Raw genomic sequence first — 97,896 nt, forward strand, 5'->3', positions numbered from 1 at the left:
ACGGATGACCTCTATCTGCTTAATACAATTCTAAAACACAAAGTGATTTGAATATACATAGAATCAAAAAATGATTCTAATAATACTATACGAGGGAGGTGACTTGTTTTGTCACTTCCCTTTTTAGCAAACTAAACGGTGTCACAGAAGTAGCTTATTTCTTAAAGCTGAAGACTTCTGTCACAACCTCCTTTTAATGTTAATCCATTTTTAAAATAACTTTACCATTATTTTTCTTGGTTTCAATTAATTGATGGGCTTCTTTTATACCATCAAGACTAAAAGGTAAAACATGACCAATTTTTAATTCAAAACCATCTTGATTATAAAATATAGTTAAATCAGCCATAGCTTTTTTATCAGTCATATGTTCAGCTTTTTCCATGAAAAAAGCTTTAACATCAGGACGAGTAGCTAAATTAGGTAAGCTATTAAGACCAAGATAAGTTCCGTTTTGTTTAAGAAGAGCAAGGGCTAATACTTCACCGGAATTAAAAAGAGATGCGTTAATAACATAATCAGCACTTTGGCTATGATGAGTTACTTGTTCTTCATTTCGATAATCAAGAACAATATCTGCACCTAAATGTTTTAAGTAGTCCTCATTTTTTTTGCTTCCAACAGCAATAATTGTGATGTCTTTTCTGTTTGCTAGTTGCAAAATCAAACTACCAACATTTCCAGAAGCACCTACAATAGCTAACGTATCTTTTGGTTTGAAATCATAAAAGTATGGATCTAAAGTCCAGTAAGCAGTAGTTGCCACCATAGGAAAAGCCGCTGCTAAATCTAAAGGCATTGTTTCTGGAACTTTAAAAATCCGTTCCACAGAAGTTGCTACATATTCAGCATCAGCTCTACTGGGAACAATAGCCATTACTTTATCTCCAAGCTTAAAAGAAGTATCCAGATTTTTTAACTCCACAATCTCACCTTGAAACTCGTTCCCAAGAATACGAAAGTTTTTAGGGGCATTACTTTTAGTCATAGCTCCTTTTCTGATTGAAATATCAACTGGGTTAACACTAACTCTTTCAACTTTGATTAAAACATCTGTTTTTTCTGACAGATTGACATCAATTACTTGTTCTTCAAAGACATCAATTGTTCCATACTGATTAAAACCTAAAGCTAGACTTTTGACCATTGTTTATCCCTCCTGAATAGTAATCTTAATTTAAGAGTAACATGAAGTATGGAAATTATAAATACCTAGGTTATTTGTATTAGAGTTGTTTTTTATCTTCTATTTTTCTTAACAAAGTCACTTATATCAGTAACGCAATCCTCAGCTTGAGGATAATTACCAATGTGGTCAATATAAGCATGTCCCATTCCTTCGTATAAGGTAAACGTAGTATCAACACCCAAATCAATTAATTTTTTTGCATATGCTAAACTTTCTATAGTTAGGAAATCATGTTCACCTGATGTAATCATGGTGACTGGATTTTTTTCACTAACTGACACATAAGGGGATAAGTATTTAGTTAAGGTATCCTTAGTCCCTAATATATCAGAAAGTCCACTAGATAAACCGTTAAAAGCTTCAATTCCAGGTCGAATCACATTTTTTTGTTTTGGGTAAATAGCAATATCTTTATCAATATCAAACGTTGTATATTTATCTTTTAATCCACCCATATTTAAAGTTGGATAAAGTAAAATCTGCCCTGCAATATCGTCTCGTTCTTCTTCAATATTTCTATTACAACAATAAGTGGTTAGATTACCACCAGCACTGTCTCCTGCAACAAAAATGTTAGTTGGATCAGCCTTCCATTCGCTGACGTTATCAACCAACCAACGTAGGCCAGTATAACAATCAGTATGTCCAATTGGGAAAGGATTTTCAGGAGCTAAACGGTAATCAATACTAACAGCAATCATATTTGTTTGGCTGACAAATAATCTTAAAGCTTCTCTAATAACATCAGTACTACCAGCAAAAAAGCCTCCTCCGTGAATAAAATAAAGAACTGGAGAATTATCAAGTTGTTTTTGTAAAGAAAAACGTGTCATGGGGATATTAAAACCATCATCTGCCTTAATAGTAAATTGAAACTCCTCAATAGTCTCTTCAACAATCGGGGTATAATCAACACCATTAAACATTTTTCTCAAGCGTGAGATAGATTTAGGGCTCATATCCATTTTTAGTAAACTTTTAGGTAGAAATCTCATAATCAAACTGATTTTTTTAGAATTGTGATATAGTCTAGGATCCATAGCTCCTTTAATATCACAATCCGGAATAGGTTTAATAATAACGGGAACATCACGTCTGATTTCTGTGTATTGTTTTTCTCTAATAGTATGAACTAAATTAATATCATATTTTCTAGCCATGATGATTCCTCCATTATTTTTTATTTATTATCTAATTCTTCAAATAAATGATACAAAGCTCCTAATAATCCAGCTTCATTTCTAAAGTGGCAAGGAACGATTTCAACAGGAGTTAACATACTACCTAAAAGAGGCGAAGAATCTAATATTTTTTTATATTGCTTGTTTAATTCTTCAATTAAAATAGGTTGTTCGCTAATCCCACCACCAATAGCTACTCTTTCTAAATCAACAACAGATTGCATATTCATCATAATTATAACAACACTGTAGCAAAATTCTTCAAATAAAGGATAAATAATTTCGTTCTTTTTATTTAACTCTTCAAAAACAGTTTTTCCATCAAGTGGATTTTCTAATTTTAAAAGACGAGCTGCCTGATGAATAAAACTAACTGCAGAACCTTTCGAACCAGCTACAGTATTCATACCGATTGGAAATTCTGTAGAAAGTAACATAAAACTTAACTCAGCAGCTTGAAAATGACTACCTAAATGAAGAGAACCATTTAAAATAATTCCACCACCAACGCCAGTTCCTAAAGTCATAACCCCGGCATTAGTAATTCCTTTGAGTTCTCCTAACCATAATTCTGCAAGAGCTGCTGACTTGCCATCGTTCATGATACTGCAGGGTAAATTTGTATGGTTTTCAATAAATTCTTTTAATCTAAATTCATGTAAAAAAGTAAGAGCTCCACCATAATAAACAACACCTTCATATGAATCAATTTTACCAGGACAACTAACAGCAACTGCCCGAACTTGCTCAGTATACTCATTAAGAATAGAGCGTAATATGTCTTTAAAGGAGTTGATATCTTGAGGTGTTTTTTCTTTCTTTACAAAGATAATTTGCCCACTACGGCTAATTAATGCGTGTTTTATAAATGTTCCTCCAATATCAATACTTAAATAATGTTTTTTATTTTCTGTCATAATTAATCCTCCGTTAATTTGATGTATTATTTTAGTAACGCTTACATCTATATTGTAATCGCTTATTTTTAGCTTTAATAGTATTATTAGCTTATTACTAGTAATTTTATCTTAAAGGAGAAAAGAATTGGAAATATTTATTAATTTTATAAATCATTTATCAGAACTTAGTTTATTTTCATATCTTTTAGTCGATAAAGAGTCAGAGATTATTTATGGTGAAAAAAATTTAACAGATATTAAGCTAAAGGAAGAAGATATCAAACGTATCAAACAACAAAAAAGTTTAATTTATAATTATTATATCTCAGAACAAAAGTTATTATTATTAGTTTATAATATATCTACATTAAATGCTTTATTAATTCTATTTATTGATAATGAATTAACTAATTTTGTTTCATACAATGATCGACTGTTTAAAATTTCTGAGACGATACATTTGTATCAAACAAAAACTAAATTTCCTAAACAAGCGCTTCAAAGGATTAATCAAAATATTCTTTATTTGAAAGAAACGATTATTGAAAAAGAGCTGAGTCAGCAAATCGAACAACAAGTTTATCATCATGATTTTGAAAGTGAAGAGGCCATGTTTAAAGAGCTTGAAATGGGAAATGAGGAAGGTTTAAGAAAACATTTTTATACCTTTCAAAAGCATACTCAAACAGGAACGTTGTCTACAGAATCTGAGCTTAGAAGTCGCAAAAATATTTTAATTGTAACAGTTTCTATTTCAACAAGGTATGCTATAAAAGGCGGCGTACCTTACGAGCGAGCCTACACTCTAAGTGATAAATTGATTCAAGATATTGAAAGAAAAATAAAATTTAGTGAGATTGAACCACCAGAATTAGAAGTTATGATGTTATTTTGCAAAGAAGTAAATAAATATAAGTATATTAATTATTCTAAGAGCATTAAGAAAACTTGTGAGTTTATCCATCAAAATATTTATTCGCCATTAACTATTCCTATGGTTGCCAGTAGTACAAACTACTCTAAATCTCACTTGTCAAAGTTGTTTAAACAAGAAACAGGTATGACAATCAATGGGTATATTATGAAACAAAAAATTGAAGAAAGTAAAAGATTACTTGCCTTCAATCAATACGATTTAACAACTATTAGTTCATTACTACATTTTACAGATGTCAGTTACTTTATAAAAGTCTTTAAAAAATATGAGAGCCAAACACCAAAAGAGTTTTGCTTACAAAATAATTAAGGAGTAAAAATATGACACTTGAACATGAGTTTATTGAATATACCCATAAATTATTACCTATAAATTGGATTATTCATCGAGATGATCATTCTACAGCCACTATTTTACCTCATTGGCATACTTCCTTTGAGATATCCTATACTTACTCAGGAAGGATAGAGAACTATACAATTAATAACACAACCTATCAAACTGAAGCAGGAACAGTTTTATTAATAAACTCAGCAGAAGTTCATGGTGCTGTTTCTAGTTATTGTGTGGATTTAGAAGCTTTAACCATTCAAATTCCTTATGAAATCATGAATAAACTAATTCCTAATTTCGAATACATGCGTTTTACTAATTATCCTGATGGAAAAATAAAAGAGCTCAATGAGTTAAGAGAAGTATTAAGTCGTTTTTATCATTTAGTAAGAAGAGAAATACTTCCATTATCAGAAATTCAACTAATGAGTATAACCTATGAATTAATTTACCTAATTGCAAAAGATTGGATGCATGAAGAGACAACACCTATTAATTCAAATGTTTACCAAAGAAATTTAGGACAAATTAAACCAATTATTAATTATATCCAAACTAATTCAGCAGATGAATTATCTGTTACCAAAATAGCAAATTATTTTCATCTTTCAACCAATAGTTTAAGTAAATTATTTAAAAAAAGTTTAGGGATTAGTGTGATGAAGTATGTTCAACTTGTGAGAATTGACAAGGGTCAGAAACTGTTGTTAAACAGTGATAAGCCCATTCATGTTATATCTGATATAGTAGGTTTTCCCAATGAAAAATCATTTAGAAGAGTTTTTGAAGAAGTGTATCATCAAACGCCTAAAAAATATCAGTTAGATTATAAGGAACAAGAAAGCGGCAGAAAATAACCTTTTTTTAGATAGGTTCTGCCGTTTTTTTAATCTGAAAACGTGCTAATATTTTTTGTAATCGGTTTCGAATATATCGAGTGATAACACAAGATCTATAACAATTACAGGAAAAGAGGAAAAATAATATGGCTTTAGTACAAGTAAATTTTATTTCAAAAATGTTATCAAGAACAGTAACTTTCAATGCAATTATTCCCCTAGATAAAATCTCTTTTGGGGAAGAGGAAGTTGCTGAAGCAAAACCTTTAAAAACTCTTTATCTTCTACATGGGGCATTTGGTAATTATACTGATTATTTATCAGGAACAAGAATCCAACGATGGGCAGAAGAACACAATTTAGCCGTTATAATGCCGTCTGGAGAAAATCAGTTTTATGTTGATAAACCAAGTCGTGGTGAAAATTATGGGGCTTATGTAGCAGATGAATTAGTTGAATTTACTAGAAAAATGTTCCCACTATCTCATAAAAAAGAAGATACGTTTATCGCAGGATTATCAATGGGAGGCTACGGGGCACTAATTAATGGCTTAAAATATCATGAAACATTTAGTCATATTGGAGCATTTTCACCTGGACTAATGATTGATGATATTGCCTCTCGCTCCGAATTATTATCTGTAACAGGATGGAGTTTAGATTTTTATGAAAATGCATTTGGTGGAATAGATACGATTAAAAATAGTGATAAAGATTATTATTATTTAATAGACCAATTGATTGAAAACAAAAAAGAAATTCCGAAGATTTACTTACCAATCGGAACTGATGATTTTCTATTAGAAAGTGTACGTGGATTCAAATCTTTCGTTGATAAAAGAGAAGTTCCTCTAACCTATATTGAAGATGATGGTGGACATGAATGGGATTTCTGGGATAAATATGTAAAAAACTTTTTAGAGTGGTTACCTTTAGAAGAAAAAGGAAATTATTTAAATAGTGGTAACGTAGCAGAATAGATAGCAAAAGACTAGAAAACAGAAAAATTTTCTAGTCTTTTAATTTGTTACAAGTTGTAAGTTTTTTCACTTGTGTTATGCTTAGGAAAAAATAAACCTTGTTATAACTTTTGTTGTATAGGGACATAGGAGACTAATCAAATGAAAATAGCAATTGCAAATGATCATGGTGGTATTGAATTAAAGAAAACTTTAGTGACGTATTTTGAGGAGCAAGGTATTCCTTATACTGATTTTGGTGTCTCAACAAGTGATAGTGTCGATTATCCAGGATACGCTAAAACTGTTTGTAAAGAAGTGTTAGCAGATGATGATACATTAGGGATTCTTTGTTGTGGAACAGGAATCGGCATGTCAATTGCGGCTAATAAAGTTAAAGGGATTCGTGCAGCAGTCGTTGGAGATGTATTTTCCGCTCAAGCAACAAGAGAGCATAACCATAGCAATGTGTTATGCTTAGGAGAAAGAGTAACAGGGCCAGGATTAGCAGTTTTGATTACTGAAACATGGCTAAAAGCAACCCCGTTAGATGGCAGACATCAAAACAGAGTAGATCAGTTAGAGGATTAATGTGATAAATTATTTAGAAAAAACTACCTAATGTGACTTTAGGTAGTTTTTTTGTGTTTAAAAAACCATAAAACCACAATAAACAAAACGTTCAAACAGTTAAGAATAAAAGTAATTGTAAATTTTTGTGGTTTTTTGTTATTGTTTGTGGTATATTATGACTGTAAGCGTTTATACAATATTAAAAGGAAGGTTTGCAAATGTCAGCAGAAGTGAATATCAGATCTTTTAACACAGAAGATGTAAAGGAACTAAATAAGATACGAAGATCGGAAGGCGTTTTTGAAACTATACTTTCTTTAAAAGATGAAACAGTTGATCAAACTTATCATTATTTTACAGGTGAAAGAATTCATACTTTTATCGCTGAGAATAAAAGTAAGCATCAAATAATTGGTTATATTAAGTTAGTCATTGATGAAGAAAAAAGACGACGTCACAAAGCTAATATCAGTATTGCAATTCATAATGATTATCAAGGAAATGGCGTGGGGACTAAACTTTTTAATGAAGCAGTTGATTTAGCTGAAAATTGGTTGATGTTAAGAAAATTAGAATTAACTGTTTTAGAAACAAACAAGCATGGTATTGAGCTTTATAAAAAAATGGGATTTAAAGTGGAGGGGATTTCAAAGGAAGATACAGTTGTTAATGGCAGATATGAAGATGTAGTGTTTATGGGAATGATTTTTAATAGATAAGGCATTATTTATGTTCATTAGTAGTAACAGATAAAAAGTAAATTAAAAGGAGTAATTATAATGACGCAGAAAAAATGGTGGGAAAAGTTACCTCATACTTATGTAATTCTATTTTCAATGATTGTTTTAGCAGCAATATTAACTTGGATATTACCTGCAGGTCAATTTCAACGTGAGGTTGTAGAAGGATTGAATAATCCAGTAGTAATTCCTGGTTCTTATGAAAGGGTACCTCAACAAGGTGTGGGATTATTTGGTATTTTCTTAGCAATCCCGAAAGGAATGGTTGGCTCGGCTAGTATTATTTTCTTAATTCTACTTTCAACTGCTTCTTTTGGCATTATTAATAGTACAGGTGCTCTTGAGAATGGGATTGGGATGTTACTAAACAAAATTAATAACTCTAAAACACCAAAAGTAGCAGTTATTTGGCTAATCACTTTCCTATTTTCTTTATTAGGAATCATTGTAGGACCTGAGATTCAAATTCCGTTTACTTTAATAGGAGTTTCGATAGCGTTAGGTCTTGGATACGATTTAATTGTTGGTCTTGGAATGATTATGGGTGGTGGCTATGCCGGATTTAACTTCGGTCCAATTAACGCATCAATTTTAGGGACATCACAATCTATTGCTGGCTTACCGATCTTTTCAGGAATGGGATTCCGTTTGGTTGTTTGGTTTGTAATGACTTGTTTAGTTGCTTTAATTACAACTCTTTATGCAAACAAAATTAAGAAAAACCCAGAGAAAAGTTTAGTAAAAGATGTTGATACAGAAGGTTTAGGTTTCTCTAAATCTTTAGATGAATACAAAATGAATGGACGTCATAAAGTTGTTTTACTTGTTTTAATTGGAATGTTTGTTGCTATTATTTACGGTGCGAGCCAACTAGGTTGGTATTTAGATGAAATTTCAACAGTTTTTGTTATTGGTGGTTTGACAGCTGGTTACGTATATGGTTATAAAACTCAAGAAATTATTGATTTACTCATAAAAGGTGTCAGCTCAGCAGCTAGCATTGCTCTTATTTTAGGGATTGCTCGTGGAATCCAAATTGTTTTAGAGCAAGGGATGATTATGGATACAATTATTAACTCACTTTCTGCTCCTTTAACAAACTTAGGGCCAACAGTCGGAGCAATTGCTATTTCTATTATTACAGCGATTGTGCATTTCTTTATCCCATCAGGTAGTGGGCTTGCCGTATCAATTATGCCTGTACTTTCCCCCCTTGGAACAATTATGGGATTAACACAGCAAACAACAGTGCTAGCTTTCCAATTTGGAGCAACGATTCCAAACTATATTTTCCCAACTATTGGAGCAAGTATGGCAATGCTAGGTTTAGCTCGTGTTCCAATTGATCGCTGGTTAAGATTTGCAATTAAATTAACACTTATTATGTTTGCATTGAGCTGGGTATTCTTAGCTATAGCGGTGGCAATAGGCTACTAAAAAAATGTTGGAGGTTTCTTAAATGTCTAAATATATAGAAATGAAAAAGGAAGTACAGAGAATCGCAGTTAAATCTTACAATCAAGGGCTTGTAGCTGGCACAAGCGGTAATGTAAGCCTATATAATAGTGAAGAACAAGTAATGGCTATTACAGCAACTAATCTTGACTACGGTGTTATGACACCAGAAGATGTAGTGATTATGTCACTTGATGGAAATCAATTTGAAGGTGAGTTAAAACCTTCATCAGAATGGTTAATGCATGCAGAAGTCTATAAACAAAAGCCAGAGGTTAAGGCGGTTATCCATACTCACTCTCCTAGAGCAACTAGCTTTGCAGTTGTTCATGAAAGAATACCTTTAGTGCTAGTTGAAATGCTACCCTTTATTGGTGGTGATATTCCGTTAGCTAAATTTGCTCTACCAGCAACTGTTGAATTAGGTCTTTCTGCTGTAGAGGCACTTAAAGATAGAAATGCTTGTTTATTAGAAAATCACGGAGTTCTAGCAGTTGGAACAACTTTGGAACAAGCATATTTAAGAGCTGTATATGTAGAAGATGCAGCAACTATTTATCACTTTGCCAGACAAGTGGGACATCCTAAGTTAGTTCCTCATGATGCCGAGGAAACATTAAAAGTAAGATATAACTTAAAGTAAAGCAAGGGAGTTTTTTAGATGTATGAATTAATAATGCCACCTATTAATCGATTTGGAGAAAATTGTGTTTCAACAATCGGTTTATTAGCCGCTGAAATTAAACTGAAAAAGGCTTTAGTTGTAACAGATCATAACTTAGTCAAACTAGGTATAATAAATTCTGTTTTAAAATCTTTAGAGACAGAATCAATCACCTATTCTATTTTTGACGAAGTAAAACCAAATCCAACTAAAGAAAATGTTTTAAAAGGAATCGAAGTTTATCAAAATGATAAATGTGATTTTATTATTGGTATCGGTGGTGGTTCATCTAATGATTGCGCTAAAGCAATAGGGATGATGGTATCTAATGGTGGCATTTTAGAGGACTACATTGGGTTTAATAAAAGTAAAAATGAGTCACCTAAATTATTTATGGTGAATACCACAGCAGGGACTGCTAGTGAAATTTCTCGTTCTTTTTTAATCTCCGATGAAGCGAAACAAGAAAAGCTAATTTTTAAAGATATTCACACGTTACCTTATGCATCATTTAATGATCCAAATCTAATGGTTAATTTACCTCAGGCGATAACTGCAAGTACTGGTATGGATGCTTTAACCCATGCTATTGAAAGCTATATTTCTACAGGTAAATATCCTTTAACACAAAAAATGAGTTTAGCTTCAACTGAGTTTATTTTTACTTCGTTAGAAGAAGTTATAAAAGATCCGCAAAATATTATGCTCAGGGAACAAATGATTTATGCGCAAACTTTAGCCGGAATGTCATTTTGTAATAGTGGTTTGGGATTAGTTCATTGTATGGCTCATCAACTAGGTGGTGTCTATAATTTACCACATGGTTTGTGTAATGCAATCTTACTTCCTTTTGTGATGGAGTTTAATCAACAAGTAGCTAAGAGTGGTTTTTCTGAAATCGCTCACAAATTGTGGCCATTTGAAACAGAAGAAATGAGTATTGATGAAGCGAGTAGCTATCTTATTCAAAAGGTTAATGAATTGTCAGAAAAAATTGGTACAAAAGTATCTTTAAAGGGTTTAGGTGTTAAGGAGGAAGACATTCCTTTACTAGCAGATAAAACACTATTAGATGGTAATTTACCAAGAAATCCAATTCAACCTACAAAGCAAGAAGTCGAAGAATTATTTAGAGAAGCTTATTAAAAAAGACAGTACTCAAAAGTAAAGAAGCTTTTGAGTACTGTTTAAAGTAATGTGTAAAACAATTTCAAGGAGGAATTTCAAATGAGTAGCAAACTATCAAGAGAAATTATTGAAAAATTATCTAGGGAGCATACAAATTTATTTGATCAAAGTGAGGGACTTGAAGTAACCGAAGTAGGAGATGGAAATGTGAATTACATCTACCTAGTCAAAGGAAAAGAAAATTCAGTTATTGTAAAATTTGCAGATAGCTTTATTCGTAATTCAGATACAAGACAATTATCAACTAAAAGAAATGAAATTGAATACGATATTTTAAAAGAACAGTATGAATTATCAAATGGACAAGCACCAAAAGTTTATTATTATTCACCCGAATATAACTGTATTATTATGGAAAATTTAAGTGATTATGCTGTTCTTCGTGAGGGGATGGTTCAAAAAAATATTTATCCTCATTTAGGAACAGATATTGGGAAATTCCTTTACGACACACTTGTTAAAACAACGGATTTAGTTATGGATGTAGAAAAGAAAAAAGAAATGCAGAGTAAACTTGTTAATGTAGATATGTGTGAAATTAGTGAGCGTTTAGTTTTTACAGAGCCATACTTAAATAATCAAGGTTTAAATAATTTCCAAGAAGAAAATAAAGAGTTTGTTGCACGGGAACTCTATCAAGATAAGTTGTTACACTTAGAAATTGCTAAGTTAAAAAATCAATTTATGAATAAGAGTGAATCCATGATTCATGGAGATTTACATGGTGGCTCTATTTTTATTAATGAGCAAGATATTAAAGTTTTTGACCCAGAATTTGCTTTTTATGGTCCAATGGGATACGACATTGGAAATGTAGTCGGTAATTTAATCATTAGTTATGTGACTGCTGTCTTTACTCAAGATAAGGAAAACTATACAAATTGGTTAAATAATTCGATTGAAGAAACAATGATGAGTTTTATCAATACTTACAATACAAACTTTTTAAAAGATGTTAAAACACCAATGTTTAATACAGAAGAATTTAAAGAATACTATTTAACATCTATTTACAGTGATACTTTAGGATATGCTGCAACTGAGATGATTAGAAGAACAGTTGGAGTTGCAAAAGTTTGGGATTTGGAACGCAATAAAACACATGATCAAATGGCAAAAATTGAAAGAGTTATTATAAGAATAGGAAAAGTATTTATTAATAAGAGAGCTGAATTAGCTAAGGATAGAAGTTTTATGTTTATTGTTGAACAAGAAATTATTCGTGAAAAAGGGGATTTGTAACTAATGAGAATTGATCAAAATTTAGCTTTCATGTTGCAGTTTGAAAATGTGGCTTGGTTTGAAGATGGACAAGTCAAAATATTAGATCGTCGCATTTATCCTAGAGAAATTTCTTATGTGGTTTGTCAGAGTTATGAAGAAGTGATTAAAGCTATTCAAGATATGGTAACTCAGAGTGGAGGCCCATATTCTGCTGCAGGTATGGGGATGGTTTTAGCTTGTTTTGAAGCCCAAGATTTGTCTAAAGAAGAGATGATAAGTTGGATGGAAACTGCTGCTAAAAAAATAGCCAATGCTCGCCCAACAACATCAACTAGAATGAAAAAAATTGTAGATGATGCTGTAGCAATAATGAAAGAGTCAGTATGGTCAACAAATAAAGAATTGCTTGAAATCATGCAACAATACGCAATAGATGAAGCAACAGCTCGTTATAGTAGTGTTAAAGAAGTCGGATCAAGATTAGCTGATTTAATTCCAAAAGATGGTGTTGTTATGACGCAATGTTTTGCTGATGCTGTTATTGGTTTTATTATTGAAAGATTGAAAGAAACTGGCAATACAGGAGTTTCTTTTATTACACCAGAAACTAGACCTTTTTTACAAGGTGCTCGCTTAACAGCAAGTGTGATTCAAGATATGGGATTTGAAGTTCATGTAATTACCGATAATATGCCAGCATATATTATGAAAGAAAAGAAAGTTGATGTTGTAACGTCAGCTGCAGATATGATTACGATGGATGGCTATGTGGTTAATAAAGTCGGTACTATGAGCTTAGCTTTACTAGCAAATTATTATGGTATTCCTTATTACTGTACAGGGACACCGAATTTAAAACATGAAACAATTGAAACTGTAAAGATTGAAGAACGTGATCCAAGTGAAGTAATGGAATTATTAGGAACAAAAGTAACTATGGAAGGTGTTAAAGCATACTATCCAGCATTTGACATTACGCCACCAAGTTTAGTTAGTGGAGTTGTTACAAATAAAGGTGTCTATTCAGCTTTTGATTTAAAGAGTTACTTTAACTAAATGGATTAATTAAAGAGGTGTTTTTTTGGAAAAAATATTAGTAATAAATTTGGGCGGAACTTCCTCTAAAGTAGCCATTTATTTTGATGAAAACTTATATGAAAAAAAAACAATTAGCCATGAAAAAGAAGAATTAGCTGATTTGTTTACAAATAAGGAACAAATAGATTACCGGACAAAAATGATAAATAATTGGTTAAGAGAAATAGATTTTGATGCTAAAGAATTGACAGCAATTGGTGTCCGAGGTGGTAATTTACCTAGTGAACTGTCTAAAAGTGGTGGAACATATTTTATTGATTCGTATTTACAATCCTTAATTTTAGCGAATTATGATGACGACGGTCAGTTTTACCATGGTGTCGTAATCGGTGTGCCAATTGCTTTGAATTTAAGAAATGGTAATGAAAAAATAGGGATTTATGTGACGGATCCACCGACTGTTAATGAATTAGAGCCTGTTGCGAAAATAGCAGGTCATCCTGATTTTGAGAGAATACCTGTATTCCATGCTCTTAATCAAAGAGCTGTAGCTAGACGAGTGGCTAAAGAGATGAACAAAACTTATGAAGAAACGCGTTTAATTGTTGTACATCTAGGAGCTGGTATCTCAGTAGGTGTTCACTGCGGAGGAAGAGTTATTGATGTTAACAATGTTACTCGTGGAGACGGACCAATGGCACCAAATAGAGCTGGTCAGCTACCAATGAGCCAGTTAATCGAGGCTGTTTATAAAGGAAATTGTACTTTAGAAGAGGCACAATTAAAATTGCGTTTAGGTGGTGGCGTGAGAGCTTACCTGGGAACAGATGATATGCGAAAAGTTGAAGAGATGATTTTATCAGGGGACGAGTACGCTAAGTTAATATGGGAGGCCCTAGTTTATCAAGTAGCAAAAGAAATCGGTTCTTGTTTCACTGTTCTTGATGGTGAGGTGGATGCTATTTGTTACACTGGTGGAATGGCTTTTTCAGATAAATTGATAACAGCGCTTAACAAAAAGGTAGATAAATTAGCTCCAATTAAGCATTATCCAGGAGAATTTGAAAATGAAGGATTGGCTTTAGGTGCTCTACGTGTCATTCGTGGAGACGAACAGGCTGTTCAAATTGAAAAGGAGTAAGTAAAATATGGTTGAGATGACTAATCAAGAAGTAATAAAAGATTTGGTAGCAACATCAAAAAAAGCTCAGCTTCAAATAGAAGATTATTCTCAAGCAGAGATTGATCAATGTGTAAAAGTGATTGGAAAAGCAATCTATGATCATGCAGAAGTGCTAGCAACAGAAGCACATAATGAAACAGGATTTGGAAATATTCCAAGTAAAATTAATAAACATACTGGTATTACCACGGTTATGTGGGATTACCTGAAGAATCAAAAATCTGTAGGTGTTATTGAGGAAGATCCAATTAATCAGGTGGTAACTTTAGCTAAGCCTATGGGAGTTGTAGCTAGTGTCACACCGAGTACTAACCCTACTTCAACAGCTATTCATAATGCAATGATTGCTCTAAAAAGTAGAAATTCAATTATTATTGCGCCACATCCAAAAGCTAAAAATTGTACTTTGCACGCAGTAGAAATTATGCAAGATGCTTTAGAGAAAGTAGGTGCTCCAAGAGAGTTGATTTTAACCATTCAAAATCCAAGTTTAGAAATGACAAATGCTTTAATGGAAGAAGCTGATGTTGTTGTTGCTACAGGTGGTTTTGGTATGGTTAAATCAGCTTATTCAAGTGGCCGTCCATCATTTGGTGTAGGGCAAGGTAATGTGCAATCGTTTATTGATACAACAGCAGATGTTGATTTTGCAACAGAAACAATTATTACAAACCGTTCAGCAGATCTAGGTTTACCCTGTACAGGCGAACAAACAGTTTATATTCCAAGGCATCTAGAAAAAGAAGTCTTAACTTCATTTGAAAAAAATGGGGCTTATGTATTGACTGACGAGGAAGTTATTAAAAAATTAAGACAAAAAGTATTCGTTAATAATCATCAAAATTTAGAATTAACAGGCAAAAAACCATCAGATGCTGTTAAAATTATGGAATTAGGAATCGATGTACCAGAAGAAACAAGACTATTAGTTGTAAAAGTTAATCAACATGGTGAAGAAGAAGTACTAGCTAAAGAAATACTATGGCCTATTTTGAGATTTAGATTATATGATAATTTTGATGAAGCGCTAGAATGGGGTAGAATTAATTTATTAATGGAGGGTGCTGGGCATACATCTACTATTTATTCCGCAACAGATGAAAATATTGTTAAGGCTGGAGACAGATTACCTGTTGGCCGTGTAGTGGTTAATCAAGGTGGAGGCGCAGGTTCTGGAGCAAGATTTAATAATGGATTAGATCCAACCATTTCTTTAGGGTGTGGTTCGTGGGGAAATAACTCTATTTCAGAAAACTTGACTCATCGCCATTTAATGAATGTTACAAAAGTATCTAAGGTAATAACAGATGCTAAAATTCCAACACCAGAGGAGATTTGGGCATAGAAACTATTGAAAAAGAGGTGTGTTCATGTATCGAAATTTAGATGAAGTGTTTCAACTTGCTAAAACAAAAGGAAGAAAAAGAATAGCCATAGCAGCAGCTCATGATGCTGAAACTATTAAGGCTGCCATTATGGGATATGATGAGCAATTGTTTACACCGATTTTGATAGGCGAAAAAGAAAGAATAGAAACTATTATACAAGGGCTAGATAGAAATATCTCTGAATTTGAAATCATTGATAGTCAGGATAATAACGAATCAGCTCAAACAGCAGTTTCTTTCGTGAAGGATAAAAAGGCTGATTTACTAATGAAAGGTCATCTTGAGACAGCAGAAATGATTCGTGCAGTTGTAAAAAAAGAAACAGGGATTGCTATTAAAGAAACAATATCCCATATTAATTTAATGGAAATTGAAAAATACGATAAATTGGTCATTATGACAGATGTCGCAATTTCTATAAATCCGACTTTAGAACAAAAAAAGGATATTTTAGAAAATGCAGTTAGTGTTTTTCATGCGCTTGGTTATGAAAAACCAAAAGTTGCAGCAGTTTGTGCCATTGAAAAAATAAATCTTAAAATGCCTGAAACTGTTGAGGCTAAGGAATTAAAAGATTTAAATGAAGCAGGAATCATCAAAAATTGTATTGTTGAAGGGCCAATTTCATTTGATATTGCAATTGACAAGGGACGTGCAACAAGAAAACACTTTGAAGGTAAGATTCAAGGAGACGCAGATATCTTGTTAATGCCTAATCTACTCGCTGGCAATCTTTTATCAAAAGGTATAAGTATTTTTGGAGAAGCTAAAGCAGTAGGTTTTGTTATGGGGGCGGAGGTTCCTATTGTCTTAACCTCAAGAGGTGCTTTAGCAAAAGCAAAATATCAATCGATGTTAGCTTGTCTTGCAATAGTGTAATGAATGAAAAGGTTAACTTATTAAAAGTTAGCCTTTTTAGTCTTTGGAAGTTTATTTTGCCCAAAGGTGAATAAAATAGTGGTACAATAAATATGAATTTGGAAGAAGTGACGTTAAAAATAAGATAAAAAGAAAGTGGAATGTGTATGATACCAAAAGAGAGGCAAGAATTTATAAAATCAACTATCTTACAAACTAAGTCAGTTCAAGTTGCTAAACTTGCAATAGAACTAGATGTAAGTGAAGAAACAATTCGTCGTGATTTATCCGATTTAGAACAAGAAGGCATTATAAAAAAAGTTCACGGTGGGGCAATTCTTGCTAATCGTGTACAGGCAAAAGTAGATAATACTGTCTTAAAAAATATTTTTGTAGAGAATAAAAAACAAATTGCCCTTCAAGCAGCTAAATTAATTAACCAAGGGGATAGTATTTTTTTAGATTCTTCAACCACATCTTTAGCTCTATGTGAAGAAATCAAAGAGATGGATATAACTGTATTGACTAATTCAATTGATATTGCTTATAGTTTATCTTCAAAAGATTCGAAAGTAACTTTACTTTGCGCAGGAGGTAGATTATTAAAGTCTCGTGGTTGTTTTGTAGGTAGTCAAACACAAAAATTCTTAGAGCATTATTCTTTTGATAAAGTATTTTTTTCGTGTAAATCTCTAGACTTAACAACAGGTGTAACAGATTCAGATGATGCTGAGGCGGAAATAAAAAAAGTGGCATTAAATAATAGTCGTAAACGAATACTTTTAGCCGATCATTCTAAATTTGGCCGTGTCTCATTTGCTAAAATTTGCCCACTAAGTGATTTAACAACTTTAATTACCGATCAAGGAATGGATCCAATTTGGTTAGATGTACTAAGTAATTCAGATGTTGAATTTATGTTTCCTCAATAAAAATATTCACAGTTGAAGAATAACTAAGTTGTAGTATATAATAAATAAACTATAGGTTAAAAAAACACCGTAAGTCATTGCGGTGTTTTTTTTCTTTCTATATAAGGAGATTTTTTAGTCGATTATTACGCTGATAGAAATTTAATAAAAGGAACAATAAGACCAATTGTGTGAAATATTGAAACATAGAATTGGTATGAAAGCGTGTTCATCTGTGAAAAAATCAGTGCTATGATTAATACATAAGGGGGATAAGTAAATGAGAATCAGCGAACGTTCAAAGATTATCGTGAATGAAATCATAAAAAATAAGAGTATAACAATGGAAGAACTTTCTAAAAAAATCAATTTAACAAGAAGACAAATTGAATACTCTTTGGATTTAGCTAATGACTATTTAAAGGAAATTGATCACCCTGAAATAGAACGAAAGAAAGGAGTATATGTTGTTGATGATTCAGTAAAAAAACTTTTTAATACAAATTATTCCCAAAATTTAAAGGAAGTTTATGTTTCTGAATCAATTGATAGAGCTTATTTTTTATTTTTGATGTTAGTAACTAGAGATGATGATTTTTCAATTAATTATTTTATTGATGAATTTAAAGTAAGTAAAAACACAGTTGTTAACGATTTAAAGAAAACAAGAGAAATCTTAGAAAAAAATAATTTAGATTTAGAATATTCAAGAAAAACAGGCTATCAAATAGTAGGTGATGAATGGGATATTCGAAATATGATTATTATAGCAATTAATCATGTCATGAATCACTTCCCAAACCAAGAATACTTAAAACATTTTATGGATATATCTGAGGAAGAATGGCTTTCTATTAATCATGGAATTGCAGAAATAGAAGAATCTTTATCAACAAAATTTGTTGATCCAATTATTAATCATTTACCATACATATTCTTTGGAATTATAGCAAGAATTGAATTAGGTAATGAAATTAGTGGTGTTTTCTTTATTGACTACGAGGAACTATCTGACACTTTGGAATTTAAATTAGTTCAACATTTACTTGGCGAAAAAGAAGTAGGGGAAGAGGAACAAACATATTTAACTATACATCTTCTCTCTACAAGAGTTAGTTTAGTAGATAAATCTAGACCAAAAGATTTACCAGAACTAAAAGTTGCTTTAGAGGAGTTTGTTGATGAATTTGAAAAAAATGGTTTTACCAAGATTATTAATAAAGATGAGTTAATCAACAAATTATTTACTCATTTAAAACCAGCTTATTACCGTATTAAATATGATTTAACAACAGATTATCAGATGATTCCAAAGATAGACAGTGATTTTAAATACATAAAAATATTAGTTAAAAAATCACTAGAGCCATTATTAAAATTTTTAAATACGGATATTTCTGAAATAGAAATATCACTTATATCCATCATAATTGGTGGACACTTTATTGAACATCAACAATTAAATGCTCAATTTAGGGCGATAATTGTTTGTCAAAATGGTTTAGCATTTTCAAATTTATTAAAAAAATCTCTTATTGACGGGTTTTCAGATTTTTTCTTTTATGAACCTATGTCTATTCAAGAGTATAACCAGTTCGAAGAAGAGTATGATGTTGTTTTTACAGCTTGTTTTTTAGAAACGAGCAGCTTGAGTTTTTACTTACCTGAAATTCCAACTAAAAAAGAATTGATTAGGTTAAGGACAAATGTCTTAGCTGTATTATACAAAATAGATAATACTGATGTATCAATCGATGATGTAATTGATATAGCAGTAAGTAATGCCAGTCAAGTTGATGTATTTGAAATGAAGAAAGAGTTGGTAGCGTTATTGACACCAACAGTTGTTGCACCAAAAGAAGAAGCTAAAGTAAAAGGTAAAAAGAGCTTGGAAGATTTACTTGCCGTTAAGTTTATTAAAAAAATCTCAAAAGAGATGGACTGGATAACAATTATTAATGAAGTTAGTAAACCTTTATTAAGAGAAAGATTAATTGATCAAGGATACATTAATAATGTTTTAAATGATCACAGAGAACTAACTTCTTCGATCGTTTTAAGACAACGAATTGCTATACCGCATTCTTCACCAACAGAAGGCTCTAAATTGGGAATGAGCATGCTTATTTTAGATAAACCATTTTTTTATAATGAAACAGAATCAGTAAGAATTATTGTTATGATTTCTTCACCAGACAAACAATCTCATTTTAAAAGTCTATTACAACTTTTGGAATTATCTGAAAGTAATGAATTATACGAATTTGTATTAAATAATTCTGAGCAAGAGATTCAAGAAAAACTATTAACATATGAATTTAAAAATTAGGGAAGGGTGACTTTAATGAATAGATTGTTTGAAGAGCAATTAGTTTTTATTAATGAAACATTTGAAAGTACAGATTCTTTTTTTGAAACAATAGGACAAAAAAGTATAGATTTAGATTTTTCAAAAGAAACTTTTATTAAAAAATTAAAAGAAAGAGAAATTGAATTTCCAACAGGACTACAACTAGATAAGTATGGTGTTGCGATTCCTCATACAGATCCAGATTGTATAAATGAAGAATTTATCTCAGTGGTAACACTAGAAAAACCTGTAATTTTCAGATCTATGGCTAATAAAGATGATGAGGTTGAGGTAAGTGTTGTTTTTATATTAGGTTTAAAAACAGCTAAAAATCAACTTCATGTCTTACAAACATTAATGTCTGTTATTCAAAATGAAGAATTAATGAATGAATTAATGGAAGCTACTGATAAAAAAGAATTGATTAGTATCTTAGAAAAAATTGAAAAATAAAATAGAAAAGAGGAAATAATGATGAAAAAGAGAGTTTTAGTAGCATGTGGAGCAGGAATTGCAACATCGACAATTGTTAATCAAAGAATTGAGGATTTATTAGCAAATAATGGAATTGATGCTGATTTAAAACAAATTAAAATTGTAGAAGCTAAAGGGTTAGAAGGAGAAGCTGATTTAATTGTTTCTACAACAATTGCACCAACAACTTATTCAATCCCAATTGTTATCGCAACATCATATATTACAGGAATCGGTATGGAAGCTGTTGATCAACAAATTTTAGACGCATTAAAATAATTAAAAGAAAAGAGGAGTTTACATGGACGCATTATTGAACGGAATTCAGTATGTATTAGGCTTAGGACCAACTGTTATTTTGCCAATTGCAATTTTCTTCATTGGATTATTTTTTAGAATTAAGCCAAGTAAGGCATTGAAATCAGCAGTTACAGTGGGGATTGGTTTTGTAGGTATTAACTTAGTAATCGGTTTGCTTTCTGATAACTTAGGTGTGGCGGCTCAAGAAATGGTTGAACGTTTCGGTCTACAACTAAGTGTAGTTGATGCTGGTTGGCCCTCAGCAGCAGCAGCGGCATGGGCTTCACCAGTAGCAGCAATTTTAATCCCAATTATTATTGCAGTTAACTTATTTATGATTTATATCAAAGCAACTAAAACGTTAAATATCGACATTTGGAATTTCCACCACTTTATGGCAGTTGGTGCTGTTGGATATATTGTAACAGGAAATATTTTCTGGGCAATTTTTGTTGCAATCTGTATGGAAGTTATTGTTTTAATTGTTGCAGACTACTTTGCACCAACAGTTCAAGAATTTTATGGATTACCAGGTATTTCATTTACAACAGGATCGACTGTAGCTTACGGTATTTTAGGTGTTCCTATTGCATGGGTAATTAGCAAAATTCCAGTTATCAAAGATATTGAGGTTTCACCAGAAACTATTCAAAAAAGATTTGGTGTGTTTGGAGAACCGATGATGATGGGTATTGTAATGGGGATTGCCATGGGATTTTTAGCAGGTTATGACCCAGGTAAAGCAGTTCAATTAGGTATCTCATTAGGAGCAGTAATGTTATTAATGCCTAGAATGGTGAAAATTTTAATGGAAGGTCTTATCCCAATTTCTGAAGGAGCACGTACATATTTACAAGAAAAATACAAAGATCGTGACCTTTATTTAGGGTTAGATGCAGCACTGGCTATTGGACATCCTGCTAATATTTCAGCAGGGCTAATCTTAGTACCTATTACATTACTTTTAGCTGTTATTATTCCAGGAAATAAAGTACTACCTTTTGGTGACTTAGCAACTATTCCTTTCTATACAGCCTACATTGTAGCATCAAGAAAAGGTAATATTTTGCACTCAGTTATTGCAGGTACAATTGTAATCGCTTTAGCCTTATTAATGGCAACTAACTTTGCTCCGGTTCATACAGAAATGATGCAGGGGTTAGATCAATTCTCAACTTTAGGAAGTCAGTTAAGTTCATTAGATACAGGTGGTGCTTCACTGAAATGGTTATTCTTAAAACTTTCTCAACTAGTAGCACCATTATTTAACTAATAATTGGAGGCATTATTAATGAAAGGCTTGGTAAAAGAAAAAGAAGGCTATGGCAATATGAATTATCGCCTTGTTGATAACCCAGAAGTATCTGGAGATTTAGTAAAAATAAAAGTAGCATATACAGGCATTTGTGGCTCAGACATTCATACTTATAAGTGGGAATATAAAAATTCTAAAACACCAGTAACTTTAGGTCATGAATTTTCAGGAATTGTTTCAGAAGTTGGACCAAAAGTTACTAAAGTAAAGGTCGGAGATCGTGTGACTAGTGAAACAACTTTTACAACTTGTGGCACATGCCAATACTGTTTATCAAAAGACTATAATTTATGTTCAAATCGTTTAGGTATTGGAACACAGGCAAATGGTAGCATGACAGATTATGTACTAACAAGAGAAGAATCTTGTCATGTATTACCTGAGAATGTTAGCTATAAAGAGGCTGCATTAACTGAACCATTAGCATGTTGTGTTCATGCGGCTCTTGAGAAGACAACTATTAGTGAAAATGATGTTGTACTAGTTATTGGGCCTGGTCCAATTGGTTTGTTACTTGCTCAAGTTGCTAAAGCTCAAGGTGCAACAGTTGCTTTAGTGGGAATTACAAAAGATAAACATCGTTTAGATTTAGGTATTCAATTAGGTATTGATTACATAGTCGATACACAAGAGAGTGATTTAGCTGAATTTACAAGTAAATTTAATGACGGAGAAGGTATGAATCTTGTTTTTGACTGTTCAGGTGTGATACATGCGGTTAATCAAGCTTTACCGTTAATCGTGAAAAAAGGTCAAATGATTCAAGTGGGACTATTTGCCAAAAAAATGAATGAGATGGATCAAGAGTCAATTATTCAAAGAGAAGTTGAGTACATTGGTAGTCGATCTCAAAAGCCTAGTTCATGGGGAAAATCATTAAAATTATTATCAGATAAAAAAATTGATGCTGAAAAAATGATTACTAAAGTATACCCCTTAAATGAATGGGAAACAGCTTTTAATGCTGTCATGTCAGGCAATGAAATAAAAGTATTGTTAGAATCAAACCTTGATTGGAATAAGGAATAAATTTAAAACAATCAAGTGATTTCACTTGATTGTTTTATTCTATCTATAACAGCAGAAAGGAAGTTAAATATGATAATAGCAATAGCATCTGATCATGCAGGTTATGAGTTAAAAGAATTAATTAAAGATAGTATTGATAAAGAGTTACATCAAGTGATTGATTGCGGAGTAGATGAAGGATATATGAAAGTTTCTCATTATCCTTATGCGAAAAAACTTTGTTTATCAATTGTTAAAGAAGAAACAGACTTAGGTATTTTGATTTGTGGAACAGGGGTTGGAATGTCTATGGCAGCTAATAGATATGAAGGTATTAGAGCAGCTTTAGTTAGTGATACATACACTGCAATAAAATCTAAACAACATAATCACTGTAACGTACTTTGTTTAGGATCAAGAGTACTGGGTGTGGAATTAGCAAAAACAATTGCTGATGTCTGGATTAATGCAAAACCATTAAAAGAATATGAAGCAAATGCGTTAGCTATTGATGATGGAATAGGAGTTGTCTAAGTGGAAAAAATAGTTGCATCAATTATGTGTGCGGATCAATTAAATCTAGCAAAAGAACTAGAGAATCTGTCGATAGCAGGAATAGAGTGGCTTCATTGTGATGTTATGGATGGTCAATTTGTTAATAATCTAGCTATGGCTCCTTATGTACTAAAACCAATTATTGATACAAAAAAATTTAAAACTGATATTCATTTAGCTTGTAAAAATCCAGAAATTTATATTGAGATGTTTACAAATCTTCAACCAGACTATATAACCTTTCATATTGAAGTTGCGGATGATGTTGATAAATTAATCAATCAAATTAAGCGAGCTAATATCGGTGTTGGTATAGCAATAAGTCCATCAACAAAAATTGAAGAATTAGTTCCTTACTTAGAAAAAATTGATTTGGTTTTAGTGATGACAGTAGAACCTGGTTTTGCTGGACAATCTTTCAATTGGTCTGTTTTAGAAAAATTAAAACAATTGAATTCTTTAATAGAAAAAAATGGAGTGAATCCATTGATTGAAGTTGATGGAAATATTAATAAAGAAACTATTAGTCATATTAGCCCAATCGGAGCTAATTTATATGTTGTTGGGACATCAGCTTTATTTAATGATAAAGAAGGAACCTATGAAGAGAAAGTTAGAGAGGCAAAGAGTTCTTTTAGAGAGGATGGGAAAGAATAAGATGTATATTGATTCAGCAAATGAAAAAGAGATAGTAGAAGCTTTTGAGTACGGAATAATCAAAGGCGTAACGACCAATCCAACGATTCTTTTAAAAGAGAAAAAAGAGCGATTAAAACAGATTGAATCTATCTTGAGAATAAATAATACGACTTTATTTGTTCAAATTTTAGGTGATACTTCTAAAGAAATGATGAATGATGTATTGTTCATTTTAAATAACTTTTCTAAAGATAATCTTATTTTAAAAATTCCCATTACTTTAGAAGGATTAAAAGTAATAAAATAACTAAGAAATGAAAAAAAAGAAGTAAAAATTTTAGGAACAGCAATTTACTCTGCTAATCAAGGAATTGCAGCTGGAATAGCTGGAGTAGATTTTGTAGCACCATATGTTAATCGAATGTTAGTAAATAGTATAGATGCTTATTTAGAAATAAGTAAGATGAAAGAATATTTTTCTAACCATGAAATTAATTGTCAAATAATGGGTGCTAGTTTTAAAAATGCTAATCAAGTAAGTGAAGCTCTTATTAGTGGTGCCGACACTGTAACAGTTCCCTTAGATATCTTGAAGCAATTTGCTTCCAATGACTTAGCGATTCATGCTGTGGAAGTCTTTAATCAACATGGAAAAGAGTTAAATAATATAAACGGGATGGGGAATGAGTAGATGGAATCATTAAAATTATATGGAAAAAGCGACCTCAGATTTGAAGAAGCTGAGAAACCTATTATTCGTAAAGCAAATGAAGTTATTGTAGAAGTTAAAGCTGTTGGGATTTGTGGCTCTGATTTATCACGTTATAAAAAATTAGGACCTTATATTCCAGGGATGATCTGGGGACATGAATTTTCAGGAATTATATCCGAAATTGGAGAAGATGTTAAAGAGGTTAAAGTAGGAGATCGAGTAGCGACTTGTCCAGCCTTAGTTTGCGAGGATTTAGAGGTAGAGGAATGTTACTATTGTAAAAAATCAGAATATGCCCGTTGTTTAAATTTAACAGTTGTTGGAGCGAAACATCCTGGTGGTTTTGCAGAATATGTAGCTTTGCCAGAGAAAAATGTTTTAAAACTTCCGGATTCTGTGGATTTTGAATCAGCAGCTATGATTGAACCTTCGGCTGTAGTAGCTCATGGTCTTTTTAAGTCAAATGCTAAAGCAGGTGATGATTTAGTTGTAGTAGGATGTGGCAATATTGGATTACTGACAATCAAATGGGCTCAAGTTATGGGATTTGATAAAATAATAGCCCTAGATATTAATGATGCAGCTTTAAAAAGTGCTAAAGAAACTGGTGCAACTCATACAATTAATACGCTAAAAGTTGATCCTTTAGAGGAATTAGCAGCGATTACAAATCATTTAGGAGCTCAATGTGTAGTTGAATCAGCAGGTTCTCCTATTACTTCAGCACAAGTATTTGCCTATGCTAAAAAAGGCGGGGATGTCATTTTTATGGGAATACCATATGCAGATGTTAATATAGAAAGATTTTATTTTGAACAAATTGTAAGAAAAGAACTAAACGTTATTGGTTCTTGGAATGCTATCTCTGCTCCGTTTCCTGGAGATGAATGGAGTGCGACGATTAAGGCTCTGTCTTCTGGAAAAATTGAATTTAAATCTATGATTAGTCATAGACTATCTTTATCTGATGGACCTTCTATTTTTGAAGAAATTACAAACAATCGAGATAAAAACTTTGGAAAAGTAATGTTTTACCCAAATGCTTAAATAGGAGGAACAATCTATGACTAATAAAAAAGTAGTGGTCGTAACAGGAGGAGCTAAAGGAATTGGAAAAGCAATTGTAGAAAAATTCCTTACAGAAAATTATCGTGTCGCTATTTTAGACTACGATAGTCAAAGTGGTCAACAATTTTTAGAAGATCATCCTAACAACAAAGAAGATATATTATTTATAAAAACAGATATTTCAAATAATAACTCTGTAGAAAATGCTAAAAAAGAAGTTATTTCTCGTTTTAAAACAGTAGATGTTTTAGTCTTAAATGCAGCAATTAGTTTCAGAAAGAGTGTTTCTGAGATGACCATTGAAGAGTGGAAGAAAGTTATCGATATTAATTTAACCGGCTCATTTTTAACTGTGAAAAGCTTCTATGATGAATTAGAAAAACAAGATTCTCATAAAAGAAAACTTATTTTTATTACATCTGGATCTGGAATAACTGGGACTGGTGGAGGTGTTCATTACGCAGCTTCAAAATCCGGACAGCACGGATTAATGAGAGGGCTATCTAAAGAATTAGGGCCGATAGGAGTCAATGTTAATGCCGTAGCTCCTAGAGTTATTCAAACAGAGATGTTAGATGTGCTTTATCCAACGAAGGAGAAGAAAGAAGAGCTTATTAATAAAATACCAATAGGAAGAGTTGGTGAAAAGGAAGATATTGCTAATTTAACTTATTTCTTAGCTCAAGATGAAGCGTCTTATATCCACGGACAGATTATTTTAGCAGATGGAGGAAGAACTTATTAAAAATAAAAGAGCTTCTAAAATAGAAGCCCAATTGTTTTTATTATTTATATAAACCTAAGCTAAATACCCAAGCAATAAGTACTGAAAGAGGACCCGTAATCATTCTAGAAAAGAGAACAGCTGGTACTCCAATTTCAACTGTTTCAGGTTCGGCCTCGGCTAGAGTTAATCCGACAGGAACAAAGTCTGCCCCAGCTTGAGCATTGATTGCAAATAATGCAGGTAGTGCCATTGCTGGTGGGATAGAGCCTTTACCAATTTCAACACCAAGTAGTACCCCTACTACTTGAGCAATAACAGCACCTGGTCCTAATACAGGAGAAAGGATTGGGATTGAACAAATTAAGGCTAAAATTATCATTCCAAATACATTACCTGATAATGGTTTAACAGCAGTTGCGATGATATTACCGATTCCAGTGTAGTTAATTAGACCAACTAACATACTTACAAATGCCATGAAAGGTAAGATTGTTTTTAATGTAATATCAATTGTATCACGTCCAGCTTGATAGAATAAACCGACGACACCACCGATTGAACGTCCGAATTTAGTGATGAAAGCAGAGAATCCATTTGTTGATTTTTCGGAATTATTTTCTTTCATTTCTTTAACAGCACTTTTGGCTTCAGAAATCAATTCTTTATTTTGTTCTTTTTTGTTAAGTGTCTCAGTTGGAGTTGTATCTTCTCCAACAAGCTGAATATCATTTAATCCAACACCAGAAACAAAATTAGTTTCTTTAATAAATTTAGCTAATGGACCAGCAGGTGGAGTTGCATGTAAGTTAATAGTTAAGACTTCCATTTTTGGATAAACGCCACAACGTGCAGTTCCACCACAATCAATAACAACAGCAATCATTTCGCTAGGTTCTACTTTTTCTTTAAAACCATCCTTTGCTTCAGCACCTAAAAGGTCAGCTAATTTTTGTGCAACAGGATGAATACCACCACCAGTGACTGAGGCAACGTATTTTTTTGTTTCAGTTTTAGTAAGGGTAAGAGGGCCTCCCCAACCTTTACTACCTTTATTAACAATAACTTGATTTGTCATTTTTAGGCTCTCCTTTTCTATGCTTTAGTAGTATTGTTTTTCCACATGATTTTAGTGATTGTTTCAGTGATAATCCCGCGTAATAAGATAACAATCATACCTACAATAAAATATCTTACTGCAAGAGGCATAACTGATAAGCCAAGAGTTGTTAAACCAGAAGAAATACCAGTCCATACGAATAATTCCCCTGCATTGGCATGTGGGAAAAGACCTGTAATTGGGTGAACTAAAGATACAGCAGAGTCATAAAATGCGGGTTTTTGTTTTTCATCTAAGAAACGTCCAAATGAGTAACACATAGGGTTTGTTAAGAAGAATACAGCTAGAAGTGGAAAAATTGTGTATCTAAGAAAAATATTTTTCGTACACATTCTTGCAAATTTTGTAACACGATCTTCACCAATCATTGCGATAAGAGCGTTTACAAAAGTTAGTAAGACAATTAAAGTGGGTAGAATACCTGTTATTAAACCAACTAAGTTTTCCCCACCAGCGTTAAAAATACCAATAAAACCTTCAGCTAATTTTACTAAAAAATCCATAATATTCCCTCCATTATACTGTTAAATGAGATAGAGCTTGTTTACTACGTTCTTTGTTAATGAGTTCTAGAGCTTGTTTGAATGCGTTTTGTTCTTTTTTATTTTTAATAGGTAGTTCTGATGGTAAGTGGTTAATGAATTTTTCTTTATTTCTAAAGCGAGAAAAAGTGCTGATACCATTCATAATATAGTAATTTGATATTTTTCCATCTTCAGAAGTAGTGATAATTAAAATGATACCAGGACCTAAATTAAATTTAGATTTTGAAATTCCTACTCCAAGATGTCCATCAGTGTTTTTCTTGAGTTCATTCATTTTTTTAAAGTAGTGTCTTTGTTGCATAATTGATAAAAGAATTTGTAAAAGCCAGCAGGATACTAATAAAAAGATGATTCCCCAATACTCCAAAAGAATAACCTCCTTTCTAAAAAACCAATATTGTTTGAAGCGCTTTCTTAACTCGTATAATAAATAGTAAAAATTCAAATGTCAATCCAAAAATTAACAATTGATACTCTTTTTCACATATGTTCCTTTTGTGAAAAAAATATCTTTAAGCTTTGTGAAAGTTGTTAAATCAACGATTATTATTCACTAAAATCGTTGACAGCGCTTTCCTTTGTGTGTAAGGTTTAGGTGTATCATATGATTCGGGTAGTAACATTTGTAAATTAGGAGGAAATAGAAATGACAATTTTTAACGATTTAAAGATGAGAGAAAAAGAAGGCAATCCAATTAAAGTAGGAGTTATTGGTGCAGGACAAATGGGATTTGGAATGATTTCTCAAATTAGTAGCATTCCTGGAATGATTGTTGCAGGAATAAGTGATATTCATTTAGATAACGCTCAAAAAGCAAAAGATGCTTATCTTTATTCAAGTCAAATAAAAAATGATGTATTAATTTCTACTGATTTTAAAGAAATAATTAATTCTGATAAAGTTGAAATTATTGTTGATGCAACAGGAGTACCTGAAGTAGGAGCGCAAATTTCATTAGAAACATTATTGGCAAAAAAACATTTAGTGTTACTGAATGTTGAAGTAGATATTACTGTTGGACCTCTAATGAATCGTTTATTTAAATCAGCTAACTTAGTTTACACAGGTTCTGATGGTGATGAGCCGGCAGCAACAACTGAATTATATGAATTTGCTAAAACAATGGGAATGGAAGTTTTAGTTGCAGGTAAAGGAAAAAATAATAAATTAAGACCAGAGGCGAACCCAGATACTTGCCAAGCAGAAGCAGATTCAAAACATATGTCTTCACATATGCTAGCAGCTTTCCAAGATGGAACAAAAACAATGGCAGAGATGAATCTTTTATCTAATGCTATTGGATTTATACCAGATAAAGTGGGAATGCATGGGATTTCTGCTGGTTTAGATGATGTTGTAGAAAAATTAGCTACAAAAGAAGATGGTGGTATTTTAGATAAATATGGAGTTGTAGAGTATGTTGATGGATTAGCACCAGGTGTTTTCGTGATTGTTAAAGGTCAAAATGAAGGTGTTGTTCATGAGATGAATTACTTAATGAAATCCGGTAATCAAGACCACCATATTCTGTATAGACCTTATCATCTAGCAAGTCTAGAAACACCAATTACAATTGCTAAGGCTATTTTACATCAAGATTCTGCTATTGTTCCTATGGGAGCTCCGATTTCAGATACAGTCGCAGTTGCTAAAAAAGATATTAAAGCTGGAGAGAGAATTGATGGTATTGGTGGTTATTGTGTTCGAGGAGTTTTAGAAACACACGAAGATATGAGTTATAACGGGCACATTCCAATTGGTTTGATTTCTGGAGAAGTTGTTGCTAAAAGAGATATTACTAATGGAACGTTCTTAACTGAGGATGACGTCCAATTAGATGAATCAACAACAGTATGGCACTTAAGAAAACTACAAGATAAAACATTTAAATAATTTTTAGGGGGATGCGAAATGATTAAATCAACTATTTCTGAGATTGGTGAATTTTCATATTTTGAGGAGGAACCAATTGTTATCTTATTTAACGACTCTGCACCTGAGGGTTTGCGAGAAGTTTGTGTTATTCACGATTTTGAAAAAGAACCTGAAGGTGATCTTTTAAAAGTAGGAAGTAAAGTTATTTTTGGAGAAAAAGAATATGAGGTAGTTGAGATTGGTCATACTGCTAATACAAGTTTACAAGAATTAGGTCATGCATCGTTTTATTTTGATCTAGGTGAAGATCAAGAATTACTTCCAGGTTCAGTTGCGCTAGAACCGCATGTTTTACCAGAATTAAATGTTGGAGATCAAATTCAATTTGTTTATTAAATAAAAGGAGAGATAGTAATGGCTTATTCTGACGATATGAGATTACTTGTTGAAATTGCTCAAATGTATTATGAAGAAGGAGCAAAACAAGTTGATGTTGCAAAAAAATTCAATATAAGTCGCTCTTTAGTTTCAAAGTATTTAACTAAAGCAAGAGACTTGGGACTTGTTGAAATCATTATTCATGACGAACAACTTCATCCATACAATCAATTAGAAAATAGACTTAAAAATACCCTTAATTTGTCAGAAGTCATTATTATCTCATCTGTTGGGGAAACATTATTAAAGAAAAAATTAGGACATGCTACTGAAAAGTACTTAACTCGAATTTTAACAGAAAATTCAATTGTGGGAATTTCAGCAGGAACAACGGTAAAGGAAGTAGCAACATCTGTTACTGGAAAAATAAATATGCCTAATGTAACATTTGCTCCCATGGTAGGTGGTTTAGGAACAGATCATACAGATTTTCAAGCAAATGTAATCTGTGATATTTTTTCTAAACAATTTGGAGCTAAAAAAGTAGAACTTCATGTACCTGTTGTAGTAGATAGTATTGATGCCAAGAAAGTTTTTATGGAGCAAAGGTACATAAAAGAAAATTTTGAATTAGTAAAAAAGGCTGATATTGCATTAGTTGGTATTGGTGGAAAACCAGTATATTCAACAATGACTAAGTACTATTTTGACGAGGTAGACGAAGAAATTATTAATGATAATAGTGATGTTATTGGGGATATTTGTTATAACTTTATCGATAGTGAAGGAGAACTAAGTCATACGGAGTGGAATAAAAGAGCTTTAACAATCGACTTAGAAGATTTAAAAAAAATACCTAATGTAATCGCAATAACTGGCGGAAGTGACAAAGTAGAAGCAGTGATAGCTGCAAGTAAATCGGGTTTAATTAATACTTTGGTTACTGATGCTAATACAGCTAAACAAATATTAAAAGTTAATGATTAAGTATTTTGAGGAGGAAAAAAATTGAGTATTTCAATACCGAATAAAGCTAATTTAACAGATTCAGAATTAATAGATATTTATCATAGAATGTGGACAATTCGTTTCTTTGATGAAAAAGTAGATCAATTATTTGCTCAAGGAAAAATTCACGGTACAACCCATTTAGCGGTTGGACAAGAAGCAACAGCAGCTGGGAGTGGAGCTGTTTTACGTACAACAGACTGGATTACTGCGACACATAGGGGGCACGGGCAAACAATTGCTAAAGGAACAGATGTTAATGCTATGATGGCCGAACTATTTGGTAGAACAACAGGAACGAATAAAGGAAAAGGCGGTTCGATGCACATTGCCGATTTAGATACTGGAAATCTAGGTGCTAACGGAATTGTTGGTGGAGGATTCCCAATTGCTGTAGGAGCGGCTTTAACTTCTAAAATGAAAAATAACGATACTGTTGCGTTTGCTTATGCAGGAGATGGTTCAACAAATGAAGGAAGCTTCCATGAGTCATTAAATATGGCTTCGATTTGGGACTTACCAGTTATTTTCTTCATTGAAAATAACCAATACGGAATGAGTGGTTCTGTTGAAAAAATGACACGAGTTGATAAATTATCTGACCGTGCTGTTGCTTATGGGATTAAAGGAATTACAATTGACGGAAATGATTTAATTGACGTTATTAATACCACTCAAGATGCAGTTGAAAGAGCAAGAGCTGGAGAAGGTCCAACGCTAATTGAAGCTATCACTTATCGTTGGAAAGGTCATTCTAAATCAGATGCTAAAAAATACCGTACTAAAGAAGAAGAAGAAGAATGGCGTAAAGAAAGAGATCCTATCTTAAATACGAAAAAACGTTTTATCGAAGCTAGTATCTTCACAGAAGAAGATGCTGAGAGTATTCGATTACAAGCGAAACAGGAAATTGAAGATTCTGTTAAATTTGCAGAAGAAAGTCCTGTTGCTGGATTAGAAACATTATTTGAAAACGTGTATTCGGAATAGGAGGAGAAATTAAATGAGAGAAATTACTTACACTGAAGCAGTTAGAGAAGCAATGAGTGAAGCTATGAGAGAAAATCCAGATGTTTTCTTAATGGGAGAAGACATTGGTGTTTATGGTGGAGCATTTGGTGTTAGCCGTGGAATGGTAGAAGAATTTGGTGAAGAGAGAGTACGTTCTACACCTATTTCAGAATCAGCGATTGCAGGTGCCTCTGTTGGTGCGGCAATGACAGGTATGCGTCCTATTTTTGAAATTCAATTTTCAGACTTTGTAACTATTGCACTGGATCAAATTGTTAACCAAGCAGCTAAAATTCACTATATGTACGGTGGAAAAGCTCAAATTCCATTAGTTATGAGAACACCAGGTGGTTCAGGAACAGGTGCAGCAGCGCAACATTCTCAAAGTTTAGAAAACTGGACAGCACACATTCCAGGATTAAAAGTTGTTCAACCAGCAACAGCTTATGACGCTAAAGGGTTATTACATGCAGCAATTGAAGATAATAATCCAGTTATGTTTTATGAGCATAAATTATGTTATAGAACATCATCAGATGTGCCAGAAGGAAAATATGTGATTCCTTTAGGAGTAGCAGATATTAAACATGCTGGCGATGATATCACCATAGTAGCAACTGGCATCATGGTTCATAAAGCACTAGAAGCAGCTAAACAACTTGCAGAGTTAAATATTTCAGTTGAAGTTGTGGATCCAAGAACGCTAGTACCATTAGATAAACAAACTATTATTGACTCCGTTATTAAAACTGGAAAAGCAGTAGTTGTGACTGAATCAGTTAAACGTAGTGGCTTTAGCGCAGAGTTAGCAAGCGTTATCGTAGAAAATGAATCATTTGATTTTCTTGATGCACCGGTGATTCGCTTAGCTGGAAAAGAAGTCCCAATTCCTTACCAACCAGAGCTTGAAAAATTAGCCGTGCCACAAGTTGAAGATATTGTGGAAGCTTGTGTTGAGTTAATGAAAGGTAGGGAATAACATATGGCTCATGAAATTTTAATGCCTAAATTAAGCTCTACTATGGATGTTGGAACTATTACCGTATGGTTAAAAGAAGAGGGAGACCGTGTTGAAGTAGGCGAAGCAATATTTGAAGTTATGACTGATAAAATTGCTATAGAAGTTGAAGCCTATGAAGAGGGAATTCTACTGAAAAAATACATTGGTAATGACGGAAGTGCCCCTGTTAATTCAGTAATTGGTTATATTGGAGAAGCAGGTGAAGAAGTTCCGGCTACTATGCCAGGATTAGAGACATCTGAAGAGGTAATAGAAGAAGTAGTAGTAGAAGTTAAAGAGATTGCTACAAAAGTAGAAGAAAGTTCTGTTAAAACAGATAAAGTCCGTGCCACTCCTGCAGCTAGAAGATTAGCTCGTTTAAATAACGTAGATTTATGTAACGTTAAAGGTAGTGGACCAAGAAATAGAGTACAAGCTCAAGATATCTTAAGTTATCAACCAGCAGTTACTGGTTCAGCTGTTACAACAGTAGCAGATGATGAGTTTGAGTTAATTCCTTGGACTCCTATGAGAAAAATTATTTCAGAAAATATGGTTCAAAGTAAACGTGAGGTACCTCATGTTGTGATGACAGCAGAAGTTGATATGACTAAAGTTGTCTCACTTAGAAAAGACTTAATCTCACTTGTTGAAGAAGAAACAAATGAAAGATTATCGTATTTAGAAATTATTACTAAGGCGACAACTCGTGTACTGAAAAAATATCCTATCTTTAACTCACGTTCTTCAGAAGAGGGAATTTATCAATACAAACATGTAAACATGGGAATTGCAGTTGCTCTTGAAGATGGATTAATTGTTCCAGTTGTAAAGAATGCAGATAAAAAAGGCTTAGCTGAATTGACAACAGATATTAAAGAATTAACAAGAAAAGCTAGAAATAGTCAATTAACAAAAGATGAGATGACTGGTGCAACATTTACAATTAGTTCATTAGGTAAATCTAAAGTGAAACATTTTACACCAATTATTAATTACCCAGAAGCAGCTATATTAGGTATTGGTGGAATGTATGAAAAACAAGAAATTATAACAGAAAACGGTGAAGTTAAAGTAATTAATAAACCAGTAGTGGAATTAAGTTTATCATTTGATCACCGAGTTGTTGACGGGGCTCCGGCGTCTAATTTCTTATCAGATTTAGTTACAATTTTAGAAGAACCAATGAGTTTATTGCTGTAAGGGAGAATTAGTTATGACAGAAAAAACTGATGTAGTTGTTATAGGAGCTGGTCCTGGAGGTTATGTTGCTGCGATTAGAGCGGCGCAATTAGGAAAAAAAGTAACCATTATTGAGGCTGAAAATATTGGGGGTGTCTGTCTAAACGTAGGTTGTATTCCTTCAAAAGCTCTAATAAGTGCAGGCCATAGATATCAAGAATCTCTTGGTTCTACTTTTATGGGAATTGGTAACAAAGAAACAACATTAGATTTTAAGCAACTTCAAAAATGGAAAGACCAGACAGTTGTTAATACATTAACTTCTGGAATAGAGATGTTACTTAAAAAAAATAAAGTAACAATTGTTCGTGGTTTCGCTGAGTTTGAAAGTAAGAATATGCTGAAAATTACTAATAAGGATAAAAAAATAAATCAGTTAACTTTTAGTGATGCGATAGTAGCAACAGGAAGTCGTCCAATTGAAATACCAGGTTTTGAATTTTCAAAACGTATTATAGATTCTACTGGTGGTTTGAATTTAGCGGAACTACCTGAAAAATTATCGATTATTGGTGGAGGATACATTGGTTGTGAGTTAGCAGGTGCTTATGCAAATCTTGGGGCTAAGGTAACGTTAATCGAGGGAGCAGAGCGTATATTACCTAACTTTGAATCGGATATTTCCAAAATAGTTTCTGATTCATTAGTAAAAAAAGGTGTTCAAATTATTACATCTGCTAAAGCTAAAAAATCAGAAGAATCAGCAACAAGTGTTACAACTACAATTGAAACTGCTAAAGGTGACTTAGTTGATCATGCTGATTATTTGATGGTAACAGTGGGTAGAAGACCTAATACAGAGAAACTAAATCTAGAAAAAATAGGTGTGAAACTTGAAAAGAATGGTTTAATTCAGGTTAATAATAAATATCAATCCTCTGTAAGTAATGTTTATGCCATTGGAGATGTAGTAGCTGGTTTAGCTTTAGCTCATAAAGCGAGTTATGATGCTAAAATTGCGGCTGGTGTCATTGCAGGAGAGAATATTATTAAAGATTATCGCTGTATCCCATCTATTTGTTTTACGGATCCAGAAGTCTCTATGGTTGGTTTATCTGAACAAGAAGCAAAAGCGGAGAAACTTAATGTCAGTGTTAGTCAATTTCCATTACAGGCAAATGGACGGGCGATAACGTTAAATCAAACAAGTGGTTTTGTTAGATTAGTTTATTTAAGTGATACAAAAGAATTAGTTGGAGCCCAGATTGTAGGAGCAAATGCAAGTGACTTAATTACTGAGTTAACAATGGCAATTGAAAACTATTTAACTCTTGAAGATATTTCATTAATTATTCATGGACATCCAACACTCTCAGAAGCAGTTATGGATACTGCTGAAATCGGAATGGGATTACCAATTCATTTTTAATTAACGTTATTTGTAAAAAATTAAACTAATAAGCTAATATTATCGTGTGTTTGAAGCCTTTAGCAAAATAAATAAATTATTATTAAATAGAAATGGCTAGTTTCACAAATGAAAGCGTGTTATACTCTAGCCATAACTTAATATTAGAAACATTTGGGGTGCGTAAAAGCTGAGATAATACCCATTGAATCTGCTCCAGTTAGTACTGGCGAAGAGAAATGTATTCAATGAACGTTGAACAATAGTTGTTTAACCTATCTAATTAATTCTGTCTTTATACCCCTGCCAATTTTTTGGTGGGGATTTTTTATTGGCAAAATATTAGTAGGGTGAAATCTACTTGTGTGATACCTTCTTTTGTTTCTTAATTAGGGAAATAAAAGGGGGTATTTTTTTATGAGTTCAAAATGGACTGTACAAGATGTTGTATTATTAGCGTTTCTTGCGTTTTTATTTGGTGGTGTTTTTATGGGAGCAGGTCTTTTATATGCCATTTTATCAGCAGCATTAACACCATTAGGGTTGGCACCATTTGCTAATGAAATTTTATTTGGCATGTGGACTATGGCTGCACCAATGGCGGGGATGTTGATTCCTAAAAAGGGAAGTTCAACTTTAGGTGAAGTTTTAGCAGCTTTAGCGGAAATGCTTTATGGTTCTTACTTTGGTCCTGGTGTTTTAGTTTCAGGATTTATTCAAGGGTTAGGAACTGAGTTAGGCTTTATTGCTACTAAATACAAACGTTTTGATACAGTGGCGTTAATATATGGTGCTATTGGTACATCTGTTTTAAGTTTTGGGTATGAGTTTTTTAAATTTGGTTACGGTACTTTTGGTATTGGAATGATTTTGAGTTTATTTGTGGTTCGTTTGTTATCGGTTTTATTCTTTGGTGTTGTCATGGTTTCCTTAATTATGAAGAGTTACAACCGCGTACAACAATTAGCTGGAGCTAGATAAAGATGAAAGTAGAATTAGATAATCTATCCTTTAAAAGAGGAGAACAATATATTTTTAAACATCTCAATTACGGATTTCATCCTGGAACATTCAATATTTTAAGAGGCGATAGTGGAAGCGGCAAATCGACTTTACTTCGAGTTATTGCAGGATTTGCAAACCTAGAATTTGATGGACAAGTATTGATAGATGGCATAAGTCAGCATTCCTTACCTATCTCTCAAAGAGCAAGCAAGGTTGGCATGGTGTTTCAAAATCCAAATCAACAATTTACTATGAGAACACTACGTCGTGAAATTACCTTTGCTTTAGAAAACTTAGGTCTTAATTATGACCAAATTCAAGAACGCCTAAAACAAGCAACTTACTTAAGTAAAACTGAGCGTTTTTTAGATCAAGATTTAGTCAGCCTGTCTGGTGGAGAGAAACAACGAGCTTCGATTACAGTTTTGCTAGCAATGGATGCACCAATTTTATTATTAGATGAACCTTTTGCTAGTATCGATGAAAACTCTAGGTATGAGCTGATAAAACTATTAGCTGAGTTACGAGATTTAGGTAAAACCATCATCCTTTGTGACCATGATTTATCAGGTTATGAACATATGGTAGATCAGGTAGTGACACTATCTAACAACGAATTAAGTCAGGAAAATTTATCGATTTTAAGTAATAAGCCAACCATCACTTTATCTAAATCAAAAACTAATCAAACAGGGTTACTTCAGTTAGAAAAACTTTCCTATAGCCAAGGGAAAAGAACATTACTTTCCCCAACGAACTATACATTTAATAAAGGGATTACAACGATTACAGGAGACAATGGTGTTGGAAAATCAACTTTACTAAGCGCTATTGTTCAGCAACAAAAGTATCAAGGGAATATGTTTTTATCAGGCACCAAAATTAAAAAAAGAAAATCCTTATATCAAGAAGTGACTCTAGCTGTGCAAGATGCCACACATCAATTTGTACAACTAACGCCAAAAGAGGAATTAGCTTTTAATATTCAATTAAACGAAGAACAACAGAAAAAACAAATGGCAGTTTTAGAAGAGTTAGGCTTAATAGATAAACTTGAAGGCAGTTTATTCCACTTAAGTGAAGGTCAGAAAAAGATGATTCAGCTTACTACTATGCTAACTTTAGAGCGGAAATTATTACTACTAGATGAACCATTTACTGGATTAGACGAAAAAGCCTGTCGAATTTTTATGGATTGGATGCTTGAAAAATCAAAAGAACAAAGCTTCATTATTGTTTCTCATAGACTAGCACCTTTATCAGGTCACAGTGATTATCATGTATCTCTTAAAAATAAACAACTAAATTTTGTAGGTGAAACCAGTCAAAGAGAGGGTGAAAAACGTGAATACAGTCAAAACCAATACGCTTAATTTAACTTTTATACTCATGTTTTTTACTTTGGAAATTTCATTTACAAAATCACTTGAATTAAATATTTTTATTGTGTTACTCAGTATCATATTTTTACTCTATAAAAAAAGTTGGTATGGATTAATTGGATTATTTTTATTGCCCTTAATCCCAGCTTTATCGACTTATTGGTCTGTAATGGTTCATGGCTCTGGAAGCAGTGATGCGTGGCTACTTTTTAGTCGAACTTTTGCTTTTGCTGCTTTAGGGATGATGTTTGCTTTTGGTATTGATTTAGAAGAATTGTTGCTAATTTTAGAACAGAAAAAAGTGCCACAAAGTTTCATTTACGGAATTTTAGTTGTGTTACATGCGATTCCAGATATTAAAAGAGAAATCATAGGCCTTAAAAATGCTAGCTTACTGCGAGGCAAAAAGATGTCAGCTTTTTCACCATTTCTATATTTGAAAACAATTTTTATTGCTTTTAACTGGCGAGATCAATATACAGAGGCCATGATTTCAAGAGGTTTTGATGATCAAGGGAAAAGACAAGCCTCTCTTGATTTTCAAACACCTAAACTTTATTTATTAGCATCAGCATCATTAATTATATTAGGAAATAGTTTACTATTTATATCATTTTAGGAGGAAAAATAGATGTTTACAAAAAAAGCTAGAGCGTTAACGATTCCACATTGGGAAGGGAGTTTCTCTCATCCGTTTATTAAAGAACTTCAAGATGGTTCATTAGGAGCAGAGGAATTTCGTTATTACCTGATTCAAGATAGATATTACTTAGAACATTTTAGTCGTATCCATTTATTAATTGCAGAACAAATGAAAGACAAAGAAGTAAAAGAGATGTTACTAACAGGTGCAAAGCATTTAGCAGAAGGAGAAATTTCAATTCGTGAAGGATTTTTTAAAGAGTTAAATATAACAGATGAAGAAATTGCCTCTACACCTATTGCACCAACTGCTTATAACTATGTTTCTCATATGTATCGCCAATTATTAGATGGCTCACTGAAAAGTGCCGTTGCAGGACTACTACCTTGTGCGTGGTTATATCAAGAAATTGGTGTTGAATTAATTAAAACAGGTTCACCAACTTCACTGTACCAACGCTGGATTGAAACTTATTCAGGAGAAGAGGCAGCCAAAGATGTTGCCCATCAATGTACCTTGATTAATCGATTGTATGAGTCAGCAGATGAAAAAGAAAAACAGCAAATGATTGATGCTTTTGTTATCAGCTCTCGCATGGAATATTTATTTTGGGATATGTCATATACCCTTCAAAAATGGCCGGAAGGTGATGTAAATGCCACAAGCAAATACTAAACTTCAAAAATTAATAATTTTATCTCTAATGATTGCTCTAGACGTTGTGTTGTCCCCACTTTTTAGAATTGAGGGAATGGCACCGATGTCTAGTGTAATGAATGTGATTGGTGTTGCTTTAATGGGGCCAATATATGGAACTGCAATGGCACTTATTTGCGGTATTCTAAGAATGTTGTTATTAGGTGTGCCTCCACTTGCTTTAACAGGTGCTGTTTTTGGTGCTTTCTTAGCTGGAATTGGCTATAAATATACAAAAAGTATCTACGGAGCTATGGTAGGTGAAATAATTGGGACAGGTTTAATCGGCTCTTTACTATCATATCCAATTATGGTCTGGTTTACAGGTAGTGCTCAAGGAATGTATTGGTTTATTTATACGCCAAGATTTTTTGGCGGTGCCATTTCAGGTTCATTAATTGGTTTTTTAGTCTATCAAAAACTAAAAACAGTCCCAAAGTTTATTCAACTTCAAGCTTACTTTAAAGGAGAAATGTTACATGGAACCCTTATTTCTAAAGAAAAGAACAGATAAATTTTTTAAACAGTCTCCATTGATACATTGTGTGACAAATGAAATCACCTGTGAAAGTATGGCAAATGCACTACTTTATGTTAATAGTAAGCCCATTATGGCAGATGATCCTAGAGAATTTGATGAACTATTCCAGCAAACAAATAGTTTATTACTTAACTTAGGTCATCTTTCTCCTGAAAGAGAAAAGCAACTAATCATTTCTAGTGAGTATGCAAAAAGATTCAAAACGCCAACTGTTATTGATGTAGTAGGAGTTTCAGCATCTAGTTTAAGAAAAAAATTAGCCTTAGCCTTAATGACGAATGAACCGCAAGTCGTTAAAGGAAACACCTCTGAGATGAAAAAATTGGTTGATTTAGAAAGTCATGGTCGTGGTGTCGATGGTCATGCTTCTGATCAAAATCAAGCTTCTTTAGAAAAACTCTCAGAAAAATTGAAAGAGTATACATCAAAATATCCAGAAACTTGCTTTTTAGCAACTGGCGAGACTGATGTGATTGTCACAAAAGAAGCAACTTACTTTTTGAAAAATGGCGTTCCTGAACTAGATAAAATTACAGGGACAGGAGACATGGTAGGAGCATTAATTGCTTCTTTATTAGGGCAAGGTGAAACTGTAGAAACTAGTCTTGTAATAGCTGTGTCTTATTTTAACCTTTGCGGAGAAAAAGCAGCACAACAGGTGAGTCAACCAATACCGATGTCTGATTTTAGAAATCAGTTAATGAATCAGCTTTCTACTCTTTTAGAGGAAGGAAAATGGTGGAAAGACATTAAAGGAGAAATAAAATGATAGAAGAAGCATTAACCTTATATTTAGTAACGAATAGTGATGGCATGAGCGAGGATAAATTTCTAGAAACTATTATTGAAGCTTGTGAAGGTGGTATTACCATGCTTCAACTAAGAGAAAAAAATGCCTCAACGAGAGATTTTTATGAACTAGCTGTAAAGGTTAAAGAGATAACAGACAGATACAATGTGCCCTTAATTATTAATGACCGAGTTGATATTTGTTTAGCAGTTGATGCAGACGGTGTTCACATTGGAGATGATGAGTTGCCAATTACTAAAACAAGAGAATTGATTGGGCCAGATAAAATATTAGGAGTCTCAGCCAAAACAGTTACAAGAGGTATTGAGGCAAAATTTGATGGAGCTGATTATTTAGGTGTCGGAGCTATTTATCCAACAACTACTAAAGTTCAAACACATTTAACCTCAATGGAAACTTTAACTAAAATTATATCTGAAAGTAAGTTACCGACTGTAGCAATAGGTGGAATTAAGGAAGATAATATTTTATCGTTTAACAACACACCAATTTCTGGCGTTTCAATTGTTAGTGATATTATGCAAGCTGATAATGTTCCATTAAAAGTATCAAAATTAAGAGAATTAGTAGAAGAAGTCAAAGGAGCAAATTCATATGACAGTAAATAGTACCCCTCAAGTTGTAACAATTGCAGGAACAGATTCAGGAGGTGGGGCAGGGGTTCAAGCAGATTTAAAAACCTTTCATAATAGAAATGCATTTGGTATGAGTATTGTTGTTGCATTAACAGCTCAAAATACATTAGGCGTTCAAAATGCATTTCCTGTACCAGTTGAATTTGTAACTGATCAGTTTAATTCTTTAGCAGCAGATTTTAACATCAAAGCAGCAAAAACAGGAATGCTTGCTGATGAGGAGCATGTTAAATGTGTGGTTGAGAACTTAAAAAAAGTTGATTTTGGTCCACTTGTTGTAGATCCTGTAATGATAGCAAAAGGTGGTCATGCCTTATTAAGTGAAGATGCCATTGATACAATTAAAAATGACTTATTACCATTAGCTTTTATTGTGACTCCTAACTTACCTGAAACAGAAGTTATAGTTGGTTATCCTGTTGAAACGGAAAGCGATATGATGAGAGCGGCAGTTGATTTAAAAGAGATGGGTGTCAAACATGTGATTGTAAAAGGAGGACATCTTGAGAATAAACTAGCGCGTGATTATGTATTACTTGATTCAGGAGAAAGTTTTTGGTTATCAAGCTCTAGAATTAATACTATTAAAACCCATGGAACAGGAGATACATTCTCATCCTGTATTGCAGCTGAGCTTGCTAAGGGAACAGAAGTTAAAGAAGCTATTATTATTGGAAAAAAATTTATTCAAGGAGCCATTAAAGAAGAATTATTTGTAGGCCACGGGCATGGACCGACAAATCATTGGGCAGAACTTGATGAAAGTATTGAAATTAGCTATTAAAAGTCAAATAGAAAACCAGTGAAATCACTATTCACTGGTTTTTTTGTTATTAGAAATATAGTAAACAGGAATACCGCAAAGAGTAATAAAAATACCTGTTAACGCTAGATAAGTTTGGGTTATTAAAGTTGTTCCTAAAATAAAAATGCCACCTAAAACAGCGATTATAGGAATAACTGGATATAAAGGAACTTTGTAAGGACGTTTTAAATTAGGTTCTCTTTTTCTTAGGATAAAAACAGCAACAAAAATTAATACGCTGAATAACCAAATAACAAAAATTAACATATCAGTTAATAAATCAAAACTACCTAAAAGCATCATAAAAATAGCAATTAACAATTGAAAGATAGCAGCGACATAAGGAACTTTTGTTTTAGTAGATAATTTTTTTAGATACTTACTTCCGATAATCAGATCTTCTTGAGCTAAAGCATAAGGAACTCGAATACCAGACATTGTGTAGCCGTTAAGAGCTCCGTAAACTGAAAGTAAAATACCAATCGTGACTAGTTTTCCACCAAAGTGTCCAAATAGAACTGTTGCACTGTTAGAAGCTGCAGTTAAATTTCCTTGAATGGCACTAAAGGGAAGAGTTTTAAGAAAAACAAAATTGATTAATAGATAGACTAATGTAATAAAAAGTAAACCAGAAACAATGGCTTTAGGTAAATCTTTTTCAGGATTTTTCATTTCACCTGCAATTGCCCCAACACCTAACCAACCATCAAAAGCAAAAAGAGTAGCAAATAATGCCATACTTAATTGAGAAATAAACTGATTACTCTCTACTTGGTTTGAAAAAAGATTAACAGTTTCTCCGTTTTTAGTAAACAATCCTACTATAATAATTAAAGAAATTGGAATAAGTTTTAAAACCAGTGAAATAGATTGAAACTGAGAAGCTGTTTTAGAACCGAGTAAATTAATGAAAGTTACTGAAACCCCAGCAATAATAGCAATTGGTATAAGATAAGTTGTTTTTAGACCAAGTAGGTAAATAAGTTGTGTACTAAAAATAATAGAAAGAGCAGCGATATTAGCAGGGAAATAAATAATCATTTGCGCCCAACCTAATAAAAAGCCCCAAAATTTTCCGTAAGTATATTCAATATATTTAACTGCGCCACCTGTCTTAGGAATAGCAGTTGCTAACTCTGCACTGGTTAGACCGGCACAAATGGTTAAAAAACCTCCTAGAGCCCAGGCTAGCATTGTCATACTAGGAGAACCAGCAGCTTTAGTGACACTTGCAACTTTAAAAAATACACCTGCTCCAATAACAGTTCCCATAACTGTTGAAAAAGCACCAAATAAAGTTATTTCTCTTTTTAATTGATTATCTCCCATATATATAACAACCCCAATTTTATAAGTATTTTTACAAGTATAATTCTTTGGAAATGAAAAAGCAATTTTCAGAAACAAAATAAATGATTTATTCGTTAATGATAATCATTCTTATTTAGTAGTTATTACTATTAAATAGGAATAAGCGGTGTTATATTAGTATTATCAAAGATAAATGGAGGAATTAGAAATGAATTTTGATTTTACAGATCGTGGAAAACAACCCGTAGTTGAGAATATTGAAGAGTGGACATTAGCTAACGAAAACTACCGTACAACTGTATGGACAGGTAGTAAAATGCAAATGACATTAATGACAATTCAACCAGGTGATGATATTGGTTTAGAAGTTCATGAAGGTATTGATCAGTTTTTACGTATTGAAGAAGGTAAAGGTTTATGTAAAATGGGAGATGCTGAAGATAATTTAACATTTGTTAAAGAAGTTTCAGATGATGATGCGATTTTTGTTCCGGCTGATATGTGGCATAATGTTGAAAATATTGGTGACAAACCACTTAAACTTTATACACTTTACGCAGGTCCAGATCATGTACCTGGTACAGTTCATCCAACTCATCAAGATGCCATTGATGATCCTAACGAACATTAATTAACAAAAAAATTGAAATAAAAAGGCTGTATTGGTAATAAATTTATCAATACAGCCTTTTTTGTACATATAATATGATAAAATTATTTATATGAATAAAAGGAGATGACATAAGACATGAAGCGATTGTTATTTAGTCTGCTTGTAGTGACTACTATTTTTACTGGTTGTGCTCAATCAACTAAAAGATATGATGTAGCCATGAAAAATGGTTTAGAGCAGATAGAAAAAGAAAATTACGAAGAAGCTCTTTCAGAGTTTGATAAAGCAATAGCAGAAAAGAGTGAAGATTCTTTAGCAAAAGCTAATAGAATGCAAACCTTTGATTTAATAGAAGCTAAAAAAAGGATAGCAGATCAAAAAATTAATGAAGCAAACGAAGCACTAGATAAAGTTATTAATGAGAGATTAGGTTCTCCCAAAATAGCAGAACATGCTAGAGAAGAAAAAGAAAAATTAACTGGAAAAAAGGCAGCAGAAGAAAAGGTTAAAGATAATGAAACAAAAGAAGCTATATGGACAGAAGCAAAAGTAGAGGAACTTTCAGCTTTCATGACTTCATGGGGAAATACAATGGACCAAAGTTACAAAAACTACTCACCTGAGAATAATGTTGATTTTTATGGCATGAGCCTGCCAGAAACAACACTAACAGGTGGCTGGCAAGTAGCAATTAATGAGCAACCTGTAGAAATGGAATGGTCGGAAACTGGTACAGGAGAAAAAGCCTATCAATTAGTTGCTGTTTACTCAGATGCTGAAACACAACCTTATCTAGGAAAACATTTATATTATTTTGTTTTAGAACAAGGTAAACCTAAAGTGCTAGTAACTCAGCAAAATCAAGGTAATGAAATGAATTATTTATATTTTAATGAAACTGAAAATCAAGCTCTAAGAGATGGTTTTTCAAATATAGTTGCGAAATAAGAAAAGAAGTTGATCCAAGTAATGGGTCAACTTCTTTTCTTATTTATGATATATTTTCAGCAATTTCTCTTAGTTTTGTTTCATTTTTTATAAGTAAGTGGCTTTTTTGTTTTTCTAAAATACCTTCTTCTTTAAAATGATTAATGGTTCTAAGTAGATGTCTGTAACTAACATTTAAAATGGCTGAACAGGTTGTCAGTTTAAATGAAAACAGTTGGTTAGGTGCATTTTCTAAAATAAACTTGGCTAATCTCGTTTCAACAGGTTCAGTTAAAGAATTTGCTAGTGTGATACCTGAATTTAAACGATAACTAAGAATCTGGCAGACATTTTGTAAAAAACTAATATCTTGTTGTAAAAGCGAACGATATTTTTTCAGACTGATTCCTACACAGACACAGGGAGTTTCTGCAATGACGTTACTTTTTGGCGATAAATCCCATAATGAAGATGCTTCACCAATTAAAGTGACAGCCTCACTACGATTGATAACAATATTTTGAGTATCAGAAGAATAAGAATAGACTCTAACAGTTCCTTCAACTAGAAAATATAAGTAATCAGAAGGAGTATCTAAATGAATTAGATGTTCGTCTTTTTCAAAGGTGTAAACATTAGAAATAGGGATTAAATCATTATCTAAGTATGATTGTAAATTACACGTTTCAATATAGTCTTTTAAACGTAATGGATCTGAAATTCTCTTCATTAGTTCTCAAACTCCCTATCTTTTATAATTAAATCCATTATAGCTTAGAATAGATTTAGGTACAATACGAACAATATAAGTGCTTTATATGTAAAATGAATGTAAAATAGCAATAAATGTGACGTGTGTCACTTCAAAAAAAGAAAAAACTTGGTATTCTGTAAATGTAACATAAAGATATTTCCATAGGAGGAGAAAAATGAGTTTTAAAAAATTAGCAACAGTGGCACTAAGTCTATTAGCAGTTGGTTTACTAGCAAGTTGTGGTACAGGTACTGATAAAAAGGACGCTAAAAGTACTGAAAAAGAAAAATTAGTCGTTCAGTTTGTACCAACAAATAATGATGGTTCAATGGAAGCTAAAACAAAACCATTTGCCGAGTATTTATCAAAAGCATTAGATAAAGAAGTAACAGTGACATTAGCAACAGATTATTCAACTATTGTAGAAGCAATGGCGTCTGGTCAAGTTGATATTGGAGTTATGCCACCAGCAGCTTATGTACAAGCAAGAGATATGAAAGCTGCAGAAGCTATTCTAACTTCTCAAATTGGAGATATGGATTTAGAAACTGGATTACCAATTGATGGTAAGTTAACCAATACATTTAAAGGCGAAGTTTTAGTTAAAGCAGATAGTGATATTAAAGAATTAAAAGATTTAAAAGGTAAAAAAATTGCTACTTTAAGTCCAAATTCAGCCAGTGGTTATATTTATCCAGTAGCTGAAATGAAAGAAGCAGGTGTTGACCCAACAACAGAATCAACACTAACAACAGTTAATGATATTCCAAGTGAAATGACAGCAGTTTTAAATGGTCAAATGGATGCAGCATTTGTATTTGAGGGAGCAAGAAATGTTTTTGGTTCAGCATTTGCTGACAAAGATTTATTTAAAGAATTACGTGTTTTATACTTAACTGAAGGTGACATTCCAAATGATGCTATTGCTGTCCAACCATCAATGGATGCTAAATTAAAAGAACAAGTTAAAGAAGCCTTCTTAAAAATGAAAGATGATGAAAAAGGTGCTGAAGCAATGACTTTATGGAGTCATAAAGGATATGAAGAAGCAGCTGATTCAGCTTATGATACGATTCGCGAATATACAGAAAAAGCAGCAGAATAAAAATAAAAAAACTAAACTAAGAGCCACGGACACTTTTCGTTCATGGCTCTTTGAATGAAAGAATGGGTGGAAAAAATGATTGTTTTTGATAATGTCTCAAAAACCTATCCTAATGGAGTGAAGGGGCTCCAAAATATTAATTTAACAATTAATGAAGGGGAATTTGTATCTATTATTGGACTAAGTGGTGCTGGAAAAAGTACCTTACTACGCTCCGTTAATCGCTTAGAACCTATAACAACAGGTGAGATTAAAGTTAACAATCGTTCGATTACACGTGCGAGTAAAAAAGAATTACGAGAAATAAGACGAGAAATCGGTTTGATTTCACAGCATTTTAATTTAGTTAAAAGAAGTACTGTTCAAAAGAATGTCTTATCAGGTCGTCTAGGTTATTATGGTACTCTTAAAAGCATTTTCGGCTTATTTACAAAAGAAGATTATGAAAGAACTGTCGATGCCTTAGCAAGTGTTGGCTTGTCAGATAAATTACATACAAGAAGTGACGAATTAAGTGGTGGCCAACAACAACGAGTTTTAATTGCAAGAGCATTAGTTCAACAAGCTCCAGTTATTTTAGCTGATGAACCGGTTGCTTCACTTGATCCTATCACGACACAAAAAGTAATGGATGATTTAAAAGAAATCAATGAAACATTAAATAAAACGATCTTAGTTAATTTACACTCGATTCCACTTGCCAGAGATTATTCTACTCGTATTATTGCCTTAAAAGCTGGGGAAGTAGTTTTTGATGGGGTACCAAGTGAGTTGACAGACGAGCGACTTGAAAAAATATATGGACAAAGCATCTTTGATGAAAGGCAAGGGGATGTCAGTGAAAATTAAAGATACAGTTCATTTTAAATGGTACAAAAATCTAATAACAATCATTGTATTACTACTACTATTTCAGTTTAGTCGCGTAATAACAAATGCTGATTTTAAACAAGTTTTTACAAATTCAGATCAAATAGTGGTTTTCTTATCACGATTAATGCACCCAGATTTTGCCTACTTTCCTAAACTTATATCTCCCTTAATCAAGACGTTGCAAATGTCTTTATTAGGCACTTTTATAGGAGTGTTAGTGGCAGTACCTGTTAGTTTTTTAGCAACCCCAGTAGTGACTGGCAACAAATATATTTCTGTTGTTTTTAGATTTATTCTTGGAATTATTAGAACTATACCAACACTTTTACTAGCAGCACTTTTAGTAGCTATTTTTGGTATTGGTGAAGCAACAGGTGTTATGACGATTGCTATTTTCACATTCGGTATGGTTTCTCAATTAATGTTTCAGGCTATTGAAACGATTGATTTTGAGCCAATTGAAGCTCAACTTGCAGTTGGAGCAACAAGAACGCAAATGGCAGTTTGGGCAATTGCCCCTCAAGTTTTCAGTCAATTTGCTAGTTACTCTTTTTATGCCTTTGAAGTCAATGTTAGAGCCTCAACTGTTCTTGGATATGTAGGAGCCGGAGGAATTGGTGTTATCTTAAACTCTTCACTGGCTTTAATGAAGTACGAAAGAGTTTCGATTATTATCTTAACTATTTTAGTAACAGTTGCAATTGTTGACAAAATAAGTGAAAAAGTTAGGAGGACACTAGCATGATGATTAAAGAGATGAGTAAAAAAACAATCCTTTTTCTAAGTGTTTTAGGGATACTTCTAATTTATTCAGCAATAAGCATTGATTATTCAGGTCTAAGTACTTTTTCTTTATCGATGGGGCTAGATGTTTTAAAAGGTCTAAGTCATCCAGATTGGTCCTTTGTCTACGATGGTAGTGGAGAAGATTTAGTTAGCTTACTACTTTTAACAATCGGAATTGCTTTTTTAGGAACAACTATTGGAACGATTCTAGCTATTCCTTTTACTTTATTAAGTGCGTCTAATCTTTGGAAAAATTTAGGAGCAGTACCAGTTGTCGGTAAATTTATTCTAAATATTTTAAGAGCTTTTCCAGAGCTAGTGTTTGCGATTATTTTTGTTAAGGTTGTTGGGCCAGGACCATTTGCTGGTGTTATGGCTATTGGTGTCCATCATATTGGAATGTTAGGGAAGTTATATACTGAAGAGTTAGAAGCCATGGATGAAAAATTAATCGAAGAAGCAGAAGCTGTTGGAGCAAACTTTTGGCAAACTTTATTTTTTGTTAGAATACCAACCTTAATGCCAATTTACAGTTCACTTTCTTTAAATCATTTTGAAATAGCTGTTCGAAGCGCAGCTACTTTAGGTCTTGTTGGAGCAGGTGGAATTGGGGCCCCACTTATTTTTGCGATTCAAACACGTAGTTGGGGAAAAGTGAGCATTATTTTACTAGGTGTTATTTTAACTGTATTTGCATTAGATTTAATAACAGGAATCATAAGAAGGAAATTGAGATAGATGAATATACTACATATTTCAGATATACATTATTGTCAAAATGATAAAGTGTATTCAAAAGGATATAAAGGCATGATTTATAAAATGGATAATCCGCTTATTCATTTAGAAGCATGTTTAAAAGAAGTGATACAAACACAACAAATAGATTTGTTGTTAATCAGTGGGGATTTAACAGAAGATGGTAGTGTTGAGGATTACGCTTATTTAAAAAAGTGGTTTGAAGAGCAAATACCGAATATGAAAATCATTGTGACATTAGGTAATCATGATATTAAAGAAAACTTTTATGAAGGTTGGCTAGGAAAAGCGTCATCTAGTGCCTCTTATAATTTAGTAGAAACATTTGAAGAGTTTTATTTGATTTCATTTGATAGTTCAGTTTACGGTTTGGCTGATGGAAGCATGTCAGATGAACAATTTAATTGGTTAGAAGAACAATTAAATAAGTACCAAGATAAACCGGTCATATTAATGACGCACCATCATGTATTAGAAAATCAAAGTAGTACACCTGTATTACCAGAGTCGAATAGATTAATAAATTTAATTAGAGAATATTCTATTACTTGTTTTGTTAATGGGCATACCCATCATGTGTTTAATGGCGATATTCACGGAATACCTTACTTTACAGTTAATGGCATGTCTTTTGTGGGAGAAGATGAAGGAAGTGGTTTAGTAAGATTTGAACAAAAACATGGATATAATATTTACCAAGTTGAAGATGGAATGGTTAAAAAACAATTATCTGAAAATTTTTTTACAGGAAAAATAATTGCTAGAGTCGATATGAAAAATGATATTTAACTAAAGAAGTAGCAGTGTTAGTACTTAAACTGCTGCTTCTTTAAGTTTTTATAAAAAGTTAAGACCAAATAAATCGCTAAGGGAAGTAATAGAGATGGATTCTTTATCAATATTTAAACTAGAGCTAATTTTATTTTTTAAGTTTTCTCTACCTATATCTGTTTTAAGCTTAAAATAAAATTCTTGTTTCTTTTTCCTCTCAGTAACAAATATCCAAGTTCCTAGAAAGTTAAGTTTATTAATATCAGGTTTTTCTGACATGTTTTTAAAAGCGATAGTCAAGGTTGGTGTTATTAGAGTGGAAAATTCACCTAATTTAGTTTCTAATTCTTCAATTTGTTTTGAAATGAAATGGCCAGGTATAAAAAGAAGGAACCATAGTAAAACTATAGTGAACATAATAATAGGAATTGCAGATCTTAATTGAGTGTTAAAGAAAATTTCAATTAAAAGCCAAATAATTATTCCTAAAAAAACTAAACTAACCTGACAATAGGAAAGTTGGTCAGACCTATATTTTAAAAAATTAAGTTCTGATTCATCTGACAATTCATTAGAATAGGACTCAAATAATTCACTCTCTAAATAAGAATAAGAAACGTAAAAAGGAGCTAACCAAATTTTTTTATTAAGTGTTGTTTGGTTTTCAAAATCTTCTCTTAAGTTACTATCTAGCTTGAAAGTTTTTTCATCAATAAATTCAATGATTAAGTCTTTTGAGGTTTCATTATTTTCAGTGAACGTATAAAAACAACCAATTTTCTTTTTCAATAAATAATTCTCAGTAAGCATATTTTGTAAAAAGTATGCTTCTTTTTTACTGCCACTTCTATAAAATCTAAGCTTTTTCATTTTTTACTTCTCCTTCCACAGAAAGTTTATTAATTAATTGGATAAAAGCAATTTGTTCATCTAAAACTTGTTTACCAGTTTCTGTAATAAGATATTCTTTTTTTGAATCTTCTTCTGAAACTAATTTGATATAGTCTTTTTTTAAAAAATCTGCAATAGTTCGATACATGGTTGCTGGCCCAATACTAACAAATCCCTTTGTTGCTTCATTAACGTATTTCATAATCTCATAACCATGCGATTTATTTCTAAGAGAGAGCAAAATTAAAAAGGCTGGATAGTTCATTGGTGAGTCTAATAATGGTTTAGATTGTTTCATGTTAAAACCACCTTTCTTTCTTTTTACTATATATCCGTTTTGGTTATATGTCAAATGGTTATATCTGAGGTGGATATAAAAATAATGAATAGTTTTAATAACACGCTGATTTATATATAATATGAAAAAACATAGCAACCAATTTCATTGCACGGATTTGGAAATAAATTGGATTTGGTAACGTTTTAAATAATAAGTTAATCTTATGGTGTAAGGGAGGTAACACAAATGGACAGTCGACGACCAGAGCTCTTTTTACTTATATGCCAACAAAATAATCGCTATGAAATAAAAGTATTAGCAGAAAAATTTCAAGTGAGTACTCGGACAATTTATAATGATATAAAAAAATTAAATGAGTTACTACTTGCAGAAGGTTATGAAGAAATAAAAATTGAGAAAAGTATTATTTTTTATGAAAAAATGATACCGCTCTCTTTTGAACAATTGATTAATTTAGATGAAGATTATATTTTAACTCATCCCAAAATTCGTCGTTTAAGATTACTTGGAGAAGTACTTATGTTTCAAGAACAATTTAGTATGGATGATTTGAAAGAGAAATTGCCTCTTTCAAGGAATACACTTCTTTCTGATCTTAAATGGGTAAAAGAGGAGCTAAGTTTTCACCAAATTGAATTTTTATCTAGACCTTTTATAGGGTATCAGGTTTTAGGTGATGAAAAAGATATACGTCACTTATTGGTCTTAACGTTACAAGAGGATCCTTTAGTGTTTGAAGGTAACAAAAAACAACAAAAAGAATTAGAACAAGCCGAAAAATTGTTAAATTATTGTGCGGAAATGTTAGAAATAACTTTTAGTGATAGTTCATTTGATACGCTACTGTTAACTTTTTGGGTGACATATAGTCGTATTAAATTAGGAAAAAAACTAAGCTTTTATCCTAAAAATACAAAAGAAGAAAAACTATTATTAAAAAGCCGAAAGTTATTTGAAGAAGAATTTGGTATTTCGTTTCACTCAGAAGAACTTATGTATTTGGCACAGAAATTAACAGAGTCGTCTCTGATTAATTACAATGATGACATTAATGAAAAATGGTTAGACTACCATCTAATGGCTGCTGACTTAATCAAAAAAGTTTCTGAATTAAGTGGTAATACCTATTTTTTAGAAGATGATCTATTACATCAAGGAATTATTAATCATTTGAGACCTGCTTTTAACCGAGTTATCTCACATTCAGAAATTAATAATCCGATGTTTGATTACATTACAAGAACGTTTAAAACCTTACATAATCAAGTATGCCAAGGTATGGTATTGATTGAAGAACAAATGAAAATAACTTTTACCGAACAAGAAATATCTTTCTTTACCTTATTCTTTATAGCATCTGTTGAAAGAAGAAAGAGTTATCCGACAAAACCTAAAAAAATAATTATTGTTTGCGATGCTGGAGTTAGTACATCACAAATATTACGTTCAAAATTGGAAGTCAATTTTGATGTAATTATTCAAGGAACATTTGGAAAAAGAACTGCTGGTGATTGGTTGAGAGCTAATAAAACAGATTTAATTATATCAACTATTCCGTTTAATTATCCAAATGTAGAAAGTATTCAAGTAGCACCCTTTGTTACAGAAGAAGATATGAAAAAACTCTACTTACTGTTTAACACTAAAAAAGAAAAAATTGATATGAATGAAATTGTTTCTATTATAAATCAAGAAGTAGCTCTCACTTCAGAGCAGAAACAAACAATAAAAGCCGAATTAATGACCTATTTTAGGTTGAAAAATGATCAGGATTCAGAGAAAGGTGTGTATCAACCAATGTTAGTTGAAGTTTTAAATGAAAAATTAATCAAAGTTAATTATGAAGCAAGTAATAGAGATGAGGCTGTTAAAGCAAGTGGCCAATTATTAGTAGATAGTGGCTTAGCAAAACAATCTTATGTAGACGGCATGCTTGAAAATGTAGAAGTTAATGGAACATATATTGTTATTGCTCCAGGTATTGCTATGCCACATGCTAGACCAGAAACAGGGGCACTAGATATTGGATTAAGTATTGTGACTTTGAAAGAATCAGTTGTTTTTGGTCATCCTCAAAATGACCCAGTCAACATTGTTGTAGGTCTATGCGCCGTTGATCACCAATCACACTTAAAAGCTCTATCAGAACTTGTTGAAATTTTAGGAAACGAAGAAAAAATTACTCAGATTAAAACTGCTGAAACAGCAGAAGATATCATGACAATTATTAGAGGAGGAAATTAAGATGTTAAAAATAGTAACGGTTTGTGGTGCGGGAGTAGGAAGTTCAATGATGTTAAGATTATTCACGCAACAAATTTTACAAGCAGAAGGAATTGAAGCAACAGTTGATGCTTCAGATATTGGTTCAGTTAGTCCAGATAGTTATGATATTTTAATCACTACTTCAGACTTTGCTGATACATTAAGAGGCTCTTCAGCAACGATTGTAAGAATCGATAATATGATGGATAAAGCCTTCTTAAAATCAGAATTATTGAAAGCGATTGAGTCAAGATAAAACTAATTAACTAATAAAGGAGAAAATAATCATGGCAGTATTTATGTATATTGTACAAAATGTGTTAAGCCAAGCAGTGTTTATTATTGGGTTTGTGGTTATTATTGGTATGCTGGCTCAAAAGCAAACTTGGGATAAAATCTTACCAAGTACGATTAAAACAATGATTGGTTTTACAATGATTAATATCGGTGGACAAACATTAGGGATGTCACTATTACCATTACAACCGATGATTTCTAAAATTTTTAAGGTAAAAGAAGTTGCAACTGACATTGGTGCAGCTCAAGCTGAAAGTTTAGCTGATATTGGAACAGAAATGGCTCTTATTTTTGCATTCGGATTTTTTACAAACTTATTATTAGCTAGATTTACTCGATTTAAATATGTTCACTTGTCAGCTCATGTGTCATTTTTCTTCTCAGGCTTAATTGCAGCACTACTTAAATTTGGGACAAATCTTTCGTTTGTTATGATTGTTTTAGTAGGTTCGTTATTATTAGGACTATACATGACATTTTCATGTGCTTATGTTGCCAAATGTATGAAAGGTGTTAAGGGTGGTGAAGGATTTACATTAGCTCACTCAAGTTCATCTGGACTATTAATGGCTTCATTGATTGGTAAGTGGTTTGGTAATAAAGATAAAGATTTAGAAGATTTACAAATTCCGAAAAAATTAAACTTTTTACGTGAAATGACTATTTCTTTAACTATTGTAATGACACTATTATTCTTAGTTTTAGGTTTAGTTGCAGGTCCATCTTGGACAATTGAAAATATCACAAATGGTCAAGATATGTTTGTCTTTTCATTATTACGTGGTGTTGAATTTGGGGTTTGGATTACAGTAATTGTAACTGGTGTTAGAATGATGCTTTCTGAAATTATTCCTGCTTTCCACGGAATCTCAGACAAAATCATTCCAAACTCAATTCCAGGATTAGATGTACCACTTTTATTCCCGGCGTATCCAACATCAGTGATTGTAGGATTCTTATCTAGTTTAACAGCTGGTCTTTTAGGAATGGTTATTTTAGGGTTAATGAATTATCCAGTGATTGTCTTCCCAGCGTTAATTCCAACTTTCTTTACAGGAGCTGCAACAGCTATCTTTGGTAACGCACATGGAGGTAGAAGAGGAGCTATTCTAGGATCCTTTGCTAACGGGTTAGTGTTAATTTTTGGACAAGCTTTCCTTTTACCAATGATTGGTACATACGCACCGATTATGCGTATTCTAAGTGAAACAGACTATGTTGTCTATGGTCCGATTTTAGGATGGGTACTAAAAGTATTAGGAGGTATGTAATTGAATAATTTAGCAATATTTACAGTGTGGAATTATCCAACTAAAGAAGATTTTTATCAAATTCTTGATAGTTTAGATGAACAGGGTGTCGGATTCGTTGAAATTGGTATCCCAGTAACTAATCCCTATGTAGATGGTGATTTAATTCAAGAAGCTCATAAAAAAGTAATAGATACAGGGTTAACAACATCTGATCTAGAAGAAGATTTAAAACTGATTAAAGAACGATATTCTTTTAAAGTTATCTTAATGACTTATAAAGAAGGGGTGGAACTTTTTGACATCGATAAATTAAGTCACACTTTGTATGATGGAATTATCTGTGTTGATCAAGTGTTAAAAGCAAGTCAGTTTAATTCTCCAGTCTATATTTTTAATGAAGATTTGACGAATCAAGAGTTAGAAAACTTTTTAATTAGTGATAGTCAATTTAACTACGTGATGTCTGGTAGAGGAAAAACAGGTTCTTTTGATTCAGTTCCAAGTGAGTATATAAAAACCATTAAACGAATTAATCAAATAAAACCTCAATCAAAAAATTTTATTGGCTTTGGCATAAAAAGCAAAGCAGATATCATGAATGTTATTGAAAATGGGGCAGATGGTGCGATTATTGGAACAGCCTTTATTCAAATCTTTTTAGACAAAGGAATTGAAGGTATCAACGAGTATTTAAAGAGTTTAAAATAATGAAAAAGACTGCTTATTAGGCAGTCTTTTTTATTGTTTAACAGTTATTGGATCAACTACTTTTTTACCGTAAAAGCTTGAAATAAGTAAGAAAATGACTGATAAAGTACCAAATAGTATCCAACTTAATGTATCACTAAAGACATTGGCTGAACCTAAAAAGATTAATTGGCCAATAGGTGTTCCTGCCATAACTAAAATACTAAAAATACCACTTGTTAGCCCAAGCTTTTCTTCAGGTACTTCACTAATAATATAAGCTGAGATTCTGGGGTTTATTTTACCTAGTAGGTAACCAAGTGTAAATAATAAAGTAACTAGTAGTATCTTGGATGGGAGTAAGATAATAGTAATAGGTAGTAAAGCAGTATTAAGTAAAATTAAGCTAATAATGAGTAAACTTGAAACATCTTTGAAAAAATCTTTTGTAAATAATGAACCTAGTAAGATACCAATTGAACTACTAATGCTAACAATAGCTAAAGTATTAGGAAGATTATTGAACCACAGAACATTTCTATGGATTAAGGAAACATTTAATAAACCATCTGAAGAAGAACCTAGTAGATTAATTAAAACTGCGAAAATAATAATCATTTTTAAGAAAGGATTTTGTAAAAATAAGTGAAGGGTTTCTTTAAAATCTCTTCGAAAATTATTTTGTGAGTTAATTTTATTCTCAGCTAAAGTTAGGTCAAATTGATTTAACAAGTTATAGTGACTTAAAATAATCCCACCAGCAACTAAAAAAGTAATGGCGTTAATAATCGCAAATAGAGAAAAGTTGTAGTTTAACTGAACGATGAAAAATGCTCCTGCCCCTTGAAAGATTAACTGAATGAGAGTTTGAAGAGCAGTTTGAAACCCCATTGCCTCCATTAAACTGTCTTTTTCCACTAAAAGTTTAATAAAAGGAAGTTGTAAAGCGCTACTAAAGAAACCAAAACAATCAGCAACGACATTAATTAAAAGTAATATCATAAATAATAAAAAATTGGGTTTAAGTAAAATCAACCATGCTAGTAAGATAAATAATAGAAATTGAATGAATCTTGATAAGATATTCCATTTTAATTTATTTTTTGTGGCATCGGCTAAATGGCCAACAAATGGTTGGAAAAAGCTAGGAATGAAAATCGCAACAGATGCTAGTGAAACGGCTAAAGTATTAAAGGGTAATGTACTGGCATAGACAATAAAAACAATATTGTAAAGACTGTTACCGATAGCGTTTAGTAGAGAAGCATTTGTTAATGTGCGGTAACCTTTGTTTGAAAAATAAGTATTCATGTTTTCCACCTCGATGTTTATTTGTTAATTTCAGTATAGATGGGTTAAACTTAAGATAAGATAAAATTCTACTATAGTGGAAAAAAGGTGAAAAGATGAATGAAGGACAATTATTTAGAAAGCTCAGAAAAGATAGAGGGTTAAGTTTAGAGCAAGTGGCAGACGAGATGAACAGTGTTTCTTTTATTAGTAAGTTTGAAAAAGGAAACTCAAACATTAGTATGCACCGTTTAGAAAGATTGCTACAAAATATTAATGTTTCTTTTGAAGAGTTTCTATATTTAAGAGAATTAGATAATGTACCTAACTTAAATCAGACACTAAAAGTTTTACGGGGCTATTTAACAAGTGATTTTTATTTTAGTTTAGCAGAAATCATGGAAACTATTTCTAATATCAATGAAATAGGTTTTAAAGAAGGAATTAAGAGAATGCAAACCTTTAAAGCAAACATGAATCCTAAAATTAGTTGGCAAAAATTTGTTAGTATTTATTGTGATATTTGTATTTATACGTATAAGTCTAATCTAGATGAAAGCGATGAATTAGAAACTGGGACTGTGATGAAAGAAATAAATTACCTTAGTAAACCAATAGTTTCTTATTTGTATAAAGTTGAAGACTGGGGCGTATTTGAAGTACTATTATTTAGAATGTTTTTCTTTTCTTTTACAGCAGAACAAGTAAGCCATTTATTAAAAATAGCTATCTCAAGAACTAAAAAAGAAGCCAGACTACAAGTTATGGCAAATTTAAAAATAGATGTTCTGTTTTCTGCCTTTTCTTATTTTGTTAATTTTAGATATGAAAAAGAAGCTGAAGAAACATTAGAGATTGCTAGAGGTTTATTAAAAAATGAAAGAGATTTAACAAATAGTACCTGTTTACTATTTTATGAAGGGTGGTTCACTATTGTTTTTAGAGATATGGAAAAAGGATTGCAATCTTGTTATCAATCAATTTCTATTTTCAAAATATTAGACCAACCAGAATTAGAAAGTAGATTTCAGTTGTTTTTGAAAAATATTTTAAAAAATAAGGAAGAACCAGATAGTTACTATATGTTTGTGTGATTTTAATGATAGTTGCTACCTTTTACGTGTGTTATTTGGTTAATCGTGTTAAACTATTGAAGCTAAAAATAAATTTAAACGAGTCAAATGAATCTTCTTTTGCTTGTTTAGTAAGTAAAAGGATGTTTTATATGAATCAAAATAAATTTTCAGATTATAAGTTAGACCCAACGATTATTAGGGCTTTACAAGTTTTAAAATACGATGAGCCAACAAAAGTTCAACAAGAAGTGATGCCTTATCTTTTAAATAAAAAAGATATTATCGTTAAATCACAAACAGGTAGTGGAAAAACAGCTGCTTTTGGTATTCCTTTATGCCAAATTGTTGATTGGGAAGAAAGAGCGCCACAAGCCTTAGTTTTAACACCAACCAGAGAACTCGCGACACAAATTAAAGATGAAATTTTTAATATTGGTCGATACAAACGAATTAAAGTAGAAGCTTTATTTGGTAAAAGTTCGTATCAATCTCAAGTTAAAAACTTAAAACAAAGAACGCATATTGTAGTAGCAACACCAGGTCGTTTATTTGATCATATTTATAGAGGAACAATTGATTTAAGTAAAATCAAAACAGTCATTATTGATGAAGCTGATGAGATGTTTGCTATGGGATTCATTGACCAAGTTGAGCAAATCTTACAAAGATTACCTAGAAAAAGAACAACAGCTTTATTTTCAGCAACGATGCCAAAAGCTGTAAAAAATCTTTCAGAAAGCTTTTTAAAAAATCCTCAAACCATTGAAATTAAAGCGACAAATGATTCTAAGAAAAAAATCCATCAAGAATTTGTTAGAGTGGAAGATGATTATAAATTAGTTGCCTTGAAAAATTTACTTGTTGTCAAGAATCCAGAAAGTAGTATTTTATTCTGTAATACTAAAATCATGGTTGATAATTTAACAAAACAACTTCAAAAATCCGGAATTGCTGTTAATATGTTACATGGTGGTATGGAACAAAGTGATCGTAGTCAAGTCATTCAAGACTTTAAACGTGGTTACTTTAGACATTTAGTCGCAACAGATGTAGCCGCTAGGGGAATTGATGTAGCGGATATAGAATTAGTTGTGAATTATGATTTACCTGAAAAAGCAGAAACTTACGTTCACAGAATTGGACGTACTGCTCGTTTCAAAAATAGCGGAAATGCCCTTTCTTTAGTCAATCATCATGATAAAGGTCAATTTGATATGATTTTAGAAGCTCAAGATAGATTAATTGAAGAAATTGAAGTTCCTTCAAAATCAATTGTTGAGAAATACCAAATCGAATTTGATGAAAAACAAAGTAAAAAACCAATGCTTAGAAAAGAAAAAGGCCACGATTTTAAAGATGATATTATGAAAATCCATATCAATGCTGGTAAGAAAACTAAAATGAGACCAGGAGATGTTGTGGGAGCCTTATGTAATATTGAAGGTATGACAGGAGATGACATTGGTGTTATCAACTTAATGGATATTTCAACTTTTGTGGAAATTTTAAATGGCAAAGGTGAAATGGTTCTAAAAGAGTTACAAAGAATGCCAATCAAAGGCCGTATGAGACGAGTGAGTCGTTCAAATGAGACGACTTATGAAAGAGATTTAAAACAAATGAATCGAGGAAAAAGATAAGCCTTTGTTGCTTATCTTTTTTTATTGAAAGTATAACTGATAACGTTTACAATTAGAAGGTATAGATAAGGAGAGGTTATAGAATGGAGCAAACTTTAGTTATAATTAAACCAGATGGTGTTCAAAAAAGGCTAGTAGGTGAGATTATCTCTCGCTTTGAAAAAAGAGGTTTTACTATCAAAAATATGAAAATGGAACAACTAAAAGAAGACGTAGTAAAAGAGCATTATGCTCATTTAAAAAGTGAACCATTTTTTATGAATGTTGTTAAGTTTATGACATCTGGTCCAGTTGTTTGTCTTATATTAGAATCTCCTTTGGCTGTTCAATCAGTTAGGCAGATGGTAGGAGCAACTAATCCTCAAGAAGCATTACCTGGAACTATTAGAAGTGATTTTGGTTTTATCTCAAGTTCTAATATTATTCATGCATCTGATTCCATTGAAGCGGCAGAAATTGAAATTAAACGATTCTTTTAAGAGGAGGTTGTGACGAAAGTAGTCACAATCTCCTTTTTTTTCAAATAAACGGTGTAATAGAAGTAGCTTTTTCGGAAATAAGTCGAAAATTACCAAAAATTAAAAAGCAATTTTTGTAATTTCCTTCTTATTTCTTAAAGCTAAACACTTCTGTTACATCCTACTTTTATGAAGAAATCTTCATTTAATTTTATACCTATTTAATAGTTCTTTGTAGGAGTTTTTAGTAAACTATAGCTATAGAGATAAAAGGAGGGTTAAAATGAAACAAACCAATATTCTTTTAGTTGAAGATGAAGAAAGTTTAGCAAGTTTCATTCAAACCGAGTTAGAATTTGAAGGATATAAAGTTATTTGGGCTAAAAATGGTGAGGAAGCTTTAACTTTTTTTGAAACACATCAATCCGAGATAACTTTAATTTTACTAGATTGGATGTTGCCGATTTATGATGGGATAACAGTAGCACGTCGAATTCGTAAAAAAAGTGATGTACCAATTATCATGATGACAGCAAGAAATCAAACGACAGATATTGTCATTGGTTTAGATACAGGACTAGATGATTACTTAACTAAACCCTTTGAAATTGAAGAGCTATTTGCACGTATTCGTGTTATTGAAAGACGATTGTTAAAAGAAACTAAGGTAAGTGATACCCTTGAATTTAAAGGTATTAGTATTAATATCTCTAAACATTTGGTAACAATAAATAATGAAACGATTGAACTAACACCAAAGGAATTTGGCATTTTATATTTACTGATGAAAGAACCCAATGTTGTTAAAACTAGAGATGAGTTACTTAATGAAGTTTGGGGCTATGATTATTTTGGTCAGACTAATGTTGTTGATGTTTATATTAGAACCTTAAGAAATAAATTAGGACCAAAAAGTTTTGGAAAGATGATTCAAACGATTAGAGGTGTAGGTTATGTTCTTAGAGAAGATGAGAAAAAATAAAGATACTGCCCAGTATCAATTAACTAAAAAATTTATCAGCATCTTTTTAGTAGTTTTAGTTATGATGAACCTACTGTATTTATTTGCCTCAGGGAAATTTGTTTTTGAATTTGTTAAAAATAAATCGGAATCAACAATGAATACTCTTGTTTTTGAAGAAAATGAAAAAATAAATTGGTCTAAAGAAGTGGATCGAGTTATTTCTGAAAAAGATGGCGATGGGATGATTGTAGTCGATAATTCAGGCAATGAGTTTTTCTCTGTTAAAGCAGAAGCGCTTTTCAATGAGTTATATCAAGGTAAATCCTTACCATTTGTTAAACCGATTATTTTTAGTGAGGAAGGTATTTATTATGTTAATAGCAAAGATTACGGTGATTTTACTGTTACTCTAGCAACTAATAGTGAGATGGCAGTTGACTTAGTAGTAGGAATGTTAAGGATAAATATTATTCTAAATTTACTAGCAATTGTTATTGGAAGTTTTGTTATTTATAGAAGTACAAAACACTGGAGTCGGAATCTTAAAAACATGTCAAAAGAAATTAGAGAGCTTGATTTAAGTCAACAGTCTCAAATAAAAGTACCTAATAATCCTTTAGAAATCAAAGAAGTGGCACTGGCTTTTAATCAGCTTTTGATAAAACAGGAAGAAGCAATAGAAAGAGAAAAGAAATTTATCACAAATGCTTCTCATGATTTAAAAACACCGATTGCAGCAATTAGAGGCCATGTTAAGTTGATTCAAAGAAGAGGAGAAAGTCATCCAGAAATTATACCTAAGTCCTTATCTTTTATTGACACAGAATCAGAGCGCCTGGAAAAATTAAGTCATCAGTTATTGATTTTAAATGAAGATCGAAATGAGTTTCTTAAAGAGAACATAAACTTTTCTGAAATGGTAGAGGCTGAATTAAATAGAAATAAGTTACTTTTCCCTAGAAAATATACATCAACTATTGAAAAAAATATCGTAATACAAGCAGTGAGAGGTGACTTAGTACAGATTGTTCAAAATTTAATTGGCAATGCTATTAAATATTCTACTGAAAATGAAGGTATTGATGTTCAGCTAAAAATAGATCAACCAAAGATTATTTTTTCAGTTTCCGATAACGGGATTGGAATAGATGAAAAGCATAAAAACAAAATATTTGAGCGTTTTTTTAGAGTAGATGATTCTAGAACAAGCAATATTGAGGGCTCTGGAATAGGGCTATCTATTGTTAAAGAGATTGTGGAAAAATATCAAGGAAAAATTATAGTTAAAGATAACAAACCAAAAGGCACAATTTTTATTGTAGAAATCCCTAAAAATTAAATGAAGAAATCTTCATCTAATCTTTTTTTAAAAGGAGAGTTAATTAGTGAGGTTCTTGATAAGATAAGTATATAAGATAAAAAACATAAGGGAGCGACAAAAAAATGAAAAAAACATTATTAATTAGCATGAGTGGATTATTACTAAGTGTGATGGTAGGCTGTACTCAAAAAGCAATTGAAAAGCCTGTGACAGAAGAAACAAAAGTTACAGCAACCTCAGAACAAACAGATGCTACATCTGGAGCAACAATTAAAGAAGGCTCATATGATATGACTAAAGTAGTCCCAGTCACAGAGATAATTGAAGTTTATAAAAAAGAAGCTCCAGACTCAGATATTACATCAATTGATTTAGATTACTCAAGAGCTGGTTTGAGATACAAAGTTGAAGGCGTCGATAATGAAACTGAATACGAAATCAAAATAAACGCTGAAACAAAACAAGTTGAAAAAACAAAACAAGAAAAACTAGATCGAGAAGATCGTGATGGTATTAAAAGAGAAAAAGAAAAACTAGATTTAAATAATATTTTATCCATTGAAAAAGTAACTGAACTAGCAGAAACAGAAGCAAAATCAGGAAAAGCTGTTGAATGGAATTTAGATAGAACTTTAAATGTTACCTATTGGGAAGTAAAAGTGAAAGATGGCAATAAAGAAACAGAAATCAAGTTAGATGCTAAATCAGGTGAAGTTTTAGAAGTAGAAATAGATGATTAGTAAAAAGAGTTAACAAGTAAAAACTTGTTAACTCTTTTATGTATTTTAAATATATAAAATTTTATATAAACGAGTTGACTAAAAATATAAGAAGAGTTATGATGAGTTTATCAAATATGTGATAAATAACACAAAAGAGGTGATAAAATGAATGTAGATGTTTTTATTGAAGCAAGAAAACGTAAAGGATATTCTCAAAGCGAATTAGCTGAAGGAATTTGTACACAAGTTACGTTAAGTCGATTTGAAAATAACGGACAAGCTCCCAGTTTGAAAATTCTTATCAAATTATGCCAACGACTTGAATTACCAATTGGGGAAATTTTTCCTAAAATAGGTATTAAAAATTCTGAGATAATTGAAAAAATGAATGAAGTTGAGTTTTACTTTATAACAAGTGAGTATAAAAAAGCTCAAGAACTTCTAAATGAAATTAAAATTGATGAAGAAGAAAACTCTGAAATAAACTTAAGATACTTGTATTTAAAAGGATTTTTAATGATTTTCAAAAAGAAACCAATTACAGATATTTTGTTTACTTTTGACAAGATTATCTTATCTGAAACATTAGCTGAAAATAATATTTATAGTCTATTAGCTTATACTGGAGTTGGTATGGCTTACCATCAAGTAGAAGATTACGAAAAGTCTGAATACTATTTCGATAAAGTGATTGAAAAAATTTATTCTTACCCAATAAAAGAAATAGAAGATACTTGGAGAGTGCTGAATATTTTATTCCACAGCAGTGTTTTTTATGCAGATATAAATGAATTAGCTTCGAGTAACGCTTTATTAGAATATGCTATTTCTATATGCTCAGAAAATCACGTAACATACTATTTAGCAAGAGCTGCCTTTCAATTAACCTTAAATAGCATAGCTGAAAAAAGAGAAAAACTGATAACTTTAGAGTTACTTTATGATGCAAGAGCGTATGCAAAAATTAATAAAAATAAGGTACTACTTCAAAAAATAGAAACTTTAGAACAAGAGTTAAAGAGTGGTGAGAATTAATGTGGCAAAGTAAGCAAGTACACATGATGGGAACAATTATTGACTTAACAATTAATCACCCCAAAGCTGAACAAATCTTAGAAGAAAGTATCAAGTCTCTTAAGATTTATGAAAAAAGATTTAGTGCTAATGATGAAAATTCAGAATTAATGATATTAAATCATCAAGCAGGAAAAGAAGAAATCCCAGTTCACCCTGATTTATTTAACTTAATCCAAATTGGAAAAGAACATAGTGTTGTTGAAGATAGCTACTTAAATATAGCGATTGGGCCTTTGATAAAGGCTTGGAAAATTGGATTTTCAGATGCAAGAATTCCTAATCCAAAAGAGATTGAAAGTTTGCTAAAACTAATTGATGCTGATCAAATTCAATTAGATGAGGTGAACCAAACTGTTAAATTAGCTAAGAATATGGAACTTGATCTTGGCTCACTAGCTAAAGGTTTTATTGCAGATTTAATAATAACTGAATTAAAGAGTAAGGGAGCCACTAGTGGACTAATTAATCTTGGCGGTAATATAGTCACTTTTGGAACACCGAAAAACCCAAATAGAGAGAAGTGGCACATTGCTCTAAGAAATCCAGAAGGTACTAGGGATGATTTTAAACTAATACTAAAAGTTCAAGATAAATCTGTCGTTACCTCAGGAATATATGAGCGTGTCTTGAAAAAAGATGGAGAAAAATTTCATCATATTTTTGATTCTAAAACAGGCTATCCATTAAAGACAGACATTTTGAGTTTAACGATTATTTCTGAAAAATCTATTGATGGAGAAATTTGGACCACAAGATTATATGGTAAGGAAGCCACAAGAATTATAGCAGAAGTTAACGAATTAAAAACAATCGAAGCGATTGTAGTGACAAAGAATCAAATTTTTTATTCTGATAGCATAAAAGAATTTTTATAAGAAAGAGGAATTTAAATGAAAAAATTAATTGGTATGGTAGGAACTAACTCAGATTTTTCGACAAATAGAAACTTGTTGTTATTTATGAAAAAACATTTTAAAGAACAAGCAGAGATTGAAGTTGTGGAAATCAAAGAAATTCCTTTATTTAATAAACCAGAGAGCAAAGAGTTACCAAGTAGTGTTTTAGAAATTGCTGAAAAAATTAATGCAGCAGATGGAGTGATTATTAGTACACCTGAATATGATCACGCTGTTCCGGCTTCCTTAATGAATGCACTTAATTGGCTATCTTATCATATTTATCCATTTCTAGATAAACCAGTTATGATAACAGGTGCGTCTTATGGAACACTAGGCTCATCTCGCGCACAACAACATTTAAGACAAATGTTAGATTCGCCAGAATTAAAAGCTAGAATTATGCCAAGTTCAGAATTTTTATTAAGCCATTCTTTACAAGCATTTAATGAAGATGGAAGTTTAAAAGATGAGGAACAAATTGAGAAACTAGAAGGTCTATTTAAAGATTTTATGATTTTTGTTGATGTGATGAAGCAGTTAGGAAATGCTCATGAGGCCAATAAAAAAGAAGCAGAAAATTTTTCTTGGGAAACATTATAGAGGAGGAATAAAAATGAAATTAGTTGGAATAGTTGGATCAAACGCAGACATATCATATAATCGTACTCTATTAAATTATATGGCAAAAGAATTTAAATCATTAGTTGAAATTGAAGTGTTAGAAATTAAAGATATTCCATTGTTTAATCAAAGTGACGATCAAACAATGAGTGAACCTATTCAAAAATTAAGTAAAAAAATCGAAGCAGCAGATGGTGTGATTATAGCAACACCGGAACACAATAGAAGTATTCCAGCAGCGTTAAAAAGTGTTTTAGAGTGGTTATCATTTAAGATTCACCCATTAGAAGATAAACCTGTGATGATTGTAGGGGCTTCTTATTATGATCAAGGTTCATCTCGTGCTCAATTAGATTTAAGACAAATACTAGATGCGCCAGGAGTTAATGCAATGGTACTTCCTGGGAATGAATTCTTACTTGGGAAAGTCAAAGAAGCTTTTGATTCATCAGGTAACTTAAAAGATATTAAAACTAAAGAATTTTTAGAAAAAACACTGAAAAAATTTATTCAATTTGTTTCTCTTGTGACAAAATTAGAGGAGAAAGAAAAAGTAGAGTTACCTAAAGAAGATTTACATGCAACAGGAAAAATCAAAACAACGATTGAAGACGTTGCAATGGATGCTGATGATTGGGTAGAACAAGCTAGTAAAAAAGTCGATGCTATTGAAGGAGATACGTACGTTAAGTTAAATAGAGGGATTTTAACAGTCAATCAGCTAAATTATTTCTTATCTTCTATGCCAATGGAATTAACTTATGCAGATGATAACAATCAGTTTTTATATTATAACCATGTATCAGAAGCAGGAGATATGCTAGCCTCAAGAACACCAGCTCAAGTTGGTAATCCATTAGCAAACTGCCATCCAGAAGCCGCTTTAAAAGGTGTTGAATGGGTCGTTCAACAGCTACGTTCAGGCCAAACAGATTGTGTCAGAGTTAATGTGCCTACTCATGGACCTGATAAATATGTGGTTCATAATTACCAAGCAATTCATGATGATGAAGGAAATTACGCTGGAATTAATGAATACATATTAGATTTCAAACCAATTATTGATTGGTACTTAAAACAAACAGGACAAACATTGGTTGGAGATGTTGATGCTGTAACAAGTGCTTCAAATAAAGATGAAGAAGTAGATGCAACAACCAGTGCGTCAGTGAAGAGCTAGTGACAGAAGTGTTCAGTTTCAAGAAATAAGAAAGAAATCACGAAAATTGTTTCTCAAATATTTGTGATTTTTGGCTTATTTCCACCGAAGCTACTTCTGTGACACCATTTAATCATAATTAGGGAAGTGTGACTTATTTTTGTCACACTTCCTTTTTTTATTTATTTATGTCATCTTTATTAAGAATGAACACAAATAAAAAGACACAAGTTTGGTATAATAGTTAACATATCAATTTAAAAATAAAAGGAGTTGTCAAGATGTCTGAAAATAATATAAATAAATTACCAAATTTGGTAGATGAAATATCAAGAGTTGTATTAGGGAAAAGAGATATTATTGAACTTACAATTACAGCTATTTTAGCAGATGGTCATGTTTTATTTGAAGATGTACCTGGAGTTGGGAAGACTCTGTTAGTTAAAACAATTGCGTCAGCTTTACAAATAGATTTTAACCGGATTCAATTTACACCAGATCTGTTGCCAAGTGATATTATCGGTGTGTCCATATTTGATCAAAGAACTCATGAATTTAAATTTCATGAAGGTCCTATTTTTACAACCTTGCTTTTAATTGATGAAATTAATCGAACAACACCTAAAACCCAAGCAGCACTATTAGAAGCTATGGCAGAAAAAAATGTGACAATTGATAATAAAACGTATGACTTGTCTTCCAATTTTACAGTTCTTGCAACACAAAACCCTTTAGAATACGAAGGCACATATCCATTACCAGAAGCTCAATTAGACCGTTTTTTATTTAAGTTAAAAATAGGTTACCCTGAATTTTCAGATGAGTTAACTTTGATGATGGGCGAAAAAAGAGAAACTATTGATGTGAAACCGATTTTAACCGTTACAGAATTATCTGAACTTAAAAAAGAAGTAGAATTAGTTTTTCTTCATGAAAAAGTAGCAGAGTACGCACTAAACCTAGTTCATGCTTCTAGAAATCATGATGCTGTTTTACTAGGAATTAGTCCTCGTGGTAGCGAAGCTTTTGTAAAAGCAGCTAAAGCTTATGCCTTACTTAAAGTCAGACAACATGTCGTACCAAGTGATTTTCAAAAAGTTTTACCAGCTTGTTTTAGCCATAGAATTCAACTTAAAAATAAAGATGTTCATCATAATAATCAGATGGCTGAAATTTTAGAGCAGATAATTCAGCGAGTGCCAATTCCAATTCGGAGGGATTAATATGTCTAAAGTGAAGTCTTTTTTACCTTTGATGCTATACGGTTTATTTTATTTATTTGTCTTTACTTATTGGATGACCTTTACAAGTAAAGTGTCTTGGATATTATTACTATTTATGACTTTATTTTTAGTTGTTGATTCATTAATGATGTTTCAATCAGTTAAAAAAATAAAGATACACCCCTTAAATTTATCTCATATACATCTTGGAGAGAAGCGAGAGGTAACAGTTGAATTAGTGAGTAAAACAAATTCAAAACTATTTTTTCCGATTTTAATTATTAAATGTAATCAGTTAAATCTAGAAAAAAATTATTTCTTATTTTTTAAACAACAAAAAACAATTTCATTTGAGTGGCAACCTAAAGAAAGAATGCTCCTAGAAATACTTGAGTTTGAAATTACGAGTAGTGATTTTTTTAGTTTTATAACAAAGAAAACTAATTTTAAGTTTGAAACTAATATCTTAGTCTTACCTGCTAAAATTGAGAACGTAGAAAAAGTCATGGAAGTTGTTTATCCTAATCTTAGAAAAACTCTTTTTGGAGAACCAACCTTTAATTTAGAAAAAATTAGTCGATACAGAACAGGTGACTCTATTAAGAAAATTGATTGGAAACTATCCAGTAAAAAGCAAGCTTTAATGGTTAGAGATTATGAAGAATATGAAGAAAATAGACTGATATTAGTTTTTTATGGTCGTGAATCCAAATATTTTGAAGACATGTTAGCTGTCTTTTTTAACCTTTATCAAATCTATTCATCAAAGGATATCTTGTTCTTTATAGTTGGAGAGGGAATTTCAGGTAAGGAAGTAGCATTAACAGGAGATGCTTTTTCAAAGATTAAGGCCAGTGAGAACCCAGGAGAATTACCAGATTTACCTAATCATAGAATAATTATCTTTACGCCAAGACCAACTAAATTATTAGATAAAGCACTTGGAAGACTAAATACAAGTCAAAAGATAGATGTTATTGACTATAAAAAACTAAAGGAGATGGTTGATTTATGAGACAAAAAAGACCTGAGCAACTAGCTTTTTTATTATTATCAGTCAGTCTATTTAGTTTAGTATTTCCAATTATTTTGGAAGTTTTTAATATCCCTCATAATAAGTGGTTGATTGTGACAATTAGTGTTTTAAGTATTATCGCTCTTTTTATTAAGAAATACTGGATTAAAATACCAAGTTATCTTTTAGTTATTATGTGTAGTTTTTATTTGACTTATAACAGAGATGGTTATCCATCATTTTGGGTAATAAGTAAAATTTTTTATTCAGAATTTAGCCGTTTTATGACAGGAAAACTAACTGATATCCCTTTATTTTTACCACATATTTTTATTCTTTTATTTTTATTAGTTTTAGTGGAACTTCAATTTAAAGCTAGAAAAACAACTTTTGTGGGGCTTGTATTAGTTAGTTATTTACTCCTTTTAGATGTGTTTAATGACATTGATATAGTGAAACCACTTGTTTTTGTGATCCCTTTAATCCTTTTAATCAAAGTTGTTGTTAATCAAGGCATACCTAACCCACTTTCATTAATAGCACCGCTTATTTTTATCTTAACGTTATCTCTGATTATATGGGGACTTCCAACAGAAAAAATAGAATCTTATTTACTAGGAAAAACTGTCACTTATCGCACGAAAATGACTAAATTAGGAGTTTATGCCACTATTGATCAAAGAAAATATGGTGGGATTTCAAGATCTGGATTTGGAGAAGATGATGCTGAACTCGGTGGAGCAATAGCTGATGATAGGAGAGTTCAATTTGAAGTTAAGCAAAAAAATCCTCATTATTGGCGAATTGATAGTAAAGAAATTTACACAGGAAAAGGATGGGAATCAACTGATTTAGCTAAAGAAGCACCTAGTTATTTTGAAGAAGAAATCCCAATAGAAAATGGTTTAGTCAATAGTTTAGAAGATGAGCTAATAGAAATTTCTTTTATCAATCCAGTTAACTATGTTCCTACAACTTACGGAGAAATGAAAATAACTTCTAAAGTAAATCGAAAAAGATTTGAACAAAATAGGGTAACCAATCGAGTTAATTTAGCAGATAGTAATTTAAAAAATAAATTTGAAATAAATCTTTTTCCCTCAAATTATTCTGAAGAAGAACTGAAACAAGTAGCTTTAAGAACACCGATTAGTGAAGTCGATTATTTACAATTACCAGAGAATTATTCTAAAAAAGTCACGGATTTAGCTCGAGAAATAACGCAAGGTAGTTCTAATTTATTTGAACAGGTTAAAAAAATTGAGAGTTATCTAAAAAATTCATCAGAACTTACTTATTCTAAAACAGATACTAGCTATCCAGGTACTAATCAAGATTATGTAGAGCATTTTTTATTTGAATCACAAGTAGGCTACTGTGATAATTTTTCAACAGCAATGATAGTCATGTTAAGAGGTCTTGATATACCAGCTAGATGGGTGAAGGGATTTAACACAGGAGTTGTCACAGGGAAATCAGAAGAGATGGATGTCTATTCTATTCGCAATGAAGATGCTCACTCTTGGGTTGAAGTTTATTTTGAAGGGTTTGGCTGGATACCTTTTGAACCAACACCAACCTTCAATCAGCCGAAAATAGAAAAGAATGAATCAAACACGGAATCAAGTACTGAACAAATGCCAAACACTAAAGAAAGTGTAACGAAAACAAGCGAAACAAAAAAAGAAGCAGAAGAAAAAGAGCAACCTATTGGGAAACAAGTGAGTCAAGTAAAGAAAAAAATTGACTGGGATAAATACGTACCGATTATTTTAGCTATTTTACTAACTTTATTAGTAGTAGCCGGATTAATGGCTTATCGCTATTTACTCTATATTCAAGGACTATTTTTATTAAGAGATGAGAAAAAAGGTTTCATGAAGTTGTATCCGAAGATTTTAGAAAAGATGGAAATGAAGATTTCTCGTGACGAAAATATGCCTTTAGCAGAATTTGCGACTCTTTTTGAGATGCAATTTTCAGATTATAAACCTCATTTTAGTGAATTAACAGAGCTTTATGAAAATGAATTATATGGTAATATCCAAGAATTTGAAGAAAAAGATAAAGAAAAAGTCTTAAATCTAATTCTTTTAATCATTAAAAAGAATTAAAATAACCTAACTAACTTTATGATTTTATCATAAGGTTAATTGGGTTTATTTTTATAAATTAAAGCCTAATTCGTAGGCCCAAGGATTATCTGTATCAAAAGAATTAGATAGTTCGTTAGCTTTATTAACATATTCTTCAGGGACAGTGTTGAAAAAATCAAGGTAAATTGTTTCAATTTTTAATTCATCATTTAATTCTAAAAATAGAAATTCATCATCGAAATTAGTTAAAACTAAAACCTGCTTATTAGGAATAGCTAGTAAATGAGGTTTTGAAAAACCAAATTCAGATAAATACATAAATTGTTCTTCATCAATTTGAGTAATTTTTTCATAAAGTTCATCTGTTAGATAAGTATTATAAAGCTTTTCTAAATCAATTAAGTAATTATCCAAATCATCGTAGTAAGATATTAAATCATTACTAAAAAATAAAGTGGCATCTAAGTTACCTAGCTCTCTGTTGTGAGGCATATCTTCTTTTGGTATTTCTTCAATGCTAATTATCTCATTTAATTGATTAGTTGTTGATTTCAAAAATAAATTTTCATTTTTAAAACTTGAGTATGTAATCACAGTCTCAGATTCAGTTAGTTCATGTGTTTCATTAATATCTTGAAACATATCATTAATTTCTAGATTATCAAATGTCTCTTGATTTTTTTCTTTAAAAGCTTCAAGAGAATTTTTAGCCTTATCAGAAATAGCAACAAATTCAGTATCTAATACATCATCATGTAATAACATTGTATAAATATTATAATTTAGTTTTACATTTGAAGTCCTAGTTTCCTGTTTGTAGCTTACCTCATCATACTCTTCGTTAAACATCTCATCATCTTCAATATCCCAATCATCTAAGTAAGTTAAATGATCGTGATTATTACCAACTGAACTAATAAAACTAATTATTCCAAAGACAAAAGTAATACCTAAGAAAAATAAAAGAATCATTTTCCAAACATTAAATGGTTGAGGATGATTTTTTTTAGTATGTCTAGTAATGGGAGCTTGATAAATAGTGGTTTCTTTTGGTAGATTACGTCTGGTTTCTTTTAAGCGACTCATTAGTTTTTCTTTAACGGAATCGGAAACCCAACTTAATCCAATAATATCAATATTTGAAACCATGGGAGCTTGATTGTTTTCGATTAAGGCAACAAATTTATTGAAAACTTCAAGATCATGTAAATACATATCTTTTTGAATCGAGTTCATCTTATTTCGTACCTCTTCTATTGGAAGAAAATTAGGAGTTAGAAGAGCATACACAATCAATAAATAAGCTAGATCGTCATCATCATAGTCGGATTTTTTTAGAATATTAATAGTATTAATCCCAATACTATTAATCGGCTGGCCTTTTTGTATTACTTGATAAAGCTCATAGCGGTTTATAAAATAATCATCGCGATCACTTTTAGGAATATAAGAATAAAAAGATAAATCTAAATGATCCTTAGTATAAATTTTTTCTTTAAAGACTTTCTTTTCATCAGCGACTGAAAAATCTGATTCAGTCAGGTTAATTAATTTTAATAATTTGAATCGAAGAGAATCCTCAACAAGCATATAGTTTTTTAGTAAAAAAAGCTTTATACGTTGTTTTACGTTAGAAGGAATCTGCCCATTTAGAATAAAAGGGTGTAGTAAATTTTCCCAATTAGAAAAATTAGTATAAAATTCCTTTTTATCTAAAAATGACACAAATGAAATTTCAAAAGAATTTCCTTGAGTTTCTTGGGCTATTTCAGTCACTTTTAGTTCAACTGAAACAGGAACAACAGATTCTTTTTCTCCAGGTTCAGGTGACTCATCTATCTTTATTTCTTCTTCAGTAATAAAACTATTATTTTGTGAAGTTGAGATGAATTCTTCAGGTATAGTTTCATTGGTTCTAATTTGTTTTAAGGCAAGATTATAAGCTTCTCTAAGATCTTGATATTCATTAATATTTTTAGACATATCAATTTGCTTGAGTTTTTGTTGATATGCTTGTCTGATTTCATCAATGGAAGCATTAGGACTAACGCCTAAAATATCATAGATTTTCATGTTTACTCCTCCTTTATAAATTAACAGGCAGTCTAATAATTTATGAATTAATTATAACACAGTAAATTTAAAGCTTGTGCTGTTAAATAAAGGGACATTAACAATCGTTTCATAGTATAATGTTACATGTCAGTTAGTTACAATAAAAATAACTAAATTAAGGTGAGAAGAATGGGAAAGAAAGTAACGATTAAAGACGTAGCTAAAGCTTCAGGAGTTTCTATTGCTACAGTCTCTCAAATTTTGAATGGAAATACTAAAAATTTTAGCCCTAAAACAATAGATAAAGTACAAAAAATAAAAGATGAAATGAATTATGAAGCTGATTACTTTGCTCGTCGTATGGTAATGAAAGAAAGTAAAACAATTGGAGTCATGGTACCAGATATTACCAATCCTTTTTTCTCCACATTGGTTAAGGGAATTGAGGACGTTTTGTACAAAGAAAATTTCATTACGATGCTATGTAATGTAGACAGAGATGATACGAAAGAAAGTATTGCTCTTGAGGAATTGAGTCGAAGAGGCGTTGATGGATTTATTATCGCTAGTTCGGCAATTAGTACAGAAGCGATTGATAAACTTTTAAGAAAAAAGAAGCATCCCTTTATTATTTTAGATCAAAAGAGTTTTGAAGATGAGAGTGATACTATTGGTACGGACGACTTTAATGGCGGAAAATTAGCAGGTGAACACTTAAAAGAATTAGGACATAAAGAAGTTGTAGTGGTTGTTCCAAGTAAAATGACAGTTAATATTCAAAATAGATTAAAAGGATTCCAGTCAATCTATTCTGAAAATGTTACTATTTTAGAAACGTCACTTTCTAAAGAGGGTGGGAAAAAAATAGTTCCTCGATTAGTGGAAACAAAAGCAACAGGAATATTTGCATTAAACGATGAGCTAGCTTTTGGACTTTATTACGGCTTAAAAGAACTAGATAAAAAAATTCCAGAAGATTATAGTATTATTGGTTACGATAATGTGGATATGTGTGAATATGTTTCACCAACACTGACAACAATAGCTCAACCAATTTATGAACTTGGCCAACAAACTGCTGAAATGTTACTTAAAAGAATTAATGAACCAACTGAGGAATGGCATAATAAAAAACTACCGGTAAATATAATAAAAAGGTTTTCAACGACACATGCTTGAAATTGCTTTCAACATGTGTTATATTTTGGTCAAGTTATTAAAACGTTTTAATAAAACGTTTTAATTTATAAAAAACTGGAGGGACTATAAATGAATACGATTACAGTTGTTGGAAGTATCAATCTAGATACTACTCTTAGAGTAAACCAAATGCCTAAGCCTGGTGAAACATTACATGCTAAAGAGCATTTTACTGCTGGTGGTGGAAAAGGTGCCAACCAAGCAGTTGCGGCCAAACGTTCAGGAGCTGACACATATTTTATTGGCGCTGTTGGAAATGATGGTGCAGGTATGATGATGAAAGAATTAATGACTCATGAGGATATTGATATTAATGGTGTAAGTACATTAGACAACCAATCAACAGGGCAAGCGTTTATTACAGTCGATGATGCAGGTGAAAATAGCATTATGATCTTCTCAGGAGCTAACAACAGTTTTACTCCAGAACAAGTAAAAGAATCAACTGAAACAATTGCTAAGAGTGACTTTATTATTTCGCAGTTTGAGAGTGCTATGGACAGTACAGTGGAAGCGTTTAATATTGCTCGAGATAAAAAGGTAAAAACAATATTAAATCCTGCTCCTGCAATTAATGACATGCCAATCGAATTATTATCAGTTACAGATATGATTATTCCAAATGAAACAGAAACAGAAATCTTAACAGGTATTAAAATTACTGATGAAGATAGTTTAAAAAAAGCGGCAGAGAACTTACATGGATTAGGCATTGAGGCAGTAATCATAACAATCGGTAGTAAAGGTGCTTTTTATGATGTTAATGGTAAGAGTGGCATTATTCCCGCTTTTAAAGTAAAAGCAGTCGATACAACTGCTGCCGGGGATACATTTATTGGAGCATTAAGTACGGTTTTAAAATCAGATTTTAGTAATATCGAAGAAGCTATTACTTACGGTAATAAAGCATCATCTTTAACGGTTCAAAGATTCGGTGCACAGCCTTCGATTCCCTACAAAAATGAATTGATTTAAGAAAGGATAATTAATAATGAAAAAATCAAAAGTAATTAATTCAGATATTTCACGCGTTATTTCTCAAATGGGACATTTTGACAAGTTGAGTATTGGAGATGCTGGAATGCCAGTTCCAATGACAATTGAAAAAATTGACTTAGCTATTGATAATGGTATTCCAAGTTTTATGGAGGTACTAAATAACGTATTAGAAGAATTAGAAGTTCAAAAAGTATATTTAGCAGAAGAAATTAAAGAAATGAATCCAAAAGTATTAGAAGAAATTGAAAATCGTTTACCAAATACGCCTATTGAATTTATTCCACATAGTAAGATGAAATCAGAGTTAAATAATTGTCATGCATTTATTAGAACTGGAGAAATGTCCCCCTATGCCAATATTCTATTGGAAAGTGGCGTTGTTTTTTAAAATAAAATTAATAGGAGAATAGCTTATGAATACAACAGCATTACTAATTGGGTTAGGGCCTTTACTTGGTTGGGGATTATATCCAACGATTGCTTCAAAGATAGGTGGAAAACCTGTTAACCAAATTTTAGGGTCTACTTTAGGAACGTTAATTTTTGCGATTATTTTTTCTGTTAGTCAAGGAATTAGTTTAGCTACTGGCACTGATTTGTTACTAGGTATTTTATCTGGAATTGGTTGGGCGTCAGCTCAAATTATTACTTTTTACTGTTTTGGTTTGATTGGCTCATCAAAAGCAATGCCAGTTACAACAGCATTTCAATTACTTGGTGCTTCTTTGTGGGGAGTCATTGCACTTGGAAATTGGCCAGGAGTCAGTGCTAAAGTATTTGGTGGACTAGCATTAATTTTAATTATTGTTGGAGCAAGCTTAACCGTTTGGACTGAAGAAAAATCAGATGAAAATACGTCAGTACTAAAAAAAGCAGTTATTATGTTAGCAATTGGTGAGATTGGTTATTGGGGATATTCAGCAGCACCTCAAGCAACTAGTTTAACAGGTCAGGAAGCTTTCTTACCTCAAGCAATAGGTATGGTATTAGTAGCAGTTATTTACAGTTTAGTATTATCAGTTAAAACAAAAGAAAAATCTGCTTTTATTGAAGTTGTTTCATATAAACATATCTTTTCAGGATTTTTCTTTGCATTTGCAGCACTAACTTATTTAATCTCTGCTCAACCAGATATGAATGGTTTAGCTACAGGATTTATTCTCTCTCAAACATCAGTTGTTTTAGCAACGTTAACTGGTATTTGGTTCTTAGGACAAAAGAGAACGAAAAAAGAGATGACAATGACTTTGATAGGTTTAGCACTAATAATAATAGCAGCAACAGTTACAGTTATGTTATAAAGTAAAAGGAATCTTCGTAGATTCCTTTTTTATTTTGTGTTATATTTGTGATAAACCACACATTGAAATTAATGAATAAACATGTTATGATTCAAACGAAATGAGAATCGTTATCAATGGAGGTTGAAAGATGAAAGAAATAACTACTGACATGACTGTTTTTCAAATGATCGAGATTTATCCGGAAATAAGGGAATTGCTAATAGATTTAGGTTTAAATGGAGTTGAGAATCCTTTAATGCTTAGAACAGCTGGGAAAAAGATGACTATTCAAAAGGGAGCTCAATTTAAAAAAATCCCTTGGGAAAAGGTTGAAATTTTATTTAATGAACATGGTTTTGTATTTAAGGAGGAGACAAATAATGAGTAATGAAAGAGCCTTAGATAGACAAAAGAAGTTGATTGAAATTTTAAGTTTACTTCATGAAGGTGGCAATTTTGAAGAGGCAAAAAAAATGTTTGATGAATCATTTAGCGACGTTGATGTAAGTGAAATAACTTCAGCTGAAAGAGAATTAATTGCAAATGGATTAGATCCATCAGAAATTCAAAAATTATGTACTGTACATGCAGCAGTTTTTAAAGGTTCTATTAAAGATATTCATCATTCTAATTACGAACATGAAGTTCCAGGACACCCAGTTCATACCTTAAAGTTAGAAAATATAGTGATTCGTTCTTTATTAACTGATGAATTACAACCTCTGTTTGAAAGACTTGCTAAGGGAGAGTTAAATCTTCAAGAACGTATTGTTAATGTCTTAAAAGATTTATACCAGATTGATAAACATTATCAAAGAAAAGAAGTATTAATTTTTTCTTACATGGAAAAATATGGTATTACTGCTCCACCACAAGTTATGTGGGGAGTAGATGATGATATAAGAGATGAAATTAAATTAATGATTAAGGGATTTTCGAATCCGGATTTTATTATTAATCAATTACGTGAACCATTATTATCGATGATTGAAAATATTGAAGAAATGATTTTTAAAGAAGAAGAAATTATGGTGCCAATGGTGCTAGAAGTCTTTAGTATTGAAGATTGGGAGCAAATTGCTCATGATAGCTTTGATATTGGTTTTGCTTTTATTCCAAATCCTCTTATTTATAAAGCTAGTAAAGAAGCAAAAGAAAAAAGTTTAGAGAATGAGCCTAGAAGACTAGCAGCAATTAAAGAATCTATTGCTTTTAGTGACGCTCAAAAGATGAGTATAAATCAAGAAGCAGAAACAAAAGAAAAAACAATGTTTGTAGAGCTTCCTACAGGTCGACTAAACATTAATGAATTAAAAGCTATTTTTGAAGTTTTACCAGTCGATTTAACTTTAGTAGATGCCCAGGATAAAGTTCGTTTCTTCTCAGAAGGACCAGAAAGAGTTTTTCCAAGAACTACATCAGTTATAGGCCGTGAAGTAGTGAATTGTCATCCACCTAAAAGTATGCACATTGTTGAACAAATTTTAAAAGATTTTAAATCTGGAGAAAAAACAACAGCTGAATTTTGGATAGACTTAGGACCTAGAAAAATTTACATTCGTTATTTTGTATTAAGAGATGAAGCTAATAATTATCTAGGGTGTTTAGAAGTAACTCAAGATATCACACAAATTCAACAATTAGATGGACAAAAAAGATTATTAGATTGATTTATCTAAAAGAGAGTACAGCTTATGTGCTCTCTTTTTTTATGTGCTTTTAATCACTATTTTTTATTTATTTGTTTGTCAAACTTGTTTTTAAAGGTGTTTTAATTGTAAAATATATCACAATCGCTTGAAAAAAATCGTTTTCAGAGTTATAGTAGTTACTGTAGTAGCTACTAATTAATTAGGGGATTGAAAAAAATGGAAACGATAGTACAAATAATGAAGAAATATGATTTTTCTGAAATGGAAACACTTGTTTATACAACACTTTTAGAAAAAGGAGTTATGACAGGTTATGAAGTTAGCAAACAATCTGGTGTTGCTCGCTCTAAAGTTTATAACGTTTTAGAAAAACTAATCAAAAAGAATTTGGTTGTCGTTAATAAATCAGAACCTAAACTTTATTATGCCATCTCAGCTGAAGAATTTTTAGAGAGATTGGAAAAAAGTGTTAAGCAAGATTTAAATGTTTTAGAAAATCAGCTAGGAAATATAAAAGTTCAAGAAGAAGAAGAGCTTTTATGGAAGTTAGAGAGTTATGCTAATGTCATGGATAAAATAGAACATCTAATAGGCCATGCAAAAAAAAGCTTGTTAATCCAGATTTGGGAAGATGATTTATCTAAAGACTTAGTTGAATTATTACAACAAGCAGAAAAAAAAGTTGACAGGTTCGTATTAATTTTATTTAGCAATAAGCATCATTATGATATTCCATTATCTAATTATTACATTCACGGTTTTGAAGAAGAGAAATTAAAAGATTTTGGTTCTAGATGGATTAACATTGTTGCAGATGAGAGTGAAGTTGTTTTTGGAACAATGGATGAGTTGAATCAGACGATTGATGTCACTTGGACACAAAACCGAGCAATGGTTAGTTTGTCAAAAGAATATGTTAAACACGATGCTTATACATTAAAAATCATTCAAGAAAATCCTGATACACTTCAAAAAGTATATGGGAAAGAGTTTGAGAAGATACGCTTAATTTATAAGGAGGACTAGACAATGGTCACAAAAATATTATTAGGGTTAATTATTATTGTAAATGGTTATTTTTTATTTGTATTTGTGAAAGATTTATTAAGCCATAAAGAAGAGTTTAAAGCTGAAAAAGGAGATGTCCGCTTCCTACCTTTTACGTCATTTATTATGTTTTTCTTATCAGCTTTTGGGATTTCCGATTTTGCTATAGGTACTGTACTGTATCCTAAACTAGGTTGGACTTCTATGAAAAAATTACCAGGAACGTTAAATACACAATGTGTTATTCCAGTAGCAGCTATGGCATTATCATATATTTCTTCCGTTGATGTTGGAATCAAAACACTATCAGTTTGTATTGTAGCTCAAGTCATTGGAGCCTATGTTGGGCCTAAGTTTGTTGTTAAGTTACCAGAAGCGACAATTAAAAAATTTGTTGGGGTTGGATTAATTATTGCCGCATTTTTAATTTTTGCAGGGCAAGTTAATTGGATTCCATCAAATGGAACAGCCACTGAGCTTTACGGATTTAAATTAGTTTTAGCAGCAGCTTTACTATTTTTATATGGTGCTTTAAACAATATTGGTATTGGTTCTTATGCATTAACGATGGTAACTGTTTATCTTTTAGGGATGGATCCAATTGCAGCTTTCCCAATTATGATGGGAGCATGTACATTCTCAGTACCAGTTGGAAGTGTTCAATTTATTAAATTAGATGAATATAGTAGAAAGATTACTTTCTTTGCTGCAACATTTGGAGTTTTAGGTGTATTAGTGGCGGTATTCTTTGTTAAATCATTAGATACATACTTATTAAAATGGTTAGTAATTTTTGTTTTATTATATAGTTCATACACTATGTTAAGTGCTGAAATCAAAAAAATGAGACAAGCTGCTTAGTCGAGAGAGGGAGAGTATTTATGTTATTTTTATCTAAAAATCATATTATGGATAGTTTTTCAATGAGAGAGGCAATAGATGCTTGTAACGAAGCTTTAAAATTATATTCTGAAAATAAAGCCAGTGTTCCTTTAAGAACAAATATCAATGTACCAAAACAAGAAGGTCAAAGTTTATATATGCCGGCATATGTTGAAGGAAAAGATGAAGCCTTAGGTGTAAAAATTGTTTCAGTGTATCCAAATAACATCAAAAAAAATATTCCAAGTGTACCTGCTACAATGGTTACTTTAGATGCAGAAACAGGTATGGTATCAGCAATTTTAGATGGAACTTATTTAACTCAGCTTAGAACTGGTGCTGTTCAAGGTGCTGCTACTGAATTACTTGCCCGTGAAGATGCTAAAATTGGTGCTCTAATCGGAACAGGTGGACAAGCTGAATGCCAATTATGGGCAATGTTAACAGCTAGAAATTTAGAAGAAATTAGAATTTTTGATATTGATTTTGAAAGAGCAACAGGCTTTGCAAAAGAGATGGAAACTATTTATAAAGTTAAAATGATACCTTGTCAAATAGCTAAGGAATGTGTTGAGGGAGCAGATGTTATTACAAGTGTAACAACATCTAAACAACCGACTTTCCAAGCTGATTGGGTAAAAGAAGGCGCTCATATTAATGGTGTAGGAGCTTACACTCCTGAGATGTGTGAAATACCACAAGAGATTATCAAAAAAGCTAAAACAGTTATTTTTGATACAAATGATGGCGTGATGCAAGAAGCTGGTGATTTCATTCAACCTATTGAATCAGGTTACTTAACAAAAGATCATTATAAAGGTGAATTAGGTGAACTTGTTTTAGGTAATATTGAAGGTAGAAGTTCACAAGAAGAAATTACAATTTTTAAAACAGTTGGATCTGCAGTACTTGATGTATTTGTTGCCGATCAAATTGTTCGTCGAGCTAAAATAAAACAAGTTGGACAAGAAATAAACTTATAATAAAAAAAGGCTGATTTTGGATCGGCCTTTTTTTGTATTATCTTGCTTTAAAAAATTAAGTAAGATAATATACTCCATTGTAGGCGTTTTTTTATTATGGTAATATTTTTTCGATTGATGAATGATAATTAATTGAGAAAGTAGATGGTGATTTTAATGAAAGGATTACAAATCGCAACTTACAATATTCGTTTAGATACTGAAGAAGATGGTAATTGGTCATGGGAGAATAGAAAAAAACATGTTATTCAATTAATAAAATATCATGAGTGGGATATTTTTGGTGTTCAAGAAGCAAGACCACATCAAGTTGAAGATTTTGAAGTTTTGGAGGGATATGCTAGTTTTTCAAAAGAACGTGAAGGCGATAATCAGGGTGAGGGGTTAGGTATTTATTATAAAAAAAATTTATTTGATTGCTTAGAGCATGGTTATTTTTGGCTTTCGGAAACTCCAGAGGTACCAAGTATTCATCCAGAAGCAGGTTGTAAAAGGATTGCTTTATGGGGTGTGTTAAAAGATAAGCAGTCCCAACAAGAAATTTTAATAATAAACACACACCTAGATCATATTTCAGAAACTGCTAGACAAGAAGGAATGGCTGTCTTATTAGAAATAATGTCAGAAAAAATTAGTGAATATAAAACAATTATTTTTGGAGACTTTAATGCAGATAGAAAAGAAAGTTTTCATCAAGAGTTGGCTAATCATTTTATTTATCCAAGAGACAAAAAGGAAATGATTAATTATGGTCCAATAGGGACATTCCAAGAATTCAACTATAATGCTTCTTGGGAAGAATTAGAAGAAATTGACTTTATTTTATTCAGAGGACTTACTGTAAAGAAATATGGTGTGTTAACAGATTCTTGTAATAGAAAATTTCCATCTGATCATTTCCCAGTTGTTGCAACTTTTACTTTGTAAATATAGTTATGTTAAATAAAAGTTTAGATATGAAGCAAATTTATATTTAAGCTTTTTATATTGGAATAGAAAAATAGTCTAGATAAGATTAAATAGTTTGATTTCTAAAATAATTGTTCACTTTAAAAGTTTTTTAAAAAGTAATAAGAGTCATTTAATTAAGCACTAAAAAACCTTTAATAGAGGGTTTTTTAGCTTAAAATTGAAACGGTTCGATAGTTTAAGTTGAAAAAACTTATAAAAACTATATTGTAAACGGTTTTTTTATGTGGTATCATCTGATTGTCGAAACGTTTCACCGAATTTGGAAGGAGGCTTCACTTTGACGAAATCAAAGTTTCATCGCTTTTTATCTCAATGGCAATTGCAATGGATGGTACTTCCAGGAATTGCTTTTATGATTGTTTTTAACTATATTCCTATCTATGGTATAATCATCGCTTTTAAAAATTATACAGTAGTTGATAGTATTTCATCGGCAGATTGGGTAGGTTTAGAAAATTTTAAAATTATTTTTGAAGACGCTTTTTTCTGGGAAGCAGTAAGAAACACATTGGCTATCAGTTTATTAAAACTTGCTTTAGGATTTTTTATACCGATTGCTTTAGCTATTATGATTTTTGAGATGAAAGATGGAAAACTCAAAAAAACGATACAAACGATTTCATACATTCCCCATTTCTTTTCTTGGATTGTCCTAGGTGGAATGTTAATCAGTTGGCTCTCAACTTCAGGATTCTTAAATCAAGTATTAATGTCATTAGGTGTTATGGATACTGGGGTCAATCACTTGTTAGAAGCAGATAGATATTGGTGGATTGCGGTATTCTCGGATTTATGGAAAGAAGTTGGTTGGGGAACGATTCTTTATTTAGCAGGAATGTCTAAAATCGATCCAACTTTTTATGAAGCTGCCCGAATGGATGGAGCGACTAAGTTAACACAAATCAGAAAAATCACTTTACCTTTATTAACGCCAATTATTTCATTGAACTTAATTTTGGCTGTAAGCGGTATTTTAGGATCTAACTTAGATCAAACGTTAGTCTTAATGAATACGCAAAACCAAAACAAATCAGAAGTTATTAATTCATTTGTTTATCGTATGGGGATTACACAAGGTGACTTCTCTTATGCAACAGCAGTTGGTTTAGGTGTATCCGTTATTTCAATCATTTTACTTTTAATTACTAACCAAGTAACTAAAAAAATGAATAATGGTCGATCAGTGATTCTTTAAAAAAGTGGAGGTTAGATTTGTGCAAAAAGAAAATAGAATTTTTAATATCATCAATACAACGCTACTTGTCTTGTTTGCTTTAATTATTGTCATTCCAATTTGGAATATTTTAGTTTCTTCAGTTAGTGGCAATTCTGGTGTTGGGACTTCAGGAATGGTTTTAATTCCTCAAGACTTCACTTTAGAGAATTATCGTAAAGTGTTGTCTGATGAGAGTATTCCCAGAGCTCTTTTAATCTCAGTACTTAAAACAGTTATTGGAGCATTTACTCACGTTGCCTTTTGTTCTATGGTGGCTTACGCATTAAGTAAGACGAATTTAATGGGACGAAGTATTTATACGATGATGGGTGTTATTACAATGTATTTTAGTGGTGGAATGATTCCTACCTACCTATTAATTAAATCTCTAGGTTTGCTTGACTCATTCTGGGTTTATATTATTCCAGCCCTATTTAGTTACTATGATGTAGTAATTTTAATGAACTTCTTTAGAGATGTGCCAGTTTCACTTGAGGAGTCGGCCAAGATTGATGGAGCCAGTGAATTTACTATTTTTAGTAAAATCTACGTTCCTTTATCAAAACCAGCTCTAGCAACAATCCTTTTATTTAATGGTGTTGCTCAGTGGAATGACTTTATGACAACTAAATTATATGTAACGAATGAAAAACTATATCCTCTTCAAATGAAGATATATGAGATTATCGTTCAATCGAATATGAATTCAATGGCTAATAGTGGTAGTACAGATGTTGTCATTGAAGCTAGTACAAAAGGGATTCAGTTGGCAACAATTGTTATTACGACGTTGCCAATTATCTTAATTTATCCATTGTTACAAAAACATTTTATTGGTGGCATGATGGCGGGAGCCGTAAAAGAATAATCTTAAAAAAGAAAGGTGAAAAATATAAAATGAAAAAAGTAGCTTTAGGTCTTTTAACAGCAGGATTAGCAGTAGGGTTAGTAGCATGTGGTGGAGATAAGAAAGATGCTGGAAAAGATTTCAGTATTAAAGATCGTTATGAATTAGATGAAAATACACCGGCTTGGAAATTAGATAAAAAAGAAGAAGTAACTGAATTAACTTGGTACATCAATGCGGATTGGAAAATGGCACCTTTCGGAGAGGATGCAACAACTAAAAAAATCAAAGAAGATTTAAATATTGATGTGAAATATATTACTGGTGATGATGCTAAGTTAAATGCACTCATTTCAAGTGGTGACATGCCTGACATTGTGACATTAATGCAAAAAGACACACCTGCTGGAAATAAAGCTGATAAGTGGGCATATTCATTAAATGAATTAGCTGATAAATACGATCCCTATTTAAATAAAGTAGTGACAGAAGATACCTTTAACTGGTTTGCTTTATCAGATGGAAAAACTTATGGTTATCCAAACTACTCTAACACTCAAAAAGATTATGATAATAACGTCATTCCAGCAAACGATGCTTTTGTTATTCGTGAAGATGTTTATAACAAATTAGGAAAACCTTCAATTAGTACGCCTGAAGATTTCCAAAAAGTGATGAATGATATTAAAAAAGAATTCCCAGAATTAACACCATTTGGTTTTGGTCCTGTGAAAGATGATAGCTATGCCTTCCAAAGAATTTTACAAGACTTTATTGGGGTACCTTTAGAAACTAAAGAAGGTAGCTTCAATGATCGTAACCTAGATCCAGAATACAAAGAATGGTTAAAAACAATTAACAATGTTTATCAAGATGGCAATATTAATGATGATAGCTTTACTGATGATGGTGATACTTATAAAGGGAAACTTAAAAATGGTCAGTATGCAGTTGTCTTTTCAGCAGGATTTAATGGGTCTGTAGGAGAATTTCAAGACTTTAAAAATAACTCAGGCTCTCAATACATCGCTATTGATGGACCTCAAAGTACAAGTGGTCGTGAAATTATGTTAAATCAAACAGGTATCTCTGGTTGGTTAGTCAACCACATTTCAAAAAGTGCTAAAGATCCAGCTAAAGCTACTCAATTATTCACTTATTTAATTTCTGAAGAAGGTCAAATGTTAACTAAATTTGGTGTTGAAGGTGAAACATATAAATTCAACGATGATAAAAAAGTTGAAATTTTACCAGAAGTTCGTGAGTTAGAAAAAACTAACCCAGAAGAATACCGTAAAAAATATGGTTTATCAGCATTTAACTTTTTTAACAATGACCGTATGAATCTATTAAAACAACCAGAAGATAGTTCAGTAACACAATTACAAGCTTGGGGTAAAGGTAAATTAGTTCCTCATTTCATTATTGAGAATACTGCTCCAGAAGCTGGTACTAAAGAAGCTCGTTCAGAAGAAGCAATGAAAACTAAATTTGATACAGCAGTGATTTCTTTAATCCGTGCTAAATCGGATGATCAATTTGAAAAAACATACCAAGAATATACTGATTTTGCAGAGAAAAATAATGCAGAAGATGTTTATAAAGCCAAAACTGAAAAAATGAAAGAAAACAAAGAAAAGTTAGGCCTAAAAGACTAGAAAGGAGAGGTGGGAAAGTCTAAGCTTTCCCACCTTTTATCATATTATGAAAAATATATTATCAATAGATGGTTGGTACTTTAGAGTGTTCTCGAAGTTAGCAAACCTAATTATCCTTAATTTACTATTTATTATTTCGATTGTTCCAGTGTTTACATTAGGTGTTTCGATAATGGCATTAATTAGTTCTTTAAATGAATTAAAGTCAGATGGTACGTTGGCAGCTTATAAGGTTTTTACGACTCATTTTAAACAGAATATAAAAAAAGGCATGATTTTATTTAGTGTGGAATTAGTTGGCTGGTTTGTTCCAGCTAGTCTGATTTATGTAAGTTTAAAATTTATTCCTCTATTAAGCACCTTATTGATGATTGTTTTTTCTTTCTTTTTGCTTACTTTAGTTGTCTTTCCTTTTGTGTATACCTTAAAGAATTTAGCTTTAAGAGAGGCTATTAGTCAAACCTTCGCTTTTGTAACATTGAAAATACCTTATGCAATAGCAAGTTTTATTGTTCTAGTAGCAGTAGCCTATCTTTGCTTAAAATACTCAATTATTTTTATTTTTCTATTAGGTGTTTCTCTTATTTTTTATTTACAACTTCAATTAGTACGTAAAGGTGGAATGATTAATGGATAAATATAAATCTTATTGGCTACATCAGTTAGAGCTATCTAAAGAGATACCTTTAGAAATCGAACGAAAAGAAATTGAATTTCCAAGTCAGTTAATGAGGGTTTATGAAGTTAGTTATCGAAGTCTTTATCAAGAAACAATTTATGGATGGTTAATTGAGCCTAAAGGAAAAACTAATTATCCTTTAGTTATTGATTTTATAGGTTACATGAATCATTTAGAATCCCCTCTACAATTTACTCAGTGGTTAAATGCAGGGTGTGGCGTTCTTGTCACAGATTCAAGAGGTCAAGGTGGAAGAACAAAAGATAGTCATCCTTACAGCACTCATCACGAAGAGAGATTAATGGCTTGTGGTTTTTTAGAAAAGAATGATTTCTATTTAAGAAGGCTTTATTGGGATGCTTTAAGATTAATTGATGTCTCCCAAGAGCTGCCTTTAGTGGATAAAAATCACGTCTTTATTCATGGAACAAGTCAAGGTGGAGGTATTGGATTATTTGCAAATAGCTTAACACCTCACAAAATAAGATATGGTTTTTATGATGTCCCTAGCCATAGCCATCTAACTCATCGCGTTGAAAAAGGAACAGGATCGTATAAAGGAATTCATGATTTTTTAAAAGAGAAGCCTGATAAACAAGTATTAGTTGAAGAATGTTTAGCTTATTTTGATATTAAAAATTTTGTTAGTGAAATTGAAAATCCCCTTTTAGTATCTGTTGGAGAAGCCGATCCGATTTGTCCTAAAGAAGATTTTTTTGAATCCTATAAAAGGATAACTGCTCCAAAAGAATTAGATATTTATAAAGCACCAGGTCATGGTGGCGGAGGATTTAAACATATTGAAAAAATATTAACATATTTGTTAAGAGAAATAGATGGTGAAACAAAATGAGAGAGTTACAAATTGCTACGTACAATGTGCGAGTAGATACAGAGGTAGATAGTAATTGGTCGTGGAATTACCGAAAACAAGAAGTGATTAATTTAATTAATTATCATAACTGGGATGTTTTTGGCGTTCAAGAAATTAGACCTAATCAAGTTGAGGATCTGTCTACTTTAGAAGGATATATGAGTTATACCAAAGAAAGAGAAGGGGACAGTTTAGGTGAAGGATTAGGGATTTATTTTAAACCTGAAGTGTTTGATCTTTTAGATAAAGGCTATTTTTGGTTATCTAAAACACCTTATGAGCCAAGCATTCATCCAGAAGCAGGGTGTAAACGAATAGCTCTTTGGATGATTTTAAAAGAAAAAATATCGAATAAAGAGATTTTAATTATTAATACTCATTTAGATCATATTTCAGATGTAGCTAGAAAAGAAGGCATGGCGGTTTTAATTAAAGAATTAGCAGATAAAATAGATAAGTATCAGACTATTCTATTAGGAGACTTTAATGCTGAACCTTCTGAAATCTTACATGATGAATTAAAAAAACAATTTAGCTATCCAGAAGATGAGAAAATCGTTTTTGTCTATGGACCAAAAGGAACATTTCAAGATTTTAACTACGATATTCCTTGGAGTGAACTGGAACAAATTGACTATATTCTTTTCAAAGAAATTAAAAGTGTGAAGTACGGTGTATTAACAGATTCATGTGATAGAAAATTTCCGTCAGATCACTTTCCAGTTGTAGCAACATTTAATATTTAAAATTTAAACCAGTAAGGGAGAATTTACTCATGAAACAAACTGAATTATTAGCAATTATTGAAAAAATGTCACCAAAAGAAAAAGTGGATCAACTATTACAACTTGCAGCTGATTTTTATACAGATAATGCTGAAGATCGTACCGGTCCAATGGAAAACTTAGATATTAATGAAACAACAATTGATAACGCTGGTAGTATTTTAGGCGTATCTGGTGCTCAAAAAGCCATTGACATTCAAAAACACTACATAGAAAATAACCCACACAATTTGCCAACTATTTTAATGGCTGATATCATCCATGGATTTAGAACAATCTTTCCAATCCCACTAGCCTTAGGATGTACTTGGAGTAAAGAGGCTGTTGAAGAAATGGCTTCTGTTTCAGCTCTAGAGTCTTCAGTTTCAGGACTTCACTTAACATTTTCTCCAATGCTTGATTTAGTACGTGATCCAAGATGGGGACGTGTTTTAGAGTCAACAGGAGAAGATCCATACTTGAATAGTGAGTTTGCTCGTGCCATGGTTCATGGTTATCAAGGAGATAATTTAAAAGAAGATATGACAAAAGTGGCAGCTTGTGTTAAACATTTTGCAGCTTACGGTGGAGCAATTGGTGGTCGTGATTATAATACTGTCGATGTTTCAGAAACAACTTTACGTGAAAAATATTTACCAAGTTATCATGCGGCTATTGAAGCGGGAGCTAAATTAGTAATGACTGCCTTTAATACAATTGAGGGTGTGCCTGCTAGTGGTAACAAAAAATTATTCAGAGATGTTTTAAGAGATGAATTTAAATTTACTGGACCAGTTATTTCAGATTGGGCAGCTATTAAAGAAATGATTAATCACGGGGTAGCTGCTAATGAAAAAGATGCAGCTAGATTAGCTATTGAAGCTGGTGTTGATATTGAGATGATGACGACTTGTTACGACAAACATCTTTTAGAATTAGTTGAAGAAGATGCTCGTTATATGGATTTGTTAGATGAGTCTGTTTTAAGAATTTTAGAATTAAAAAATGATTTAGGTTTATTTGAAAACCCTTATCGCGGAGCTGATGTTGAGAAAGAGAAAGAAGTTATTTTATCAGATGGTCACCGTGAATCAGCAAGAAAAATTGCAGAAAAATCTATGGTTCTATTAGAAAATAATGGTGTTTTACCACTCAGTAAACAAGAGAAAATTGCTGTATTTGGACCTAAAGCAACAACAGGTGATTTAATGGGTGCTTGGTCATGGCAAGGTAAATTTGACGAGGTTATAACTATTGCTGAAGGATTATCAGCAAAAGGAGCACACGTTACAGTTTCAACAGAAAATTATGAGCTATTTGAAAACTCTGAAGCAAATTTAGCTGATGCTAAACAACTAGCAACAGAAAATGATATTGTTGTTTTAGCTTTAGGTGAGGCTGATTGGATGAGTGGTGAAGCAGCTAGTCGAAGTGATATTAAACTACCTCAAAGTCAAATTGATTTATTTAATGAAGTTAGAAAAGTTGCTAAAAAATTAGTTGTCGTTTTAATCAATGGTCGTCCTCTTGATTTAAATGCTATTAATGAGGCTGATGCAGTTCTTGAAGCGTGGTTCCCAGGAACAGAAGGTGGGAATGCGATTGCTAATATTCTGTTTGGTGATGTAAATCCTAGTGGACGTTTGAGCATGTCATTCCCTGAAAGTGTCGGACAAGTACCAGTTTATTACAATACAGAAAATACAGGTCGACCTTATGAATCAGCTCCTGATGAAAAATATGTATCTAAATATTTAGATGTATCGAATTATGCTAAATACCCATTTGGTTACGGTTTATCATATAGTGAAGTATCTTATGATGATATGACATTGAGCAAGGATAATGGAAAAATCGATGACACAATAGAAGTGATTGTTACGTTAACTAATAAATCTACTAGACCTGTAACAGAAACAGTTCAATTATATGTACGTGATTTAGTTGCAGAAACTGCTCGCCCACTTAAAGAACTAAAAGGCTTTGAGCAAGTTGTCTTACAAGCAAATGAAACAAAACAAGTAACAATTATGTTAGAAACTAAAAAATTAGCATATGTTCATCAAGACCTTTCTTGGTCAGTTGATGCTGGTGAGTTTGATTTAATGGTTGGACCAAACAGTCGTGAATTAGTATTTAGCAAAAAATTAACTCTTGGATAAGGTCGTGAATTTAATGAGTACAAAATTATATACAGGTAAAAACGTGTCATTTACGTTTTTACCTCATGGAGACGTGAAAGAAATAATAGCAGGAAATGTTATTTTAAATCAATTTGTAGCAAATGAATTTGATGGTAGTTTAAACAATTTATTTTTAAGAATTTACCGAGAATCTGGAATCAAAACATATCCATTAATTGGGAAAAAATCAACCTCTAATGTTGAGTATTTTGAAAATGGTGTTCAGTTTAATGGTGTTGTTGAAGGTGTTTCTTATCAAGTGGATTTCTCATTAACAGAATCAGACACTTGGTTTTGGGAAATTTCATTAATTGGTAATGGAGAATTAGTTGATGTTATTTATGGCCAAGATTTAGGTTTAGCAAATCGCGGTGTTGTTTTAACAAATGAAGCTTATAATTCTCAATATGTCGATCATTCTACTTACACTTCAGATACAGGACATGTGATTTGTTCAAGACAAAATATGCCACAAGACTCAGTATTTCCTTACTTACAACAAGGAAGTTTAACTAAGAACCGTCATTTTTCAACAGATGGTTATCAATTTTTTAGTAAAAATGAAACCAATAGTTTTACAGATTATTTAGATAATCATTCAGAGCTAGAGAGTCAAGTTTATCAATATGAAATGGCTTATACTGGTATTCAGTCAGAATTAATTACCTTATCTAATGAAGCTAAAAAAGTTATTTTTTATGCCTCTTATCAAGAAAGTCATCCTGAAGCAGTAACTGAAATGGCAATTGATTTAGAAATAATTAAAGAGCAGTACACACAAAAAGCTGCTTTGACTCAGTCGGTAGAAAAAGTTGCTCCTAGTAAAGCTGAAAGAGAAGATTTGGCTGGTTTAACTTTAACAAAAGAAGAAATTAATGAACTATTTCCCCGTAGAAAAGTGGAAGAGTCTACTGAAGAAGGTGTTCTTTTATCATTTTTTGATGAAGAGGATTACCATGTAGTTTTAAAAGAGAAAGAACTTTTAATGGAGCGTTCTCATGGTCATATTATTATTAGTGGAGAGGAAGACACCATTGATAATCCAGTAATGGCTAGTACTTTATATATGAATGGTTTATTTAACTCACAAATTGTTTTAGGTAATACAACAGTTAATAAATTTATCAGTAATTCAAGAAATGCTTTAAACTTATTGAAAAAATCAGGACAACGTTTGTTTATTAAAAATAAAGGTGAGTGGGTTCGTTTAGGTTTACCTTCAGCTTTTAAATTAGGATTCAATTTTGCTACTTGGTATTATAAAACAGCAGATGATTTAATTGTTGTTACAAGCTACACAGTTGGCAAATCAAGAAGTATTAAATTAGATGTTGTTAGCCAAAGTAACCGTCATTACGATTGGTTAGTTAGTTTTGATTTAGTAATGAATGATAGTGAAAATAATCAGCATTATAAAATGAGTCAAACAAATAATTTATTGAGTTTTGAGCCAACAGGTGAATCAGCAATTTACTCGAAATATCCTGAATTAAGATATTATTTAGAGTTAGAACAAAATTTTGATTTATTATCAGCCAAAGAGTTATTTAAAATGACAACAGATGAAAATTTATTGTTACTTAAAGTTGTGGACTCTTCTAAGGTATCCTTAACTATCCAAGGAACATTGTCACAAAAACAATATCAAAAAGAAGACACCTTAATTGGTCAAGCCGCTTCTTCTTATAATAGCTATATTGCTGACTTAAGTAATGAATTCTCGTTAGCCCATAAGAAACAAGAGCGTATAGATAAAATGAATGTACTCGTTAAATGGTATACACATAATATGTTAGTTCACTATTTATCACCTCATGGATTAGAGCAATACGGAGGGGCTGCTTGGGGAACACGAGATGTCTGCCAAGGACCAGTAGAATATTTCTTTGCTATGAATAAACCAGAAATTGTTCGTTCAATTATTTTAACAATTTATGCGAATCAATTTGATGATGATGGTAACTGGCCGCAGTGGTTTATGTTTGATAAATTTGAAGAAATTAAAGCTGATGAAAGTCATGGAGATATTATTGTTTGGCCATTAAAAGTAGTTAGTGATTATTTAGCGATGACTAAAGATTATTCAATCTTAGAAGAAAAATTACCTTATTCAAGTCGTGAAAGCTTTAAACAAACAGCAACGAAAGAAACACTGTTACAACATATCGACAAACAAATTAGCTACATTGAAGATAACTTTTTAGAGGGTACGTATCTTTCTTGTTACGGAGATGGGGATTGGGATGATACGCTGCAACCAGCAAACCAATCCCTTAAGAAAAATATGGCAAGTAGCTGGACTGTGGCATTAACGTATCAAACAGTTAAACTATTTTCAGAAGTGATAACTGAATATAATGAAGATTTCTCAAATAGAAGCAAAAAGATTTATGAAGGTGTTTACCATGATTTCCATAAATATATGTTAAGTGATGAGGTGATTCCTGGCTTCTTATTTATGGGAGAAGGAAATAAGCCTGAGTTAATGATTCATCCAAAAGATAAAAAAACTGGTATCGATTATAGATTACTACCAATGACTCGCAGTATGATTTCAGAATTAATCGATCAAGAAGAAGTCGCAAAACATGTTGAAATTATTGACGAGCATTTGAAATTTCCAGATGCTGTTCGTTTAATGAATCGTCCAGCAAATTACGCAGGTGGTGTAAGCCAAATTTTTAAACGTGCGGAACAGGCTGCTAACTTAGGAAGAGAAGTAGGTTTAGCCTACATTCATGCTCATATTCGCTACGTTGAGGCAATGGCTAAAATTGGGAAACCAGAAGAAACATGGAGTAATCTAGAAAAAATTAGTCCTATTGGCATTAATCAAGTTGTATCAAACAGTAGTTTACGGCAAGCCAATGCTTATTTTAGTAGTTCAGATGGTGATTTTAAAACACGATATGATGCTCAAGATAACTTTAACGAATTAAAAATAAAAGAAAGACAAGTTAAAGGTGGCTGGAGAATCTATTCAAGTGGGCCAGGTATCTATATTAATCAGTTAATTAGTAATGTTTTAGGTATACGAAAAAATTTAGACCAATTAACCATTGATCCAGTATTACCAATTGAGTTAGACGGCCTATCTCTAACGTATAAACTTAATGACCGTTTACTAAAAATAACATATAATCTAAATCAATCTGTTGATGAAGTGAAGATTAATGGTAAACTAGTTGTAATTAGTCAAAAACAAAATCGCTACCGTTTAGAAGGTGTGTCTATACCATTAGAGACATTCTACGAAATGACAACAACGGAAGGGATTAATGACGTAGAATTATTTATTGGAGAGGTGTAAGATGGTTGGAATTCGAGATATTGCTAAAAAAGCAGGTGTGTCTATCTCAACCGTTTCATACGCATTAAATGGAAGTGACAAAGTAACAGAAGAAACAAGACAAAGGATCGAAAAAATTGCCAATGAAATGAATTATGTTCCTAATATGGCAGCAAAAGCCTTAAAAAGACGTGAAACAAAAATTATTGGCGTTTACTTATCTGATTATTTGGGAAGTTTTTACGGGGAATTATTAGATGGTATTAAGCATGGGTTACAGTCTTATGATTATGAGATGATTGTTTGTAGTGGTAAAAGATCACACTTATTTATTCCTGAGAGAATGGTTGATGGAGTTATCATTCTTGATTGGACTTTTGAAACTGAAGAGATTCAAAAGTACGGTGAAGCAGGTTATAAGTTAGTGACACTTGACCGAGAAGTAGAAGGCAAAAACCTATGTCATGTCCTACTTGATAACGTTGGTGGAGCAACTCTTGCTGTTGAAAAAATGATGGAACAGCCAGCTACTGCAATTCATTTAGTGACAGGTCCTGAAAATTCATTTGATAGTGTGAGACGTTTAGAGGCAGCAGAAAATGAACTAAAAAGATATGGCAAGAAGTATACAGTACATCATGGAGATTTTGATGCTAAATCAGGTCGTAAGATTGCTGAATCAATCTATTTAAGAATGACTACTAAACCTATTTCAATCTTTAGTTTCAATGATGAGATGGTTATAGGAATGTATGATTTTTTTAAGAGAACAGAGCTTGAAATTGGTAAAGATGTTAATATTATAGGATTTGATAATGCTTATTATGGCAACATTATTTCGCCTACTATTGCCTCTATCAGTTTTTCTAAAAAAAGATGGGGTATGGTAGCAGTTGAAAAATTAATGCAGTTAATTAACAATGAAGAGACCACAAACGATTTAATTTATACAAGTTTTGTTCCTGGTCAATCTTTTTCTGAATAAAAATTAAGGTTATGCTAATAGCTTAAAAAGCTAATAGCATAGCCTTATTTTTTATCTATTGGTGAACAATATAGAAGATGTTTTGTGTTATTTCACAGAATAAATTTTAAGTAAGTGTTTACATAAAGAAATAAACATGTTATTATCCATTTAGACATTTAAGGATTGTGACTGTTCGGCAGGCAAAACCTAAATTGAAAGAAGATATATAAAACAAACGCAATTTTTGTGGGCGGATTTTATATATTTCTCTCAGTTTAGGTTTTTTTGTTGTTCTAAAAGTGAATTCAAACAAATTAAGGAGGAAATATGATGCCAAAACAAGCAAATCAAGAACTAGCTAAAGATGTATTAGAGCTAGTTGGAGGAAAGAAAAATGTTAATAGTGTGGTTCATTGTGCTACAAGATTACGCTTTAAATTAAAGGATGAAAGTGTTGCGAAAACAGAAGAAATAAAAAATCATCCAGGTGTGATTCAAGTAGTTCAAAGTGGCGGTCAGTATCAAGTTGTTATTGGAAGTCATGTAAAAGATGTTTACGCTGAACTTCTTGAACAATCAGGTTTAGGAGGAGCATCATCAGAAGAAACAGGTCCTAAGGGAAACATTTTTAATCAGTTTATTGATATTATTTCAGGTATTTTTACACCTTTCTTAGGAGCTTTAGCTGGTGTTGGGGTTTTAAAAGGGTTATTAACATTATTAGTTGTAACTGGTCTTCTATCTGATCAATCAGGTACGTACCAAATTCTTTTTGCTGCTTCTGATGGGTTCATGCAATTCTTACCCTTTGCGATTGCCTTTACAGCAGCTAAGAAATTTAAAGCAGATCCATTTATTGCATTAGCTGTTTCTGGAGCACTATTATATCCAGCTATTACAGCAATTGCAGGTGCTCAATCAGGCTTAGATTTCTTTGGTATTCCAGTTATTATTGGACCAACAGGCTATATGCAAACTGTTATCCCAATTATTATTGCTGTTTGGATTCAAACATATGTAGAAAAATTTGCTAAAAAAATCTCACCAGGTTTCTTACAAATTATTTTAGTTCCATTAATTACTGTTTTAGTAATGGTGCCTTTAGCCTTTGTTGCCATAGGACCAATAGGAACAATCATTGGTGCTGTTCTTGGTAAAGGTTATAGTGCAATCTTTGGCTTTAGTCCAATTGTTGCTGGTGCTGTAATGGGTGGTTTATGGCAAGTATTTGTTATGTTTGGTATGCATTGGGGATTCATTCCAATTGCTTTAGTAAACTTAACAACAAATGGTTATGACACAATGACAGCTATGTTACTTGGAGCAGTTATTGCTCAAGCAGGCGCTGCTTTAGCAGTTGCTATTAAAACGAAATCAGAAAAAAGAAAAGCACTGGCTATTTCAGGGACATTAACTGCTATTTTCGGAATTACAGAACCAACCGTTTATGGTGTAACATTACCACTTAAAAAACCATTTTATGCAGCTTGTATTGGTGGAGCAGTAGGTGGTGCTATCATTGGTGGAGCCGGTGTTAAAATGTTTACAGGTGGTTTAATCAGTTTATTAAGTATTCCAGGATTTATTAGTAATATTGATGGCGTTGAATCAAGTGTTGTAATGGGAATCATCGGTACTTTAGTGTCATTTGTCATTGCATTTGTGTTAACTCTAGTATTAGGTTTTGACAAAGAAGCAGGAGAAGTAGAAACTCCTAAAACAACTTCAGAATCAAAAAGTAGAGAAACATTAAAATCTCCTTTAACAGGTAAAATTGTTCCAATGACAGAAGTTCCAGATGAAGTTTTTGCTTCAGGTGCTTTAGGCAAAGGAATTGCTATTGAACCAGCAATTGGTGAATTAAGAGCTCCAGCTAATGGTGTTATTACAACTATTTTCCCGACAGGTCATGCTGTTGGTTTAACAACAGATAGTGGTGCTGAAATTTTAATGCATATTGGTATGGATACAGTTGAGTTAAATGGAGAAGGATTTGAAAAATTTGTTAAACAAGATGATGTTGTAAAAGCAGGGGATTTATTAGTTAAATTTGATATCGAAGCTATTAGAAAAGCTAAGAAGCCTGTTGTAACACCAATTGTTGTCACAAACTCAAATGATTATCTAGATGTTCTTGATTTAAATCAACAAGAAGTCATTGAAGGTGAAGAATTCTTAACTCTTGTTAAATAATATTTTCGTTACTTATGAATAAAATTAGGTTATTATATTATATAAGGGATAAACGAAACGATAGCGTAAAATATTTTGTGTAAATAGAAATTTTAGGTAGATAAAAAGAAAGTCCATTCTGTAAAATTAAAGTTACCACAACCGAAATTTTATAGGAGGACTTTCTCATGACTAATTTTACTACAGAAATTATGGAAACACTAATCAATAAGGGTGATTTGGATGACTTATTCCGTCGTCATCTAGAAT

General features: G+C 31.9%; 94 protein-coding genes, 1 pseudogene and 1 riboswitch. Of the genes and pseudogenes, 83 read left to right on the forward strand and 12 right to left on the reverse strand.

Translation table 11 applies throughout. The features are described from left to right. Positions 1-199 precede the first annotated feature (199 nt). From DFR54_RS09230 to DFR54_RS09240, 3 genes are all read right to left on the reverse strand, one after another. Positions 200-1,147, reverse strand: a complete 948-nt coding sequence (locus DFR54_RS09230) for an NADP-dependent oxidoreductase (RefSeq protein ID WP_114289971.1) — start codon at positions 1,145-1,147, stop codon at positions 200-202. A gap of 92 nt (positions 1,148-1,239) precedes the next feature. Beyond that, positions 1,240-2,349, reverse strand: a complete 1,110-nt coding sequence (locus DFR54_RS09235; protein WP_114289972.1) for an alpha/beta hydrolase — start codon at positions 2,347-2,349, stop codon at positions 1,240-1,242. Positions 2,350-2,369: 20 nt separating this feature from the next. Beyond that, on the reverse strand, positions 2,370-3,287 hold the full coding sequence (locus DFR54_RS09240; RefSeq protein WP_114289973.1) for an ROK family protein: 918 nt from the start codon (positions 3,285-3,287) through the stop codon (positions 2,370-2,372). Positions 3,288-3,414: 127 nt separating this feature from the next. Here DFR54_RS09240 and DFR54_RS09245 point away from each other — a divergent pair, with 127 nt between their 5' ends. The 24 genes and pseudogenes from DFR54_RS09245 to DFR54_RS09360 all read left to right on the forward strand — a co-directional run bounded on the left by DFR54_RS09245 (position 3,415) and on the right by DFR54_RS09360 (position 26,725). Beyond that, positions 3,415-4,515 (forward strand): AraC family transcriptional regulator, encoded by a 1,101-nt coding sequence (locus DFR54_RS09245; RefSeq protein WP_114289974.1) that lies wholly within the window; start codon positions 3,415-3,417, stop codon positions 4,513-4,515. Positions 4,516-4,526: 11 nt separating this feature from the next. Then, entirely contained in the window at positions 4,527-5,396 is an 870-nt protein-coding gene (locus DFR54_RS09250) for a helix-turn-helix domain-containing protein (protein WP_114289975.1), read from the forward strand. A 128-nt stretch (positions 5,397-5,524) separates the two neighbouring features. Continuing rightward, a complete protein-coding gene (locus DFR54_RS09255) occupies positions 5,525-6,358 on the forward strand; it encodes an alpha/beta hydrolase (protein WP_114289976.1) in 834 nt (277 codons plus the stop codon). Between the two features lie 141 nt (positions 6,359-6,499). Continuing rightward, positions 6,500-6,928: a ribose 5-phosphate isomerase B gene (gene rpiB / locus DFR54_RS09260; protein WP_086342248.1), complete on the forward strand. Its 429-nt coding sequence runs from the start codon at positions 6,500-6,502 to the stop codon at positions 6,926-6,928. Between the two features lie 200 nt (positions 6,929-7,128). Then, positions 7,129-7,629: a GNAT family N-acetyltransferase gene (locus DFR54_RS09265; RefSeq protein WP_114289977.1), complete on the forward strand. Its 501-nt coding sequence runs from the start codon at positions 7,129-7,131 to the stop codon at positions 7,627-7,629. A gap of 60 nt (positions 7,630-7,689) precedes the next feature. Then, complete coding sequence (locus DFR54_RS09270) at positions 7,690-9,087, forward strand: YfcC family protein (protein ID WP_114289978.1); 1,398 nt, start codon at positions 7,690-7,692, stop codon at positions 9,085-9,087. A gap of 22 nt (positions 9,088-9,109) precedes the next feature. After that, positions 9,110-9,748: a class II aldolase/adducin family protein gene (locus tag DFR54_RS09275; RefSeq protein WP_086342251.1), complete on the forward strand. Its 639-nt coding sequence runs from the start codon at positions 9,110-9,112 to the stop codon at positions 9,746-9,748. Between the two features lie 18 nt (positions 9,749-9,766). Beyond that, a complete protein-coding gene (locus DFR54_RS09280; RefSeq protein ID WP_114289979.1) occupies positions 9,767-10,915 on the forward strand; it encodes an iron-containing alcohol dehydrogenase in 1,149 nt (382 codons plus the stop codon). An 81-nt stretch (positions 10,916-10,996) separates the two neighbouring features. Then, positions 10,997-12,199 carry an S-methyl-5-thioribose kinase gene (mtnK, locus tag DFR54_RS09285; protein ID WP_114289980.1) on the forward strand — a complete coding sequence of 401 codons (1,203 nt, stop codon included), beginning with the start codon at positions 10,997-10,999 and terminating at the stop codon, positions 12,197-12,199. Positions 12,200-12,202: 3 nt separating this feature from the next. Next, complete coding sequence (locus DFR54_RS09290; RefSeq protein ID WP_086342254.1) at positions 12,203-13,237, forward strand: s-methyl-5-thioribose-1-phosphate isomerase; 1,035 nt, start codon at positions 12,203-12,205, stop codon at positions 13,235-13,237. Positions 13,238-13,262: 25 nt separating this feature from the next. Then, the gene (buk, locus tag DFR54_RS09295) at positions 13,263-14,360 is read left to right on the forward strand and encodes a butyrate kinase (RefSeq protein ID WP_114289981.1); all 1,098 of its coding nucleotides are present in this window, start codon (positions 13,263-13,265) and stop codon (positions 14,358-14,360) included. Between the two features lie 7 nt (positions 14,361-14,367). Next, entirely contained in the window at positions 14,368-15,747 is a 1,380-nt protein-coding gene (locus DFR54_RS09300) for an aldehyde dehydrogenase family protein (protein ID WP_114289982.1), read from the forward strand. A gap of 25 nt (positions 15,748-15,772) precedes the next feature. Then, a complete protein-coding gene (locus DFR54_RS09305) occupies positions 15,773-16,669 on the forward strand; it encodes a phosphate acyltransferase (protein ID WP_114289983.1) in 897 nt (298 codons plus the stop codon). 146 nt (positions 16,670-16,815) lie between these two features. Then, a complete protein-coding gene (locus DFR54_RS09310; RefSeq protein ID WP_170126950.1) occupies positions 16,816-17,580 on the forward strand; it encodes a DeoR/GlpR family DNA-binding transcription regulator in 765 nt (254 codons plus the stop codon). Positions 17,581-17,839: 259 nt separating this feature from the next. Then, entirely contained in the window at positions 17,840-19,888 is a 2,049-nt protein-coding gene (locus DFR54_RS09315) for a BglG family transcription antiterminator (protein ID WP_114289985.1), read from the forward strand. 15 nt (positions 19,889-19,903) lie between these two features. Continuing rightward, entirely contained in the window at positions 19,904-20,362 is a 459-nt protein-coding gene (locus DFR54_RS09320; protein WP_114289986.1) for a PTS sugar transporter subunit IIA, read from the forward strand. Positions 20,363-20,380: 18 nt separating this feature from the next. Further along, positions 20,381-20,662: a PTS sugar transporter subunit IIB gene (locus DFR54_RS09325; protein ID WP_114289987.1), complete on the forward strand. Its 282-nt coding sequence runs from the start codon at positions 20,381-20,383 to the stop codon at positions 20,660-20,662. A gap of 22 nt (positions 20,663-20,684) precedes the next feature. Further along, entirely contained in the window at positions 20,685-21,956 is a 1,272-nt protein-coding gene (locus tag DFR54_RS09330) for a PTS galactitol transporter subunit IIC (RefSeq protein WP_086342262.1), read from the forward strand. Between the two features lie 18 nt (positions 21,957-21,974). Next, the gene (locus DFR54_RS09335; protein ID WP_114289988.1) at positions 21,975-23,027 is read left to right on the forward strand and encodes a zinc-binding dehydrogenase; all 1,053 of its coding nucleotides are present in this window, start codon (positions 21,975-21,977) and stop codon (positions 23,025-23,027) included. Positions 23,028-23,096: 69 nt separating this feature from the next. Beyond that, positions 23,097-23,540: a ribose 5-phosphate isomerase B gene (rpiB, locus tag DFR54_RS09340; RefSeq protein ID WP_114289989.1), complete on the forward strand. Its 444-nt coding sequence runs from the start codon at positions 23,097-23,099 to the stop codon at positions 23,538-23,540. Then, positions 23,541-24,218 (forward strand): ribulose-phosphate 3-epimerase, encoded by a 678-nt coding sequence (locus DFR54_RS09345; protein ID WP_114289990.1) that lies wholly within the window; start codon positions 23,541-23,543, stop codon positions 24,216-24,218. A gap of 1 nt (position 24,219) precedes the next feature. Continuing rightward, positions 24,220-24,891 (forward strand): annotated as a pseudogene (locus DFR54_RS13390) (transaldolase family protein). After that, the gene (locus tag DFR54_RS09355; RefSeq protein ID WP_086342267.1) at positions 24,892-25,959 is read left to right on the forward strand and encodes a galactitol-1-phosphate 5-dehydrogenase; all 1,068 of its coding nucleotides are present in this window, start codon (positions 24,892-24,894) and stop codon (positions 25,957-25,959) included. A gap of 16 nt (positions 25,960-25,975) precedes the next feature. Beyond that, a complete protein-coding gene (locus tag DFR54_RS09360) occupies positions 25,976-26,725 on the forward strand; it encodes an SDR family NAD(P)-dependent oxidoreductase (protein WP_114289991.1) in 750 nt (249 codons plus the stop codon). 40 nt (positions 26,726-26,765) lie between these two features. On the opposite strand, the gene srlE is transcribed toward DFR54_RS09360, so the two are convergent. Genes srlE through DFR54_RS09375 form a run of 3 tightly spaced genes read right to left on the reverse strand, consistent with a single transcriptional unit; the run spans position 26,766 to position 28,736 of the window. Beyond that, positions 26,766-27,782 carry a PTS glucitol/sorbitol transporter subunit IIB gene (srlE, locus tag DFR54_RS09365; RefSeq protein WP_114289992.1) on the reverse strand — a complete coding sequence of 339 codons (1,017 nt, stop codon included), beginning with the start codon at positions 27,780-27,782 and terminating at the stop codon, positions 26,766-26,768. Between the two features lie 17 nt (positions 27,783-27,799). Beyond that, positions 27,800-28,327: a PTS glucitol/sorbitol transporter subunit IIC gene (gene srlA / locus DFR54_RS09370; RefSeq protein WP_086342270.1), complete on the reverse strand. Its 528-nt coding sequence runs from the start codon at positions 28,325-28,327 to the stop codon at positions 27,800-27,802. Between the two features lie 13 nt (positions 28,328-28,340). Next, a complete protein-coding gene (locus DFR54_RS09375) occupies positions 28,341-28,736 on the reverse strand; it encodes a transcriptional regulator GutM (protein WP_170126951.1) in 396 nt (131 codons plus the stop codon). 279 nt (positions 28,737-29,015) lie between these two features. On the opposite strand from DFR54_RS09375, the gene DFR54_RS09380 reads away from it, so the two are divergent. From DFR54_RS09380 to thiD, 15 genes are all read left to right on the forward strand, one after another. Continuing rightward, the gene (locus DFR54_RS09380) at positions 29,016-30,263 is read left to right on the forward strand and encodes an NAD(P)H-dependent oxidoreductase (RefSeq protein ID WP_114289994.1); all 1,248 of its coding nucleotides are present in this window, start codon (positions 29,016-29,018) and stop codon (positions 30,261-30,263) included. An 18-nt stretch (positions 30,264-30,281) separates the two neighbouring features. Further along, complete coding sequence (locus DFR54_RS09385) at positions 30,282-30,641, forward strand: PTS glucitol/sorbitol transporter subunit IIA (protein WP_114289995.1); 360 nt, start codon at positions 30,282-30,284, stop codon at positions 30,639-30,641. An 18-nt stretch (positions 30,642-30,659) separates the two neighbouring features. Next, positions 30,660-31,610: a sugar-binding transcriptional regulator gene (locus DFR54_RS09390; RefSeq protein ID WP_114289996.1), complete on the forward strand. Its 951-nt coding sequence runs from the start codon at positions 30,660-30,662 to the stop codon at positions 31,608-31,610. A gap of 87 nt (positions 31,611-31,697) precedes the next feature. Then, on the forward strand, positions 31,698-32,621 hold the full coding sequence (locus DFR54_RS09395) for a thiamine pyrophosphate-dependent dehydrogenase E1 component subunit alpha (RefSeq protein ID WP_114290050.1): 924 nt from the start codon (positions 31,698-31,700) through the stop codon (positions 32,619-32,621). Between the two features lie 13 nt (positions 32,622-32,634). After that, the gene (locus tag DFR54_RS09400) at positions 32,635-33,621 is read left to right on the forward strand and encodes an alpha-ketoacid dehydrogenase subunit beta (RefSeq protein WP_086342275.1); all 987 of its coding nucleotides are present in this window, start codon (positions 32,635-32,637) and stop codon (positions 33,619-33,621) included. A gap of 3 nt (positions 33,622-33,624) precedes the next feature. Next, entirely contained in the window at positions 33,625-34,845 is a 1,221-nt protein-coding gene (locus DFR54_RS09405; RefSeq protein ID WP_114289997.1) for a dihydrolipoamide acetyltransferase family protein, read from the forward strand. A 13-nt stretch (positions 34,846-34,858) separates the two neighbouring features. Continuing rightward, complete coding sequence (lpdA, locus tag DFR54_RS09410; RefSeq protein ID WP_114289998.1) at positions 34,859-36,253, forward strand: dihydrolipoyl dehydrogenase; 1,395 nt, start codon at positions 34,859-34,861, stop codon at positions 36,251-36,253. A gap of 144 nt (positions 36,254-36,397) precedes the next feature. Further along, a riboswitch (TPP riboswitch) is annotated at positions 36,398-36,487 on the forward strand. 162 nt (positions 36,488-36,649) lie between these two features. Continuing rightward, on the forward strand, positions 36,650-37,213 hold the full coding sequence (locus DFR54_RS09415; protein WP_086342283.1) for an ECF transporter S component: 564 nt from the start codon (positions 36,650-36,652) through the stop codon (positions 37,211-37,213). A 2-nt stretch (positions 37,214-37,215) separates the two neighbouring features. Next, a complete protein-coding gene (locus DFR54_RS09420) occupies positions 37,216-38,610 on the forward strand; it encodes an ABC transporter ATP-binding protein (RefSeq protein ID WP_114289999.1) in 1,395 nt (464 codons plus the stop codon). Further along, a complete protein-coding gene (locus DFR54_RS09425) occupies positions 38,582-39,238 on the forward strand; it encodes a CbiQ family ECF transporter T component (protein ID WP_114290000.1) in 657 nt (218 codons plus the stop codon). The genes DFR54_RS09420 and DFR54_RS09425 overlap by 29 nt, the downstream gene beginning before the upstream one ends. A gap of 12 nt (positions 39,239-39,250) precedes the next feature. Next, positions 39,251-39,937: a thiaminase II gene (tenA, locus tag DFR54_RS09430; protein ID WP_114290001.1), complete on the forward strand. Its 687-nt coding sequence runs from the start codon at positions 39,251-39,253 to the stop codon at positions 39,935-39,937. Beyond that, on the forward strand, positions 39,918-40,472 hold the full coding sequence (gene thiW / locus DFR54_RS09435) for an energy coupling factor transporter S component ThiW (RefSeq protein ID WP_114290002.1): 555 nt from the start codon (positions 39,918-39,920) through the stop codon (positions 40,470-40,472). Before tenA ends, thiW begins: the two co-directional genes overlap by 20 nt. After that, complete coding sequence (gene thiM / locus DFR54_RS09440) at positions 40,438-41,268, forward strand: hydroxyethylthiazole kinase (RefSeq protein ID WP_114290003.1); 831 nt, start codon at positions 40,438-40,440, stop codon at positions 41,266-41,268. Before thiW ends, thiM begins: the two co-directional genes overlap by 35 nt. Continuing rightward, on the forward strand, positions 41,265-41,918 hold the full coding sequence (gene thiE / locus DFR54_RS09445) for a thiamine phosphate synthase (RefSeq protein WP_114290004.1): 654 nt from the start codon (positions 41,265-41,267) through the stop codon (positions 41,916-41,918). Before thiM ends, thiE begins: the two co-directional genes overlap by 4 nt. After that, positions 41,905-42,729 (forward strand): bifunctional hydroxymethylpyrimidine kinase/phosphomethylpyrimidine kinase, encoded by an 825-nt coding sequence (gene thiD, locus DFR54_RS09450; RefSeq protein ID WP_114290005.1) that lies wholly within the window; start codon positions 41,905-41,907, stop codon positions 42,727-42,729. Before thiE ends, thiD begins: the two co-directional genes overlap by 14 nt. Positions 42,730-42,756: 27 nt before the next feature. On the opposite strand, the gene DFR54_RS09455 is transcribed toward thiD, so the two are convergent. After that, on the reverse strand, positions 42,757-44,079 hold the full coding sequence (locus DFR54_RS09455) for an APC family permease (protein WP_114290006.1): 1,323 nt from the start codon (positions 44,077-44,079) through the stop codon (positions 42,757-42,759). Positions 44,080-44,269: 190 nt separating this feature from the next. Here DFR54_RS09455 and DFR54_RS09460 point away from each other — a divergent pair, with 190 nt between their 5' ends. Further along, positions 44,270-44,692, forward strand: a complete 423-nt coding sequence (locus DFR54_RS09460) for a cupin domain-containing protein (RefSeq protein ID WP_086343330.1) — start codon at positions 44,270-44,272, stop codon at positions 44,690-44,692. Between the two features lie 117 nt (positions 44,693-44,809). Further along, positions 44,810-45,622 (forward strand): DUF4767 domain-containing protein, encoded by an 813-nt coding sequence (locus DFR54_RS09465; RefSeq protein WP_114290007.1) that lies wholly within the window; start codon positions 44,810-44,812, stop codon positions 45,620-45,622. A gap of 43 nt (positions 45,623-45,665) precedes the next feature. Here DFR54_RS09465 and DFR54_RS09470 read toward each other — a convergent pair whose 3' ends face one another. Further along, on the reverse strand, positions 45,666-46,331 hold the full coding sequence (locus DFR54_RS09470; RefSeq protein ID WP_114290008.1) for a cyclic nucleotide-binding domain-containing protein: 666 nt from the start codon (positions 46,329-46,331) through the stop codon (positions 45,666-45,668). Positions 46,332-46,530: 199 nt separating this feature from the next. Between DFR54_RS09470 and DFR54_RS09475 the strand changes: the two genes are divergently transcribed. From DFR54_RS09475 to DFR54_RS09495, 5 genes are all read left to right on the forward strand, one after another. Further along, entirely contained in the window at positions 46,531-47,460 is a 930-nt protein-coding gene (locus tag DFR54_RS09475; protein WP_114290009.1) for a phosphate/phosphite/phosphonate ABC transporter substrate-binding protein, read from the forward strand. 75 nt (positions 47,461-47,535) lie between these two features. After that, on the forward strand, positions 47,536-48,309 hold the full coding sequence (phnC, locus tag DFR54_RS09480) for a phosphonate ABC transporter ATP-binding protein (RefSeq protein WP_114290010.1): 774 nt from the start codon (positions 47,536-47,538) through the stop codon (positions 48,307-48,309). Further along, entirely contained in the window at positions 48,299-49,078 is a 780-nt protein-coding gene (phnE, locus tag DFR54_RS09485) for a phosphonate ABC transporter, permease protein PhnE (protein ID WP_114290011.1), read from the forward strand. The genes phnC and phnE (DFR54_RS09485) overlap by 11 nt, the downstream gene beginning before the upstream one ends. After that, positions 49,075-49,857 carry a phosphonate ABC transporter, permease protein PhnE gene (gene phnE, locus DFR54_RS09490; RefSeq protein ID WP_114290012.1) on the forward strand — a complete coding sequence of 261 codons (783 nt, stop codon included), beginning with the start codon at positions 49,075-49,077 and terminating at the stop codon, positions 49,855-49,857. The genes phnE (DFR54_RS09485) and phnE (DFR54_RS09490) overlap by 4 nt, the downstream gene beginning before the upstream one ends. Continuing rightward, positions 49,858-50,667: a metallophosphoesterase family protein gene (locus DFR54_RS09495; protein ID WP_114290013.1), complete on the forward strand. Its 810-nt coding sequence runs from the start codon at positions 49,858-49,860 to the stop codon at positions 50,665-50,667. It begins immediately after the preceding gene. Positions 50,668-50,715: 48 nt separating this feature from the next. Here the strand turns inward: DFR54_RS09495 and DFR54_RS09500 are convergent, their stop codons facing one another. Both DFR54_RS09500 and DFR54_RS09505 read right to left on the reverse strand, forming a co-directional pair. After that, on the reverse strand, positions 50,716-51,519 hold the full coding sequence (locus tag DFR54_RS09500) for a hypothetical protein (protein ID WP_114290014.1): 804 nt from the start codon (positions 51,517-51,519) through the stop codon (positions 50,716-50,718). Then, positions 51,506-51,838 carry a PadR family transcriptional regulator gene (locus tag DFR54_RS09505; protein ID WP_114290015.1) on the reverse strand — a complete coding sequence of 111 codons (333 nt, stop codon included), beginning with the start codon at positions 51,836-51,838 and terminating at the stop codon, positions 51,506-51,508. The genes DFR54_RS09500 and DFR54_RS09505 overlap by 14 nt, the downstream gene beginning before the upstream one ends. Before the next feature lie 228 nt (positions 51,839-52,066). Here DFR54_RS09505 and DFR54_RS09510 point away from each other — a divergent pair, with 228 nt between their 5' ends. Genes DFR54_RS09510 through DFR54_RS09525 form a run of 4 tightly spaced genes read left to right on the forward strand, consistent with a single transcriptional unit; the run spans position 52,067 to position 56,364 of the window. Beyond that, a complete protein-coding gene (locus DFR54_RS09510) occupies positions 52,067-54,085 on the forward strand; it encodes a BglG family transcription antiterminator (protein ID WP_114290016.1) in 2,019 nt (672 codons plus the stop codon). A 1-nt stretch (position 54,086) separates the two neighbouring features. Continuing rightward, complete coding sequence (locus tag DFR54_RS09515) at positions 54,087-54,362, forward strand: PTS sugar transporter subunit IIB (protein WP_086342297.1); 276 nt, start codon at positions 54,087-54,089, stop codon at positions 54,360-54,362. Between the two features lie 31 nt (positions 54,363-54,393). Continuing rightward, positions 54,394-55,674 carry a PTS ascorbate transporter subunit IIC gene (gene ulaA / locus DFR54_RS09520; RefSeq protein WP_086342298.1) on the forward strand — a complete coding sequence of 427 codons (1,281 nt, stop codon included), beginning with the start codon at positions 54,394-54,396 and terminating at the stop codon, positions 55,672-55,674. Beyond that, on the forward strand, positions 55,675-56,364 hold the full coding sequence (locus tag DFR54_RS09525; protein WP_114290017.1) for a tryptophan synthase subunit alpha: 690 nt from the start codon (positions 55,675-55,677) through the stop codon (positions 56,362-56,364). A gap of 30 nt (positions 56,365-56,394) precedes the next feature. On the opposite strand, the gene DFR54_RS09530 is transcribed toward DFR54_RS09525, so the two are convergent. Beyond that, positions 56,395-57,654, reverse strand: a complete 1,260-nt coding sequence (locus DFR54_RS09530; RefSeq protein ID WP_114290018.1) for an MFS transporter — start codon at positions 57,652-57,654, stop codon at positions 56,395-56,397. Positions 57,655-57,749: 95 nt separating this feature from the next. On the opposite strand from DFR54_RS09530, the gene DFR54_RS09535 reads away from it, so the two are divergent. From DFR54_RS09535 to DFR54_RS09595, 13 genes are all read left to right on the forward strand, one after another. Continuing rightward, positions 57,750-58,727 carry a helix-turn-helix domain-containing protein gene (locus tag DFR54_RS09535; protein WP_114290019.1) on the forward strand — a complete coding sequence of 326 codons (978 nt, stop codon included), beginning with the start codon at positions 57,750-57,752 and terminating at the stop codon, positions 58,725-58,727. 131 nt (positions 58,728-58,858) lie between these two features. Continuing rightward, positions 58,859-60,349, forward strand: a complete 1,491-nt coding sequence (locus DFR54_RS09540; RefSeq protein WP_114290020.1) for a DEAD/DEAH box helicase — start codon at positions 58,859-58,861, stop codon at positions 60,347-60,349. Between the two features lie 83 nt (positions 60,350-60,432). Next, positions 60,433-60,828 carry a nucleoside-diphosphate kinase gene (ndk, locus tag DFR54_RS09545; protein ID WP_114290021.1) on the forward strand — a complete coding sequence of 132 codons (396 nt, stop codon included), beginning with the start codon at positions 60,433-60,435 and terminating at the stop codon, positions 60,826-60,828. Between the two features lie 262 nt (positions 60,829-61,090). Further along, the gene (locus DFR54_RS09550) at positions 61,091-61,789 is read left to right on the forward strand and encodes a response regulator transcription factor (protein WP_114290022.1); all 699 of its coding nucleotides are present in this window, start codon (positions 61,091-61,093) and stop codon (positions 61,787-61,789) included. Next, complete coding sequence (locus DFR54_RS09555) at positions 61,761-63,110, forward strand: sensor histidine kinase (protein ID WP_114290023.1); 1,350 nt, start codon at positions 61,761-61,763, stop codon at positions 63,108-63,110. The genes DFR54_RS09550 and DFR54_RS09555 overlap by 29 nt, the downstream gene beginning before the upstream one ends. A gap of 104 nt (positions 63,111-63,214) precedes the next feature. Continuing rightward, positions 63,215-63,832 carry a PepSY domain-containing protein gene (locus DFR54_RS09560; protein ID WP_114290024.1) on the forward strand — a complete coding sequence of 206 codons (618 nt, stop codon included), beginning with the start codon at positions 63,215-63,217 and terminating at the stop codon, positions 63,830-63,832. 147 nt (positions 63,833-63,979) lie between these two features. Further along, positions 63,980-64,849 carry a helix-turn-helix domain-containing protein gene (locus DFR54_RS09565; protein ID WP_114290025.1) on the forward strand — a complete coding sequence of 290 codons (870 nt, stop codon included), beginning with the start codon at positions 63,980-63,982 and terminating at the stop codon, positions 64,847-64,849. Then, entirely contained in the window at positions 64,849-65,766 is a 918-nt protein-coding gene (locus DFR54_RS09570; protein WP_114290026.1) for an FAD:protein FMN transferase, read from the forward strand. The genes DFR54_RS09565 and DFR54_RS09570 overlap by 1 nt, the downstream gene beginning before the upstream one ends. A 15-nt stretch (positions 65,767-65,781) precedes the next feature. Beyond that, positions 65,782-66,390, forward strand: a complete 609-nt coding sequence (locus tag DFR54_RS09575) for an NADPH-dependent FMN reductase (protein WP_114290027.1) — start codon at positions 65,782-65,784, stop codon at positions 66,388-66,390. A 13-nt stretch (positions 66,391-66,403) separates the two neighbouring features. Further along, the gene (locus DFR54_RS09580; protein ID WP_114290028.1) at positions 66,404-67,591 is read left to right on the forward strand and encodes an NAD(P)H-dependent oxidoreductase; all 1,188 of its coding nucleotides are present in this window, start codon (positions 66,404-66,406) and stop codon (positions 67,589-67,591) included. Positions 67,592-67,851: 260 nt separating this feature from the next. Then, positions 67,852-68,793, forward strand: a complete 942-nt coding sequence (locus DFR54_RS09585) for an AAA family ATPase (RefSeq protein WP_114290029.1) — start codon at positions 67,852-67,854, stop codon at positions 68,791-68,793. Between the two features lies 1 nt (position 68,794). Continuing rightward, positions 68,795-69,808 carry a DUF58 domain-containing protein gene (locus DFR54_RS09590; RefSeq protein ID WP_114290030.1) on the forward strand — a complete coding sequence of 338 codons (1,014 nt, stop codon included), beginning with the start codon at positions 68,795-68,797 and terminating at the stop codon, positions 69,806-69,808. Next, positions 69,805-71,922, forward strand: a complete 2,118-nt coding sequence (locus DFR54_RS09595) for a transglutaminase-like domain-containing protein (protein ID WP_114290031.1) — start codon at positions 69,805-69,807, stop codon at positions 71,920-71,922. The genes DFR54_RS09590 and DFR54_RS09595 overlap by 4 nt, the downstream gene beginning before the upstream one ends. 51 nt (positions 71,923-71,973) lie before the next feature. On the opposite strand, the gene DFR54_RS09600 is transcribed toward DFR54_RS09595, so the two are convergent. Continuing rightward, a complete protein-coding gene (locus DFR54_RS09600; protein WP_114290032.1) occupies positions 71,974-73,977 on the reverse strand; it encodes a J domain-containing protein in 2,004 nt (667 codons plus the stop codon). 171 nt (positions 73,978-74,148) lie between these two features. Between DFR54_RS09600 and rbsR the strand changes: the two genes are divergently transcribed. From rbsR to DFR54_RS09700, 20 genes are all read left to right on the forward strand, one after another. Continuing rightward, complete coding sequence (gene rbsR / locus DFR54_RS09605; protein WP_086342315.1) at positions 74,149-75,138, forward strand: ribose utilization transcriptional repressor RbsR; 990 nt, start codon at positions 74,149-74,151, stop codon at positions 75,136-75,138. 90 nt (positions 75,139-75,228) lie between these two features. Continuing rightward, entirely contained in the window at positions 75,229-76,134 is a 906-nt protein-coding gene (gene rbsK / locus DFR54_RS09610; protein ID WP_114290033.1) for a ribokinase, read from the forward strand. A 16-nt stretch (positions 76,135-76,150) separates the two neighbouring features. Further along, complete coding sequence (rbsD, locus tag DFR54_RS09615) at positions 76,151-76,546, forward strand: D-ribose pyranase (RefSeq protein WP_114290034.1); 396 nt, start codon at positions 76,151-76,153, stop codon at positions 76,544-76,546. 25 nt (positions 76,547-76,571) lie between these two features. Further along, positions 76,572-77,459 carry a ribose/proton symporter RbsU gene (gene rbsU, locus DFR54_RS09620; RefSeq protein ID WP_114290035.1) on the forward strand — a complete coding sequence of 296 codons (888 nt, stop codon included), beginning with the start codon at positions 76,572-76,574 and terminating at the stop codon, positions 77,457-77,459. Between the two features lie 130 nt (positions 77,460-77,589). Next, on the forward strand, positions 77,590-77,829 hold the full coding sequence (locus DFR54_RS09625; protein WP_114290036.1) for a DUF1858 domain-containing protein: 240 nt from the start codon (positions 77,590-77,592) through the stop codon (positions 77,827-77,829). Further along, positions 77,822-79,111, forward strand: a complete 1,290-nt coding sequence (locus DFR54_RS09630) for a DUF438 domain-containing protein (RefSeq protein ID WP_114290037.1) — start codon at positions 77,822-77,824, stop codon at positions 79,109-79,111. The genes DFR54_RS09625 and DFR54_RS09630 overlap by 8 nt, the downstream gene beginning before the upstream one ends. Before the next feature lie 198 nt (positions 79,112-79,309). Continuing rightward, on the forward strand, positions 79,310-80,119 hold the full coding sequence (locus tag DFR54_RS09635) for a TrmB family transcriptional regulator (RefSeq protein WP_114290038.1): 810 nt from the start codon (positions 79,310-79,312) through the stop codon (positions 80,117-80,119). 3 nt (positions 80,120-80,122) lie between these two features. Further along, positions 80,123-81,001 (forward strand): sulfite exporter TauE/SafE family protein, encoded by an 879-nt coding sequence (locus DFR54_RS09640; protein ID WP_086342322.1) that lies wholly within the window; start codon positions 80,123-80,125, stop codon positions 80,999-81,001. A 20-nt stretch (positions 81,002-81,021) separates the two neighbouring features. After that, the gene (locus tag DFR54_RS09645; protein WP_114290039.1) at positions 81,022-82,005 is read left to right on the forward strand and encodes an ornithine cyclodeaminase family protein; all 984 of its coding nucleotides are present in this window, start codon (positions 81,022-81,024) and stop codon (positions 82,003-82,005) included. Between the two features lie 156 nt (positions 82,006-82,161). Further along, the gene (locus DFR54_RS09650; protein ID WP_114290040.1) at positions 82,162-82,932 is read left to right on the forward strand and encodes an endonuclease/exonuclease/phosphatase family protein; all 771 of its coding nucleotides are present in this window, start codon (positions 82,162-82,164) and stop codon (positions 82,930-82,932) included. Positions 82,933-83,305: 373 nt separating this feature from the next. Continuing rightward, positions 83,306-84,172 (forward strand): ABC transporter permease, encoded by an 867-nt coding sequence (locus DFR54_RS09655; RefSeq protein ID WP_086342778.1) that lies wholly within the window; start codon positions 83,306-83,308, stop codon positions 84,170-84,172. Between the two features lie 19 nt (positions 84,173-84,191). Further along, entirely contained in the window at positions 84,192-85,061 is an 870-nt protein-coding gene (locus tag DFR54_RS09660; protein WP_114290041.1) for a carbohydrate ABC transporter permease, read from the forward strand. A gap of 29 nt (positions 85,062-85,090) precedes the next feature. After that, entirely contained in the window at positions 85,091-86,698 is a 1,608-nt protein-coding gene (locus DFR54_RS09665; RefSeq protein ID WP_114290042.1) for a type 2 periplasmic-binding domain-containing protein, read from the forward strand. 46 nt (positions 86,699-86,744) lie between these two features. Then, a complete protein-coding gene (locus DFR54_RS09670) occupies positions 86,745-87,335 on the forward strand; it encodes a DUF624 domain-containing protein (protein ID WP_114290043.1) in 591 nt (196 codons plus the stop codon). Beyond that, positions 87,328-88,230 carry an acetylxylan esterase gene (locus DFR54_RS09675; protein ID WP_114290044.1) on the forward strand — a complete coding sequence of 301 codons (903 nt, stop codon included), beginning with the start codon at positions 87,328-87,330 and terminating at the stop codon, positions 88,228-88,230. The genes DFR54_RS09670 and DFR54_RS09675 overlap by 8 nt, the downstream gene beginning before the upstream one ends. Continuing rightward, a complete protein-coding gene (locus tag DFR54_RS09680; RefSeq protein ID WP_114290045.1) occupies positions 88,227-88,997 on the forward strand; it encodes an endonuclease/exonuclease/phosphatase family protein in 771 nt (256 codons plus the stop codon). Before DFR54_RS09675 ends, DFR54_RS09680 begins: the two co-directional genes overlap by 4 nt. Before the next feature lie 29 nt (positions 88,998-89,026). Next, positions 89,027-91,177 (forward strand): beta-glucosidase BglX, encoded by a 2,151-nt coding sequence (bglX, locus tag DFR54_RS09685; RefSeq protein ID WP_114290046.1) that lies wholly within the window; start codon positions 89,027-89,029, stop codon positions 91,175-91,177. 13 nt (positions 91,178-91,190) lie between these two features. After that, positions 91,191-94,508: a GH36-type glycosyl hydrolase domain-containing protein gene (locus tag DFR54_RS09690; RefSeq protein WP_114290047.1), complete on the forward strand. Its 3,318-nt coding sequence runs from the start codon at positions 91,191-91,193 to the stop codon at positions 94,506-94,508. Position 94,509: 1 nt separating this feature from the next. After that, positions 94,510-95,472: a LacI family DNA-binding transcriptional regulator gene (locus DFR54_RS09695; protein ID WP_114290048.1), complete on the forward strand. Its 963-nt coding sequence runs from the start codon at positions 94,510-94,512 to the stop codon at positions 95,470-95,472. Positions 95,473-95,784: 312 nt separating this feature from the next. Beyond that, the gene (locus DFR54_RS09700; RefSeq protein ID WP_114290049.1) at positions 95,785-97,647 is read left to right on the forward strand and encodes a beta-glucoside-specific PTS transporter subunit IIABC; all 1,863 of its coding nucleotides are present in this window, start codon (positions 95,785-95,787) and stop codon (positions 97,645-97,647) included. Positions 97,648-97,896: the final 249 nt, after the last annotated feature.

This window comes from Vagococcus fluvialis (genome assembly GCF_003337315.1).
In the GTDB taxonomy this organism is placed as follows: domain Bacteria; phylum Bacillota; class Bacilli; order Lactobacillales; family Vagococcaceae; genus Vagococcus; species Vagococcus fluvialis.

Bases quoted from the DNA above. Each gene is read 5' to 3' on its own strand.
- DFR54_RS09600 (WP_114290032.1), bottom strand. From the start codon at position 73,977: ATGAAAATCTATGATATTTTAGGCGTTAGTCCTAATGCTTCCATTGAT.
- DFR54_RS09265 (WP_114289977.1), top strand. From the start codon at position 7,129: ATGTCAGCAGAAGTGAATATCAGATCTTTTAACACAGAAGATGTAAAG.
- DFR54_RS09670 (WP_114290043.1), top strand. From the start codon at position 86,745: ATGAAAAATATATTATCAATAGATGGTTGGTACTTTAGAGTGTTCTCG.
- thiD (WP_114290005.1), top strand. From the start codon at position 41,905: ATGACAGTAAATAGTACCCCTCAAGTTGTAACAATTGCAGGAACAGAT.
- ulaA (WP_086342298.1), top strand. From the start codon at position 54,394: ATGGCAGTATTTATGTATATTGTACAAAATGTGTTAAGCCAAGCAGTG.
- DFR54_RS09695 (WP_114290048.1), top strand. From the start codon at position 94,510: ATGGTTGGAATTCGAGATATTGCTAAAAAAGCAGGTGTGTCTATCTCA.
- DFR54_RS09560 (WP_114290024.1), top strand. From the start codon at position 63,215: ATGAAAAAAACATTATTAATTAGCATGAGTGGATTATTACTAAGTGTG.
- DFR54_RS09395 (WP_114290050.1), top strand. From the start codon at position 31,698: ATGTGGACAATTCGTTTCTTTGATGAAAAAGTAGATCAATTATTTGCT.
- DFR54_RS09690 (WP_114290047.1), top strand. From the start codon at position 91,191: ATGAGTACAAAATTATATACAGGTAAAAACGTGTCATTTACGTTTTTA.
- bglX (WP_114290046.1), top strand. From the start codon at position 89,027: ATGAAACAAACTGAATTATTAGCAATTATTGAAAAAATGTCACCAAAA.
- DFR54_RS09470 (WP_114290008.1), bottom strand. From the start codon at position 46,331: ATGAAGAGAATTTCAGATCCATTACGTTTAAAAGACTATATTGAAACG.
- DFR54_RS09505 (WP_114290015.1), bottom strand. From the start codon at position 51,838: ATGAAACAATCTAAACCATTATTAGACTCACCAATGAACTATCCAGCC.
- DFR54_RS09380 (WP_114289994.1), top strand. From the start codon at position 29,016: ATGACAATTTTTAACGATTTAAAGATGAGAGAAAAAGAAGGCAATCCA.
- DFR54_RS09240 (WP_114289973.1), bottom strand. From the start codon at position 3,287: ATGACAGAAAATAAAAAACATTATTTAAGTATTGATATTGGAGGAACA.
- DFR54_RS09400 (WP_086342275.1), top strand. From the start codon at position 32,635: ATGAGAGAAATTACTTACACTGAAGCAGTTAGAGAAGCAATGAGTGAA.
- DFR54_RS09680 (WP_114290045.1), top strand. From the start codon at position 88,227: ATGAGAGAGTTACAAATTGCTACGTACAATGTGCGAGTAGATACAGAG.
- DFR54_RS09355 (WP_086342267.1), top strand. From the start codon at position 24,892: ATGGAATCATTAAAATTATATGGAAAAAGCGACCTCAGATTTGAAGAA.
- DFR54_RS09270 (WP_114289978.1), top strand. From the start codon at position 7,690: ATGACGCAGAAAAAATGGTGGGAAAAGTTACCTCATACTTATGTAATT.
- DFR54_RS09635 (WP_114290038.1), top strand. From the start codon at position 79,310: ATGGAAACGATAGTACAAATAATGAAGAAATATGATTTTTCTGAAATG.
- DFR54_RS09595 (WP_114290031.1), top strand. From the start codon at position 69,805: ATGAGACAAAAAAGACCTGAGCAACTAGCTTTTTTATTATTATCAGTC.
- DFR54_RS09575 (WP_114290027.1), top strand. From the start codon at position 65,782: ATGAAAAAATTAATTGGTATGGTAGGAACTAACTCAGATTTTTCGACA.
- DFR54_RS09465 (WP_114290007.1), top strand. From the start codon at position 44,810: ATGAAGCGATTGTTATTTAGTCTGCTTGTAGTGACTACTATTTTTACT.
- DFR54_RS09630 (WP_114290037.1), top strand. From the start codon at position 77,822: ATGAGTAATGAAAGAGCCTTAGATAGACAAAAGAAGTTGATTGAAATT.
- DFR54_RS09390 (WP_114289996.1), top strand. From the start codon at position 30,660: ATGGCTTATTCTGACGATATGAGATTACTTGTTGAAATTGCTCAAATG.
- DFR54_RS09535 (WP_114290019.1), top strand. From the start codon at position 57,750: ATGAATGAAGGACAATTATTTAGAAAGCTCAGAAAAGATAGAGGGTTA.
- DFR54_RS09315 (WP_114289985.1), top strand. From the start codon at position 17,840: ATGAGAATCAGCGAACGTTCAAAGATTATCGTGAATGAAATCATAAAA.
- DFR54_RS09330 (WP_086342262.1), top strand. From the start codon at position 20,685: ATGGACGCATTATTGAACGGAATTCAGTATGTATTAGGCTTAGGACCA.
- tenA (WP_114290001.1), top strand. From the start codon at position 39,251: ATGTTTACAAAAAAAGCTAGAGCGTTAACGATTCCACATTGGGAAGGG.
- DFR54_RS09460 (WP_086343330.1), top strand. From the start codon at position 44,270: ATGAATTTTGATTTTACAGATCGTGGAAAACAACCCGTAGTTGAGAAT.
- DFR54_RS09540 (WP_114290020.1), top strand. From the start codon at position 58,859: ATGAATCAAAATAAATTTTCAGATTATAAGTTAGACCCAACGATTATT.
- phnC (WP_114290010.1), top strand. From the start codon at position 47,536: ATGATTGTTTTTGATAATGTCTCAAAAACCTATCCTAATGGAGTGAAG.
- DFR54_RS09475 (WP_114290009.1), top strand. From the start codon at position 46,531: ATGAGTTTTAAAAAATTAGCAACAGTGGCACTAAGTCTATTAGCAGTT.
- srlA (WP_086342270.1), bottom strand. From the start codon at position 28,327: ATGGATTTTTTAGTAAAATTAGCTGAAGGTTTTATTGGTATTTTTAAC.
- DFR54_RS09305 (WP_114289983.1), top strand. From the start codon at position 15,773: ATGTATCGAAATTTAGATGAAGTGTTTCAACTTGCTAAAACAAAAGGA.
- srlE (WP_114289992.1), bottom strand. From the start codon at position 27,782: ATGACAAATCAAGTTATTGTTAATAAAGGTAGTAAAGGTTGGGGAGGC.
- DFR54_RS09405 (WP_114289997.1), top strand. From the start codon at position 33,625: ATGGCTCATGAAATTTTAATGCCTAAATTAAGCTCTACTATGGATGTT.
- DFR54_RS09585 (WP_114290029.1), top strand. From the start codon at position 67,852: ATGTCTGAAAATAATATAAATAAATTACCAAATTTGGTAGATGAAATA.
- DFR54_RS09300 (WP_114289982.1), top strand. From the start codon at position 14,368: ATGGTTGAGATGACTAATCAAGAAGTAATAAAAGATTTGGTAGCAACA.
- DFR54_RS09290 (WP_086342254.1), top strand. From the start codon at position 12,203: ATGAGAATTGATCAAAATTTAGCTTTCATGTTGCAGTTTGAAAATGTG.
- DFR54_RS09580 (WP_114290028.1), top strand. From the start codon at position 66,404: ATGAAATTAGTTGGAATAGTTGGATCAAACGCAGACATATCATATAAT.
- DFR54_RS09700 (WP_114290049.1), top strand. From the start codon at position 95,785: ATGCCAAAACAAGCAAATCAAGAACTAGCTAAAGATGTATTAGAGCTA.
- DFR54_RS09515 (WP_086342297.1), top strand. From the start codon at position 54,087: ATGTTAAAAATAGTAACGGTTTGTGGTGCGGGAGTAGGAAGTTCAATG.
- phnE (WP_114290012.1), top strand. From the start codon at position 49,075: ATGATGATTAAAGAGATGAGTAAAAAAACAATCCTTTTTCTAAGTGTT.
- DFR54_RS09675 (WP_114290044.1), top strand. From the start codon at position 87,328: ATGGATAAATATAAATCTTATTGGCTACATCAGTTAGAGCTATCTAAA.
- rbsD (WP_114290034.1), top strand. From the start codon at position 76,151: ATGAAAAAATCAAAAGTAATTAATTCAGATATTTCACGCGTTATTTCT.
- thiW (WP_114290002.1), top strand. From the start codon at position 39,918: ATGCCACAAGCAAATACTAAACTTCAAAAATTAATAATTTTATCTCTA.
- DFR54_RS09310 (WP_170126950.1), top strand. From the start codon at position 16,816: ATGATACCAAAAGAGAGGCAAGAATTTATAAAATCAACTATCTTACAA.
- DFR54_RS09385 (WP_114289995.1), top strand. From the start codon at position 30,282: ATGATTAAATCAACTATTTCTGAGATTGGTGAATTTTCATATTTTGAG.
- lpdA (WP_114289998.1), top strand. From the start codon at position 34,859: ATGACAGAAAAAACTGATGTAGTTGTTATAGGAGCTGGTCCTGGAGGT.
- DFR54_RS09625 (WP_114290036.1), top strand. From the start codon at position 77,590: ATGAAAGAAATAACTACTGACATGACTGTTTTTCAAATGATCGAGATT.
- DFR54_RS09230 (WP_114289971.1), bottom strand. From the start codon at position 1,147: ATGGTCAAAAGTCTAGCTTTAGGTTTTAATCAGTATGGAACAATTGAT.
- DFR54_RS09415 (WP_086342283.1), top strand. From the start codon at position 36,650: ATGAGTTCAAAATGGACTGTACAAGATGTTGTATTATTAGCGTTTCTT.
- rbsK (WP_114290033.1), top strand. From the start codon at position 75,229: ATGAATACGATTACAGTTGTTGGAAGTATCAATCTAGATACTACTCTT.
- DFR54_RS09570 (WP_114290026.1), top strand. From the start codon at position 64,849: ATGTGGCAAAGTAAGCAAGTACACATGATGGGAACAATTATTGACTTA.
- DFR54_RS09665 (WP_114290042.1), top strand. From the start codon at position 85,091: ATGAAAAAAGTAGCTTTAGGTCTTTTAACAGCAGGATTAGCAGTAGGG.
- DFR54_RS09530 (WP_114290018.1), bottom strand. From the start codon at position 57,654: ATGAATACTTATTTTTCAAACAAAGGTTACCGCACATTAACAAATGCT.
- DFR54_RS09640 (WP_086342322.1), top strand. From the start codon at position 80,123: ATGGTCACAAAAATATTATTAGGGTTAATTATTATTGTAAATGGTTAT.
- DFR54_RS09420 (WP_114289999.1), top strand. From the start codon at position 37,216: ATGAAAGTAGAATTAGATAATCTATCCTTTAAAAGAGGAGAACAATAT.
- DFR54_RS09250 (WP_114289975.1), top strand. From the start codon at position 4,527: ATGACACTTGAACATGAGTTTATTGAATATACCCATAAATTATTACCT.
- thiE (WP_114290004.1), top strand. From the start codon at position 41,265: ATGATAGAAGAAGCATTAACCTTATATTTAGTAACGAATAGTGATGGC.
- DFR54_RS09655 (WP_086342778.1), top strand. From the start codon at position 83,306: ATGGTACTTCCAGGAATTGCTTTTATGATTGTTTTTAACTATATTCCT.
- DFR54_RS09650 (WP_114290040.1), top strand. From the start codon at position 82,162: ATGAAAGGATTACAAATCGCAACTTACAATATTCGTTTAGATACTGAA.
- DFR54_RS09550 (WP_114290022.1), top strand. From the start codon at position 61,091: ATGAAACAAACCAATATTCTTTTAGTTGAAGATGAAGAAAGTTTAGCA.
- rpiB (WP_086342248.1), top strand. From the start codon at position 6,500: ATGAAAATAGCAATTGCAAATGATCATGGTGGTATTGAATTAAAGAAA.
- rpiB (WP_114289989.1), top strand. From the start codon at position 23,097: ATGATAATAGCAATAGCATCTGATCATGCAGGTTATGAGTTAAAAGAA.
- rbsU (WP_114290035.1), top strand. From the start codon at position 76,572: ATGAATACAACAGCATTACTAATTGGGTTAGGGCCTTTACTTGGTTGG.
- DFR54_RS09510 (WP_114290016.1), top strand. From the start codon at position 52,067: ATGGACAGTCGACGACCAGAGCTCTTTTTACTTATATGCCAACAAAAT.
- DFR54_RS09645 (WP_114290039.1), top strand. From the start codon at position 81,022: ATGTTATTTTTATCTAAAAATCATATTATGGATAGTTTTTCAATGAGA.
- DFR54_RS09500 (WP_114290014.1), bottom strand. From the start codon at position 51,519: ATGAAAAAGCTTAGATTTTATAGAAGTGGCAGTAAAAAAGAAGCATAC.
- DFR54_RS09235 (WP_114289972.1), bottom strand. From the start codon at position 2,349: ATGGCTAGAAAATATGATATTAATTTAGTTCATACTATTAGAGAAAAA.
- DFR54_RS09275 (WP_086342251.1), top strand. From the start codon at position 9,110: ATGTCTAAATATATAGAAATGAAAAAGGAAGTACAGAGAATCGCAGTT.
- ndk (WP_114290021.1), top strand. From the start codon at position 60,433: ATGGAGCAAACTTTAGTTATAATTAAACCAGATGGTGTTCAAAAAAGG.
- DFR54_RS09590 (WP_114290030.1), top strand. From the start codon at position 68,795: ATGTCTAAAGTGAAGTCTTTTTTACCTTTGATGCTATACGGTTTATTT.
- DFR54_RS09455 (WP_114290006.1), bottom strand. From the start codon at position 44,079: ATGGGAGATAATCAATTAAAAAGAGAAATAACTTTATTTGGTGCTTTT.
- DFR54_RS09325 (WP_114289987.1), top strand. From the start codon at position 20,381: ATGATGAAAAAGAGAGTTTTAGTAGCATGTGGAGCAGGAATTGCAACA.
- DFR54_RS09335 (WP_114289988.1), top strand. From the start codon at position 21,975: ATGAAAGGCTTGGTAAAAGAAAAAGAAGGCTATGGCAATATGAATTAT.
- thiM (WP_114290003.1), top strand. From the start codon at position 40,438: ATGGAACCCTTATTTCTAAAGAAAAGAACAGATAAATTTTTTAAACAG.
- DFR54_RS09555 (WP_114290023.1), top strand. From the start codon at position 61,761: ATGTTCTTAGAGAAGATGAGAAAAAATAAAGATACTGCCCAGTATCAA.
- mtnK (WP_114289980.1), top strand. From the start codon at position 10,997: ATGAGTAGCAAACTATCAAGAGAAATTATTGAAAAATTATCTAGGGAG.
- DFR54_RS09495 (WP_114290013.1), top strand. From the start codon at position 49,858: ATGAATATACTACATATTTCAGATATACATTATTGTCAAAATGATAAA.
- rbsR (WP_086342315.1), top strand. From the start codon at position 74,149: ATGGGAAAGAAAGTAACGATTAAAGACGTAGCTAAAGCTTCAGGAGTT.
- DFR54_RS09255 (WP_114289976.1), top strand. From the start codon at position 5,525: ATGGCTTTAGTACAAGTAAATTTTATTTCAAAAATGTTATCAAGAACA.
- DFR54_RS09280 (WP_114289979.1), top strand. From the start codon at position 9,767: ATGTATGAATTAATAATGCCACCTATTAATCGATTTGGAGAAAATTGT.
- DFR54_RS09360 (WP_114289991.1), top strand. From the start codon at position 25,976: ATGACTAATAAAAAAGTAGTGGTCGTAACAGGAGGAGCTAAAGGAATT.
- DFR54_RS09320 (WP_114289986.1), top strand. From the start codon at position 19,904: ATGAATAGATTGTTTGAAGAGCAATTAGTTTTTATTAATGAAACATTT.
- DFR54_RS09565 (WP_114290025.1), top strand. From the start codon at position 63,980: ATGAATGTAGATGTTTTTATTGAAGCAAGAAAACGTAAAGGATATTCT.